The sequence below is a fragment of the Rhizomicrobium electricum genome, from assembly GCF_011762045.1.
GTDB lineage: Bacteria > Pseudomonadota > Alphaproteobacteria > Micropepsales > Micropepsaceae > Rhizomicrobium > Rhizomicrobium electricum.
Genome location: NZ_JAASQS010000009.1, coordinates 227,575 through 333,019, shown reverse-complemented (window position 1 = coordinate 333,019; position 105,445 = coordinate 227,575). Strand labels below are relative to the sequence as shown.

Sequence of the window (105,445 nt, the reverse complement as noted above, 5' to 3'; positions counted from 1 at the left end):
ACGCGCGCGGGTCCCTCCGTGGCCTGTCGAACAGCACCTACAAGGGGGTCATTATTGGGCGCGTAACTGGGGTCACGGTTGGAAGCGATTTGACAACATGAAGGGCGGGCGACCAGCTCTACTCGCTGAAAATTGGTCCCGAAAAAAACAGAAGTAGGGGCTACCCGCTCGTGGGAGAGGCATAGGCCCGGAGGTATCTCCGGGCCTTTTCTATTGCGAAATCGGCACCCAATGCGCATCAATTTGAGAATCACTCGCATCACTCTCGCGGGCCTGACGCGGTGTTGGCCTCGAGACCAACAAAGGTAGCCACCACCAGCGCGAGCCAGCGGAGCGCGGCATACTGTCCTGACCACTTAAGTAACTGTCCTGTTTCGTGCGGCAGGTAGTACCTGGCCGGGCTGTCACCTATTGGTTGCGCAGCGAATTGCGATAATGATCCTCGATTCGAGGGCTATCGGGCTCTCCGCTTGAGAGGTTATCGCAGCAATGAGTCGGGATCTGAACAGTAACGATCCTCCAATTAGTCTTCGATTTGCTAGACCCCACTATCGGAGCGGTAAGGCATCTCTCGCTACAGAGTTTTTCGCACCCTGCCTCCAAAATTGTTCACTCTATCGGCGTGCCGCAGGTTACTTCTCGAGCTCAGCTCTTATCACTTGGGTAGCTGCCCTCCCGCGGTTGGCACAATCGAATGACGTATCGATAAAGGTAATCGCTTCACACAAGTTGTCGCGAGAAGATATTGAAGTCCTCAGCCAGATTGCAGACCCGGACCAACGCCGTGGACACGAGCAGGTCATACTTGAGAAGATCATCGACGAAATTGTTCATTTCGCCGAAGAGCCATCGGATCTAGCTACCCGAGCAAAGATATTTGCGTGGCTCCTGGCCAACAAGAAAATGGAGATTAGGTTTGCATTCGCAAACCACGTTGAGGATGCCGGAATCTTCCACGAAAAGATTGGCATTTTTAACTTTCCATCAGGGCACGCGTTAGCTTTCACCGGTTCTGCCAACGAAACAATTTCCGGCCATGAGCGGAATTATGAATCGGTTGACGTATACCGTACTTGGATGCCAGGCGAACTGGAGAGAGTAGAAATAAAAATCGAGCAGTTCGACGAAGCCTGGAATAATGAAGCAAAGGGGTTAAGTGTAAGAAGGCTAACTTCTAAGTCAGTCGAAAGGCTTGAAGCGATTGCGCCCGACGTGTGCCCCTCAACAATACATTCGAAACTCGAGTTCGAGGATGAGCCGGATCAAAACGAAGACCCTGCGCGATGGCGCCATCAGGACGAGGCCGTCTCAAAATTTCTCGAGGCGCGCGCGGGAATTCTGGAGATGGCGACAGGTACAGGAAAGACCCGCACAGCTCTGAAGATACTGTCCCACCTTAGTGAAGCAGGCGATATAGACAGCGCCATAGTTGCGACCGACGGCACAGATCTGCTTTCGCAGTGGGGACTGGAGCTAGACGAGTGGGTTCGAAAATCTCGGTCTGACTTCATTGTGTACAAGCACTTTGGGACATTTCACGAGCTTGGAAATTATGTTCTTGATCCAAAGCGCGCGATCCTCGTGATTTCCAGGCAACAGTTGGACAAGGCTCTTGAACGTCTGGACCCAACGCGTCGAGCTTCCACAATCATCATCCACGACGAAGTGCACGGTTTGGGTGTGCCGAGTTTGATACAGTCCCTAGCCGGACAGCACCAGTCATTTGGATACAGGCTGGGTTTAAGCGCCACTCCCGAGCGAGCCTACGACGCTGAAGGTAATAAATTTATCGAAAACGAAATCGGCAAGACGCTGTTCGACTTCCCACTAGAAAAGGCCATTGCAAGAGGTGTTCTGTGCGAGTTCGACTACACGCCTCTCGACTACGATCTGACGGAAGATGATCGGTTGAGATTGCGGCAAGTTTATTCCCGCCAAGCGGCGAGGGCGAATTCGTCCAACCCAATGTCCAACGAGGAGCTCTGGACTGAACTTTCGAAGGTTTACAAGACCGCCGAGATGAAGCCGTTGGTGTTTGCGCGCTTCTTGCAGAGTGACCAGTCCATACTGGACAGTTGTGTCATCTTTGTCGAAACCCGAGAATACGGCGCGCGGCTGTTGGAAATACTCCACCGCTACACGCACCTTTACAGAACTTATTATGCCGACGACGAGCAAGAGCATCTTCTGGAATTTGCACGCGGGCAGATTTCGTGTCTCATAACGTGCCACCGCATCTCACAGGGAATCGACATTCGCGCACTGAAGAGCGTGATTTTGCTTTCGTCCGCGCGCTCCAAGCTTGAGACCATTCAGCGTATCGGAAGGTGTTTGCGGGTCGATCCGCATAACCCTGGCAAGAGAGCGCGTGTGCTGGACTTTGTCCGACCGGACAAAGAAGAAGATCTTTTCCCAAACGCGGATCAGGAACGCGCTGAATGGCTCGGAAAAATCTCTAAGTCTCGAAGGGGGGACCACAATGCCGCTTGATCCGGAGCTGGAACGGGCTGTTCGAGAAGTCGTCGCCAATAAATCGCAGCCTTCTGCGGTATCGCAGCGTCTCATCGCTTGGCTCAAGCAGCTCAGTACCGGCGATGTTCAAGCCGCCGATAATGCAAGGCATTTGAATGACGTGTGTAGTGCACTCAAGCTTGAAGGCCGGGAACATGAAGATTGAGCTGCGTGGCTGGTCAAGTGAAGGCCTTAGGTGCCCTGATGTAGCGGTGGATTTGCTTGCGCATGGGGAGATTCCTCCGGTGAGCTTAATCCAGATGCCGAACGGAACTGGAAAAACCACTACGCTTGAATTGCTCAGGGCAACTCTTGACGGCGGAGCAAAGCAGTGGGCTCCTGCTGACGTCCGGCGTTTTCAGCGCCCGCATGATACCTCTGCTCGTGGGAGCTTCAAGGTTGACCTCTTGGTCGACGAACGCCCGCTTACGTTCGAACTCATCCTGGACTACACGGAGGGGCAGGCATTTTATCGAACGACAGATCCTGCTACGGGCGGAGTAAAGTCCGGATACCACCCACCGCCGCAGGTCTATCCGTTTCTTCGTAGTCAGTTCATCAATTTGTTCGTATTTGACGGGGAATTTGCTGGCAGACTGCTGGATGTAGGCAAATCCGAAGCGGAAAAGGCCATCGATGCGTTGTGTCAGTTGTATCTCCTAAACGACGTCGCAGAGACTGCAGACGACGCCTGGAAACGAGCTGCACGGGGGGGGAATCCGAGAACCACGACTGGGTTAGCCGGTTGGGAACGAGCGCAAACACGGATCGCCACACGGATTACACAAATTGAAACAGCTCAGTCGCAGTCGAAAGGTGAGTTGGAGGGGCTAAAGCTTCGGATTGAAAAACTGAAAGAAGTCATTGCGACCCATATGGCTCGAAGCACGAGCGACAACACGGAATATGAAAGCGCTCAACGGGCGTTAGCAGATAGTGAAAAGCGAGTTGAAGCCCTCACGGGCGAGTTAATGCAGTTTGTCCGGCGACCAGATGTCTTGCATTCTCAAATCGCAACGTCCCTGCAAATGCTTAAGAGTAATTTGGATAGTTTGAAACTTCCGGAGAATACGTCCGCGCAGTTTTTTCAAGATTTGCTGCGCGAGGATACTTGTATTTGCGGCCGAGAGATGAACGAGAAAGCGCGGACCGAAATCACCGTGCGCTCGAAAGATTATCTTGGCGCTGAAGAGAATGGGCTGATCAATGCGATGAAGACTGACATTGATAAGTTCATTCCCTGCACTGGAGCATTTGAGCCGGATGTTCGATTAGCTAGTTGTATTAAGGCGCTCGGCGATGCCGTTAGAGATAGGCAGAGAGCCACTGGTACGGTTAGCGCTCTTCGCCAAAAACGTATCGAGCAGGGTGATGATAAGCTGCTCGAATGGCAAACAGAACTTCAAAACAAAACTGCAGAGATCAAGGAAATCGAAAACGTACTTAAAGAGATCTCTGCGCCCGCTGACGATTCCGAAGATACGGAAAAGACGTTTTCGCTGGCCTTACTTAGAAAGCGACTGGCGGAGGCAAACCGCAAAGTTTCGGAGATTACAGAAACTGTAACGATTCATCGGCAAACAGAGTTGTTGAAGGATATTGTCTCAGAGGCGCGAGAGCTTGCTCGAAATCGTATCCGAGGAATCGTCCTTACGGAGTGTAACAACAGGCTAAACAAAGTACTTGCACACGACCCGGTGCAGCTCGAAAGGATCGATCGCTCTCTGCATCTGGCGCATCAAGCTGGCGCGAGCGTGGGACAAACGCTTGCGGTTGGCTATATATTCCTCATGACTGTGTTGGAGCGAGGTCAAAATAAGTTTCCGCTGATAGTGGACAGTCCGGCCGGGCCGCTAGACGCAGGCCGTCGTCGAGCAATCGGTGAATTGCTCCCAAAACTGACAAGCCAATTTGTCGGTCTCGTGATTTCGGTTGAAAAACTCGGTTTCGTTTCTTCGCTCGAGGGTAGCGCGTCAAAAGTCAAATATCTGACCGTGTTCCGAAAGACCCCAGGGACTAAGCAATGGGTCGACGCGTTGCCGGAAAAGGGGGTCGCGCAATCAAACAACGCGGCCATTGTAGAAGGCAGAGACTATTTCAACGAATTTGATTTGGTAGAGGAGGCGCATTTATGAATTTTCGGCTCCGAACAGATGCAAAAAAGTGGTTCTCAGAAGTTTCTGGAAGATCTCCGTTCAAAACAGCGTTTGATGTTTTCTATTTTTGCCTGATCGCCGGCTTGGTGTCAGGAAGGCATAACGAGCTAGGGCAAAGCGAGAACTCATCGTATGAGATCACCGATAACTTTACAGAAGAATTTCGGGCTCAAAGAAACTTGATTATCGGACTCCTCATATTGGCCGATTTGAGGGCGCACGGGATTGATGTCCATGAAAAACAATCTGTGCGAAACACGATTCAAAGTCTGCTTGATCCCCACACGCAGACCGGCCTTAGTGACCTCGGTGTTCGGCTGATGAATGAGTACTCCAGCGGCGGCTGCGACTATTTGGCTGAAAGGCGCGCGAAGCCATTCCTGGCTGAAGAGTTTTTGCGGGATTTTGTTCAGTTGGTGGATTCGGCTGTGACCTCCGGTCCTCTGGTGGGGGATCTGGCCGTCAACTGATCTGGAGTCTGCCAAAAACCGCTTAAACGTCCAAGGCTTAGTCGATTGACTTCCAAACAGGCACAGAATAACGTCCCTTCACCTATGAGGAGGGGCGGGTGGAAGGAAATACCTACGACTTCACTGCAATTCGTGGAGTGCAGGCCGGCGCGGCATATTACGTCATTATGGTTCCGCTAAAGGTCGTCCCGAAGCTCTTTCGGTTTGACGACGAGTCTGTGCCAGCCTCTTTGCGCGCACAGAGGGTGCTTAACTCGGCGCGAGTGCCTGCAATAGCGCGCTACATCACCGAAAATCCCGCCGAGTACATCTTATCTTCGTTGTGTGCGTCGGTTGACGGGATGATGGAGTTCGAGCCTGTTCAGGCGGGTGGCGCGTTGAAGTCGGTCGGTAAATTGAGAATCGCAATGTCCGCGACAATTCTCATTAATGATGGCCAACACAGGCGGGCTGCGATCGAGGAAGCGCTTCGCGGCCGTCCTGCGCTAAGCGATGAATCAATATCGGTTGTTGTGTTCGCCGATCGTGGCCTTAAACGCTCTCAGCAGATGTTTGCCGATCTAAATATCCATGCTGTGCGGCCGACAAAGTCGATCAAACTGCTCTACGATCACAGGGATTCTCTTGCTGCCCTATCGCGTGATGTAGTTAACGCCATTCCCCTATTTCGCGACTTTACCGATCTGGAACATACGAGCATTTCCAACCGGTCGATGAAGTTCTTTACGTTGAGTAGTTTGCACCAAGGAATGTGCGAGCTTCTTGGAAAAGGGAAGAGCGATACCGCGTCTGCTTCGGATCGGAAGTTGGCGATTGAGTTTTGGACCGAAGTCATAAAAAACATGCCGGATTGGCAGCGCGTGGCTACGCGGGATGTGACCGCGGCTGAACTTCGTCGAGACTACATTCATGCTCATGGTGTGGCGGTCCAGGCGATTGCCATCGCAGGTGCAAGGCTTGTTAGTGAGCGACCCAAGGATTGGGCAAAGGCTCTTACTAAACTTCGTCATATAGACTGGTCGCGATCGAACCGAGCGCTTTGGGATGGACGCGCGTTGGTCGCGGGTAAAGTCAACAAATCACGAAACAACGTGATCCTAGTTAGTAACGTGATTGTTCGAGCTATAGGGCTTCCGCTCGATGTTGAGGCCAAGCGGTTGGAGACGCTTTACGGGGGCGGCCACCAGCGGAAATTGCGGGCGGCGAGTTAGGCTATGACATCTCAAGCGAAATTGACTAAAGAATGGCTTGCTGAGCGATATCGCGAGATTCAGCGGGTGTACTTATCTGATAACCGTCCGTGGGTTGTCGGTTACAGTGGCGGTAAAGACTCGACCTGCGCTTTGCAGTTGGTTTGGACAGCGCTTGGCCAGCTCGCTCCATCACTGAGGCAAAAGCCGGTTCATGTGATTAGCTCGGACACTCTAGTAGAAACACCTGTAATCGTCCGATACATAGATGAAACGTTGCAGCGAATTGGCAACGCGGCAAAACGCGATCGGCTACCCTTCAATACAGAGAAGGTGAAGCCGACGATTGACCGTACGTTTTGGGTGAACCTGATCGGACGAGGTTATCCCGCTCCGTCGAGAAGATTTAGATGGTGCACAGAGCGCCTCAAAATTGAGCCAGCCGATGCCTTTATCAAGGCGCGAGTTGCAGAATTTGGCGAAGTGGTTGTTGTTTTGGGCGTTCGCTCGTCTGAGAGTGCTACGCGCGCACAAGTCATGTCGCTGCATCGCATTGAGGGTTCGGCACTTTCACGCCACTCATCATTGTTGAACGCGTTTGTCTACGCGCCGATTGAGTCGTTCACTGTCGACGATGTGTGGACGTACCTACTTCAAAACCAATCCCCTTGGGGGAATGACAATCGCGATCTAGTTGCGATGTATCGAAACGCTCAGGCGGGTGAGTGTCCTCTGGTGGTAGACAAAACCACACCGAGTTGTGGAAATTCGCGATTCGGTTGTTGGGTGTGTACTGTCGTTGAGCGCGACAAGTCGATGGAAGCGCTAATTGACTCCGGAGAGGAGTGGTTAGAGCCTCTTCTGGAATTCCGAGACTTACTTTCCAGCACACAGGATCCAGAAAGAAAGCGTCAGTTTAGGGAGTTCAGGCGTCGAAGCGGACAGGTAGCGTTCATTGGCGACAGCGATACTCCGGTGCCGGGCCCGTATAAACTGGAGTTTTGCAAAGAGCTACTTCACAAACTGTTGCTTGCGCAGGTCGAAGTGCAAAGGCGAGCTCCGGCAGGAGAAGCGCCGACGTTGATAAACGACGCCGAGCTTCGAGAGATTAGGCGCTTGTGGCGTCTCGAGCGGGGAGATTGGGCAGATACCGTCCCAAAAATCGTGAAGGAGGCGTTGGGACACGAGATCGAATGGATTACCGAGGATTCTGTGTCATTTACTGCCGATGATGCGTCGCTGCTTAACCGAATCTGTGAAAAACATGCCGTGCCGACCGATTTGGTTGTGCAGTTGCTTGATGTTGAGCGCTCTGCCCACGGGCTGAAGCGTCGCCATGCTGTGCACACGAGAATTGAAGAGATACTCCGCCAGGAATGGCGTGATCTCGACACCTTAATTGCAGAGCGCCGCACTCAGAAGGCGACGGAAGAAAAATGATACTCCGAAATATCAAAGTTTCGAATTTTGGGCTCTTCGCAGGAGCTCATGAGATCGATTTGACCCCTCGAAAGTCTCATGGGAAAGTGAGCCCTATCGTACTAATTGGTGGCCAGAACGGGGCGGGCAAAACGACGCTCTTGGACGCAGTTCGCCTTGCGCTCTACGGCCGCCGCGCACTTGGACCAAGAGTGGGACAGGCAGAGTACGAAAGCTACCTAAGAAGTATGATTCATCGTAGGGAGCATGTCCGCAGTGCTTCAGTTGGAATTGAGTTCGACTATGCGGAAGCTGGCGAAGTGCATAGCTACCGCGTAGAGCGTGAGTGGAGCATCCGCGGTAAATCACTCGCTGAGGCGTTGCTGTTGGAGAAGGACAACTTCATTCTTACTTCTGTTCCGAAAGAGGAGTGGCATCTATTCCTTCAAGAACTGATTCCTCCCGGGTTGTCGCAACTTTTCTTTTTTGATGGCGAGAAGATCAGGGAAATTGCCGACGGTGAGCACGAGAATGAACAGCTCGCAGAGTCGGTTCGCGGCTTGCTCGGCATTGAGTTGGTTAGTCGTCTGCGAACTGATTTAGGACTTTTCTTGGCTCGGCACCAAAAGGGGACGGGCGGCGCGACTGCGACGAGGCTGGAGCAGTTGCTGAAAGATATCGACGGGCTAGACCGGCAATGCGCCGAGATTGCGGATATCATCGCGGACCTGCAAACCAAAAAGGACACAGAGGCGCGTGTCGCCGAACAGATAAAGCGCCGCTTTGTTGCGGAAGGCGGTGACGTTGCCGCTAAGCGCGGCCGCCTTGAGGTCGAAAAGGTCGAGGTGCAGCGTCAAATTGCGACGGTCACGAATGAACTGAGGGAACTCGCGAATGGGCTCCTCCCTTTCTCATTTGCTCCGCGTTTGGTTTCGAGCTTTGAAGAACAGTTGAGGGCGTCAGGGCCTTCAGAAGATCGTGCGGTGTTCACGAAACATTTCATGTCAAGCATTGATGTTTGGAAACGACGATCAAAACCAAAGAGAGACGCAAATTGGTCAGAACGTCACTGGTCAGACTTGAAGCGCTTTATAAATGCTTGGTCCGTCGGTGGCGCAGGAAATTCGGCTACTTGCCCCGCATTTCGGGAAGTGGGGGATGGAGCATCAGCTATAGCTCGGCTTTCCGAAGTGGATCAACTCGCACGTCCGCGGGCAGTAAAGCTTGGCGGGGAATTGGAAACTCTGGTGAACCGTCTTAACCGCTTGGACGCATCGCTATTGCGAGCAGACAATGCAGCCGCAGGCGATTTGCTAGATGACCTTCGCTTGGCTGAAAAGAACCTAGGGGCGACCGAGGCCCTTTTGATCACCCGCCAAAACGAATTGAAAGTACTTCGAGGTCAACAAGTCACTGCCGAGCGAGAGCGCAACAAATTGCTCGAAGTTCAACAACAATCAGCCGCTACGGACCGGAAATCGGAGTTGGCCGCGCGTACGGCGCGGTCGCTTGAGGAGTACGAGAACAGTTTACTTGCTCAAAAACTCTCCCAGCTTCAGGCTGAGTTTGTGCGCTGCTTCAATAAGTTGGTGCGTAAGCAGGAATTTGTTGCGAATGTGAGGATCGACCCAAAGACCTTTATTGTTACGTTGATCGATCGTGCTGGAAATGAGGTGCCAAAAGCAAACCTTTCAGCCGGCGAAAAGCAAATCTATGCTATCGCCGTTCTGTGGGCGCTCGCCCGAACTAGCGGGCGGCCTCTCCCCATGATTATTGATACGCCGCTGGCGCGTTTAGACTCGGAACACCGGCGAAATTTGGTGGAATCGTATTTTCCTGCGGCGAGTCATCAGGTGGTCCTCCTTTCGACAGATACTGAGGTCGATGTGTCTTTGGTCAAGAGCCTGAGGGATGCCGTCTCTCACAGCTTCAGGCTCGACTATGATCCAGGCCAACGGTCGACCGCTATTTCTGCCGGCTACTTTGGCGACGAACCCGTGAGAGGCACGCGTCATGCAGTACAGTAAGCTCAAAATCTCCGCTGATGCGACGAGCAAGCTGCGCAGTCTACGGCAGCGTACAGGTCTGACGCCAAACCTGCTTTGTAGGATGGCGATAATGATTTCCCTCGAGGAGGGATCCGTTCGCGGCACACCTGTGCCCGATGAGAACGGGTCTGAGTTCAACGCGTATACGTTGACAGGGGAATACGGGTCGCTGTTTGCAGCGCTATTAAGGTGGCGAGAGGAAGGTCCAAATCCTAAGAAGCCGATTAGCAACGATGAGCTTCTGCGGATGCTTCGTATTCACATAGCGCGGGGCGTAGGTAGTCTTTCGGTCCGCGTGAAATCACCGCTTGATCTTCTCCAACTAGTTCCGCACGAGGGATGAGTGCTATATGGTGAATGTGAGCCGCCCGATCTATCTTGATCATAATGCTACAACGCCGATCGATTCGTGTGTGCTTGAGGCGATGATGCCATTCCTGACTGGCTCCTTCGGCAATCCGTCGAGCATAGAGCACGAGCACGGACATGAAGCCGCTGTGGCAGTTGATCGTGCCCGGGAGCAAGTAGCGTCAGTAATTGGTGCGCAAACTAGTGAGATCGTATTCACTGGCAGTTGCACTGAAGCCAACAATCTCGCGATTCTCGGTGTTGCAAGGGGTGCCCCCAAGAAGGGGCACATTATTACATCGCAAATCGAACATCCTGCTGTTTTGGAGCCAGTTCGAGCTCTTGAAAGAGAGGGGTGGCGAGTGACTTATTTGCCAGTTTGTGATCAGGGATTAGTATCGCCGGATAGCGTGGCAGAAGCGATTTCAACCGATACCGTCCTCGTTTCCGTCATGGGCGCGAACAACGAGGTAGGTACGGTACAGCCCATTAGGAAAATTGGCACGATTTGCACTGAGCGTGGCGTGCTGTTCCATAGCGATTTGGCGCAGTGCGTTGCCTATGAAAATTTCGACGTCAAGCGTGACGGATTGCATTTGGCCAGTCTGTCCGCACACAAGGCGTACGGCCCAAAAGGTGTTGGAGCGTTGTATGTACGGTCAAGAAATCCCCGCGTCCGCGTTGCGCCGATCATGTTCGGCGGTGGCCAAGAACGCGGTATTCGGTCCGGTACATTGAATGTTGCAGGCATTGTGGGGATGGGGATGGCCTGTGCGATTGCTCGAAAATCTGGCGCTCAAGAGGGTGCCAGATTGCGCAAGATGTCGAGTACCTTTCTTGGCATCGTCCAAAATGCGTTTCCAAATGCCCGGCTCAATGGGCATCCAACCTTGCGATTGGCTAACAGTCTATCAATATCAATTGACGGCGTTGAGCCATTAGCTCTCATTCGAAAATTGAGGGGCCAGATTAGCTTTTCCGCGTCTTCCGCTTGCGCGACAAGCAAAGTGCAAACATCTCCCGTCTTAATGGCAATGTTTGGGGACACTGCGCGGGCGCGCCAAGCGTTTCGAATTTCGTCAGGCCGCGACACGAATGAGACAGAATACCTGGAAGCTGCTCGGGCCATAGTTGAGGCAGCGAATGAACTACAGAGGGCTGCTGCTTAGGGGATTGGCACTGGGGCCATGGGGCAGGGGAAGAACCATCGGAACCAACTTGATTGGTCGATACAGGAAGTCGTCGAGATTTCCGACGTTTCCGTGCGGTTAAGAAACGCCATTAAGTTGTCCAAGGACAGATTGCCTTACAGGACGGTGCGAGAATTTCTCTGTGCCGGGCCTAGCGCTTCCGAACAATTTCTCCGGCTGCAACATCTCGGACGCAAGACTGCAAACGAACTTGATTTGATCCTACGTTCTTTTGCGGTCCAAAACAGCCTAAATAGTCCGGTCGATGTGTCGCGCACTCACAGTGAGCGCGCCCAGGTTCGTTTGCGTGGAAGCCTAATAAGGCTGTTTTCTAAATTGACCTTTCCCCAAGTTGTTGCAGCCTTTCCAAGCTCAACGAGACTTACGAATTCGTTGCGATCAGATGTGCTCGATAGGCGACCGTTTTCGGAGGTTCTTCGCGATCCGGCCCCAATCTACTCCGAACTACGTGCGCTGCCCAATATCGGACGTACTTCGATACAAGAGCTCCACGCGCTCCTGCGGAAGGCCGTAGAGAGGTTCATACAGACACGGGAGCGCTCAGCGCCGCTAGTCAAGGTAGCGGTCGCGGTCATTATGGATGACGTGGGCGTATCTGAAGAGCAAGTGCCGGCGTTATTGTCGTTGGCGCAAGGCCAACCGTTCCGTCAAGGAGCTGCTTTTGCGGAGCATGACGGACGGTGTCTTAGTGATCTAGTGCTTGACTTTTTAGCGGAACTTAATCCGCGGACTAGAACTGTGATCGAGAGGCGGTATGGCATCGCTCAAGTCGAACGCGAGACACTTGAGCAAATTGCGGCTACATGGAGTGTTACACGCGAGCGCATACGCCAGATCGAAGCACGGGGATTGCGCGAATTAGCATATCCATCTCGGTTGCGGCCGATTAAAGATGCCCTCAATCGCGAAGCACCAGGACAAGTGGCCGTAGCGTTTGCCGGCGCAGTCGCTATACATGAAACCGTGGGTTCACGGCTTTTTAAGCGCCTCCCGCCGACGACACGTCTTGCGATCGATATCGTTTACCACTCGGCAGCAAAGGGTGCTGTCGAGCAACTGTTTTTCCGTCAATATTGTACTCAATGGAAGAATGGTTGGTTGCTAAAGGGCCGCCCCGTCAAAGAGCTGAATCAGGTGCTGGCTGTGGTAAAGTCGCGATTGAGACATCGCCCTCTACCTGTGGCTCTGGACGAGTTGTTCGAAGGCGTTGACCGTGGCCTTGGGACAACGGCTGTTGAGCTCGGGACCGGCGCAAGGCTGAAGGAGGGGTATATTTCCCTTGATCGTTTTGGGATTCGGCGATCCCGGATGATTAGGTTGCATTCGCGGCTCTCGGACATGGGCGGGGTCCAAGAAATTCGTGATCTATTGGCTCAACACCACAGGGCGTTTCCGTCCGACTTGTGCTCAGTACGGGATGCCGAAATCGTGATGGCTGGTGCGCCACATTTGTTTTTGCGCGTGGTCGACGAAAGCTGGCGAGCGATAGGACCGGCTGCCGCCGCCTCAGCCGCACGAAATGAGGACGCGGCAAACGAGACAGAGGAGTTTGACGCGGACCCGTTCATCAGTTGGGAGGAAGAAGCGAACGTCCGCAGCGTTATACGCAGTGCTCTGGCAGAGAATGGTCCGCAACGCTTTGTCGATCTAAGAGCAATTTGCGCCGATCGACTCTGCGGGCAATCCGTCAGTAGTGTGGGCCCGATTCTTCTTACATCTGGATCCTTTGTAAGGCCGTTGCCTGGGATCTATGCCTTGCCGGAGCAGTTACCCACAAGCGCAATACTTCCTTTTGACCCTCCCAAGTTCCTCCTGTCGGAGGAACAGGCAAAGTGGTTGGCAATGGCTCGACATAGTGGTGAGCCGTTCGGACTATTTCCGTTATGGTCACCCGCAGCCGAGTACGCACTTTGCCGGTGGGCTCAGACGAACGCGACTCGGTCAGTATTCCGATCATTGCTGGCAGTATCCACTATCGCCGATTGGCCGGTATCGAGCGAAACGCGTGAGCACTGGCGTAATTTGCAGCGCAATGAAGCATTGTTTCAGCTGGATTTCTTGCCAAGATATCCGCTCTCGGAGCTCTTGCCGCCGCTAGACCGAGTGCTTGCTGCGGCGATGTACGTCCAGTGTCGTGACAGAATCAGTTGGATTTCTGCAAACCGCATTTTAAAAAGACGGCTAGACGCGAGCGTTTCCGCGGGATTACTCGCTCTGATGACCGTTTGCGGTGCGGTCCAGCCGTCGTCTCACTGGCAGGGAATACATGAACCTGGACCTGCGTTGAGCGCGATTATCCAAAGATTGTCGGGAATTCTACATAGGGCGGGTTATCTCGACTGGGGTTCGTCTGACGGGAAAGCGTTCGTTGAAGAAATAACGCGGGAATTCAAGAGGCATCTTGGAGGGTGGGTCGATCAGATGTCCGCCGAGCAAGTGCTCGCCAGTGCCCAGGCTGATCACCTAACGACGTTGGTCCCTACTTTGGACGAAGAAGAGCCGGTGAGTGCTCTTGAATCGCTACTTCAGGAGCACAGGCGAAAATCCGAGAAAATGGCAATGGGATCTACGATTTTTTCGCTTACCGAAATGGCGCGCGAGAACCGAGGTAATTGAAATGGCCCGCTATAAAGATGTCCAGGAATACGTTCGAGCGACGGACGGATTTGTGCCAAAATCCTGTTGGATAGCTGAAGTGTTATCTGAGCACGGCTTGACGAGGAGCGTAGCGCCGAATCGACGTGATGGCGCTCCCAGGTTACATCCATGTCCAGAAAAAAAACGTCCAGCGATCGAGCGGGCTCTTAGGCATTTTGGGACAATTAAATAGCCTCACGATCGTGCAGCGCCATTGCTTGGAGACTTTTACCAGCGTGGTTCAGCCTGATATGCGACCAGTTTGACGACCTTGGTTGCGTCGCCACGATTTTGATATCGGCCGATTAAGCTGCCGGGCTCGCTGTCGGAGACCTCGTTCACGCGGAACATATGCCACTTCTTGTCTTTCGCTGGTGATAGTCGGTAGGTCCGGCCATTAGCTCGGCAAAACCAGTGTGTGGACCCGCGTATCTGGGTCCAATTGCAGTCGGCCCCAGAGATCAGACGCTGCTCCCGCTCGGCGCGTTCTTCTTCCAATTTCTTCGCGTAAGCGAGCTGGCGCTCCTCCCGTAAACGCCTTTCCTCTTGCTCAATATAATCGCGTAGAGCGCCAATGATGGCGGGCAGCTCGGTTCCAGCTGCCTTTTCCGTTGCATATAGTGCAAGGCACCCGTCACGGAGATCTTCGTCCGGAAATCGGAAAAACTCGTCTTCCTCAAATGCCCGGAGGCGCTGCGTGACGTCTGTGACCGTCAATGGTGGTCCAGGTAGTCCATTTAGGAAGTCCTTCAAGTCCTCCGCCGGTGTCCAAGTTCCCACAGCCGACTTAAGTAGTGCTTCGCGTTGAGGGTTCCATTTGGTCCAATAGGAACTTCCACGGTCAATCTTCCGCACGATTTCCTGCGAAAGCTGGATCAGCGAATGCGTGTCGCGAATATGGCGGAGCGAAGGGCTTTTCACATATTCAAATAGTAGATGCCTAACGATCCCTATCCGCTCGTCCTCTTCCATCATCACGTCCCTCTGTTATGCACCAAAATCGCGCGGGATCGACCATTTTTGGATCGCATCTGGAACGCGCTCCCAGGGTATTTGGGCGCGCCGATGCGGATCGGCAGGGGTCTCGGCAGACGAGGGCACGGTGAATGTGGTCGGATGCCCGCCACAGCTTGCACAGCGTAGGGCTGCGAAAATGATTTCAGCCGGCCGATCTGCTCCGAACCGGTCGACAAAGTATGACATCGGCAAGGCCACAGATCGTGCACAGGGCAGGGGACAACGCGCCCAGAGCCAGCCGTCCGGGGCTCGGTCAGCCATGTCTCCGACGGTACAATCTCTGTAGGGGCGAGTTGTCATCGTACCCAATTTGAGCAGGGAGCCATCCCGGAGTCGACCGCAATCCCATAACGAAACTCTGGCCCGAATGAGGGTTGGCGCGCGGTGTCTGCGGCGAGGGTGCAAAGCCCCTTGGGTAGCGAGTGGTAGTGAGCGGATCTCCCGAGGGAGCAGCGAATGGTAGTGGCTTGTGTGGTCCGCCCGGCTCGCCTGCCTGCCCCACCTCGCGCCGCATAGTAGTGAAACGGAGGTGGGTGCAGCCCCAGTGACGGGAACTGGAGGTCGGTTTTGGTGGTGAACTGGTAGTGAGCGACGACGTGCAGCAGCCACAGTCTTCGGAACTGGGGGTCGGAAATTCCGGGACTTGGGGTCGGCATGCTCCCAATTGGGGGCAATCTGGTAGTGGTTTTGGTAGTGACTTTGGTCTTGAATCGTACCTGTTCTGGTCTTTTTGGTGCAGTTTCGGCCCAATAAAATCAGGCACTTACAAAACTAGCCGTTTCCTGGGGGACTGGGGGTCGAGAGTTCAAATCTCTCCGCTCCGACCATTTAGTCCAAGGTGTTTCGCCAAAAATCTCAACGGCACCAGAGGCTTTTCTCTCCTGTATGGGACTCGCGTCTGTGATTTCTCCCTCCGCTCATGGCGCCTTGCCCCCCTTGAGGAGCGCCAGCGCGGGACGGTTGGCGGCTGTTACTGCTCCCGCCCTGAGCACGTCGTCGGCCACGGCGATATAAACTTCGGTCGTGCGGAAATCGCTGTGGCCGGCAAGGGCCTGGGCGGCGATTGGCCCTCCGGTTAGCGCGACTTGCGTGATGAACGCGGCGTGAAGGTCGTGCCAACGCCATTTTTTCCATGCGTTTCCCCGATCACCTTCATGGCATGTCGCCAACACCCGCGAGGGTTTTTGACGCTTCGCCAGGGCTCGGCCGCCTAGTTCGAGATATAAATATGTCCTGAGGAAATAGGACCGCCCTGAAGGCGGTTTCTGTTGGCTATCGCGAGTTCGCTTGAAAATCCCTCGGTAATGCGAAGTCCGCGCGGATTGTAAAGGAAATGAAAGGAGCCTCCCGCGTCGTTTGTGACACAACCTCCAAGTCGCCGGGACCCATCGAGCGAGGCGGGCGCTCGCATTGTCACGGCCCGCGATGCCTTACTGCGGAGAGGGGGACGAACGCGCGTCCTATCCCGGCCAGCCTCGGAAATGCTCCTTTCCGTATTGCCGGGCCAGACAAGAAATCAGCATAGGCGCGTTCAAGTTGGTGACGGCAGAGGATGCGTTGCGCATCTGGCGCGAGACCATCCAGTCCCACAACGCCGGCGAGATTGTCGTGAAAGCGTTTCAGGATGTGCAGCCGGCACGCGGCCAGGATGCGCGGCTCGTAGGGAACGCCGAAATGGTTGAAGAAATCTTCGGCGCTGGACAGCCCATCCAGCTCTTTGGCCAGAGCGCTCATTGTGTTTCCTCTTCGCGGTGCGAGGCTTCGCGATAGAAGCGCATCAGTTCGGCGCTTTCGGGCGGATGCTTGGTATTCGTGGCGAAGGCGCGGACGCGGCCGAGAATGTCTTGCGCCAGCGTGTCGCTCAGTTCGAGACCGAGGTGGGCGTAGGCGTGGCGGACGGCGCTAACGCCGGAATGCTTGCCGAGAACCAGACGATGTTCGCGGCCCAGTTCCACCGGATCGACGCTCTGGTAATTGCTGCGATCGCGCAACAGGCCATGCACGTGGATACCGGATTCGTGGCTGAACACTTTGTCGCCGACGATACTTTTGCCATCCGCCACCGGGCGGCCCGACACTTCGGCAACCAGGCGCGAAATTTCCGGAAGCCGACGTGTCATCACGCCGGTGTCGCGATGATAAAGATGGTGGAGCGCCATTACGACCTCCTCCAGCGGCGCATTGCCGGCGCGCTCGCCGAGGCCGTTGACGGTGGTGTTGACGTGCGTGGCGCCGCCCAAGATGGCGGCCAGCGCATTGGCCGTCGCCAGCCCTAGGTCGTCGTGGGCGTGGATTTCGAGTTCGCAACCGAGCGCCGCTCGCAGACGCCGGAAAACGGCGTGGGTGGTGAAGGGGTCGAGAATGCCGAGCGTATCGGCAAAGCGGAAGCGCCGGGCGCCCGCGGCTTCGGCCGCTCGCGCCGCCGTAATGACGAAATCGAGATCGGCGCGGGAAGCATCCTCGCCACCGACGCAGACATCGAGCCCTGCGGCGCGGGCCAGCCGCACGACGCGATCGATCTCGCCGAGCGCCCAATCGCGGTTGCGACCGAGCTTGCGTTCGAGCTGCAGGTCGGAAACGGAGATCGACATATTGACCATGCCGACACCGGAAGTCTTCGCCGCTTCGAGATCGTCCTCGCGCATGCGGCACCAGGCGATCAGGCGTGCGTTCAGGCCCATGCCGCAGATGGCGCGGATATCGGCCTGTTCCTCCGCGCCCATGGCCGGAATGCCGATTTCGAGTTCCGGCACGCCGGCCGCATCCAGCGCGCGCGCGATGGCGAGCTTTTCGTTGCGCCGGAAGGCGACGCCGGCCGCCTGTTCGCCGTCGCGCAGCGTTGTGTCGTTGATGATGGCGGGCAGGGCATTCATGCCGCCACTTCCTTCCCGATCAGAGCCATAGCCGAGCGGGGCACGACTTTGAGCGGGTGTCCGATGGCATCGATGAGCCGCTTTCGCACGCCCGCCAATGTGACTGAGGCCAAAACGCAGCCGCTGCAGGCGCCCTTGAAGTCGACGACTACGATATCGCCCTCGACGGCCACCAGTTCGATGTCGCCGCCGTCGCGCTGTAGCACCGGCCGCAGATCTGCGATGGCCTTGGCGATCTCGGTTTCCAAGTCGACGGGGGCAGTGGGAATGTCTTCGACGGCACGATCCATGGTCAGCTCCCGCACGTCCCGCGCTTTCCGCATGCGCTGCAGCGCTCGGGCCCGTTGAAGATGAAACCGGTGGCGGCCGGCGTGTCGCAGAAATCGACTTCGGTGCCGTCGAGCAGCGGCTTGGAAACGGCGTCGACGAATACGATCAGGCCGTCGACATGGATCACCGCATCGTTTTCCCGCGCCACGGCTTCCAGGCCCATCTCGTACCGCAGGCCTTCGCAGCCGCTCGACGCTGCAATCCGGATGCCCCGGATGTCTTCGTCGTCGGCCTGAGCAATGACCCGCCGGATGGCTGCGACCGCATTGTCCGTCAGTGCGAGGATGATGACCTCCCGTTCCGCTGCATTACGGTCCTAGCAAAGCGCGCGCCAACCGGTTCCGGCTGGATTCCGGCCGGAAAGACGCGACACGACATGTCGGTTGTCGGGTTTGCGACATACGTCCTGTCGCATCTAGGCCGCTTCCAGAAGCGGTTCGGTGCCGTGTTTCTGGCAGGTCTTGGCGCAGACCCGCGAACAGGCGCCGCAGCCGATGCAGTCGCCGGGATTGGACACCGTCACGACATAGCGCTCGATGTCTTCCTCGTCCTCGGCGACATTGCCGTCCTCGTCGAGCGGCACCTGGGTGAGGACGTTCCGTCCGCACACCTTGAAACAGCGCCCGCAGCCGAGGCACTCGCTGCCTTCAATAGAAAGAAGATAAACGGGCTCCCACGGTGTGCCGGCCCTGGTCAGATGCTCACTCATACTCCCCTCCGTCAGTCCGCCGTGGCGGCTTGCTTGAATTTCTCGATCCAGGAAAGGCCGCCGTCGACCAGCGTCGCACCGGCGCTTTCCAGTTTTTCCAGGCTGGCGAACCCGAAGCGATGCACGTCGCGCAGCGTTCTCGACACCACCACCAAACGGCCCGCGATCAGCACGGCGCGCCCGAAGCCTTCGCCGGAAATCTGCAGCACGGGCGCGGCCATGATGCCGCTGCGTTTTTCGATCGCGAGCGCCACCGCGCCGTAGAACTGGCTGATCCGCGTCAGCACCGCCGGATCGGGATCGCCGATCAGCGGGACCGTTTTCTTGTCGACAATGAACGGCGCCAGAAGCGCGGCATCGGGCTTGCCGTCCCACAATCCGTAAACATCATGGGCGCGTACCTGCCGCACCAACTCCTCGCAAAACAGTCCGGTCACGCGCGCCTCATTCGTCCAGGAACGCGGTGGCGTTGTCGTGATAAAGCAGTTTGCGCATCCAGGGTGGCGGTGTGCCGGTCATCATGGTCTGGATCCGGCCGATGACGTCGGTGATGGCTTCCGGCGCGGGCAGCTTCAAGGGATAGACTTTGGCATTCACCACCCGTGCTGCTGCGACGCCGCCGATGGCGAGCGAGAACAGCATGGCGCAACCGGTGAGCGCCGCGACCTTGGCGCCGATGCGGTCGTCGCTTTCCGTGTCATCGATGTGATGGCCATCCTGGTTCGACACCTGGTCGAACTGTACCGCTTCGAGGAAGCGCGCGTCGGTCGGGCCCACCTCGTAGATCACGATGGCGGGCGCGCTGCCGAAATGCGAATCCACCCGATGCAGATCCTGGGTGGCGAACGCGATCTTGAGCGCTTTCGCGGCGGTGTCTTCCGGCTTGGCTTCAATGACTTGCAGTCGTCGCATGCATCCCTCCGTTGCCTGCAATGAACAGATTGCCGAGTTCGAAAATCAGATCGCGCGTGCCGCTGTAGCCGACCGAAAGCTGGTGCGCCGCACCGAGGCGATCGAAGTTAGGAAATCCGGCGCGGAAAAACGGAATGCCGAGGCGCTCCGCCACTCGCGCGCCATGCGAATGGGCGATCATGAGATCGCAGCCTGCCGCGCCGGTTTCGAGATCGTCGAGATCGCCGATGGTGACCGTCTTGGACGGAACCGCCGCGAGTGCGGGCGTTTGCGAGGTGGTCACGGCGGTCGTAATCGTGGCGCCCATGTCGTTGAGGAAGCACGACAGGCCGGTGAGCAAATCCGGTTCGGCGGCGATGGCGACCTTTTTCTCTCCGAAGAAGAAATGGCCATCCAGCATCGCGTCGATGAGTTGACTGCGCCGCCGCCGGATGGCCTGCGGCACGGGCCTTCTGGAAATCCGTGCCAACGCGGCTATGAAATTGTCCCACGGCAAAAGGCCGGTGAGGCGCGAGAACACGTCAACCGGAACGCCGCAGCGCGTCTCCAGCAACCGTGCAGCCGGTTCCATCTGCTGTCCCAGCGCCAGCGTGGCAACGGAGCGGCCCATGCCGCGAATGTCCTTAACGCTGGTGCCGCCCTGGGTGGTCGCGACGTATTCGTCTGCGACATGGCCATCGAGCGAGCCAGAAATATCCGGCAGGATGATCGGCGCGAGGCCGAAAGCCTCGATAGTGTCGCGGATTTCGTCGATATCGGCCGGCGTCAGATGGCATCCGGCGAGTACATTGACTTGGCGCAGATTGCGTCCCGGCAAGGGTTCGACCAACTGATCGATGGTCGCTTCCACCGCCGCCGCCCAGCCGTCCTGAAAGCCGCCTTTGTAATCGGGTGTGCGCGCATAGATCAGCGCGGTGCGGGCAAGCTCGGGATGGCGGGCGCGGATCGCCTTGAGATCGCCTTTGATGTCCTCGCCGCGGGCCTCGATCAGGCCGTTGGAGCAGATGCCGATCACGTCGGGATGGGCGCGTTCGACGATGTTGACGATCGCCTGTTCGAGATTGTCGGCACCGCCGAGAATGGTGGTGACCTCGCTCATGGCAGTGGTCTGGAACGGGATTGCCTCGCGGAAATGGCGTACCAAGAGGACCAGCGCGAAGGCGGTGCAGCCTTGGGCGGCGTGCAGCATCGGAAGACAGCGGTTAAGGCCCATGAACGCCGTCGCGCCGCCAAGCGGCTGGCTCATTTTGAGCGGATTGACGGTGACGTTCTTACCGTTGGCTTGGGCCGATGCCATGTCATTCCTCCCACGGCGGGGGCGTGCGAACCTGCGCCCAGATCGGATTGGTGAGTGCCTTGTGGATGCCTTTGAGGAAGGCGATGGTGCCGTCGTAGCCGGCATAAGCGGTGTGACGCTCCTGATTGGAATCCATCCACGGCGTTTTGGCTTTGAGCGCCACATATTGCGTGCGCCCGCCCGAAAGAAGGATATCGGCTTCGCCGGCCTTGAGCTTGGCGTACATCTCGCGCTGGGGCAGGGACTCCCACAATGTACCGCTATCGCCCAGCAACGCGGAAGCGCGGCGCTTGTCGTCGTCGGTCGCTTTGCGCACCGAAGTGCCGATCACTTGCATGCCGGCCCATTGCAGCGCCGCGATCATCGACCACGACTTGACGCCGCCGGAATAAAGCAGCGCCTTTTTGCCTTTGAGCGCGGGCAGGATGGGCGCCAGTACTTCGGCGACGCGGGCTTCCTCGCGGGCGATAAGGGCTTCGGTGCGTTTGAGCAGGCTCACGTCCGCGCCGCGGTCAACCAGCATTTTGGCGATCGTCCGCAGCGATTTGGAGGTTTCCGGAACGCCGTAGAACGAGCCTTCGAACCAGGGAATGCCCCAGCGCTCTTCCATCTTGCGCGCGACGTTGATCAGCGCCTGGCTGCACACCATCATGTTGACGCGGGCGCGATGGGCCTTGGTGACGTCGTGATAGCGCGCATCGCCGGTGATGGCGGCGAGAAGGCGGATGCCGAGACGTTTGAACAGCGGCGTGACGTTCCACAAATCGCCGGAAACGTTGTATTCGCCGAGAAGATTGATGTCGGTCGGCGTGGTGACGTCCGGCTCTTCGGTGCCGATGACGTACTCGAGCAGCACTTCGCCCGCGAGCTTGGTGCCGAAATTCTTCTTGCCGACAAAGCCGGGCGCGATCACCGGGATGACGGGCTTATGGAGGCGCTCCGTCGCGGCGGCGCAGACCTTGGCGATATCGTCGCCGATCATGGCGGTAACGCAGGTCTGATAAACGAAGACTGCCGGCGGATCGTAGCGCGCGACGATTTCCTTGATCGCCTTGTAAAGCTTTTTCTCGCCGCCATAGATGACGTCGAGCTCGGAAAGATCGGTGGTGAAGCCGGTGCGGTAGAGCATCGGGCCGGAGGACAGCGAATGGCGGCTGTCCCAGGAATTGCCTTCGCAGGCGATCGGCCCGTGCACCAGATGGGCGGCATCGGTGATCGGCTGCAGCACGATCTTGGCGCCGTCGAAGGCGCAACCGCCCGCCGCATTGCCCGGCGTTAGCGGCTTGCCGCCACAACCCTGTTTGCGCGCCTTGGGGTCCTTGGCGCGGTTGGTGGCGCAGGACGGCTCGTCAAACAGGTGTTGTAGCGTGTGCTGCAGCATCGACTTTACCGAACCATGTCGAACGAGATTCCCGTCTTGATGGTCTTGCGGTCGAGATCGTCGAGGATTTTGTCGAGGATCGTCACCAGGACGCGAATGGCGCCTTCATAACCCCACACCGGGAAGCGGTGATGGTGATGGCGGTCGAAGATCGGGAAGGTGAGGCGGATCAGCGGAATGCCGAGGTCGCGCTCGAAGATCTTGCCGTAGGTCGAGCCGATCACGTAGTCGCTGGGTTCGGTGGCGAGCAGCGAGCGCATTGCCCACAAATCCTTGCCGGCCCAGACTTGCGCCCGCGCGCCATAAGGACTGGTGGCGAGCAGCGCCTTCATCTCCGCGGCCCACTCGCTGTTGCCGTTGGTGGCAAGGCAGTGGACCGGCTCGCCGCCCATCTCCATGACGAAGCGCGTCATGCCGAGCACGAAATCGGGATCGCCGAAGATCGAATAGCTTTTGCCGTGCAGCCAGGCCGAGGAGTCCGCCATGGCATCGACCAGCCGGCCACGTTCCTTTTCCAGGCTGTCCGGGATCGGCTTGCCGGTGAGGTCCGAGATCTTCATCAGGAACTCGTCGGTGGCCCCAAGTCCGAGCGGATAATGGAACGAGGCATATTGCTGGCCTTTTTCCGCGACGAAGGCGCCAGCCTTTTCGGTGCAGTATTTCTGCATCGACACCGTTGCCTTGGCGTTGATCGCACCCCGCACCGTATCGAGCGGCGTGCCGCCGTCGAACATGCGATAGGTGCCGTCGGTCGGCGTATCGAACTGGTCGGACACGTCGGAGATGATGTCGTAGCCGATGTCGAAGGCATTCAGGATGCGCTTCAGCTCGCGGTTGTTGCCGACCGCAAAGCCGTCGAAGCCGGGAATGATGTTGATGCGCTCGTTCGGCTCGCGGGTTTTGCCTTCCCAGAGATAGGTGAAGACGCCCTTGATCACCGCGTCGTAGCCGTTGATGTGGCTGCCGACGAAGGACGGCGTATGGGCCTGGGCCACCGGGAAGTCCATCGGCACCGAGCCTTTTTCGCGCGCATTGGCGATGAAGGCGGAAAGATCGTCGCCGATGACTTCGGCGATGCAGGTGGTCGACACCACGATCATGTCGGGCTTGTAGACGGTGTAGGCGTTTGACAGGCCGTCAATCAGGTTCTGCATGCCGCCGAACACCGCCGCATCCTCGGTCATCGAGGTCGAGACGGCCGCGCACGGCTCCTTGAAGTGGCGCGCCAGATGCGAGCGGAAATAGGCGGTGCAGCCCTGGCTGCCGTGATTGAAGGCCAGCGTCTTGGCAAAACCGACAGTGGCGAACATGGCGCCCAAGGGCTGGCAGGCTTTGGCCGGATTGATGCACAAGGATTCGCGAGCGAGATTCTTTTCGCGATATTCCCAGCTCTTCGTGTAATCGAGCTGCTCCTGCACCTTGTCCGGCGGCACGCGGTTTTCCAAGGCGTGCTTGCGGGCGAAGAGTTCAAGATACTCCGGCTCGTTGAACAGCGAGGCGTGGTCGAGAATACGATCTGCGGATTGGGGCATGGGCGTTACTCGGCTTTCTTCCAGGGCGCCTTGGTCATGCCCCAGACGGGATTGTTGATGGCGAGATCCATGTCGCGGGCGAAGATCGCGAACCCGTCGTACCCATGGTACGGGCCGGAATAGTCCCACGAATGCATCTGGCGGAACGGAAAGCCGAGCTTCTGGGTGCCGTACTTTTCCTTGATGCCGGATCCGACCAGATCGGGCTTCAGCGCCTGCGCGAACCGCTCCAGTTCGAACTCGGAAGCGTCGTCGTACACCACCGTGCCGTCCTTGATGTATTTGGTGGTGCGCTGATAGTCGTCGTTGTGAGCGAACTCGTAGCCCGTCGCGATGACTTCCATGCCGAGGTCGCCATAGGCATCGGAGACGTGGCGGGGGCGCAGGCCGCCGACATAGAGCATGATCTTCTTGCCTTCGAGCCGCGGCTTGTACTTGGCAAGAATGGCGTCGATCATCGGCGTGTATTTGGCGATGACGCGTTCGGCGCCTTCCTTGATCTTGTCGTCGAACTGCTCGGCGATGGCGCGCAAGCTCTTGGCAATGCGGGTGGGACCGAAGAAATTGAACTCCAGCCACGGCACGCCGTACTTCTCTTCCATGTGTCGGCAGATGTAGTTCATCGAGCGGTAGCAGTGGATGAGATTGAGCTTGGCTTTGGGGCCGCGTTCCACTTCGGCGACCGAAGCATCGCCCGACCATTGGCCGATCACGCGAAGGCCCATTTCTTCGAGCAGGATGCGACTGGCCCAAGCGTCGCCGCCGATATTGTAATCGCCGACGATCATGACGTCGTAGGGGCCCGGCTCGAAGCTCGGGTCCTCCTTGTTTGCCGCAGGATCGATCAGGAAGTCGCGCATTACGTCGTTGGCGATGTGATGGCCGAGCGATTGCGACACGCCGCGGAAGCCTTCGCAGCGCACCGGCGCGATCGGCTTGCCGATCTCCTTGCTCTTGCGCTTGGCGACGGATTCGATGTCGTCGCCGATCAGACCGACCGGGCATTCGCTCATCACCGAGATGCCCTTGTTGAGCGGGAACATCGCCTCGATCTCGTCGATCACCTTGACCAGCTTCTTGTCGCCGCCGAAGACGATGTCCTTTTCCTGGTAGTCCGACGTGATCTGCATCACCACCCAGGAGTTCACGCCGGTGACCGCACCGCTGACGTAATTGCGGCGCTGACCCCAGGAGTACTGGCCGCAGCCGACCGGGCCGTGGCTGATGTGGACCATGTCCTTGATCGGTCCCCACACCACACCTTTGGCGCCGGCGTAAGCGCAACCGCGCACCGTCATTACGCCCGGAACGGACTTGATGTTCGACTTGACGCCGCAATCCGTATCGCCTTCGTTGAAGACGTTGAGATGCTTGCCGCGCTTCTTCGCGGTTTTCGGCGGGTATTCGGCCAGCACGTCGGCGATCATCTGCCGTCTGGCTGCTTTGGCTTCCGCTTCCATTGTTGATTTTCTCCTGGCGGTGAGCGGCGATTAGGCGACGGCTTTGTTCCTGGCCTGGCCGACGATGGTTTCGTCATCCGGCTTCAGGATGCCGAACTGCATCAGCATGTCTTCGAGTTCGTCCATCGACACCGGCGTCGGGATGGTGCCCTTGCCGCCGTTGGCATCGATCTTCTTAGCCAGCTTGCGGTATTCTTCGGCCTGGGCGCATTCGGGGTCGTATTCCAGCACCGTCATGCGGCGCAGTTCGGCGTGTTGCACGACATTGTCGCGCGGTACGAAATGGATCAGCTGGGTGCCCAGCTTCTTGGCCATCGCTTCCGACAGATCGAGTTCCTTGTCGGTCATGCGCGAGTTGCAGATGAGGCCCCCCAGTCGCACCGTGCCGTTGGCGGCGTATTTCAGAATGCCGCGCGAGATGTTGTTGGCGGCGTAGAGCGCCATCATCTCGCCCGACATCACGATGTAGATCTCTTGTGCCTTGTTCTCGCGGATCGGCATGGCGAAGCCGCCGCACACCACGTCGCCCAGCACGTCGTAGGAGACGTAGTCCACGCCCTCATAGGCGCCGTTTTCTTCGAGGAAGTTGATCGAGGTGATGACGCCGCGTCCGGCGCAGCCGACGCCCGGTTCCGGACCGCCGGATTCCACGCATTTGATGTCGCGGTAGCCGACCTTCAGCACATCCTCGAGTTCGAGGTCTTCGATCGAGCCGGCTTCGGCTGCGAGCGACAAGACGCTGTTCTGCGCCTTGGCGTGCAGGATCAGTCGCGTCGAATCCGCCTTCGGATCGCAGCCGACAATGAGAATCTTCCGCCCCAACTCGGCCAGCGCGGCGAGCGTGTTCTGGCTGGTGGTGGACTTTCCGATACCGCCTTTGCCGTAGAAGGCGATCTGACGCAATCCCATGATGCACTCCTCTGAATCTCGAACCCGAACCCAGAGGAGCAATCGCTGTGCCAGTTCTGCCGTCTGCGACGTTTGCGTCGCGAAGGGCGCAAATCTGGGCGATTTTGCGTTATCGCTGTCGGACAGGTGCTGCCGTTGTCGGGCCGTTGTCGGAAACCCGACAAGACAAACGTCTGGATGACCGCCGCGTGTCGCATATCGCACGCTGCGTGCGGCCGGCATTACTGCAATTCGTGCGCATTCGGCTGAAATCACGGTTGGCACGGCGCGTGCAAAACGGCATCTCCGAAGCTTGCACCACGCGTGTGTCATGCCGCAGAACATTGTCGCGTTATCCAGCATCGGCCGATTTTCGGGAGCGTTGTGCGAGTCGTCAGGATGTTCGTCGCGCGGAACCTGCGGCAGTGCGGCGGACGATTTGCCGGACGCGGTCTGGCAGAAGATTCAGGATCATCCCTGCTACAGCGAGGACGCGCACCACTACTTCGCGCGCATGCACATCGCGGTTGCACCGGCGTGCAATATCCAGTGCAATTATTGTCACCGGAAATTCGACTGCGCCAACGAAAGCCGCCCCGGCGTGGTCAGCGAGAAGCTGGAGCCGGAAGAGGCGTTGCGCAAAGTCCTCGCGGTCGCGGCCGAAGTGCCGCAGCTTTCGGTCGTTGGCATTGCCGGACCGGGCGACGCACTCGCCAATGCGGAAAAGACGTTCGCGACCTTTGCGCTGATCCACGAAGCGCTGCCGCATCTGAAACTGTGCCTGTCGACCAACGGCCTGATGTTGTCGGATCATGTCGACCGCATCGCGGCGATAGGCATCGATCACGTCACCATCACCATCAATATGGTCGATCCCGAGATCGGCGCGCGTATCTATCCGTGGATTTTCTATCGGCACCAACGCTGGGAAGGGATCGAAGCCGCCCGCATTCTGCACCAACGCCAGATGGCAGGGCTGGAAGCGCTGACCGCCAGGGGAATCCTGGTGAAGGTCAATTCGGTGCTGATCCCCGGCGTCAACGACGAGCACTTGACGGCGGTGAACCAGGCGGTGCGTGCGCGGGGCGCCTTCCTGCACAATGTCATGCCGCTGATTTCCGATCCCAGCCACGGCACCTATTACGGACTCAACGGCCAGCGCGGCCCGACACCGGCGGAATTGCGCAAAGTACAGGACCAGCTCGGTGCCGACGCCAAACTGATGCGCCATTGCCGCCAATGCCGGGCCGATGCGGTCGGTCTGTTGGGCGAAGACCGCGGCGCCGAGTTCACCCGCGACAAACTCGGCGAAGCCAAGCCGTTCGATCCCGCGCAGCGCGAAATGTATCTCGCCGTCGTCGAGCGCGAACGCGCCGACCGCCAGAATGCCAAGGAGGCCGCACAAGTGGCCCATAAAATCGAGGAAGCCCCAGTGCTGGTTGCGGTCGCTACCAAAGGTGGCGGCCGCATCAACCTGCATTTCGGTCATGCCAACGAATTCCAGATCTACGAAGTCGGGCCGGACGGCGCGCGCTTCGTCGGCCATCGCCGCACCGACAAATACTGCGTCGGCGGACATAGCGAGCCCGATGCGATGGCGACGAGCATCGCCGCGCTCGAGGGTGTTGCAGCCGTGTTCTGCGCCAAGATCGGCGAGCGACCGCGGCAACGTCTGAAAGAGGCGGGCGTCGAAGCGGTCGATGCCTATGCCTTCGACTATATCGAAGCATCCGCGATCACCTGGTTTGCCGGACGGAGCCAATCGGGAACCGTCGCGGCGACCGCGTGATGGCGTAATAGGGAGAATGTCATGGCCTTCAAAATCATCGCCGAGAATTGCACCGGGTGCGGTGCCTGCCAGTTCGAATGTCCCAACAACGCCATTTCGTCCAAAGGCGGCCTGTTTTCCATCATCACCGGCAAGTGCACGGAGTGCAAAGGCATCTATCCGACCCAGCAATGCGCTGCCGCCTGTCCGATCCCGAAAACCTGCGTGAAGGCATGAGCGAACTGACCGAGTGCGACCGTCCGCCGGTGTTTCAGCCGGGCGACAAGGTGCGTGCCGGCCGCGCCGTGCGCAATGACGGCAGCTTCCCCGGTAAAGCCATCGGCGATCCACTGATCGGGCCCGGCGAAGTGGGATATGTCCGCGCCATCGGCACCTTCCTGCAGCGCCATGTCATTTATGAGGTGGATTTCTTGTATCGCGGCCTCGTAGTCGGGATGCGCGCCAACGAGCTGGAGCTGATCGAGGCCGCCGATCCATGAAAATCATGCTGCGCAAGACGGGTGAAGGCTATGCGGTCTACGTTGCGAAGAAGGATCTCGAAGAGAAAATCGTGGCGATGGAATGCCCGTGCCTGTGGGGCGGCAAGGTGACGCTCGCCAACGGTTGGGTGTTTCAGCTTCCCGACATGGCGCCCGATACGCGCCTGCCGATCAGTGTCGAAGCGCGACGGCTGGAAGCCTGATCAGCGCAGCGCCAGCAGTGCGGGCACTTGGTCGCGGATTTCGGCGACCACGGCCGGATCGATGCGGCGCAGCCATTCGTCGGGAATGGCGCTGGCGCCGTACGTAGCACCTGCCAGCATGCCGGCGATGGCGCCGGTAGTGTCGGCATCGCCGCCCTGATTGACGACCTCGATCAGATAGCTCTTGAACGTGTCGGTGCGGAAATAGAAGTGCAGCACAGTTTGCAGCGTGTCGACGATGTAGGGCGACGACAGGCCGTGATACGGCGTGAACTGAAAGGTGCGATGTTTGGCAACCAGCGCATTGGCGTGCGCCCGCACGTCCTTCACGCCGCCGCCCGAGACGAGCGACTGCACCATCGCGCCGACCGCCAGCGTGGCGTCGTCCGACAATGGATGATTATGGGTGATGTGGCACTGGCCGAGGGTCCAGCGCTCGAAATCGATCCGCGAGGCGAGGGTCGCCAGCGCCACGGGCAGGGTCCGCATGCAAGCGCCATTGCCGGCATCGCCGTCGTTGAACGGCTTTTCCGTCGTGCCTTGATGCATGTAGCGGCTGATACCGCGCCGGCAGGTATTGCCGATATCGATGGGGCGGGTACGAAGCCACGCGACGAACGCCTCACAGATGGCGCGGGTGTCGAAGCCTCCCGCTGCGATCAGGGCGCGCCCGAGCGCGAGGCTCATCGCCGTGTCGTCGGTCACCTGACCCGGCTTCAGCTTCAGCCAGCCGCCGCCGATGATACGATTGTGCTCGCCGTACTTCGCCTTGATCTCGCCGCGGGTGAGGAACTCCACCGTCGCGCCCAGCGCATCGCCGACGGCAACGCCGAGATAAGCACCCAAGGCACGGTCAAGGAGCTGGTTTTGGTCCATCAATAATAATGCGCCTTGGCTTCGTAGTCGCCGCCGATCACGACGTATTCGCCTTCGCCCTTAAGCGCATGACGCGGCAACAGCGAGTTGAAGAACAGGATTTTTACGGTCGGTACCGCCACCTCCAGGATGGTGTCGCCGAAACTTTCGGCGAGTTCGCGTTCCGAGGTGAAGGACAACAGGCTGTTGAGCCGCACGATGACGTGCCGCTTGTCGAGCCGCTGCAAGAGCTGCTGTTCCTCGAAGCTGTTGGTGCCGCGAAAGAGCGTGATGTGCTTCTGGCCGACCGAATGGAAACGCAAAAGACTCCACTGACAGAACTCGTAGAGCAGATCGAGCTGCAATTGGATGGCGTTGGAGTGGAATCGGCTCGACATTTTTTCTTCGACATAGGTGATCCAGGCGGAACCGGAGAAGCGGTCGATCGGTGCCTTGTGGAAGGTCGGAAACAGGCCGAAGCGGCTTTCGACCCAGCCTTTCAGCACCGCCCCTTCCGGAGAATTGGCTTCGTAGCCCCAGCCGCGCAACAGGCGCAGATAGCTGGAGGCGCGAAAGCGCGCCGGGCCGCGGCCGTCGCGATCCTGATCGTCGAGATCGAACATCGTCGCCATATAGGCTTCGAACATGCCGGCGGCGGTTTCGGGCGTGTCCGCTTCGGCCAGCATCCTGAACAGCGAGCGGTTCTGTTCCCGCACGGAAGCGATATGTAAGGGCACCGGATAGGCGTTGAATGCGGTGGAGGCGAGAAGGCCGGTCGGAACCCCGACGAGATTGGTGGAGTGTCCCGGCCCCATGGCTCACTCGGCCGCCGCCGCGAACAGCGAGTTTTCGCGTGCTTTGGCGACGATGGCGGGGAGCAGCGCTATCACGCGATCGATGTCGTCGTCAGTGGTCTCGCGCGACAGCGAAAAGCGCAGGACGCCGTGCGCCGCGGTGTAGGGCACACCCATCGCCCGCACCACATGGCTGGGCTCCATGGCACCGGCGGCGCAGGCCGAACCGGAGGAGGCGGCAATGCCTTCGCGGTTCAAGCGGTGCAGAAGTTCTTCGCCATCGGCGCCATCGAAGGCCATGCAACTGGTACCGGGCACGCGATTGCGGATGTCGCCGAGAACGGCGCTGCCTTCGATGGCCGCCAGCACGCCGTATTCCAGACGGTCGCGCAGGTCTGCAATCCGTTTGGTATCGGACTCAATCCGCTCCACAGCCAGTGAAGCCGCTGCGCCGAAGCCGACAATACCCGGAACGTTTTCGGTACCTGCTCGCCGGGAACGCTCCTGCCGTCCGCCGCGCAGCAAGGCGCGGAATTTCGTGCCTTTGCGCACATAGAGCGCACCGATCCCTTTGGGGCCGTGCAGCTTGTGGGCCGAGAGCGACAACAGATCGATCACGGTCGATTGCACGTCGATCGGAATTTTTCCCGCCGCCTGAACCGCATCGGTATGGAACACGGCGCCCATCGCGTGCGCCATCGCGGCGAGTTCGGGAATGGGAAACAGCGTGCCGGTCTCGTTGTTGGCCCACATGATCGACACCAGCGCGGTGCGCCGGCTGAGCGCAGCGCGGTAGGCAGGCATGTCGAGGCGACCGAAACGATCAACCCCGATGCGGTGAATGACGAGCCCGTTATGCTTTTCAAGGTCGGCGAGGACCGCCAGCACGGCGGGATGCTCGACCGCCGACGTCACCACCTCGTTGCGGCTTTCGCGCCGCAAGGCTTGGCGCAAGGCGGCGTTGTTGGCCTCAGTGGCGCCGGCCGCAAACACGATCTCGTCTTCGTGCGCGGCGCCGATCAGCGTCCGCACCTGCTGGCGCGCGTGGGCAACGGCGGCGGCGGCGGCGCGGCCGAAATCATGCGCCGAGGACGGGTTACCGAAGCTCTGGGTGAAGAACGGCAACATGGCCGCAACCACCGCCGGATCGGTGCGGGTGGTCGCTGCGTTATCGAGATAGGTCCAGTGCGTGACTGCCTCCGGCGAAAGCCGCACGGCTGTATCAGCAACATTGGTGCCAGAGGTCATGCCAATCCGCCCAAGGACTTAGCGTTGTCGGGAATCCGACATGTCGGGTTCCGTCTCGGTGTTGCGGCGGACATGAGCGAGGAAGGATTCACCGCTTTCGTCGCCGAAACAGGCCTCGAAGTCGCAGCATTCGCCGCAGCTTGGCGCCGTGCAAAGGGTGTAGGCGGCATCGCGGCAGATCATGCGGAAGAAGAACTTCTTCCATTTCATGTCCTGGGTGTTGCGGCGGGCGAGGGGCGCAAACCATTCGGTCATCAGGCGGCTGAGTTCGCCGCGATTGGCGAGGCCAAGGTCCTGCCAGAGATGGTTGGGGCATTGCGAGCGGCGCGCGATCATGCCGGCCAGGAGCCGTTCGAATGCCGATCCGGTCGATGTTCCGCGTGTCAGAAGCGCGAGAAGGCAGGCTTCGTCCTCGGGACGGTGTAGTGGTTCGCTGGGGCTCAGCGCTTCCGCAGCGTGTGGAAAGAAGGTGATCAATTCTGACGATGCATCCAATCCGGCGGTCTCGGCAAGCGGACGGCCGCTGGCTGAAGTTTCGGCCGAAGCCACCGCCAGAATGGAGGCGAGCACATGCGTAGCGAAGTCCTTTCGCGTTCCCATCAGCCAGCGGTAGGTTTCATCCGCCGTCATGCTCAGAACTTCTTCAGCGGGATGCCTTGTTTCTTCAAGGCATAGCCGATTTGGCGTGGCGTAAGTCCGAGAATGCGGGCGGCTTTGGCTTGCACCCAGCCGGCCTTTTCCATCGCGTCAATCAAGTGGGCGCGGTCGAGGTCTCCATGAGGCTCGACGGGCTCCGGTGCCGTGGGCGCCATCACCGGATGCGGCGGTTCGGCATTGACACCCTTCCACAACATCGCCGACAGGCAGCCTTCCTTCTGACACGGGAAATCGCCGTCGGCCAGAAGCTTGGTCCGCGCCAGCGTGGCGGTGTGACGGATGCAGTTCTCAAGTTCGCGCACATTGCCGGGGAAGTAGCAGGATTCCAGCATCGCCAGCGCCGCCGGATTGAGCGCGAGCTGGGTGCCGTGTTCGTGATTGAAGCGGGTCAGGAACTCCTGAGCCAGCGGCGCGATATCGTCGCGGCGGTCGCGCAACGGCGGCAGGAAAAGTGGCACCACCGCGAGGCGGAAATAGAGATCGGCGCGGAATGCCCCTTTGGCGACCTCGGCCTCAAGATCGCGATTGGTGGCGCAGACGAGGCGGACATCGACTTTCAGGGTCCGCGTGCCGCCGACGCGCTCGAATTCGCCTTCCTGCAGCACGCGCAGAAGCTTGGCCTGAAACGACGGCGAAATCTCGCCGATCTCGTCGAGAAAAAGCGTGCCGCCATGCGCCAGCTCGAACCGTCCCTTGCGCTGATTGAGGGCGCCGGTGAACGCGCCTTTCTCGTGACCGAACAGTTCCGACTCCAGCACCGATTCCGGCAGCGCCGCGCAGTTGAGCTTGATGAATGGTCCGTTCTTGCGCGGCGACTGGTTGTGGATCGCGTTGGCGATCATCTCCTTGCCGGTGCCGGTCTCGCCGCGCAGCATGATGGTGGAATTGCTGCGGGCGACGCGCTTCACCTTCTCCAGCACGTCCATCAGCGCGTGACTGTGACCAATGATGCCTTTGACGGTGATGTTGCTCCGACCCTTGACCTCGTTGCGTTCCTTGGCAAGGCGGGCTTGTTCGCCCAAAAGTCGTTCGCGATCCTGCGCCACCACCTTGTGCAGCCGGAGCGCTTGGCCCACCAGATTGGCGACCATGGTGAGGAAGCGCACATCGCTGTCGAAGGGAACCGGATGATCGCTGCTGGTCTGAACCCGGTCGATGGTGAGGGTACCCAGCACGCTGTCGCCCTGCTTGATCGGCACGCCAATGAAGGACACGACGCCGCTTTCGGCGCGGTACTCTTCCGGTGCAGAGCGGGAGAACAGCGGATCGCGCGAAACGTCGGGCACCACCAATGCCATTTTGGTGACCACGATCTGGCCGATGGCACGTTCCGGAAGGCGCTGGAAGAATTGTTTGGCGTTGGCTTCGGTCCAGCCCGATCCGACCACCAGTTCCGCGGTGCCGTCCGGCGTCAGCAGCGCGATCAGGCCGCGCCGCATATCGAGGAAGCTGGAAAGCAATGCCAGCACGCCGGAAAGCGTCGGCTCCAGCCGGTTGGGCGCGGCCAGGAGCTTGGAAATCTCGTAAATGCCGCCGAGCGCCATCTCGGCCCGGTTGCGGGCAGCCATAAGGTCCTGACGACCTTTGTCCATTGCGACCGTATTCATGACCTTCGGTCCCGTCTCTTTCGGCACCCGACCAGCCACGATCCTCCCAGTCCTGTTTTTCGAAGGTATTGTGCATGAACCGCGCCACACGATCTTGCCGCGGCTTGGCCGAAACGATCAGCTTTACAAATCAAGTCGCGCGCAACTTTGCCGCGGCAGGTAGCTTGCGCGGGATGCTCTGCCTAACTCTTGGGCGATCTGCCGCCCAATTGCTCGGCGATCATCGGCGCTTGTTGTGCCGGACGAATCTCGCAAAAATCGGCGTATCCACGAGGACGTCTTCCATGAAACTCAGCGCCCGCAATCAGCTCAAAGGCAAGATCGTCGCCGTCGTCAAAGGTCAGACCACCGCGCATGTCCGCATTGATCTCGGCAACGGCATGGTCGTCACCTCTTCGATCACCAATGAGGCCGTCGATGATTTGCAGCTCGCGCCCGGCGACGAGGCGATCGCGATCGTCAAGGCCTCCGATGTCATGATCGCGAAATAGCCTTTACTGCACCTCGATTTTCACGACGTCACGAACTTGTCGCGCTCCTTGTTTGTCGTCCGGTATCGGCACCGCCGATCTCGTAATTAATTGCGCGTTCGGTTTCGAGCCCGTCAGTGGCTCGGGGAGGGCGCACCGAGACTCTTTGGGTCTAGCTCTCCTTGCCCCCTGATTGCGCGGTCCGTAGCAAATTGCCGGTCTCGGAACGATTCAAAGACCACTCCCTTGCTCGTGGCCGAAGACTATGGGCGGGGCCGGTCCAGGACCGCGTCGGGAATCCGCTGCGCCCGCGAGGCCGACACCGACCAATGCAGGGCGTTCGGCTCTGGCGGTGTCGAATTCCCAAATCTGCCGATTTGTCGCATGAAAATGTCGAAAATATACAAAATTGTGAAATGAAAATCTTGATGGAAGGCATATGAAGAAAGGAATGTACGGATTGGCCGTACAGGGGTGCTGACTGTTGTAACAGCAGATGCGAAAGGTTTCTGGAGGCGCTTCAGCCCAGTGTCCGTGTGTGCCGTGAAGAGGAATGTGATGTCAGATTGGTCCGAACATTATGCGACGCGTGTTTCGAATATGCAGGCGTCGGAAATCCGCGAATTGCTGAAGCTGCTGGATCAGCCGGACATCATTTCCTTTGCCGGCGGCATTCCCGATCCCGCCTTGTTTCCGCATCAGGCAATCGCGGCAGCGTATCAGCGCATTCTCGGCGATCCGGAGCGATCGGCGGTGGCGCTGCAGTATTCCATCAGCGAAGGCTATCTGCCGCTGCGCGAGTGGCTGGCGGGATATATGGGCCGGCTTGGCGTCGCCTGTACGCCCGAGAACATTCTCATCACCAACGGCTCCCAGCAGGCGCTCGATTTCATCGGCAAACTGTTCCTCTCGCCGGGCGATACTGCGCTGGTGGCATGGCCGACCTATCTCGGTGCGCTGCAGGCGTTCAACAGCTACGAGCCGCGTTTCGACGTGCTGCCCGGTCCCGACACCAATCGCTCACTGGAAAGCTATACCGCCGGGGGAATGGCTAAGCCGAAATTCGGTTACGTCATGCCGGAATTCCAGAATCCGACCGGCACCAGCCTGAGCCTTGCCGAGCGCGAGCGCCTGCTCGATACCGCGGCCGAGTTCGATCTGCCGCTGGCGGAGGACAGTGCTTACGAAAAGCTGCGCTATGACGGCGAACGCGTGCCTTCGCTGCTGGCGCTGGCGGCCGCGCGCGCCGGGGGCATCGATCATTGCAAGGTGCTCTATTGCGGCACCTTCTCCAAGAGCATCGTCCCGGCGCTGCGCATCGGCTGGATCGTGGCGGCCAAGCCGGTCATTCAGAAGCTGGTGCTGATGAAGCAAGCCAGCGATCTGCATGTCTCCACCTTGAACCAGATGGTCATGTACGAAGTCGCGTCGGCGCTGATCGAGGATCTGGCCGACACGATGCGGCAGGTCTATCGCGAGCGGCGGGACGCCATGGTCGCTGCGCTCGACCGTTATATGCCGGAGGGTGTCAGCTTCACCCGGCCGGAAGGCGGTATGTTCGTTTGGGTGACCTTGCCGGAGGGGATCGATGGTGCCGCGCTTCTGAAGCGCTGCATTGAGGTGGGGCGGGTGGCCTTCGTGCCCGGTGCCGCATTCTTCGCGGACCGCTCGTGCCGCAACACCATGCGCATGAGCTTCTCCTTGATCCCGCCGGCCAAGATCGAAGAAGGCATCAAGCGCCTCGCTGCGGTTCTGAAGCAGATGATCTCGGAAACGGCAGTTTGAGCGCGGTGGAGTAGACGGTCACACACTCTGCCGCCAGCCGATGATGGCGCGCACGGGCGGTTTCATGCGGATGCACCGCACCGGCGTCGCCGTATCGCGCCACGCCGAAGTTGCCGTCACGATACGGTGCCCGTTAGGTGTTTTTACGGCCTGTTAACCGGGCTCTGGCGCCGCCACTAATAATGGCGAGGTCGGATCGGGAGTGCGCCAATGCGTGGGAGTTCGAGCCATTCGGGCTTGTGCGCATGAACGCGTTCCGGCTGTTCCAAAAGCACAGCCTGCCGATACCGGGGGGCGCTTATTCCCTGGGGCTCATCCTGGTGGTGCTGACACTGGCGCTGCGTACCTTTCTTCTTCCCGGCTTCCAGATACCGATCCTCGTCATTTTCGTCCCGGCCATTCTTGCGACATCTACGCTCGGAGGATTCCGGGCCGGGCTCTTTGCGACCGTGTTTGCGTGCGTTAGCGCCGACTACGTTCTCATTCCGCCTTTCTTTTCGCTGACCATTCCATCGGGAAATGCGGAGATGGATTTGGTCTCGCTCGCCGTCACCGGATTGGTCACGTCCGCCGTCTGCGCGATCCTGCGCAGTGCCATCCAGCAAAGCGAAGCGGCGAAGGCGGAACTGGCCCGCGCTCTGCAAGCCGCCGACCGGCTGGCCCAGGAGCAGAATCGAACGGAGATGGCACTTCGCGACAGTCTGGAACGTCTTGAGAAGGTGTTGGACAACCAGACCGTCGGCGCGATGTTCTGGGACTTGAACACGGGCGCGATGGTCGATGCCAACAAGACCTTTCTCGACTTGATGGGGTATAGCCGCAGCGATCTCGAAGAACGCCGCCTGTTCTGGCAGAACCTGACGCCGCCGGAGTATCTCGATGTGAGCCGCGCGGAAGTCGAGAAATTCCTCGCCACCGGGCGGGTCGGTCCGTACGAGAAAGAATACTTCTGCAAGGACGGCTCGCGGAAATGGCTCCTGTTCGCCGGCAGTTCGCTGGGGGGCAATCAGTGCGTGGAATTCTGCGTCGACATATCCGCACGGAAGAAGGCGGAAGCGGCACTGCGCGAAAGCGAGGAGAAATTCCGCAGCTTGATCGACCAGGCGTCCGACGCGTTTTTCCTCCACGACGAGAACGGCCGGTTTCTCGAGGTCAATCGCCAGGCTTGCGACAGTCTGGGCTACACGCGCGACGAACTTCTGCGCATGAGTATCTTCGATGTCCAGAGGGACCTCGACCGCGCCGAGGCGCAACGGGACTGGAACGCGGCGGAGCCGGGCAACCCGCGCACCATCGAGGGATGTTATCGGCGCAAGGATGGAACGGAGTTTCCGGTCGAGACCAGGCTGTGCGCCTACCACCTAGGAGGACAAAAGCTCCAGCTCGCATTGGTACGGGACGTTTCGGAGCGCAAGCGGGCGGGCGAGGCGCTCAGGACGCAGGCCAACCTGCTGATGCAGTCGTTCGATGCGATCATCGTGTGGCGGCTCGATGGCGTCATCGAATGGTGGAACGCGGGCGCCGAGAACCTGTACGGCTTTTCCGCAAATGAAGCGGTGGGGAAGGAGACGCACAGTCTGCTTTCGACGACGTTCCCACGGCCATGGGCGGAGATCCGGGCGGAACTGATCGACAAGGGATCGTGGGAAGGCGAATTGCAGCACCGCACGCGCGAGGGCGATGTGGTGATCGTTTCCGCGCGCAAGCAGCTGGTTCGCGATTCTCACGGCGTCGAGCGGGTGCTGGAAACCAACCGCGATATCACCGAAAAGAAGCGATCGGAGGCCGCGCTGCGGCAATCGGAGGAACGCTATCGCCTGCTGCACGAAACCATGCGGGATGCCTTCGTGCAGACCGATATGGACGGCACCATTCTCGATCTCAACGACGCCTTTTGCGACATGCTCGGCTATTCGGCGGACGAGTTGCGCGCCATAAGCTATCGGGATCTGACGCCCGAGCGGTGGCACGGCGTCGATGCCGCGCAGGTGAGCGGATCGGTTCTGACCCGCGGATATTCCGATGTGTACGAGAAGGAATTTCGGCGCAAAGACGGCGCCGCATTTCCCGTCGAACTGCGGGTGATGCTGTCGCGCGATGCCGGCGGCCGGCCGGAAACCATGTGGGCCATCGTTCGCGATCTGACCGAGCGCAAGCAGTACGAGGAGCATCTTCGCACCATGCGCGATCAGTTGGCGCATGTGGGCCGCGTGAGCGAACTGGCGCAGGTGTCGGCGGGGATCGCGCACGAATTGAATCAGCCGTTGGCGGCCATGATGAACTATTCCAACGTCGCCAAGCGGCTGATCGCCACCAGGGAAATCGCCCACCTCGAACGGGCGCAACGCGCGATGGCTAAGGCGGCGGACCAGGCCGAGCGGGCGGGAGTGATTATCCGGCGCATGCGGGGCTTCATCGAAAAGCGCGATACGAAGCGCACGCTCGAGAACGTCAATATCATCGTGGAGGAGGCGGTTGCGCTCGGCCTCTTGGGAACGCAGGGCGACGGGATCACGACCGACCTGCAACTCGGCGACGACCTCCCGCTGGTCTACGTCGACCGGGTGCAGATCCAGCAGGTCATCGTCAATCTCATGCGCAACGCCATCGAAGCCATGGCGCAGTCGCCGCGGCGCGAGATCACCCTGGCGACGACACTCAATGCCGAAAACGAGGTGGTCATTTCCGTGGGCGATACCGGACCGGGGCTCTCGAAGGAGGCCGTCGACCGCATCTTCATGCCGTTCTTCACCACCAAGCCGGGCGGCATGGGCATCGGGCTGGTCATTAGCCAGTCGATCTTCGAGGCGCACGGCGGGCGGATCACGGTGGACTCGAACCCCGGCCGCGGCGCCTTGTTTCAATGCCGTCTGCCCGCGGCCGACAGCATAGCCTCGGACATGGGACTGGCCGCCGGATAAAGGGGGGCGTTCTATTTGTTGTTTTCGACTTCCTTGGCGACCTGTCCGTAATTGAGGGCCGCTACCAGCGCGACACCGCCGCAGATATTGCCGAGCAAGGTCGGCAGGAAGAACCGCAGTACGAAATCGTCCCACCCCGCCATGCCGGCGAACGCCAGGTAGGCGCAGTCGACCGACCCGGCGATGATGTGCGAGAACTGCGCCAGAGCTATGACATAGGTTATCACCGCGATGATCGTGGGCCGTGCTCCTTCCGCGGCGGGCAGCAGCCATACCATCAGCGCGATCAGCCAGCCGGCGAAAACGGCCCGCGCGAAGGTCACACCGAAACCGTCCTGGATCGTCTTGCCGGCAAGATCCGCAAGGCTGGCATAGACGCCGGATTCGAATAGCGGAACGTGGGCAAGGATCGCGGCGATGGCCAGCGCGCCGGCGAGGTTGGCGACCAGCACGATCGCCCACAGCCGCAGGACTTTGACCAGTGTTTCGCCGTTCCGGTTGTGCAGCAGCGGCAGCACGGGTGTCAGCGTGTTTTCCGTGAACAATTGCTGGCGACCGAGCACGACGATAAGGAAGCCGATCGTATAGCCGAGAGGCGCAAGGATCGTGCGGGCCGGTCCGGCGGGCAGGGCATGCGCGAGAAGGCCTTCCGTGATGAAGGAGAATCCCATCGACAGTCCGGCGGCCAGCCCCGAGGCGGCCAGCGCCCACGCCGCCCGTTCCAGTTCGCTGACGCCTTCGGCACGAATGGTCTCGTGGATCAGGGCCGCATTGGGACGGGTCTGGGTTTCGACCTGTTGCTTCTGCTTGTCCGAAAGGTTGTCGAGCTGGGCGGCGCCTCCGAAGCTCGGTTCGACGGTGTCATTGTCCGGCATGGGGGCCTGCGATCGGTCGAAATGTCCTCACGCCGGGTTCGCTTTCAGCGCTTGCGTCAACATCTGGGTGAGGGTGGCGATCACCATCTCCCGTGGAATGCCCATGCGGTCGGCTTCCTGGAGGCACTGAGACATCGCGCCGACGATGGCCTGGCCGGCGATTTCCGGATCGCAGTTGGCGGGGATTTCCTGATCGCTCATTCCCTGCCGGATCAAATCGGCCCAATCCATGCCCCAGCGCCGCACCGCCGAAGGTGCGCGCAATCCGTCGGCATCGATGAGCGCTTCGTCCGCCATCACCGCATTCAGCAGTCTCGGGTTCTGGTCCGAAAAGGCGTAGATCGCTACCAGGGTCTGGGCGATCGTTTCCTCGATCGAGGTGTTGCGCACGACGCGGGCCCGCATAAAGCTGTGAAACTCAGTACGGGCATCGTCGACGAAGGCGAAGAAGCAATCCCGCTTGTCCCGGTAATGCAGATAGAAGGTGCCGTGGCCTAGTCCTGCCGCGCGGGTAATGTCCTGCGGGCGGGTCTCGTGATAACCGCGCTCCGTGAAAAGCTTCCGTGCTGCTGTCTTGATTTTTGCAAGGCTATCGGGGTGCCGAGGGGCTGTTCCGATATTGGCGTGTATATCGCCATCCATGAAATCCCCTTCGCAGCGCTGTACCGTGCTCGTACCCTATTCGACAATGGCCATCCGGTATTCCAGTTCCGTCGCAAAACGCCGAATAATTCGCCGTGAGAGCTTCCGCTGGAGCAGTCCGTCAAAGGGCCGATGACGTTCTTTTCTCTTTTACGGGGTGTGGGTGACCGGACGGGCGGGCGGGCGCTTAGCTGCCGCCGCGTTCGGATCGCTCTTCGTTGGTCCGCCCGAGGCAACCGCGCGGGGATCTTGCGACTATCTGCCCGATGAGGGCCAAGGAGGCCATCGCGTCCTATTAATGTGGCGTTCGCGGTATCCGTGAGAACGCACGCTCACTCAGATTTGTAGCGCGGCTGCGTTGGGAAAGAGTGGGCAAACGCGCGATCCGTCTTCCGCGAATTGAAGAGAGCCGGCGAAGCAGCTATCAACTTCTCAGACAAAAAAATCGGGGAAGGATACATGCGCGCCTCTCACTGGGTATTTCCGTCAATCTTGCTGCTTGCTTTCGGGACGACCGCTTTCGGCCAGAACGCAGCGCCGTATCTCGATCCCAATCTGTCGCCGCAGGCGCGCGCCGCCGATCTCATTTCCCGCATGACGCTGCAGGAAAAAGTCCTGCAGATGCAGAGCGGCTCGCCCGCGATTCCGCGGCTCGGCATTCCGGCCTACAACTGGTGGGGCGAGGCTTTGCACGGCGTCGCCAACGGGCACGCCACCGCTTTCCCCCAGGCTATCGGACTGGGCGCGACGTTTGATACCGACCTGATCCATCGCGTCGCCGATGTCACGTCGACTGAAGCGCGGGCGAAATTCCATGAAGCCCAGCGCAACGGCGTTCCGGCCCGTCCGGGCGTCATGCCGACCGACATCGCGCTGACCTTCTGGTCGCCCAACATCAACATCTTCCGCGATCCGCGCTGGGGCCGCGGCCAGGAGACCTACGGCGAAGACCCGTTCCTGTCGGGCCAGTTGGGCGCCGCATTCGTCCGCGGCATGCAGGGCGACGATCCCCGCTATCTCAAGACGGTGGCGACGCCGAAGCACTATGCCGTCCATTCGGGTCCGGAAACGCTGCGCCACGGCTTCGATGCCAAGATCAGCGACTACGACCTGAACAACACTTATCTGCCCGCATTCCGAACCGCCGTCACCGAAGGCAAAGCGGAATCGGTGATGTGCGTTTACAACTCGGTCGACGGCGTGCCCGGTTGCGCGTCGCCCGATCTGTTGCAGAAGCATTTGCGCGATGCGTGGGGCTTCGCCGGTTATGTCGTCAGCGACTGCGGCGCGGTCGGCGATATCTATCAGAACCACAAGTATACGAAGACGATGGGCGCGGCGGCGGTTGCGGCCGTCAAGGCGGGCACCGACATCACTTGCGGCACCGAATACGAGACGCTGCCGGACGAGGTGAAAGCCGGCACCATCAGCGAGGCGGAAATCAATCGCGCGCTGGAACGGCTGTTGGTGGCGCGCATCCGGCTCGGCATGTTCGATCCGGCGGACCGCGTTCCTTATGCCTCCATCCCGATCAGCGAGAACGATTCCGCGGCGCACCGCAAGCTCGCCCTGGAGGCGGAAAACAAGGCCATCGTCCTGTTGAAGAACAAGGGCATCCTTCCGTTCAAGGCCTCGATCAAGAAAATCGCGGTCCTCGGTCCGTCGGCGGATGATCCCGGCGCGCTGCTGGGCAACTACAACGGCATTTCGACCCGTCAGGTCACGCCACTGGAAGGCATTCAGCATCAGTTCTCGGATGCCACGGTGCGCTATGCGGTCGGCGCCAGCTATACGGACTCGACGCCGGTGCCGGTCTCTTCGGCCGCGCTGAGTTCGGCGGACGGCAAGACGCCGGGCGTCAAGGCCGAGTATTTCGACAATCCCGATTTTGCCGGCACGCCCAAACTCGTGCGCGACGAGGCGCGCATTGCCTTCAACCAGCGTTCGAGCGATGCGGCCGCGCAGGCCGTCATCCGCGGTGAGAAATACTCGATCCGCTGGACCGGCACCTTCACGCCGCCGGTCAGTGGCGAATACCTGCTCGCCGCCCGCACCCATATCTGGAATCGCGGCGGCAAGATTCACATGTTCATCGACGGCAAGGATGTCGGGACCAATGTCACGCAAGGCCCCAGCGCCATCCCCGGCGCGCAACCGGTCGGCATGATGGCGTCGCGCAACGCGGACGCCAAGTTGAACCTGATCGGCGGGCACAAGTATTCGATCCGCGTCGAGCTGCAGCAGAATGGTCCCGAAGGCACGACCGATCTGTTCTGGATCGCTCCGAAACAGGCGGCGCTCCGCGAGGCGGCCGATGTCGCCAAGCAGTCGGACGTGGCGGTGGTGTTCGTCGGCCTCAATTCGTCGCTCGAGGGCGAAGAGAATCCGTGGGTGAAAATTCCCGGCTTCCTCGGTGGCGACCGCACCAGCATCGATCTGCCCGAACCGCAGGAGAAGTTGATCGAAGCCGTGGTGGCGACCGGCAAGCCGGTGGTGGTAGTCCTGACCAGCGGCAGCGCGCTCAGCGTGAACTTTGCCGACAAGCATGCGGCTGCGGTGCTGCAGGCCTGGTACGGCGGCGAAGAGACCGGCACGGCGGTGGCGCAAACGCTGGCCGGCTCCAACAATCCGTCGGGCCGTTTGCCGGTGACCTTCTACAAGGGTCTCGACCAGGTGCCGGCCTTCACCGATTACGCCATGAAGGGGCGCACCTATCGCTATTTCAAAGGCGAGCCGCTTTATCGCTTCGGATACGGCCTCAGCTATTCCCGTTTCACCTATTCGGGATTGAAGGCGGTCCGCAATGGTGCGGACGCGACGGTGAGCGCCACGGTGAAGAACGCTTCGGCGCGCGACGGCGACGAAGTGGTGCAGCTCTATACGTCGGGGACCGGCGAGGAAATCCGCTCCCTGAAAGGCTTCCAGCGCGTGCATCTCAAGGCCGGCGAAAGCCGCGAGGTGAGCTTTACGCTGAAGGATGTGCCGCAGGGCCGGATCGGCGTCAGCGTCGGCGGCGGTCAGCCGGTCGGCAAGACCGCTCATGTGAAAGGGTCGCTGTAGAAGACGAGGGGGCGCTCGGCTACCTGTGCCGGGCGCCCCTCAGCCCCGTAGTACGTCTAGATCTGAATCGCAGTCCGCAGCCCGATGACGAATGCGTTCTTCATCGCCGGTGACGGCAATGGGGCCTCGGGATCGGCGCTGTGGCCGGCGGGGTGGATGATGTACTGGATGTCGGGCTGGATCGTCCACCACGGGGCGACGACATAACTATACGACAGCTCGACCACCGCTTCGTAGTCGCGCAGCGGGCGTTGGGCCGATGGATTGGCGAGATTGTAGTCGCGATCGAAATCGCGGACGCGGTCGCTGATCTTGGCGTACGCGAAGCCGAGGGCGAGGACATCGTTGTCGTGCCCCTCGATGAGGCCGATATAGCTGAGACCGGCATCGGCGTAGAAGGAGACCATATTGCGGTCTCCGGGTGCGGCGCCGACGCGGAAAAATCCGCCGAGCCCCTGGTTCTCGCTTTCGCCTTCCCGCCACAGACGTTTGTCGATCACCGCGTAGAAGCCGTAATCGCCCCGCCGCGTATACGGCTCCGCCCCGGTAACCGCCGCCAGGTCTTTGTCCTCGTCATAGCGCAGATCGGTGAAATGGCCCGAGTGATACCAGCCGCCCAATTTGAAGCTGGCGGGAAGATCGCCGGGCACGACGTAGCCGATCTCGCTGATGACGAACACGTCCTTGTCGGTGCTGAAGGTCAGGCCGTTGTCGTTGCAGACCTGCCCGTTGCCGCTGCAGTCTCCGGCCGGATCGCCGTTGAAAACCGCCGTTTGCCAGGAGAACGACATGTCCGGCGTCCATTTCACCCGCACGCCGGGAGTCGACAGCGGATAGCCCGGACCGCCGTTCGGCAGGTCGGCAGCCATGATCGCGGCCCAGCCGAAGGTGCCGTTGACGAGCGCGGCCGCATAATCGCTCAGCAGGAATTCGTCGTCGGCGGCAATCTGGCCGATGCGGATCGACAGGGTGTCGTCGAACAGCTTTTGCTCGAGATACGCGTCGAACAGGCGGGTGGCGCGGTTGGCCTCGATGCTGGAAGGATCGAGCAGGTTGCCGCCCAGTGTGTCGGCCGTCAGTCCGCGGCCATGGATTTGAAGCGCGTTGACGTGAATGGTAGCGCCGCGCCAACCCGCCAGCCGTTCGAGGTCGAGATCGAGATCGAACTCGGCGCGGCCGGTGAACACGGTGCCGGTTTTGCGGCCGCCGGAGGTGTTGCTGAAGGTTTCGGCCACTTCCGACGCGCTCAGCGTCACGCCGCGATCCTGCAGGTCGGTGCGCAGCCCGGCCCAGGTGCCGGTCAGCGTATCCTGTGTCCATATACTATCGGGCGTGCCGGTTGCCGCGTTTTGGGCAAAGCCCGGTATTGCGGCCGCGATGGCCGCCGCCGCCAGCATCGGAAGAACGCGCCGGCGGCGCCGGGCGGCGTCAGGCGTATCCGTTCTTCCCGTCATTCCAAGCACTTCCCCTCGTAAGGCCGGTCGGCTCCCCGGACGGCCGCAGGTAGTAAATAGTATTGAGAACTAGTCGCAACTAACGTGGCAATATAGGCCATGGGGAAGGTGCGCGCTCAAGGGGGGCGCGTCAAAACGTCTTCAAACTTTCGGAAAACAAAGTACTGCGAAGTGCAACGCCTGTGCGAACGCGGGGCTCTACATCAGAGGTACGCTTTGCCCGCCGACGAACTGCCCGAGCGCCGGATCGTAGCGAAGATGCTCCGGTTTCGCGCCGCGACGCTCCAATACGATCGTAATGCCCGGCGTTCGCGCATCGGCCTGGATCGCGATGATCGTGCCGTCCGGTATGGCGATGTCGGTGATTTGGGAAAACCGAAGCGCCGGGAACGAACGGCAGTTGCGGCAGTTGGCGGCGATTTTCTGCGGCAGGGCGGGGTCCATGCCTCCATCCGGTTGAACCGGAATGCGCAGAAGCATCATGCGCGCACTTTTCCGCGCCAGCACATACAAACCGTCGGCTGCGGGATGGACGGACAGGAGCGTGCGATCCGGGCGTGCCGGCATCAGTTCCGCTGCCATGTCCGGCGGCTGGCCGTTCCGGAGGAACAGGAGTTTGCCGTTTGGCGCATTCTGCGTCGACAACAGGAACGTCTGGTTTCCGCGCACCACCGATACCGCCACTGGCCCGGCGATCCGGGTATCTGTCGTTGTCCCGGCTTGTGCAGCTTGCGGCACCAACGCTGCCAGAAATGAAAAAGCGAAAATCGTCAAAACCGTCAGTTGTGTCCTGGATAGCATCGATCGCCCCTGTGCTCGCGTCGTGGCGCAGGTGCCGAAGCGGCTGCGCTGGACGTACCCGAAAATGCGGTGAGAGAGTTCGCAACGGAGGGAAGGTCTCCGCCGCTAGGGGAATTAGGCCGGCGGGGCCCGGCTATGCCATGCATGCGAGGATGCCGAAATCGCGGCGGGTGCGTGCTGGATGATCGGATCGAGAAACCCGAACGCGACGGGGAGGGCGATCGGCAATGCCGTAGGGGGAAGGTAATTCCCGCTCGCGAGGACGGCCTGGCACCAGGGACAGTGCGCCATCGCAGCGTCGCCTGTGTGCTTCGCCAGACGAAGCGCGTCGGATGGAGCGCCGGAAGCGGCGTGTCCGATATCGGCCGATGTCGCCGCCGGAAAATGGACGTGGGTTTGGACGACGAATATCTGCAGCAGAAACGCGATCAGCACCATCGGAGTGGCGATCGCTCGTCCCCACGATGGTTTCTCAACTCGCAACGCAAGGTTGATGCGTGTCTTCGGCATCGGCTTGAAAGGACACTACATTGTCGGCCGCAGCGAGTATGGCACGGCCCGGCGGCGGCGTCGCGCACTTCTTTACGTTTGATTAACCAAGGAAATCTCGGCGCCAATGCGGATCCTGACGTCCGCTTCGTTCGATCATCCCGTGCATCCGCACCCGGCGAAAGCCCGCAGATCTATCGCCGGCGTTCGAATGACCGGTTCGTCCGTACAAAGACATCACCTTGTAGGCGAGCCTGCGACACGACCATAGCCGAAACATCAGGACGATAATTTCCGCATTGCCGCGCAACCCTCGATGACGATGTCGGGGCGTTGCGGAGCCGTTAGCGCTGAACGCACGCGATATTCCTCGCCTCGCATGCAATCTGAAGTGCTCTGGACGTAGGCCAAACGAATTCGTCTGTGGACGTACAAAACAAATCTCTGTGACAATCTGTCGTTCACTTCCGAGTGGGTGCAAGCGCAAGCGGTATCGCGCTGCTATACATCGCTTAGCGGGACGTTGAGCCGTCGTGTTTACCTTACCGAGCGTCGAGACATTCGACTGCTAGTGCGGGGGAAATGCGGTGCGTTCCAAACCGACCAACGTCGGCGTGACAAATATCGCTGACATACAAACCATCGGCCAGATCCATAACGATCTGAAACAGGCGTTCGAGCGTGGCGGCAATATCCGTCTCAAGCTGGATGCCGTTACCGATGCTGATCTCACATTCGTGCAGCTCGTGGAGTCCGCGCGACGGTCCGCGGCGTCGGAAGGCAAGTCGTTTGCCGTGACGCCGGCTCCGGATTCGCTGCGGGAGCTTCTTGAGCGGGGAGGGTTCGTCTCCTCGCCCGAGGATCGCTCCTTCTGGCTCGGTAACGCGGGAGGCAAGTAATGGCCACAATACTGACGGTGGACGATTCCGCCTCGATACGACAGACGGTGAAGATCGCGCTGGCCGGCGGCGGACATACGGTGTCCGAAGCCGTTGACGGCATGGACGGTCTGCAGAAGGCCGGGCAGTCCGGCTTCGATCTCGTCATCACCGATTTCAATATGCCGCGCATGGACGGCCTCTCGATGGTGCGCGAGCTTCGCAAGCTGCCCCAGTACGTCGGCATTCCGGTCCTGCTGCTCACCACTGAAAGCGATGCGGGACTGAAGCAGCAGGCCAAGGCCGCCGGGGCGACCGGCTGGATCACCAAGCCGTTCGCGGCCGATCAATTGATCAGAATCGTTGAGAAGGTTCTTGCACGATGAGCGTCACCGATCCGCTACAGGTATTCCGTGTTGAGTCCCAGGAGCTCCTGGAACAGATCGAACAGGGTCTGCTCGATCTCGAAAACAATCCCGAGGACGGCGAGACGGTCGCCCAGGTTTTCCGCGCCCTTCACACGCTGAAAGGCTCGGGCGCGATGTTCGGTTTCGAGGCGTTGGCCTCGTTCACCCACCATTGCGAAACCGCGTTCGATCGGGTTCGCAAGGGGCGCGCCACCGCCACGCCGAAACTGATCGGCGCCGTACTGGCCGCTCTAGATCATATGCGCGCGCTTGCCGAACGGCCGGATGCTCGGTCGGAGAACGGCGAAGCGCTGCTAGCCGGATTGCGTCAAGCCATGGAGGACGATGGCGAGAACACCCCAACTCAGCCTCCTTCCAAGACTTGGCGCATCAAATTCACGCTGCCGTCCGACAGTTTTGTCAACGGCACGCGTCCGCTGGCGCTGCTCGACGAGCTGCGTGCGTTGGGCGAGGCGGAGGTCAAGGCGGTAGCGGACGATGTTCCGGAATTGCCGGCGCTGGTCCCCACCGAATGCCATCTGGCGTGGGACGTGCGTCTGACGACGGCACATCCGCGGTCGGCCATCGAAGAAGTGTTCATCTTCGTCATCGACGAAATGACATTATCTATCGAGGAAGAGGGCACCGCGCCGCCGGCTGCCGAAACGGCTGCGGAAACCGCCGAGGTTCACGCCGCGGAGACGCCGAAAGACGCAAATCAGCCGGCGGAAAAGTTCGAAACCCGCCATACCATGGCCGGGGAAACCGTGCGCGTTCCGGCCAGCCGCCTCGACGAATTGCTCGACCAGGTCGGCGAGCTGATGATCGCGCAATCGCGCCTCAAGCAGGTGGCGGGCACGACGTCGGACACGGGCTTGCGCTCGGTCGCCGAGGAAATCGAACGTCTGGCGTCGGAATTGCGCGACTCCATGATGTTTGTCCGCATGGTGCCGATCAGCCAGTTGTTCGGGCGCTTCCGCCGTTTGATCCACGATCTCGCGCGCGACACCGGCAAGCAGATCGAGTTCATCACCGAAGGCGAAACGACCGAACTCGACAAGACCGTGATCGAACGGCTTGCCGATCCGCTGATCCATCTTATCCGCAACTCTGCCGATCATGGGTTGGAGACGCCGGAGGAGCGCCGGGCTGCCGGCAAGCCGGAAACGGGACGCGTGACCCTGTCGGCCCGTCAGGCGGGTGCCGAAGTGGTGATCTCGGTGATCGACGACGGTCGCGGCATCAATCGCGACCGTGTGCGGGCCAAAGCCGAAGAGAATGGCCTGATCGCGCCCGGTGCGGTGTTGAGCGACAGCGAAATCAATCAGCTCATCTTCCAGCCGGGCTTCTCCACGGCCTCGAAGATCACCAACCTGTCGGGACGCGGTGTCGGCATGGACGTGGTCAAGCGCACGATCGAAGGACTGCGCGGCGCCATCGAGATGACCTCCAAGCCAGGGGCCGGCTCGTGCGTGAACCTGCGCATTCCGCTGACGCTGGCGATTATCGACGGACTTCTGGTCCGTGTCGGCGGCGGGCGTTATGTCATCCCGCTGTCGTGCGTCGAGGAATGCGTCGAGCTGTCGACGGAGCAGGACGAGCGCTCGATCGGACGCACCTTCCTGACCTTGCGCGATGCGCTTGTTCCATTCCTCCGGCTGCGCGAACTGTTCGCGACCGGAACCGCTCCCGATCTCTATCAGAAGATCGTGGTGGTTTCGACGGGATCCGAGCGCGTCGGCTTGGTGGTCGATCAAATTCTTGGCCATCACCAGACCGTGATCAAGCCGCTGTCGTGCTTCCATGCGGCGGTCGACACCTTCTCCGGTGCGACCATCCTGGGAGACGGCTCCGTCGCACTGATCCTCGACGTGATGCATCTGGTGGCCGTTGGACAGAAACAGGAGGAGCGGCTTCGCGCCGCGGTGTAATGCCATGACCGGTGAACTGACTAACGGCTGGGACGATGCCGGCCACATGCAGGTTCTGACCTTCGACATGCAGGGCGAAACCTTTGCCATCGAAGCGGGACTTGTGCGCGAAATTCTCGATCGCATTCCGGAAACCGTCGTACCCGGCGCTTCGGCGATGGTCGGCAGTCTGGTCAATTTCCGCGGACGCGTCATTCCGCTGGCCGATCTGCACAAGGCTTTCGGGTTCGAACCCGCAGGCGTAACGGCGGACAGCCGGATTATCGTGATCGAGATCGAAATGGACGGCGAAGCCACGCTGGTCGGTCTGAAGGCCGACAAGGTGCACGAAGTGACCGTTCTGGAAAAGGCCGCGGCGGAAACCGCGCCGCGCGTCGGTATGCGCTGGCGGCAGGACTTCATCCGCTGCCTCGCCAAACGGTCCGGAGACTTCATCGTCGTGCCGGAACTCGAACGGATCTTCGCCACCGGCCGCAGCACGGACACGTCTGCCTTCACCCAACACTGAGTAGCGTACTCGAGGTTAGTAAAATGCGTTTTACGATTAAACTGAAACTGGTATCGGCTTTTGCACTGATTGCCGTGTTGTCCCTCGCTCTGACGGCCGTTGCGGCCGGCGGGCAGGGTTCTCAGACGCTCTTGTGGGCAATCGGTGCGGCGCTCGTGTGCGTCTCCGCCGGTGCAGCGTTTTGGTTGATCGATGCCGTGAATAGCGGTCTCGGAAAGCTGTCCTCCCACGCCGCCGCGCTTGCCGACGGCGATCTCAGCCGCACCATTGCGCATACCGCCAACGACGAGATCAAGGACATTGCGGATGCGCTCAACACGGCGACCGCCCATTTGCGGGATACGGCCGACGTCGCGACGCGCATATCGATCGGCGATCTCAGCCGCGATCCCAAGATCGCGTCCGATCACGACACCCTCAGCAAGGCACTGACCCAGGTTCTGGTCGCCGAGCGCAAAGTCGCGGCCGGAACGGAAAAGCTTGCGGTCGGCGATCTCAGCTACGACCCCAAGATGCGGTCCGACGGCGACAAGCTGGCCGGCGCCTTGATCAAGATGATGGCGCGCCTCCGGGCGATCGGAGCCTTCGCCGAGAATCTCGCCAAGGGCGACCTGTCGCGCGATCCCAACATCCTGTCCGAGAACGACGTCATCGGCAAGGCGCTCGCCGACCTTATCAAGAACGAACGCCGCGTCGCCGAAGTGATGGATCAGATGGCTCAGGGCGATCTGTCCTACGAACCCCGGCCGCGGTCGGAGACGGACAAGCTCGTCATCGCGATGAAGGAAATGGTGCTTGCATTGCGCGACAGCGCCGCGGTGGCCCAGGCCATCGCCATCGGCGATCTCACCAAAGATCCGACCATCCGTTCCGATAAGGACGATTTCGGCAAAGCGCTGACGGCAGTCATAACGGCCGAGCGCAAGGTCGTGGCCGGCATGGAGAAGATCTCGATCGGCGATCTCAGCTACGATCCCAAGATGCGGTCGGACGGCGACAAGCTGGCCGGTTCGTTGATCAAGATGATGGCGCGGCTGCGGCGGATCGAGGAATTCGCCAAGAGGCTCGCGGTCGGCGATCTGTCGAAGGACGCGCAGATTCTCTCGGAAAGCGACGAGATCGGCAAATCGCTGAACCAGCTCGTCACTATGGAACGCCGCATCGCCGGTCTGATGGACGACCTCGCCAAAGGCGATCTCTCCTATGAACCCAAGCCGCGGTCGGAAAACGACAAGCTGGTCATCGCGATGAAGCAGATGGTGTTGTCGCTGCGCGATAGCGCCGCCGTGGCGCACGCCATTGCCATCGGCGATCTCACCAAGGATCCGACGGTCCGCTCCGAGAAAGACGAGTTCGGCAAGGCGCTGGTGGCCGTCGTCACCGCCGAGCGCAAGGTCGCAGGCGGTATGGAGAAGATCTCCATCGGCGATCTCAGCTATGATCCCAAGATGCGGTCGGACGGCGACAAGCTGGCCTCGTCGCTCATCCTCATGGTCAAGACCTTGCGCCAGATCGCCACGATGGCCGGTCAGATCGCCGGTGGCGACCTGACGGTGAACGTCAAGCCGCAATCGGACAAGGACGAGATCGGCAACGCCCTGAAGACCATGGTCGAGCGCTTGCGCGGCGTGGTTGGGGATGCTGTCGCCGCCGCGAACAACGTTTCGTCGGGCAGCCAGGAACTGTCGGCTACCGCCGAGCAGATGAGCCAGGGCGCGAGCGAACAGGCTGCTGCGGCCGAAGAGGCGTCCGCTTCGATGGAGCAAATGGCTTCCAACATCAAGCAGAACGCCGACAACGCCGCACAGACCGAGAGGATCTCGAAGCAGTCGGCCAAGGACGCCGAAGCCTCGGGTGATGCAGTCAACAAGGCCGTCGCGGCCATGCAGACGATCGCCGAGAAGATCACCATCGTGCAGGAGATCGCGCGCCAGACGGATCTGCTGGCTCTCAACGCGGCGGTGGAAGCGGCGCGGGCCGGCGAACACGGCAAGGGCTTTGCCGTCGTCGCGTCGGAAGTGCGTAAGCTTGCCGAACGCAGCCAGACGGCGGCCACCGAGATCAGCGGCCTGTCCTCGGAGACGGTGAAAGCCGCTCAGACGGCCGGCGAAATGCTGGTCAAGCTGGTGCCCGACATCCGCAAGACGGCGGAACTGGTGTCGGAGATTTCTGCGGCTTGCCGCGAGCAGGACATCGGCGCATCGCAGATCAACGAAGCCATCCAGCAGCTCGACAAGGTCACGCAGCAGAATTCTGCTTCGTCCGAAGAAATGTCGGCGACCAGCGAGGAACTCGCCTCCCAATCGGAGGAGTTGCAGACCTCGATTGCCTATTTCCGCACCGACGAGTCGTCCAGTCAGCGCGGGCGGCCTGTTTCGGCTCACCGCAAGCAAGTGGGCGCGCCGGCCGCCAAGGCAGCGTCAAGCCTCGCTCGCAATGCGGTAGCGGAGCAGCAGGCCCGCATCAAAGGGTTCGCGCTCGACATGAAAAATCAGGAGCCGGACGACGGCAGCTTCAAGGAATACGCGTGAAGACGGCGGCGGGAAACATCACGGCATCTGCATGAAATACGTCGGAGGAAACTTTTTCAACTCGCGTCCGGTCGCAGCCTTGTAGGGGGGCTTTGGGTTCGGACGTTACCCGGAGGGGGATATGCGGTTCACCATCAAAACGACTTTTGTGTTGTGTTTTGGATTAATCGCGGTTCTGTCCATGACGTTGATGGCCACCGCGTTCGGCGGGATGACCGGCGGCATCCTCTCCGGCTCCATTGCTGCCGTGATCGCCGTCGTAGCTGTGGCGGCAGGCATCTGGGCGACGCGCACGGTTTCCGGCGGCTTGAAGCAGGTCGGCGCAGCCGTGCAGTCGCTGGCGAAAGGCGAACTCGATCTGGCGGTCGAGCGCCGCAGCGATGACGAGATCAAGGACCTGGCCGACGGGCTCAACGGCATCGCCGCGCACCTGAAGGCGACGACCGATGTCGTGACCCGCATGTCGGTGGGCGATCTCAGTCGTGATCCCGTCCCCGCGTCTGACAAGGATGCGCTCAGCAGGGCACTGCAACTGGTTTTGGCCGCGGAGCGCCGCATTTCGGCCGGCACCGAAAAGGCCGCGGTCGGCGATCTGTCGTATGCGCCCAAGATGCGGTCGGAGAGCGACAAGCTGGCGGGATCGCTGGTTGCGATGATGAACCGCTTCCGCGATATCGCGGCGCTGGCCGAACGTATGGCCACCGGCGATCTGTCGAAGACGCCGGAGGTGCTTTCGGACGCCGACGTCATCGGCAAGTCGCTCGCCGATCTGGTGACCACGGAACGGAAGATCACGCAGGATATGATCCAGGTCGCGCAAGGCGATCTGTCGTTCGAGCCCAAGCCGCGTTCGGAGAGCGACAAGCTCGTCATTTCGATCCGCGACATGGTTCATTCGCTGCGGGAAAGCGCGATCGTGGCGCACGCCATTGCGGTCGGCGATCTCACCAAGGATCCGGTCGTCCATTCCGAGAAGGATGAGCTCGGCAAGGCATTGACGGCGGTCGTCGCGGCCGAGCGCCGCGTCGTGGCCGGTATGGGCAAGATTGCCATCGGCGATCTGTCCTACGACCCGCATATGCGTTCGGACGACGACAAGCTGGTCATCGCGCTCATCGCGATGGTGAAAACCTTACGCGAAATCGCGTCGATGGCGGAGAAGATCGCCGAGGGCGATCTGACCGTCGATATCCAGGCCCAGTCGGAAAAGGACGAAATCGGCAACGCCTTGCGCGTGATGGTCGAACGCCTGCGCGGAGTCGTCGGCGACGCCGCGGCGGCCTCCAACAACGTTTCTTCGGGCAGCCAGGAACTGTCGGCCACCGCCGAGCAGATCAGCCAGGGCGCGACCGAGCAGGCGTCTTCGGCCGAAGAAGCCTCGGCTTCGATGGAGCAGATGGCCTCCAACATCAAGCAGAACGCCGACAACGCCGCCCAGACGGAGAAAATCTCCAAGCAATCGGCCAAGGATGCCGAGGCGAGCGGCGAGGCCGTCAACAAGGCGGTCAGCGCAATGCAGACCATCGCCGAAAAGATCACCATCGTGCAGGAGATTGCCCGTCAGACCGATCTTCTGGCCTTGAATGCGGCCGTCGAAGCGGCCCGCGCCGGCGAACACGGCAAGGGGTTCGCGGTTGTGGCGTCGGAAGTGCGCAAGCTGGCCGAACGCAGCCAGACCGCGGCGACCGAGATCAGCGGACTTTCCGGCGAAACCGTCCGTGCGGCGCAGTCGGCCGGCGAAATGCTGATGAAGCTGGTGCCCGATATCCGCAAGACGGCGGAACTGGTGTCGGAGATTTCTGCGGCCTGTCGCGAGCAGGATATTGGCGCCTCGCAGATCAACGAAGCCATCCAGCAGCTCGATAAGGTTACCCAGCAGAACGCTTCGGCGTCCGAGGAAATGTCGGCGACCAGCGAGGAGCTCGCATCGCAGGCCGAAGAGCTGCAGTCGTCGATCGCCTATTTCCGCACCGATCTGGCAGGCGGAGAAGCTCGCCAAAGCCGTACGCCCGATAAGAAGGCCGTCAAAGCGGCCGGAAAGCCCACGGTCAAATCCATGGCGAAGACGTCCGGCAAGCCCGCGGCGCGCGGCACGGTCGCCGAGCAGCAGGCTCGGGTCAAAGGATTTGCACTCGATATGACACAGGGGCAGTCGGACACCGACGGCTTCAAGGAATACGCGTGAGGCGTTGCTGCCTCTGGTCCACCAATCCGATACCTCCAGGAGGGGGAAATGCGCTTCACCATCAAACTGAAATTGGCTGTCACATTCGGGCTCATCGCCACGATGCTTCTGGTAGCTGCCTTTGTTGCCGTTAACAGCCTTTCATCGCTCAATGACACCCTGAAATCCATGATCGCCGGGCCGGTGGAGCGCATGAACGTGGCGCTGAACATTCATGACTCGTTCATGGACATCGCCCGTACCCAGAAGAACATGATCTTGGAGTCGGACGCGCAGGAAATCCGCGGCTACGACGAAAAGCTGACGAAATTGCGCAGCGAAGTCGACGAGTTTATCACGCGCGGCGATGCCATTGCCTCGGAAAAAGGCAAGCTCAAATACAACGAGATCCGGGCCAGCTGGGACACGTTCAAGTCGCTCGATACCAAACTGCGTCAGCTCGCCCTCGAGGGCAAGGATGCGGAAGCGACCGCGCTGTCGTTCGGTGATTTGCGCAAGGCCAACAATGCGATCACGGCGGAAACCGACGATCTGGTCGAGATGACCCGCACGCAGTTGAAGCAGGCCGAGACGGATGCCGAGGATTCCTACCAGGCTACCCGCCGCGTTCTGATCGGCGTGGTGATCTTGGCGTTGGTTCTGGCGATTTCCTCTGCCGCCTGGGTGATGATCTCGATCAACACCGGCCTCAAGAAGATCAACCTGATGGCGCAGGCCGTCGCGATCGGCGATCTCGAGCAGCACATCGACGTCAAGACCAATGACGAAATCAAGGATGTCGTCGACTCCGTCAACGTGATGACCGCCAACCTGCGCAACACCGCGGGTCTGGCCGACAAGATCGCCGGCGGCGATCTCACCGTTCAGCCCAAGCCGCTGTCGGAGAAGGACAAGCTGGGCAAGGCGCTGGAAAGCATGGTCGAGCGTCTGCGCAGCGTGGTGAGCGACGCCGTCGCCGCCGCCAACAACGTTTCGTCGGGCAGCCAGGAACTGTCGGCCACCTCGGAACAGATGAGCCAGGGTGCGACCGAACAGGCGTCTTCGGCCGAAGAAGCCTCCGCGTCGATGGAAGAGATGGCGTCCAACATCAAGCAGAACGCCGACAACGCCGCCCAGACCGAAAAGATATCCAAGCAGTCGGCCAAGGATGCCGAGGCGAGCGGCGAGGCCGTCAACAAGGCGGTCAGCGCGATGCAGACCATCGCCGAAAAGATCACCATCGTGCAGGAAATCGCCCGTCAGACCGATTTGCTGGCTCTGAACGCGGCCGTCGAAGCGGCCCGCGCCGGCGAGCACGGCAAGGGGTTTGCGGTCGTTGCGTCGGAAGTGCGCAAGCTCGCCGAACGCAGCCAGACCGCGGCCACCGAGATCAGCGGACTTTCCGGCGAAACCGTCCGGGCGGCGCAGTCGGCCGGCGAAATGTTGATGAAGCTGGTGCCCGATATCCGCAAGACGGCGGAACTGGTGTCGGAGATTTCTGCGGCTTGCCGCGAGCAGGACATCGGCGCGTCGCAGATCAACGAAGCCATCCAGCAGCTCGATAAGGTTACCCAGCAGAACGCCTCGGCGTCCGAGGAAATGTCGGCGACCAGCGAGGAACTCGCCTCGCAGGCCGAGGAGCTGCAGGCCTCCATCGCCTATTTCCGCACCGACAATACGGGGCAGGGGCAGGCGAAATCGGTTCAAGTCTCCGCCAAGCACACATCGGTCGCCCATATGAACGTCAAGCCCGCCGCCAAGCTTGCAAAGGCTCCGGGCAAGCTCAACCGCGGTGCCAGTGCGGTCGCCGAACAGCAGGCGCGTGCGAAAGGCTTTGCGCTCGATCTGTCGAACAGCCGCACCGACGAGGACGGGTTCAAGGAGTACGCCTGATATGCAAACTGCGACGCATGAATCCCAATTCGTGACGTTGTGCCTCGGAGCGGAAGTGTTCGCGGTGCCGGTGTCGATGGTTCGCGAGATCCTCGACTACCGCGACAGCTTCCGCATCCCGGAAGGGCCCGACTATCTGCTCGGCCTGATCGACGTGCGCGGCCGCGGCACGCCGGTGATCGATCTACGCTCCAAGCTCGGCATGGCGAAGGTGCCGCCGGACTCGGCAACGCGGATCATGGTCCTCGATGTGCCGCTCGCGGACCGCACGCTGGCCCTGGGCTTGGTCGCCGACCGGGTGCTGGAAGTGGCAACCTTCGCCGACGATCAGATCGAAGGCGCGCCCGACGTGGGCGTTGCCTGGCGGTCCGACTACATCGCCGGCGTTGTGCGCCGCGAGAGCGGCTTCGTCGTTCTGTTCAATCTGTCGAATCTCCTCACGGCAGACATGGCATCGCTCTGCGCCATCAACAATCCGTCGGACGTCAAGCTTCGTTCGGCGGCCTAGCTCACATCACCAAAGGTTTCTTTCATGTCATCCCGAGTAACGCTCGTTCTATCTCTTCTGGTCGCCCTGGTGCCGTCGGCTCAAGCTGCTTCGCAGAGCGACACGCAGGATCTGCAGCGTCAAATCCAGGAAATGCAGTCGCAGTTCGACAATCTCAAGAAGTCGTCGAACGACAAAGTCGACGAGATGCAGCGCAAACTCGCTGCGTTTCAGGAACAATACGCGGTGGAGAAGAAGAAGGACACCGCGGTTCGTGTGTCTCTGGTCAACGGCTCTCCGACGATCAGCTCGGATGACAACTCGTTCGCCATATCCCTGACCGGCCTGATGCAGGTCGACTATGGCTACTATATGCAAGGCCACCGCGCGACGACGCTGGGGCCGTCCTATGGACCCGACTTGTCCAGCGGCACCAACATCCGGCGCTCCGCGATCGGCGTGAAAGGCAAGATGTTCGGCAATTGGTCGTATCTGTTGCTCTACAACTTCGGCAACTCCGCGATCGAAACGCCCGGCAGCATCTTATACTCCTATGTGCAGTATGACGGTTTTGGGCCGCTGACGATCCGGGCCGGTGCGATCGCGCCGCCGTCCAGCATCGAGGACGGCACCAGCCCGGCGGATTTGATGTTCATCGAGCGCAATTCGTCGTCCAACCTGCAGCGCAATATTGCCGGTGCCGAGGGACGGGCAGGTGTTACGGTCGCGTATGCCGGTGACCGGCTGTTTGCGGCGCTGTCCTACTCGGGCGGCAAGGTGCAGGACTCAGCCGTGTTCGACGAACAGATGGCGGTCGTCGGGCGCTTGTCCTATCTGGCCTATGCCGATCAGGAACGCGACCAGCACCTCATCGTCGGCGGCAATTTCCTTCACGTCTTCAAGCTGCCGGATATGGTCGCGGGCGGACAGGATACGCAGCAGACCACGCCTGGCGGAACGGCTCTGCATTGTTTCACGCTGGGCGATTTTCCGGAACTGACCGTCGACTCGACGGCAACGAAGCTCGTCAACACGGGCAGCCTGTCGGCCAATCATGTGACCAGCGCCGGCATGGAAACGGCGGGGAACTGGAAGAACTTCTATGTCCAGTCGGCATACTACCTCTATCAGGTCGACCGCGCGCCCATCGCCTACAACGTCTACACGGCACCGTCCACCTACGCGGCACAGACGGTCCGCCCCGGCAACAACGACTTCCACGGCTGGTACGTGCAGGCAAGCTGGGTTCTGACCGGCGAAAGCAAGCCTTTCATCAAAGCGACGAGCGCTTTCGGCAATCCAAAGCCGTTCCACCCGCTCTCCCTGAAGGATGGCGGATGGGGCGCGTGGGAACTGGCCGCCCGTTACTCGACGCTGAATCTCAACAGTCACGAGAACAGCGCCGACGCCGTCGTGACCGGATGGAGCGGCAGCCAGAAGACCTACACGTTCTACAATACCGTGCGCGGCGGCAATCAGCGGATCGCGACCGTCGGTCTCAACTGGTACCCGGTCAGCACCATCCGTCTGTTGTTCAACTATCTGTACGTCGAATCCGATCGAACCCAGGTTCCTGGACCCGTCGTCTCGGCATCCACTCCGGATCTTCCCGCCGTCGCTGTCGGCCAGAGCTACAGCGCCGCCGCAATCCGTCTACAGGTCGCCTTCTGATCCCTGATCCCATTGCAGCGCGATATGGACGATCGTCCGTGTGACGCTGCAACGGGACCGACCACTGTCACAGCAAAGTTTGCATACGAGGATTTGTCATGCGTTTCTCCGTCAAATTGAGGTTTGTGCTCTGCTTCGGGCTGATTGCCGCCACGCTGGCCTGCCTGTCCGCAGTCGCCGTCCAAAGCTTGTCGTCGCTCAACGATCGGTTGGGGCTGGTGATGGCTGGGCCGGCCAAACGCGTCGAGCTGAGCGGAGACCTTCTTTACAACCTGATGGAAATCAATCGTCTCTATAAGAACATGATCATCGAGACGGACGCCCAGAAGGTGCAGGGTTACAACACGGACGTCCGCGGCTTCGCCAAGAATTTCGAGGCGGCCATTGCGGAGGCCAGGAACCTCGCAACGGACAAGGACCGCGCCACCTATCAGGACATGGAAATCCAGGCCGAGACGCTGAGGATGTACGGTCCGAAGTTCCGCGAATACGTCCTGGGTGGCCAGAGGGACAAGGCATCCCAGCTCGTCTTTGGGCCGATGACGCCGGTGTTCAAGGCGATCATCAAAGACGCACAGGAGGCGGTCGCGGTCGCCAAGCAGGACATGGCGGCCTCGAAAGCCATCGCGCATGAGGAATACGTCGGAACCCGCAACTCGATGATCATTGCGGCGGTCGTCGCTCTGCTGGTGACCGCGACATTCGTGAGCTGGATCGTCTACAGCATCATGATGGGTCTGAAGAAGATCGGTGCCGCGACGGGCGCTATGGCGATCGGCGATCTCGATAACGAGATTTCCTATAAGCTCAATGACGAGATCAAGGATCTCATCAAGTCCGTCGACGGTCTGAGATCGCACCTGAGAAATATCACCGCCGTGTCGCACAAGATTTCGGCTGGCGATCTCTCGGAAGAGCCGAAAATCCTGTCTGATAAAGACGTGCTTGGAAAGGCTCTCCGGGAAGTCGTCATATCGGAGCGCAAAATCGCGGCTGGAATGGAACTCGCTGCGATCGGCGATCTCTCGTATGTTCCGGAGAAGCGTTCCGACCGCGACATTCTGCTGATCTCGCTCGACAGAATGATGGATCGTCAGCACAAGCTGGCGGCTTTTGTCGAGAAAATGTCGGTCGGCGATTTCTCGGTGGAACCGCGCATCCTGTCGGACAAGGATACCATCGGCAAGAGCTGCCACGATCTGTGGAAAGTCGAGCAGCACATCTCCAACGTTATGGAGAATATGGCCAAGGGCGACTTGTCCTACGAGCCCAAGTTGCGTTCGGAGGCCGACAAGCTGGCGGCTGCCGTGAAGACCCTCACGCATTCCTTGCGCGACGTTGGCGAAATGGCCAACCGGATCGCCGGCGGCGATCTGACGGTGAGCCCGAAGCCGAGATCGGACGTCGACGTGATGGTTCAGGCGCTCGAGAGCATGGTCGGGCGCTTGCGCGGTGTGGTGAGCGATGCATTCGCCGCCGCCAATAACGTCTCGTCGGGCAGCCAGGAATTGTCGGCCAATGTCGAGCAGATGAGCCAGGGTGCGACCGAACAGGCGGCCTCGACCGAAGAAGCGTCGGCTTCGATGGAAGAGATGGCCTCCAACATCAAGCAGAACGCCGACAACGCCGCCCAGACCGAGAAGATCTCCAAGCAGTCGGCCAAGGATGCCGAGGCTTCGGGCGATGCGGTCAACAAGGCGGTCAACGCGATGCAGACCATCGCCGAAAAGATCACCATCGTGCAGGAAATCGCCCGCCAGACCGACTTGCTCGCTCTGAACGCGGCGGTGGAAGCGGCGAGGGCCGGCGAGCACGGCAAAGGCTTTGCCGTGGTGGCGTCGGAAGTGCGCAAGCTGGCCGAACGCAGCCAGACGGCGGCGGCCGAGATCAGCGGGTTGTCGGGCGAAACCGTTCGCGCCGCGCAGTCGGCCGGCGAAATGCTGGCCAAGCTGGTACCGGACATCCGCAAGACGGCCGAACTGGTTGCGGAAATCTCTGCGGCTTGCCGCGAGCAGGACATCGGCGCCTCGCAGATCAACGAAGCCCTGCAGCAGCTCGACAAGGTCACCCAGCAGAATGCGTCGGCCTCCGAGGAGATGGCAGCGACCAGCGAAGAGCTCGCCTCGCAGTCGGAAGAGCTGCAGGCCTCCATCGCTTATTTCCGCACCGATGAAGCGGACGGCCAAGCGCAGGCGAAGACGCCGGTCAAGCGGATGCCGGTTGCGCGTGCGGGTGCCAAGCAGATCGTGAAATCCGGGGCCGGCAAGGTCAACCGCGGCGCCGCTGCCGTGGCCGAACAGCAGGCGAGGGCGAAAGGTTTTGCAATCGACATGTCGAACGGCCGCACCGAAGATGACGGGTTCAAGGAGTACGCCTGATATGCAAGCTGCGACGCATGAATCCCAATTCGTGACGTTGTGCCTCGGGGCGGAAGTATTCGCGGTTCCGGTGTCGATGGTTCGCGAGATCCTCGACTACCGCGACAGCTTCCGCATCCCGGAGGGGCCCGACTATCTGCTCGGCCTGATCGACGTGCGCGGCCGCGGCACGCCGGTGATCGATCTGCGTTCCAAGCTCGGCATGGCGAAGGTGCCGCCGGACTCGGCAACGCGGATCATGGTCCTCGATGTGCCGCTCGCGGACCGCACGCTGGCCCTCGGTCTGGTCGCCGACCGCGTACTGGAAGTGGCAACCTTTGCCGACGATCAGATCGAAGGCGCGCCCGACGTGGGCGTTGCCTGGCGGTCCGACTACATCGCCGGCGTCGTGCGCCGCGAGAGCGGCTTCGTCGTTCTGTTCAATCTGTCAAAACTGCTGACGGCGGACGTAGCGATCCTCGCTTCGTCGGCCGCCAAAGCAGCCTAGGAGCACAAACGTGATGGGTGGAACGGCATTGGCGACGACAACTTCGGCATCATCCGCGAGACCAAGCGGTTACGGTCTCAGCGAGAAGAACTTCCGCAAGCTTTGCACATTTGTCTATAGCGTCTGCGGCATCAAGCTGACCGAGAAGAAGCGCAGTATGGTCGATGGGCGGTTGAGGCGGCGCATGCGCGCGCTCGACATCGCCGACATCAACGACTACTGCGACTTTCTGCTCGGCGGCAGTGCGGCGGCGGAGCCGGAAGTGCCGTACTTCATCGATGCCGTTACCACCAACAAAACGGATTTTTTCCGCGAACCGGCGCACTACGTGTTCATGCAGGAACATGTGATGCCCGCTTGGGCCGCCGAAGGTCGTCGCGGTGCCAAGATCTGGAGCGCGGCATGCTCGACGGGCGCGGAGGCGTATACGACCGCCATGGTTGTGGACGATTTCTTCCATGGCCGTTTCGACTATTCGATCCTGGCGACCGACGTATCGACCGACGTCCTGCAGAAGGGCTATGCCGGTCTGTTTCCGCGCACCATGATCGATCCGATCCCGGAAGAATTCCGCAAGCGCTATGTCCTGGTGCCGAAAAATCCGGCGCGGAACGAGATCCTGATCTCCTCCGCCTTGCGCAGCAAAGTCTCCTTCCACCGCTTGAACCTGATGGACGACCGCTATCCCTTCGACCGGGATCACGACATCATCTTCCTGCGCAACGTGCTGATCTATTTCGACCGGCCGACCCAGGACTGCGTGCTAGCCAAGCTTTGCGATCATTTGCGGCCCGGCGGCTATCTGTTCCTCGGTCATTCCGAGTCCCTGGCCGGCGCCAAACTTCCGCTGCAGATGGTTGCCAACACGATCTTCCGCCGGAAGTAGCCCATGACGTCAGGCAAGATCAAAGTTCTCATCGTCGACGATTCCGCCACGGTGCGGCAGACCCTGACCTCCGTTCTGGAAAGCGATCCGAACATCAAGGTCATTGCCGTCGCCTCCGATCCTTTCGTCGCCGCGCGCAAGATTTCCGAGCAGGTGCCGGACGTCATCATGCTCGACGTCGAGATGCCGCGGATGGATGGCATCACCTTCCTCAGGAAGCTGATGGCACAGCATCCGATTCCGGTCGTGATGTGCTCGTCGCTGGTGGAATCCGGTTCCCAGACCCTGTTGCAGGCGCTCGAGGCCGGTGCGGTCGACATCATCCTGAAGCCGAATGTCGGCGTCGCCGAACATCTGGCCGAAGCCAAGATTCACATTTGCGACTCCGTGAAGGCCGCCGCCAAGGCCCGGCTCGGCGCGTTGCGCAGCCGCCAGAAAACCAGCTCGCACGAGCCCGAAAAGAAGCTCTCCGCCGACGTCATGCTGCCGCCGCCCCGCAGTCACGCCATGGCGAAGACCACCGAGAGCGTGATCTGCATCGGCGCCTCGACCGGCGGTACGGAATCGCTGCGGGTGGTGCTGGAAATGCTCCCGGCCGCGACTCCCGGCATCGTCATCGTCCAGCATATGCCGGAGAAGTTCACCACCTCGTTTGCCAAGCGCTTGAACGATCTCTGCGAGATGGAAGTGAAAGAGGCGGAGAACGGCGATGCGGTCCTGCGCGGCCGCGTCCTGATCGCGCCGGGCAATTTCCATACGCTGCTGGTCCGCAGCGGCGCGCGCTATCATGTCGAAGTGCGCGAGGGGCCGCTGGTATCGCGCCATCGCCCGTCGGTCGATGTCCTGTTCCGTTCGGCGGCGAATGCGGCCGGCGCCAACGCGGTCGGCGTCATCATGACCGGCATGGGCGACGATGGGGCCCGCGGGCTTGGCGAGATGAAACAGGCCGGTGCCTTCACCATCGCCCAGGACGAGGCGACCTCCATCGTGTTCGGCATGCCCAAGGAAGCTATCGCCCGCGGTTGCGTCGATCGCGTCGTTGCGCTGCCGGATATTGCGCGGGAAATCCTGCGCGCCGTGCCGGCGGAGCCGCAATCGGTCAGGGCCTGATCGCCTAAAACAGGATGCTGTCGATGCCCTCGGCGGCATGGACCGCCTCGGCGCAGGGGATATTGCGCGCGGCGAGGAAGGCATGATGCAGATCGCGTTCCCGCGCCATCGTATAGGTGCGGGAAAATCCGGTTAGCGTGCGTACCAGCGCCTCGGGATGCGTTTCGGCGCAATCGTAGGCACCTTCGGCGAGGTCGGCGGCTTCGAGCGCCGCCAATGCCAGCATCTCTCCGATTTCGTGGCTCAGGCACAGGCGCGAGGCGTTCACTTTCAGCGCGCCCACGACTGCTTCGCCTTCCGCTGCGACTTCTCCGAGATCGGCTTCGGTAATGTCTCTGGCTCGATGAACCCGTGCGGCGGCGTGTGCGAGCGCCGCGGCGGCCGCAGTCGCTTTGCAGTCGATGACCCGGTCTCCGTCTGTCGCAGCCGCAATGGTACCGGTCAGTTCCATCAACTGATCGAGTGCCGCCAGGCCGACTTGCATCGTGTCCTCCAGAACACGGCAGTTCGCGTCGGGTGTTCCGGAGTTCAAGGATTGGCGCAGTTTCTCGATGGCACCGGCATGTCCGCCCAGATTATGAGCGGTCGCGATCATCGCGCGCTCCGTCGCCAAAGCGTTCTTGTCCGCTGCTTCGATGGGGGCGACGAGGCCGAGCGCCGCGTCGAGCCGCCGGGCCATCGCGTGCAGAAAGCCGGCCTTGTCGCCGTTGCGGCGGTCGAACGCGACTTCGTGCAGTTTCAAGAGCTGCGCGGTATGGTCGGCCATCTCGGCCATATGGTCTTCGATTTGATTGCTCTGGCGGGCGAAATCCTCGTCGATCTCGGCCAGATGCCGTGCGATCAGGGCGTAGCAGGTAGCTTCGAACCGGCGTCGGAGGTTTTCCGGCTGCTCGGCCGCATCGGCCTTCATCTGGGCGACGCAGGTCAGGACATGCTCGATGCGCTGGCGGGTGATGTCGCCGATTTGCAGCGATATCAGCAGATGATCGAGCTGGCGGTGAATGCCCCCGGCGACGGCGGAGACCTGCTCGGCGGTTGCGACCACGGCCTTGTAGCGTTCGCTGAGCTGCCGTCTGGCCGCCGTCAATTCGTCGGGAACCGCCGGAATGACCGCCGCGATCTTGCGATTGCGGAGTTTTCCTTGCACGACCGCCAAGCCCAGTTCCCGCTTCAAGAGGCCGAGTTCGGCTTCGAACGCCTGTAGTTCGGTGCTGCTTTGCGCGGCCTGCGCATAGAACTGTGCGACCAGTTCTCCGGTCGCCGTTTTGCCGCTGGTGCGGCCATGGACGAAGTCGTCCATGAAGGCGAGCGAGGTCCGCATGGTCTCGATATGGCGCGCCAGCTTTTCGATGGACCGGTTGAGCCGGTCGATGGTGGCGACTTGTTTGGCCTGGCTGGCGGGCAGGCTGCAAAGTTTGGCGGCGGCGAGCGTCAACTCGGCGTGGGTGGTCGCCATCGCTTCGGCGTCGAAGGTCGCCGCGAGCCGGTCGAGTGACGTCGTGAGATTTTGGATGCCGTCGAGCGATTGCGGAAGGCATTCGCAGGCCGCCAGGAAGCGCCCGTCGATGATCGAGCGCACGCGCTCCAGCTTTCCAGTGATGTCGCCGTGCGCGCGATCGGCGGGTTTACGGATTGCCTGCTGCATCTCTTGATCCGTTTTCGCCAACGGTACGGCGGCACGACCCAAGCGAAAGTAAATATGCAGCGATAACAAATGGTCCGTGTGGATATTGGCAAACGCCGGCTAATCCATCGCTACCCTCGGTTTCCCGATCACCTCCGAGCGCAACCTGCCGGCACGTGCTTACCCGCATACAGTGTGCCAGATGCTTCAACTGGAGGTTAATTTGTGCTATGACGCAGTGGCGCGTGCGTCGAACGCGCCGAAATCGTCTGGGTCTGAGTGACGCAACGCCGAGCGCGCGCGCTTGGTGAACGGGATTTCGTGCGCGCTCTACAACCCGGCAGTGTTGCGGGGTTGAGCCGTGGAAGCGCTCTATCAAAAATCCGGATTGGTATTGCAGACGGACGGCCTCGGCGATCCGGCCGCGGTCAAGGCGTTGCAGCACGATTTACGCAAGCTCGGTTATCTGCGCGCGGGTATCGACGGAGTTTACGGCTCGGGCACCGCCGCGGCGGTCAAAGCGTTGCAATACGACTTGTTGAACAATGACGGCGGCGGCACCGACGGGCGTTCTCCGATCGGGCTCTCCGCCTGCAACCAGAAAACCGGCGGCGGTACGGCGGTAACCAAGATCGACGGCATGCTCGATCAGGATTTGGCGCAGATCGTGGTGCAGCTCGTCGGCGAGCCGAAGATCGGCCTGATGCCGCGTGCGCCGGATGTCAAAGCCGCCAATGCTTCGGCCATGGCCGCGCTCGCGGCGATGTCGAACACGACCGCACCGCCGCCTTTCATCGCCGCGATGGTGGTGCAGGAGTCGAACGGCTGCCATTACCACGTTCCCGCGCCCGGCGATGAGGACACCTACGTGACGGTGGGGCTCGACCGCAACGACAAGGACCATCCCGAACGGATCACCTCGCGCGGTTACGGTCTCGGCCAGTTCACCTTCTTCCATCATCCGCTCAGCGTCGCGGAGGTGGAAAGCCACGTCGCCGATCCGGCCGGCAATGTCGCCAATGCGTTTGCCGAGCTTCGCGACAAGTTCGATCATTTCGTCGCCGGCAAGAGCGGTGCCGACGACCGGGCCGTCGAGCATCCGGCGCTGCCGCTTCGCTTGTGCCGCTATCCCAAATCGGATCCGCGCTACATGCGCGATTGCAAGGCTTGCGCTCTGGCGGCGCGGCGGCGCGACATTACCCGCGGCACGCCGGTCTATATCGGATCGTCGGCCAGTTATCAGCCGACCCAGTATTATCCGTCGGCGGACTATCCCGGCGTTCCCGTCCGGGCCGATTTTCCGTGCGACTGGCCCTATGCGGCCCGCCGCTACAACGGGGCCGGCGTCAACTCCTACCATTACCAGGCCCGGATCCTGCGCAATCTGCTGCGCTGACCGGGCGAAGAGGGGGACATCATGAGCTTTGGACCGATTGTCGACGTTGCCATCGGATTGATCCTCGTCTTCCTGCTGATGGGACTGATCGTCTCGGCGTTCCAGGAAATGCTGGCGACATGGATGAAGAAGCGCGGCACGCTGCTGCGCCAATCGATCGCGGAAATGCTGACCGGCAATGACGGCAATGACGACCTGTTCCGCAGGGTCTACGGCCACGGCTTGATCCTCGGTGCCGCGGCCAACGATATCCCGTCGTATGTGCCGTCGCGCAATTTCACCCTGGCGCTGATCGATACCATCACCGAGGGCAGCAATGCGCCGGTGTTCGGCGAGATCGAGCGCCGGATCGCGGGTCTTCCCGACGGTTATGTCAAGCAGACGCTGCGGGTGTTCGTGCAGCATGCCGCCGGCGACCTCGATGTGCTCAAGGCCGATCTGGCGCAATGGTACGACGATGCGATGGACCGGCTGAGCGGCAAGTACAAGCGCTACAGCCAGGTCGTCGCCATCGTCTCGGGGCTGGTGATCGCGGTAGCGCTCAATGTCGACACCATCCGGATCGCCGATGCGTTGTGGCGGAGCGAGTCCTTGCGCCAGCAAACCGTCACCGCGGCCGAGGCATTCCAGATGCCGGACACGCCGGTCGGCGACAAGGCCGAACAGGCGATGAAGGATAATGTCGATAACCTGTTCAAGCTCGACCTGCCGATCGGCTGGCTGACGCCGTACACGTTCCAGAAAACGCATACGGCCGTGAAGAATCCGGACAGCACTGCTGTTGAACAGGCCTCCACCGGCGTCTTCAACTATTTCAGGGGCGCAGGCTGGGGCGGGGTGCTGCTGGCGATTGTCGGCTGGCTGATTACCGGGCTGGCGACCTCGCTCGGTGCGCCGTTCTGGTTCGATACGCTGCAGCGCTTCCTGCAATTCCGCGGCACCGGGAAGAAGCCGGTCAAAGCTGCCGAGGAAGGAGCGAACTGACCATGAAGAAGCCCGATCCGCTGACCGTGAAGCAGTTGCGCCGCTGGTTTCCGCTGCGCCGCCGCGCGCTGAAGCAGGAAAACACCTACGAGTTCGCGCTCACGTTGGGCGGCACCGTTTCGGCCGGCGCTTATACCGCGGGCGTGCTCGACTTCCTGTTCGAGGCGCTCGATCTGTGGCAACGCGCCAAGGAAGACAACAATCCCGCCGCTCCGCGACACAACGCGGTTCTTTCGGCCATAGCCGGAGCCTCCGGCGGCGCGATTAACGGCGCCATCGCTTTGCGCACGGCGGGCTGGGTGTTTCCGCACGGGCCGGTGAAGGGCAATCCGTTCTACGATCTCTGGGTCGATGGTGTCGGCATTTCGAGCTTGCTGTCGATCGCCGACGGCAGCGACACCGGGCTGGGTTCGGTCTTCTATACCAAGGCCTTCGATACCCTGGCGGACGATCTCATTCAGCGAACCGGCGCGCCGCTCGGCAGCGACAAGACTTCGCCGAAACAGCGGTCCTATCTCGCCGATCCGTTGCGCCTGATCGCGACGGTCGGCAACGTCACCGGCATTCCCTATGAGATCCGGTTTCGCGGCGAAACCAAACTCGGTCACGAACTGGTGGCCCATGCCGATGTGGTGCGGTTCACGCTCACCATACCGGGCGGTGTTCCCAATATTCCGCGCGCGCGCCCGGACGAACGGGCGTTGTCGTTCTCGGATAAGGACTGCTGGCGCTATGTAAAGGACGCCGCGCTCGCCACCAGTGCGTTCCCGATTGCGTTCCCGCCGCGGCGGGTGGACCAGACCTTCTATAGCTATGCTTATCGCGTCGTAGCCATTCCCGGAAATGATACCGATCCGCCGGAGCGGGCGCAGCTTTTGCCGTGCTGGGAGCTGATGGATGCCGATCCCGGTGCGCCTCCCGATGGGTATCGCACGGTGAATGTCGACGGCGGCACGTTCAACAACGAGCCGCTCGATCACGCCCGGATCGCGCTGGCGGGGTTGGGGTGGCACAACGCCCGCAACGGCGGCCAGGCGGATCGCGGTGTGGTGCTGGTCGATCCGTTCACCGATCTCGAGACACGCGGCCTGTTCGAGTTGCCGGGTCTGCTCAAGATGTTCGGCCCCATGCTGTCGGCATTGATCAATCAGGGTCGCTACAAGCCCGAGGATATTGCGCTTGCCAAGAAATACGATTCCTACAGCCGCTTCCTGGTGGCACCGGAAGGTCCTGTTCCGGGCAAGCTGGATGCGAAAGGCAAGGCCGCGCTGGCGACGGGCGGCATGGGCGGTTTCCTCGGTTTCTTCAATCGCGCGTTTCTCGATCACGATTTCCGTCTCGGCCGCTACAACGCCTATTTCTTCTTGAAGGACGAATTCGTGCTGCCCGAGACCAATCCGATTTTCGAGAAAACCTGGGAGCCGGATCACAAGACCAAATACGGCCATGTCGAGGACATGCCGACAGTGGCGGAAATTCCGGCCTCCGAACCCGACGATGACCTCGATGCGGAGGATGCCGACGAATGTCCCGACCTCGCGCCGGCGCCTGAAGACGCGCCAATCCCCGCCGCAAATGGGCCCATCCGCTACCTGCCGATCATCCCGATGATGGCGCCCTTGGGCGATAAGCCGCCCGAACTGGCGAAGTGGCCGAAACTGAACGCGATGCCGGATCTCAAGGCGGCCGTGACGTCGCGCCTCGATATCCTGTACCAGCAGTTGAAGCGCGAGGGTCAGAAAGAGGAGAAGGACAAAGACGGCAAAGTGACGAAGGAGAGTTGGTGGCCGGGCGGCGCAATAGGGTTTGCGATCGGCGTTGCTTGGCGAACATGGGCTCGATCTTGGGCTTGCAACAAGTTCATCAAGGCGGTTCGCAAAGGGTTGGTCGATCAAGGCCTCCTGGACCAGAACGCGCCTTAGGAATTACTGCCTTACTGACCGGTCCTGCTTGCGGCGCACGGCGGCTGTGCTTGCGGATGCGCTTTACGGGCTTGTTTTCGCGGGGATAAGTTCCCATATCCCCGGTAGACCTTTATACAATAGCTCTCATGATCAAACCGCTTCGCGGCAAAGCCGCTCCCAAGAAGTCTTCCAAGAAATCCATCAAGAAAGCCGGCAAGCCCCAGCCGGGCGTGCGCGCCGACAAGAAGGGCATTCCGCCGGTCGCACAGGTGAAGCGGCGCGAGCCGTTGCCCGAGGAAATTCCGAAGCACCCGGAGGAGGACCCCGAGGCCCCGGCCCGGATCAAGGCGATCCTCGACAATCCGTCGTCCCGGCGATCCGACTCGGATATCGACTTCCTGGCATCGCGCCCCGTCCGCAATCTGCGCATCGGGCTCGATTATCTGAAGCCCGAACTTTATCTGCAGAACAACGCCATCACCTCGACCATCGTGGTGTTCGGCTCGACGCGCATTTGCGAGCCGGCGGCCGCCCGGCGCACCATGACCACGCTGAAGGCGGCGCTGGCCGACGATCCCGGCGACAAGGATCTGGCCCGGCGCCTCGCGGTGGCCCAGCGCATCCTCGACAAGAGCCGCTATTACGACGTGGCGCGCGCCTTCGGCCGTCTGGTCAGCGAGGAAGCGAAGAAGCCCGGCAAACCGAAATGCACCGTCATCACCGGCGGCGGACCGGGTATCATGGAGGCGGCCAATCGCGGCGCCTACGATGTCGGGGCCAAAACTGTCGGCCTCAATATTTCGCTGCCGCACGAGCAGTTTCCGAACCCGTACATCACGCCGGGCCTGTGCTTCAATTTCCATTACTTCGCGATGCGCAAGATGCACTTCTTGCAGCGGGCCAAGGCGCTGGTGGCGTTCCCCGGCGGCTTCGGCACCTTCGACGAGCTGTTCGAGGCGCTGACCCTGGTGCAGACGCGCAAGGTGAAACCCATTCCGGTGGTGCTGGTCGGCGAGTCCTACTGGAAGAACGCCGTCGACATGGACTTTCTGGTCAAGGAAGGCGTGATCGCGCCGGAAGACCTCGAACTCTTCTGGTACGCCGAAACCGCGCGCGAAATCTGGGACGGCATCCTGCACTGGTATGACAAGAGCGGCACGCCGCTGGTCTGAACTCGCATAATGAGGAAACCATGAAACTCTCGTTCAACGGCGCCGATCGCGGCGTCACCGGTTCCTGCCATATGGTCGAGGCGGGGGGCTTGCGCATTCTCATCGATTGCGGGCTCTATCAGGGCGGCCGGGAACTCGACGAGGAAAACGAGGAGCCGTTCGGTTTCGATCCGCGCGACATCGATGTGGTTTTGCTCACCCACGCCCATCTCGATCACTGCGGACGGCTGCCGCTTCTGGCCAAGCGCGGCTTTAAGGGCGAGATCATTTCGACCTCGGCGTCCGCCGAACTGGCGCGCCTCGTCATGGTCGACGCCGCCAACCTCCAGGCCGAAGACGCGCGCTTCCACGCCAAGAAGATGCGCAATCATTTCCGCCGTGCCGACGTCAAGCCGCCGCTCTATTCGCTGATCGATGCCCTGAATGCGGCGTCGCATTTCGGCCGTGTCGCCCATTACGGCAGGCGCATCGAACTTTCCGACACCTTGACGGCGACCTTCGTCGATGCGGGCCATATTCTCGGCTCCGCCAGCGTGCTGCTGGAAGAGAAGAACGGCGCCACCAAGCGCATTCTGTTCTCGGGCGACCTCGGCAATCCGCACGGCATCCTGCTGGCCGAGCCGCCGCCGCCGCCGGAGGTCGACAATGTGGTGATGGAAACCACCTACGGCGACCGCAATCACAAGGACGTCGATCCGTCGGTCGGAGAATTCTACACGGCGGTAACCGAAGCGTTCCAGCGCGGCGGCAACGTGGTGATCCCGACCTTCGCCATCGAGCGTGCGCAGGAACTGCTGTTCGTCATCTGCAAGGGCATGGTCGAAAACCATCTGCCGCCGCAGACGCAGGTATTCCTGGATTCGCCGATGGCCATTTCGGTCACCGAAATCATGGCGCGCAATCTCGATGCGCTGAAGCCGGAAATCGCCGACGCCATCCGTCGCGGTTACGATCCCTTCGATTTCCAGGGCGTGAACATGGTGCGCGAGCACAAGCAGTCGCAGCTCGTCAACGAGATCAAGCGCGGCGCCATCATCATGGCGGGTTCGGGCATGTGCACCGGCGGACGCATCCGCCATCACCTGTTGCAGAACCTGCCGCGCGAGGAATCGAGCGTCGTGTTCGTCGGCTTCGCCGCCGGCGGCACGCTGGCCCGCCGCATCATCGATGGCGCCGATGTCGTCACGATTTTCGGCGAACGCGTGCCGGTGAAGGCGAAGGTCCACACCATCAACGGTTTCTCGGCGCACGCCGGGCGCGATCAGCTGTTGGAGTGGCACGCCGCCACCAAGGCCGCCCGTACCATCCTGGTGCACGGCGAAGAATCTTCGATGGCGAGCTTCGGCGATGCGCTGAAAGGCACCAGCGTGGACATGCCGCGTTTGCATGACACAATCGAGTTGTAATAACCCGCCGCCGTCCGACCTGACGAGAATTTCGATGACCTATCCTAAGCCGCAAAGCGCCCAGATGCTCGCCGAACTGGCGGAGTACGTGATCGCCGAGCCGTTCCCGTTTGCGGCCGATCTCGAGAAATGCCGCGGCATCAAGCTCGTTACGGTCGACGGCGACGAAATCACCGATTGGGGCGGCATCTACGGCTCCAAGCTGATCGGCTACAATCATCCGCGGATGATGACCGATGCCTACGCACGCGAAGTACTGATCGCGGCCAACACCAAGATCGCCAATCCCGATATCCTGACGCGCCAGTGCCTCGATTATTACCGGCTGCTGCATCAGCTCCGGCCGAAATGCATGCGGCGGGACAAGGTCGAGGTCTACGCCGTGAACTCGGGCGCCGAAGCGGTCGAGAACATGATGAAGTACTTCATCAACCTGTTCCACCACCGCCAGAAGGCCGCCGGCCGCCAGCCGGGGACGCCGCGCTTCATCTATTTCGATCAGGCGTTCCACGGCCGGACGGTCTATGCGCTCAACGTCACCACGCTGAAGAACGATCCCATCGCCACGCGCGATTTTCAGGGCATCATCGCGGGCAACCTGCAGGTCCAGTTCCCGGCGCTGCACACCCGCCTGACGCCGGAAGAGAACGACGAGAAAGTCACTTCTTCGCTGGAAACGCTGGAAGCGCTGTTGTCGACCTATCGCGACGAGATCGCGGGCGTGATCCTCGAGCCGCTGCAAGGGGCGGGCGGTCATCGCCTGGCGCCGGCGCGTTTCTATACCGGCCTTTCCGAGCTGTGCCACAAATACGATGTGCCGTGGGGCCTCGATGAAGTGCAGACCGCGGGCGGCCAGACCGGCGAGATTTTCTGCATCGACAATTTCGATATCGCCTATCCGCCGCAAGCCGTCGCCAGCGCGAAGAAGTTCGGCAACGGCGTCGTCTATATGCGCCAGTCGATGGAAGACGTCGGCGTACTCGATTCCACCTGGGGCGGCTCGCTCACCGACATGGTGCGCTTCATCCACGAATGGCAGATCGTCGTCGACGAAAAGCTGATCGAGCAGGTGCCTGCGAAAACCGAACGGCTCCTCGCCGGGCTGCATATGCTGGAAGAGCGCTTCCCGACCAAGATGTGCAACGTGCGCGGCCTCGGGCTGTACCAGGGCTTCAACGTGCTGGGGCAGGGCAACAAGGGCCGTCTGATCGAGATGGCTCTCGAGGAGGAGAACTATCTCCTGCTCGGCGCCGGCACCTACAGCGTCCGCTTGCGCCCGCCGCTGGACGTGACCGATGCCGACATCGACGCCCTGATCGCGACCCTGGTCCGCATGTTCGAGCGGCTGTAGGGCGGGACGCGTTTAGCCTCCATCTTTCCTCCCCCGCGGAGCAACCATCTCTCGAGCCGCTCGGTCATCCGAATAGCGGGGAAGGTGCGGATCGCGCGCTAGCGTGAGACGCGGAGGGGGACCGAAAGCCGTCTCAGCCGCCTTCCCGCGGCAGACCGGCGCAGTGAGCGTCTCGCTTCTACCGCTTAACGCATTGCTTCTCATCGCAAATTTACGCGAGCCCCGATGCGCGCTCATGCGCTATTTCTGCAACTCTGGCTGTTGTTCTCTAATATCTACTGTTCTTATAGAGATTATCTGCGTAAACTACCTCAATCGATGTTGTTAGAGGGGATATACACAGATGCAAATGTATTATCGTGCTGTTGCCGCCGCCGCGTTCCTGGCTACCGCCGCTGTTTCGGCTGGTGCCGCTCCTTATGAGGCGGGCACGGTTCTTCTGCGCGCCCGCGCGGTCGAGATCGTGCCGGACGTCTCGTCCACGGTCAGCATCGGCGGCAAGGTGTCGATCACCGACACCACCATCCCCGAAGCCGACATCACCTATTTTCTCACCCCGCATTGGTCGCTCGAACTGATCGCCGGTTCCGACAAGCACGCGATCTATTACGGCAACACCAAGCTCGCGAACGTCTGGCTGCTGCCGCCGACGCTGACGGTGCAGTATCACTTCGACCAGATCGGACCGCTCCAGCCTTACGTCGGTGCCGGTCCCAACTACACCGTTTTCTACGACCGCTCGACCGGTCCGCTCGGCAAGCTGCGCACCACCGACAATTGGGGTTTTGCGCTGCAGGCGGGTGTCGACGTTCCGCTCACCGAAGACGGCCGCTTCTTCTTCAACTTCGACGTCAAGCGGCTGTGGCTGTCGACCAGCGCTTCGTTCAGCGCGTCGCCGGTGACCGCCAAGGTGAACATCAACCCCTGGCTGATCGGCTCGGGCGTCGGTATTCGACTCTAAGGATCGGGCGCGGGGGCGACGACAATGGTATGGTTCTTCAACAAACGGAAAAGGGGAACGGACCTGAGACATGGTTCCGCCCCGGCCTCCGAAGCAGTGGCATCAACGGAAAAAGGAGCCTTGAAAGTGGCCGAACCTGGATTTGCAACACGCAGCATTCACGCGGGCGCCAAGCCCGATCCTACCACCCACGCGCGCGTGACGCCGATCTATCAGACGACGTCGTATGTGTTCGACAACACCGATCACGCCGCCAACCTGTTCGGGCTCAAGGAGTTCGGCAACATCTATTCGCGCATCATGAATCCGACCAACGACGTCTTGGAACAGCGCGTGGCGGCGCTCGAAGGCGGTGCGGCGGCGCTGGCGGTCGGATCGGGGCATGCGGCGCAGCATCTGGCGCTCTACACGCTGCTCAATCCGGGCGACGAGGTCGTCGCCGCGCGCCAGCTCTATGGCGGCACGGTCAATCAGTTCAATCACGCCTTCAAGAAATACGGCTGGGGCGTGAAGTGGGCCGACGGCACCAAGCCCGACACCTTCAAGCCGCATATCACGGACAAGACGCGCGCCATCTATGTCGAGAGCATTGCCAATCCCGGCGGCGTCATCACCGATCTCGAGCCGATCGCCAAGATCGCGCACGATGCCGGCGTGCCGCTGATCGTCGACAACACCCTGGCGACGCCGTATCTGATCCGTCCGATCGAGTGGGGCGCCGACATCGTGCTGCATTCGGCCACCAAGTTCCTCGGCGGCCATGGCAACTCGATTGCCGGCGTGATCGTCGACAGCGGCAAGTTCCCGTGGAACAACGGCAAGTTCCCGACGCTGACGGAGCCGAACGGCTCCTATCACGGCCTCAAGATCTGGGACACGTTCGGCGCCATCTCGTTCATTCTGGCGACGCGCGTGCTGGGCTTGCGCGATCTCGGACCGGCGCTGTCGCCGTTCAATGCGTTCCTGGTGTTGACCGGCATCGAAACCCTGCCGTTGCGTATCCAGAAGCACAACGAGAATGCGCTCGCCGTTGCCAAGTGGCTGCAGACTCATCCGCAGGTGGCTTGGGTGAACTATGCCGGCCTCGAAGGCGATCTCGGCTATGCGCTGGCGAAGAAGTACAGCCCGAAAGGCGCCGGCAGCGTTTTCACGTTCGGCGTCAAGGGCGGCTTCGAGGCGGGCAAGAAACTGGTGAACTCGGTCAAGCTGTTCAGCCATCTCGCCAACATCGGCGATACGCGCAGCCTCATCATTCATCCGGCGTCGACCACCCACAGCCAGCTTTCGAAAGTCGAACTGGAACAGGCGGGCGCCTCCGACGATACGGTACGCGTGTCGATCGGCCTCGAAGATGTCGCCGATATCATTGCGGATCTGGAACAAGGCCTGGCGTAACAGACAAGTCCTCTGGGGAAGGGCACGGATGTTTCGGCATCCGTGCTCTTTTTTGTTACAGACGCGCCGCAACGCCCGCCGCAGCCCCCGCGTTGAGAACTGGGTTGGCATGGGGTAAAAATAAGTCTATTTTATAGGTAGACTAAATATAGAAAGTGGGACTCGCGTGAAGCTGTTCTATTGCGACGTGCCGGCGGGCAATTTCGGCGACGATCTCAACACCTATCTGTGGCCGCGGCTTTTGCCGGATGCGTTCGAAGGCGCGGTGCGTTTCACGCCGCTCGAAGCGGCCGCCGTCGATCACGAGGATTCGCGCGATACGCTGTTCGTCGGCATCGGCACCCTGATCCACGACAAGGTTCCCGCCGTCGGCCGCAAGGTCGTGTTCGGCAGCGGCTGCGACGGTTCCCGCCTGCCCGACATCAACGGTCAGTGGGACATCCAATGCGTGCGCGGGCCGCTGACGGCGGACGCGCTCGGGCTCGATTCCACGCTGGCGATCGCCGATCCCGCGATATTGGTGCGGCTCCTGCCGCCCGCGGCGCCCGAGCCCATCCATCGCGTCTCGTTCATGCCGCATTGGTGCCAGGCGCAATCGGGCGCGTGGCAGAAGATCTGCCGCATGGTCGGCATCCATTTCATCGATCCGCGCTGGCCGCCGTTCCAGGTGTTGGAAGCGATCTCGTCCACCGGCACGCTGATTTCGGAGGCGCTGCACGGCGCCATCGTCGCCGACGCGCTCAGGGTGCCGTGGATCGCGGTGTCGTCGAAGCACCACATCCAGGACTTCAAATGGCGCGACTGGTGCGCTTCGATCGGGCAGGCCTACGAGCCCGTTGCCATTCCGGCGATCTGGACGCCCGCGTCGGGCTTGCGCAGCCGCGCCGTGATGGCGGCGAAAATGGCTTATGGTGCGTCGGTGCTGACCCGCCTCGATCACAGCTCCCGGCTATCGAACGATGTCGTCATCGCGCGGCTGACCGACCGTCTCGTCGAGGTGCTTGAGGCGTTCGCAAATCCCCACCGCTTCGCCGTGAACCTCGCGCCGCAGTATTAGCACGCGGAGGCGCGGAGAGCGAAAACCAACGGATTACGCCGCTTACTCCCCGGCCACTGTCCGAGGATCTGCAGTTTCCCTCCGCGCCTCCGCGTCTCCGCGTGACCCCGTATTGAGCCGGAATCCGCGCGGCCTGCAGAACGCATCCAACGTTTCCAGCAGCCGTTCGATGCGGTTTTCGAGCACGCCGTCGCGGCTTAGCATCGGCCGCCCGGATTTGATCAGATAGGCGAGCGTTGCCGCGGCCTGCAATTGCTTGGCGCCGTTGATGAGGCGGCCGATGTGCGGGCGCGGTCGCCAGAAGGTCGGCACCGCGGTGGGCGCGTAGGTCAGGCCGACCGAGCCGCACCAGTCGTGCCATTTGAAATCGAGAATGGTGTGTTTCGACGACACCGGCGTCCACGGCACCCGCAGCGCGTCGGCGACGATGGCGCCGTGCAGCGCTTCGGTAATCAGCGTCTCGGTGGCGGCGATATCGGCCATGACTTCGGCCGGCGAGCGGCGCGGATCGATGTAGTGGATGCCGGCGAGGCGGCAGACCGCCTGCCAGTCGCCCGAGATCGCCATCTCCCAATGCGGAATGAAGGAGACGCGGTGGCGCTTCTCGCTCGCCGGCCGCGGCAGCAGGCGGATCAGCACGGCCGGATCGGTGATGCCTTTGGCCGGATCGAGGCCGAGCTTGGCGGCGGTCAGCGGGCCGCGGACGCAGTGGTAGTGCCAGTTGCCGTCATCGGGCAGGGCGCCGTAGCCGAAGCCGCTGCCGAACACGTGCTTGATTGCCGTCGCCGGCAACTCCCGCCGGATCAGGGTGCCGATCCCGACGAACAGCTCCTCCTGCGGGTCGGCGAGGTCGATCGCATGGTTGTCCTTGGGCCGGTACTCGACCGCGCCGTCGAACGCGTCGGGCAGCAGGCGGGGCCACAAATAGGGGTTGAGATCGTCGCCGAAATTGCCGTCCGGGATGCGGCAGAAGAACAATTTCATGGGTGATTCCGGTGGCCTCGGCATAGGTCCTAGCTGCAGCGACGCAACGGCATTCAAGCGGATTCCCCGGCCGCGGCAGTAATCGTGCAAAGTTATATCTACTGAATGCGAATAAATTGCAGCAATGGATGATTGCAGGTGTGCAACGATTTGCCGATAATCTTGATCTGCGCTAAACAATCGCATTGCTGTTCTGTAATAATTTCGTATCCTCAACGGAAAGAACGGTATTTCAGGGGCATATCCATGCGTTTGCGGGCACAGATCGTCGTCGACATCGATGCGGATGATTACGTTGAAGCAGCAGCCCACCAAAACGCGCTGAAGTCCTACCTTGAGGAAATTCAGGCGCGCTATCCTCACGCCGAGATGACCATGCGGGAGCGGCGGGAGCGCCGGCACGACGGCCTCGCACTCGACACGCTGGAAGCTCCGCGGCCCGGCGCGCGCTAGAGCCGCTAGATGGCCGAGCCGGGTTCCTTTGCGCGCCTCTTGGCATTGATCGATGCGATGCGGCTATCGAGCCGCGATGTGTCGCTGCCCGGCGTCGTCTTGTTCCTGCACGTCTGCGAGAACGACGGCATCGCCATCAAGGATCTTGTCTATCTGTCGGGCTACGGCGAGAGCTTGGTCTCGCGCGCCGTGGACCGTTTGCGCGGCGAGAGCAAACTCGCCGGTTTCGACGGCGCGCTGGTAACGGTCACCCGTCATCCCGAAGACGGCCGCCGGCGCCTCGTCTACCTCACCGAGGCGGGCAGGGCGCTGAAGGCGCGCATCGACAACGCCCTGACGGGCGTGCCCGAGGAAGTCTGATCTCCACGACCTGATGATGCGCGGCAACGCCCTTGGCGTTGATCGAGCCGCTGTACGCGCTGCGCAAAAAAAAAAAAAGCGGCGGGCCGAAGCCCGCCGCCGAAAGAGTATGCCGTTACGAATTACATCTTGAAGCGGGCGCCGAGGAAGAAGCGGCGGCCGATGGCATCGTACACGTCGGCAACCGAGGTGGTGCCGGTCGTGGCGTACGCGTTCGGAACGAACGGAGCGCGGATGTTGAGCAGGTTGTTCACGCCGCCGAAGAATTCCAGTTCGTCCGTGACCTGATACGAGGCCGACAGGTTGTGCAGATAGTACGGACGGATGGAGATCTTTTGGAACGGCGTGAGGTAGACGCGGCTCTGGAAGTCCGTCTCCCACTGCATCGACAGCGGGCCGTTCTGGTAGATGAGGCCGAACTGGGCCTTATGCTTGGGCGCGCCGACCACACCGTTGTCGTTGGTGACTTCACCGAAGGATTCATCCGAGAATCCGTTGGTGTAGGTCCAGTTCAAACGGGTGGAGATCTGGCCGACATCGTCGAGGCCGAGACCGCCCTTGAGCCAATCGACTTCGTTCAGGTCGAAGTTGTGCGAGATCGCGATGTCGAAGCCGTTTTCCTTCACATAACCCTGGTTGAAGTAGCCGGTATTGACTTCGGTGATCGCACCCTTCTGGAAGTTGCCGCCAGTGGACTTGCGGACGACCATGTCGCAGAACGCGTTCGGATAGCTCGTGCCCTTGTAGCAGAGGTCGATGGCCTGCTGCCGGCCGACACGGGTGATCACGTTCTGGATGTCGATGTCGTAATAGTCGACCGACAACATCAGCGAGCCGTACGAACCGAAGTCGTGGTTGAACACGGCGCCGAGAGTGTAGGTGTCGGACTTTTCAGGCGACAGGTCCTGCTTGCCCTTGCCGTTCGTGCCGCCCGTGCCCTGGATTTCGGCAAGCGACAGGGTGAGCGAACCGGTGGCCGCAACGCGTGCTGCGACGGTCGGATCGGCCAAGCAGTGCGCCGCCGTCGAGCCCGTTGAGGTCGGGGTCACGCCGTTGCAAGGATCGTCGACCGAGGCGAAGTCTTCGCCGCCCGGTGCGAACATTTCAGTGATGTTCGCCGCACGCACCGCTTTCGCATACTGGGCGCGGAAGCGCAGGTCGTCGAGAGGCGACCAGGAGATACGGCCCGTGTAGGCGTTGGTGATGGTGGTCGAGTTGCCGGTGCCATACTGCGACCAGCGGACGGCACCGCCGACCGAAAGGTCCTTCGCCAGGAACTCGTTCTTCAGGATCGGGACTTCCGTTTCCGCGAAGAATTCGAGCACGTGGTAGCTGCCGATGGTCTCCGGCTCTTTGTTGCCGGCGTTCTGGCCCGATTGGGACAGCGCATCCGGAACGTCCGAAGCATATTCACGGCGATACTCGAAGCCGACAACACCGGAGACGTCGCCGGCCGGCATCTTGAAGACCGGGCCGGAAATCGAACCGGCGATCACCTGCTGGTCGATATTGTCGATACGGCTCTGCGGGGCCATCACATACTTGAGGGCGTCCGGAGTGACCGAGTTGAGGCCGAACAGATTGATCGGAACGCAACCTTCGGCCTGCGCGTAGCTGTTATCGCAGATGATGTCGCCGACTTTGGCCGGGCCGCCGCCGAGAAGAGCGCCAGCGGAGATATCGGCCGCAGTGGCCGTATGAGCCTGCACCGCTTCGCGCAGGTTCGGGATGTTGATCTGGCCGGTACCCTGCTGGGTGTCGAGCGTGTGACCCCAGTTGAAGTACAGATCCCAGTTATAGTTGTCGAAGATCGTGCCCTTGGCGCCGACCACGAGGCGATAGAGATCGCGGTTGGCGTTGTAATGGCGCGGTCCGAACTCGGTCAGACGGCGGCGATAGGTCAGATAATTATCCGACAAGCCGAGTTGGTTGAGCGTGGCGGCTTCCGTCGTCCAAGCGTCAGCAAGAGCCGGAGTGGCAGCCGAGGCGGCCTGTGCCAGAGCGGCATCGCGGGCGGTGAACAGATTGGCTTGCGAAGCCAGAGCCGCAGCGCGGATCGACGCGGGGACATAGGGATTGTAGATCGAAATGCCGCCGCCGCCGCCGGCGCTCGCCGGAATGTTGTTCAGGTCGGCGCTGTCATGCGGATACGGTTCGATATTGGCCGACGACTTCGTGTTGGCGAAGGTCGTTTCCATATAGAACTGCAGGCTGTTGGTCAGGTTGTAGTGACCATTGGTCGAGAACACCAAGCGATCGACCGGCACTTCGATGGCGCGCCAGGGCTGGCGATCGAAGCCGTACTTGCTGCCATACGGGCTCACGGTGCCCGTCGGGCCCACGCCGGAACCGACGACGTCAACTTCACCGCCGCCGACGGCGTTTTCGATATCGCCGGGCTTGGTGGGATCGAGCGTGGCAAGAGCGGTGGTGTCGAAGTCGGCCTGCACGGCGATACGGCCGTAGGCGCTATAGCTCGACTTGCCGCCACTGACGGTGAGGTCGGAGCGCAGCGGACCGCGGTTCTTCGCCCAGGCGCCTTCGTTGCGCGACCAGGTGGCCGACACGACGAGGTTGCCCTTGTTGTTGGCGAAGTTGCTGCCGAACATGGCATGCACTTTGTAGGTCACTTCGTCGTCGTATTCCGTACGGCCGGTCTGCACGTCGGCAGTCATGCCTTCGTAGTCGGTCTTCAGAATGACGTTGATGACGCCGGCGAGGGCGTCCGAACCGTAAATGGCCGACGCGCCACCGGTGATGACTTCGACGCGGTCGATCAGGTCGGTCGGAACGGTGTTGAAGTCCACCGCGCTCGATCCGGCGACGCCCGCGACATAGCGGCGGCCGTTGACCAGCACGAGGGTGCGATCTTCACCGAGGTTCCGCAGTTCGAGGGTGCTGATACCGGCGCCCGTCGTCGCAAAGTTCGAGTTCGTCGCCGAAATGCCGGACACGCCGAAGCTCGGGACCGAACGCAGCATGTCGGACACGTTGACCGTGCCGGACATTTGCAGGACTTCCGAGGAAATGGTGGTGACGGCAGTCGGTGCTTCGACGTTGGCGTGCGGAATGCGGGTACCGGTGACGGTCACCGTTTCCACATCGGCTGCAAACGCTGCAGTAGAGAGGCCCACAATGGCTGCAGAGGCCAGCAGGGCACTGCTAATTTTTCTTAACACTGGTTTTACCCCCTTGTTCGCAACGGCAAATTCCCTTGGCCTCAAGCGCTGCGGTACACCGCAAAGTGCCACCAGCACAGGCAAGGACGGATGTTGGGCAAGACTGCCCGATGGGGGGGGATGTCGAGCTAAAGTCGTTTGCGATAGAGCAATTAAATAACTAACGAATAGCAAGCTGAAAGCTAGTCGATATCAGATTGCTCAGGAAGCACGCGGCCAAGCGGATATGTTAATTTAGCACTCGCGGGAGCGCTCCGGAGCTCCTGATTTGACAAATCTGTGACGCTAGGTTGCTGATATTTCATGGACTCTTTGCTTTGCGACAAGCGCACATCTGCCAATCGAGAATGTCACGCAAGGGCAAGATCGGGTCGCTTTCTGGCACCGAACTGCACAAATATTAGGATGTTTCCACCGCCTTCTGCTAATTTTATATGCGTGGCAAAAACGTCTCGGTTTTCTGGAAAGTGACGTCACGCTCGGCCCTTACCTCGCGGCGGTGACGATTTCTTCGAAATCGTCGCGAATGCGGATCATGCCTGTAACCAGAACGTTGTGGTGCGGAAGAGCGATTCCGAGGTGATGAAATGGAACGGGAAGACCGCATCCGCGAACGGGCGCATGCCCTTTGGGAAGAGGAAGGCCGGCCCGAGGGGCGCCGCGAGCAGCATTGGCAGCGCGCCTGCGCTGAAATCGACGCCGAAACACGCCATGCTGGCACCAAATCGGGTATTCCGAATGTGCCTGCGGCGGGCGGCAACCCTGAGGGTATCTCGCAGACGGGAACGACCGCGAGTTCAGGTCTGGTGGGCGCAGATCCGCTCGATCAGGGCTATCCCAACACAATGGGCGTGGACGATTTGAATGTCGCCGGGGATCTCTCGGACCCGAGTGACAATCGCCTCTCGACCGGCCGCAGCAAATTGGTCGGCACCTGAGGCGTGACGTGGTGCGCGGCGTGGGCTAAACGAGCCCCATGCCCGCACCGCTTCTGACTCTGCAAGACGTCCATCTGACGATCGGAACCACGCCGCTGCTCGACGGCGCCGAGTTGTTCGTCGAACCCGGCGAACGCCTGTGTCTGGTCGGCCGCAACGGCTCCGGAAAGTCGACGTTGCTGAAAATCGCGGCCGGCATGCTGGAGCCCGATGGCGGCCGCCGCTTTGCGCAGCCCGACGCCACCATTCGTTACCTTCCGCAAGAGCCGGATTTGTCGGGCTATCCCGATACGCTGGCTTACGTGGCCGGCGGTCTCGCGCCGGGCGACGACATTTCGCGTGCGCATTATCTGCTCGGCATGCTGGGCCTGTCGGGGAGCGAGTCCATCGACGCATTGTCGGGCGGGCAGGCGCGTCGTGCCGCCTTGGCGCGCGTGCTGGCGCCTGAGCCCGATATTCTGCTGTTGGACGAGCCCACCAATCATCTCGATCTGCCCGCCATCGAATGGCTGGAAGGCGAGCTTACGGCGATGAGCGGCGCGCTGGTTCTCATCAGCCACGACCGGCGCTTCCTCGAACGGCTGTCGCGCGCCACGGTGTGGCTCGACCGCGGCAAGACCCAGCGGCTCGATCGCGGCTTTTCCGGTTACGAGGCCTGGCGCGATCAGCTCCTCGAAGAAGAAGAACGCGACCGCCAGAAATTGAACCGCAAGATCGTCGCCGAGGAGCATTGGGTCCGCTACGGCGTCACTGCGCGGCGCAAGCGCAATGTCCGCCGCATGGCGCTGCTCGGCGAACTCCGCCGCGAGCGTCGCGAGGCCCGCCGCCAGCTCGGGCAGGTGAGTTTTTCCGTCAGCGAGGCGGGCAGTGCCGGCACCCGTGTGATCGAGGCGCGCGGCATCTCGAAAAGCTACGGCGATAAGCCGGTTGTAACGGACTTCTCGACCCGCATCTTAAGAGGCGACCGGATCGGTGTGATCGGTTCCAACGGTGCCGGCAAGACCACGCTTTTAAAGCTTCTCACCAAGCGTCTGGAGCCCGATACCGGCGAGGTCATTCACGGCACCAACATCGCGCTGGTGACCCTCGATCAGAGCCGCGCGCTGCTCGACGGCCAGGCGTCGCTCAAAGAGGTTCTCACCGGCGGCCACGGCGACAAGGTCGAAGTCGGCGGCCAGATGCGCCACGTCATGAGCTACATGCAGGACTTCCTGTTCCTGCCCGAGCAGGCCGGCACGCCGGTGGAAGTGCTGTCGGGCGGCGAACGGGCGCGCTTGCTGCTGGCCAAGGCGCTCGCCAAGCCGGGCAATCTGCTGGTGCTCGACGAACCGACCAACGATCTCGATCTCGAAACCCTCGATCTCCTCGAAGAGATGATCGACGAGTATCCCGGCACCGTGCTGCTGGTCAGCCACGACCGCGATTTTCTCGACCGCACCGTGACCGCGATCCTCTATGCCGAGGGCGACGGACGCTTCACCGAATACGCCGGCGGCTACACCGATATGGTGGCGCAGCGTGGCGGCGGCGTCGAAGCGGCCAAGCCCGAGAAAGAGAAGAAGGAAAAGTCCGCGCCGCGCGCCAAGGCCGATGCGCCGCGCCGCAAGCTGTCGTTCAACGACAAGCACGCGCTGGAAAAGTTGCCCGGTCAGATCGACAAGCTGAGCAAGGAAATCGAGAAGCTGCACGCCGAACTGGCCGATCCCGCGCTCTACGCCAAGGACCCGTCGCGGGTGACCAAACTCTCCGACCGCCTCACCGCCGCCGAAGCCGAACGCACGGCGTGCGAAGACCGCTGGCTCGAACTCGAAACCCTGCGCGAAGAGATCGAGGGGAAGTAGCTCCGAACTGTCATTCCCGGCCGAGACCGGTAGCGTTGCGGAGCAACGGTAGCGGGCGAGGGGAAGGGAACCCAGGTGCATCCGCTCGCACGCCGTTGGCGGTGAGATCCGTCGTGTTTTCTGCGATCGTTGAGGTTTGAAGACCTGGGTCCCCACTGCGCTACGTTTGCTCGGCCGGGGATGACATTTGTGTTTACGCCGCCCCCGCCAATTCCATCCGTGCCTGCCGCACGATCTGCGTCGCGGTCGACAGGAACAGGCTCGCCATGATCGTCGCCACCGCGAGGTCGGCCCATTTGGTGCCGGTCACCGCCACCACGCCCGCCGCGATCAGCACCGCGATATTGCCCAGCGCGTCGTTGCGCGAGCACAGCCAGACCGAGCGGACATTGGCGTCGCCGTCGCGGTAGCGCATCAAGAGCAGGGCGGCGGTCACGTTGGTCGCCAGCGCCATTACGCCGACCACGCCCATGGTGGTGGCTTCCGGCACGCCCGTCACAAAGCTCCGCCACAGCGCCGATCCCAGCACGAACACGGCGAAACCGCCGAGCACGACGCCTTTCAACTGCGCCGCCCGCGCCCGCCACGCTACGCCGTGTCCGATGACGGCAAGGCTGATGGCATAGGTCGCCGTATCGCCCGCGAAGTCGAGCGCATCGGACTGCAGCGCCAGCGAACCTGCCAGCCGTCCGGCGACGGTCTCGATCAGGAACATCGCGGCGTTGAGCGCCAGCACGATCCAGACCGTCCGCCGGAACGCCGGCGAGCCGGTTTCGACCGAGCGGCCGACGCTTTCGCAGCCGCAGGTATCTTCGGTTTCACGCGCCCGCAGGGCGGGCATTTCGGAACTACAGGCGGTCTCGCCGCAACAATCCTTGGACATGGGAGCCGTATGCATCCTACAGTCACTGTAGGAGCAAGCCCCTTATGCCGACAAAATCCAGCCCCGCAAAACCCGCCAAGGACCTCGCCATCGGCGATCTGGCCCGCGCCACCGGCGTCAAGATCACCACCATCCGCTTTTACGAGAGCATCGGCCTGATGCCCGAGCCCGCGCGCACCGCGGCCGGCCGCCGGGTCTATGGCGAGGCGCACCGCCGCCGCCTGATCTTCGTCCGCCACGCCCGCGATCTCGGTTTCGAGGTCGATGCCATCCGCGAGCTGTTGACCCTGTCCGACCGGCCGGAGCAGTCCTGCGCCCGCGTCGACGCGCTCGCTAGCCAGCACCTCGCCGATGTCGAGGAGCGCATCGCCCGGCTCGAGCTGTTGCGCACCGAACTCACGCGCATGGTCAAAGCCTGTCGCCACGGTCGCGTCGGCGACTGCCGCATTCTGGATACGCTCGCCGACCACGGCCGCTGCGCGACCGAGCATGGCGCGGTGAGGGACTGACTACTTCGTCCACGTCCCCAGCCAGCCCAGCACTTCGTCGTGCCACTGGACCGAGTTTTGCGGCTTCAGCACCCAGTGGTTCTCGTCCGGGAAGTAGAGGAACTTCGACGGGATGCTGCGGCGCTGGAGCAGGGTGAAGGCGCCGATGCCTTGGGTCTGGTCGATGCGGTAGTCGCGTCCGCCGTGGACGATCAGCATCGGCTTCGACCAGTCTTTGACGTGGGTGAACGGATTGAACTGCTCGTAGTTCTCCGGCTTGTCGATGACCGTGCCGCCGCGTTCCCACTCGTCGAACCAGAGTTCTTCGGTGGTGAATCCCATAGAGCGCGTATCGACTTCGCCGTCGTGGCTCACAAAGCACTTGAACGGCGCGTTCCAGGTACCCGCGATCCAGTTGACCATGAAGCCGCCGTACGAGGCGCCCAGCGCGCAGGCCTTGTCGCCGTCGAGGAACTTGTATTTGCCGAGCGCGGCGGCCCAGCCCTTTTGCAGGTCTTCGAGCGGGCGGTCGCCCCAATGGCGGCTAATCGCATCTGTGAAGTTCTGGCCGTAACCCGTTGATCCGTGGAAGTCGATCATCACCGAGGCATAGCCCGCGCCGGCATAGACTTGCGGATTCCAGCGGTAATGGAAGTCGTTCGCCATCGAGCCTTGCGGCCCGCCGTGGATCAGGAACGCCACCGGATACTTCTTGCTCGGATCGAAGTTCGCCGGCTTGACCACGTATCCGTATACGGTTTCGCCATTCCAGCCTTTGAACGAGAACTGCTCGGCCTTGCCCATCTCGACGCCCTTCAGCGCGTCTTTGTTGACATTGGTAAGTTTGACCGCCTTACCGCCGTACGGCGCCGCGTAGAGCTGGGCCGGACCTTCGATCGTGTCGTGCGCATACACCAGTCCGTTGGGTCCGACATCGAACGCGCCGACATGGCCGCTGCCGGTCAGCGCCGTGACTTTGCCGCTCGCCGGATCGATCGCGAACACTTTGTGCTGGCCGAGATCGTCGGAGCCTGTCAGCAGCCGCTTGCCGTCGCGCGACCACACCGGCGCGTCGGCCGAGCGGTCCCAGGCGGGCGCCACTTCTTTGGTCTCGCCGGTCGCCACATTGCGCAGCATGACGCCGAAACGGTCGGCTTCGAAGCCGGGGCGCTTCATGGCGGTGTAGGCGAGCCACTTGCCGTCCGGCGAGAAGGCCGGTGCGGCGTCCCAGGCCTTATTGGCCTCGGTCAGGTTCTCGGGCTTCTTGGAGCCGTCGAGCGGCACCGCGAAGAGGTCGAAATTGGTGCTCCAGGGTTCGGTCTTGCCCGCCACGCGCGCCGAGAACACCAGCGTCTTGCCGTCGGGCGAAATCGAAAAATCGCCGTCGCCGCCGAACGGCTTGGTCGGGGCATCGCCGTCGAAGCCCGGCATCAGCGCCACCGGAGCGCCCTCGGCCACGCCGGAGGCGTTCAGCTTGAGGGCATAGAGATGGTTGCGGGTGCCGTCGGTCCATTCGTCCCAATGGCGCACGAACAGCCGGTCGTAGACGACGCCGGTGGTCTTGGCCTCTTCCTTGGCCTTCTTCTTCGCCACCGTGCAGGCGATGTCGGGGCACTCGGGGAAAACGGCTTGGGCGATCACCAGCGTCTTGCCGTCGGGCGAAATCTTGAACGCGCCGACATCGAGGTCGGCATGGGTGACCTGGGTTGCGGTCTCGCCTTTGACGTCGGTCTTGAACACCTGGTCGCGGCCGTCGCTGCGCCCGGAGATGAAATAGATCGAGCCGTCCGGCGCCCAGCGCCCGTTCGAAGCGCCGCCGTCCGACGCCTTCAGCCGCCGCGAAGTGCGGGTCTTGAGATCCACGATCCAGAGCGAATGCGCCGCCTTGTTCGCGGCATAGTCGACCGTCCGGAGGTCGTAGAGGGCGTAGCGTCCGTCCGGCGACACCCGCGGATCGTCGATGCGGTCGAGGGTGGCCATCAGTTTGGCGGTGAACGGGGCGGCGAGGGCGGGAGACAGCGAGGTCGCAGACAGGAAGGCCGCGGCAACGGCGGCGAGACAGCTACGGTGCATGGAAAACCTTCGGAAGTTGACGGCCGCGGACATTAGCGGCACAGGATCGGTTGTGCGAGGGCCCTCACCGCGAAGTGACGCCCCGCGAGGAGATACACATGCGCGCCATGCGAACCTACAGCCGCCGGGTCTACCGCAACACGATCCTCTTCGGCGTGGGGCTGGTCGCGGCCGGCGTCGCGCTGCTGCTGGCGAACATCTTCCTCTTCACCGGCTTCGCCCCGCTGGTGCGCGCGATCGCCGGGATCGTGGATTTCTTCCTCTACTTCTTCGGCGGCTCCTACCTGCTGGCCGGTTTCTACGGCTTGGCGAAGGCAAAGAAATAGGATGCCTGCTCTTTCCTCGCTCGCGGATCTGCGCACTGGACGACGCACGATAGGGGACGAGGTGGTCCGCAGGGTGACGAATGGGTTCGCCAGACGCGGCCCGCATGAAAATTGGCGGCGCCCGTTGCGGAGCGCCGCCGAGTTCATGCCCAAAGGGGAGGAACCCCAAAAGGCGAGGCTAAAAATAAGGGAATCTGCGGACTTTTGGCGCATAAATTCTGGATATGGTTGCGGCCATTCCGGTCATTGCGCACCCTAAGTTGCGTCACTTTCTGATAAAATCAGACAAATGTCGCAGGTCCTTGTTACCAATAACAATCTTGGCGTGCAGGCCGCCCTCAGCCGGGTTTTGCGCGCGACCGCTTCTTGGCGGTCTCGGCATTCGCTTTCACCGCCGCCCGGATCAGCGCGATCAGCGCCTTTTCGTCGACCTTGTCGCCTTCGCGGAAGTCGATGGCGCGGCGGGTATTGCCGTCGAGGCTGGAATTGAACAGGTGCGCCGGATCGGGCAGCGCCGCGCCTTTGGCGAAGGTCATCTTGACCACCGCTTTGTAGGTCTCGCCGGTGCAGACGATGCCGTCATGCTCCCACACCGGCACGCCGCGCCACTTCCAGGTTTCGGTCACGTCGGGATCGGCCCGATGCACGATCGCCCTGAGCCGCGCCAGCATCTCGCCGCGCCAGTCGCCGAGTTCCTTGATGCGCGCATCGATCTGATCGGATGGGGTCATGGGGGGCTCCGCCGCCAAATGGGGTCGGAGTGGATTTAATTTGTTCTTCTGACGATCGGCAACAGCGCCGCTCGCCGTTGCGCGGCCTGCCGTTGGAACCGCCCGTCGCCAGTCGCGGCCCGGTCGTGCATGGACCGATTGGTAATGAGGGCATACAAAGCGGCCGGTCCGTACGAACCCTGTCGGACCGGAACGTCGCTGGGAACCGGCCCCGCGCTCCGCGAGTTGCCATTCCATGCTGACGATCGATCTTTCCGGCCGGCGGGCCCTGGTGACGGGCGGCGACGGCGGCTTGGGTGCGGCCGCGTCTCGGGCGCTGGCGGCGTGCGGCGCCTGGGTCGGCATCGGCTGGCGCGGCGACCGGGCTCCGGCGGAGGCGCTGGTGGCGGAACTCCATGGCGCCGAAGGCCGTGTCGTGCCCATTCATCTGGAAGATGTGGCGGACCCGGAGTCGGTCGCGGCCGCGTTTGCGGCGGTCGACGAGGAACTCGGCGGCATCGACATCCTCGTCAACAATGCCGGCATCGACGGCAAACGCCAGCTCTGCGCCGAAAGCGATCCGGCAGCGTGGCGGCGGGTGATCGAGGTCGATCTGATCGGCCCTTATAACTGCGCCCGCGAGGCGGCGAAGCGGATGATCGCCCAGCAGCGCGGCGTGATCGTCAACGTCACCTCCGTGCACGAGACGATCCCGTGGACCGGGTATTCGGCCTACACGGCGGCCAAGGCGGGCTTGTCGATGTTCACCCGCACGCTGGCCCAGGAGATTGCCGAGCACGGCGTGCGCGTCGTGGCGATCGCGCCGGGCGCGATCAAGACGCCGATCAATGCCGATGTCTGGAAGGATCCGGCAGGCAAGGCGGATCTGCTCGGGAAAATCCCGATGGACCGTATCGGCGAGCCGAAGGATGTCGGTCGCGTGATTGCGTTCCTGGCAAGCGATCTCGCCGGCTACGTCACCGGAACGACAGTTGCCGTCGATGGCGGCATGCTGCTGTATCCCGGCTTCCGGGAAGGCGGGTAAAAGCCAAAAGCGAGGCGGAGAACCGCCTCGCTCTGGAACGTCATCGCTGTCAGCCGGAGATCAGCGCGTAAAGCGCTTCAGACCTTCGACGAAGGCGCCGAGTTCGGCCTTCGTGAACTTCTGGCCGATCCACTTTTCGTGTTCGTGGATCGCGGCCTTGGCTTGCGTCAGGACCTTCTTGCCCTTGGCCAGCACATACAGCTCTTGGCGGCGGCCGTCTTCGGCCGACCGCTTGCGCACGATCAGTCCGCGCTCTTCAAGACGGTCGACGATGGCCATCATGGAAGCGCGGTCCATGCCGAGCTCGTTGGCGAGCGCGATCTGGGAGACCGCCGGGTTGGCTTCGATCAGCCACAGAACGCTGGTCTGCTTCTGCGTGAGATCAAGCTTTTCCATGGCGGCTTCGAACTGCCGGCGGATGGCGACATACGCCATACGGACCTGGTAGCCGATGTTGTCATCGAGCTTGTTGTGTTTGAGGGCGGGCTTTTCATTCGTCGGGGCGGACGCAGACTTGCGCTCGCGCCGGGTCGAGGAGTGTTCCATAAGCATTTTTTGGGAAATTCCTGCTGCGGTACTTATCGCTAAGGCAATCGTACTCGATCACCCCGAAAGGTGGCAACGGCGTCCGGTTCGTACGCATTGCTTTACAACGCGACATAACGAACCGGCAGGGCGCAATATTTTTTGTAATCTGATGATCGCAACGCGGCCGATAGACACTCATTCTGTCGGCAATGCGTACGGCCGGTGCAGCGCTCGAATGGGCGAAATTCGGCAGGGCGTTCAAGCAGCCGAGGCCGTTCAGTAATTGTGCAGTTGCGACTTGTTAACTGTCAAATATCTCCCGGAAGATCGGTTATAACGTCCTCTATTTACAAGAAAAATCCGCCGCGCAGCGGCGGCGGATTTTCTCGCTGGATCGGATTATTTGTGATCCTTTTTGCTATCTTTCGGTGTGGATTTCGGTGTTTCGCTGCGCGGCTTCGGCGGCGGTTCTGACTGCTTTTGCAGGGCACGTTCGACCTGTTCGACTCCGCCTTCGGCGGGTTGCTCATGCGCATTGGGGTTCGGCATGGTGCGTCCTCCTGTCGTTCGTCATGAAAACAGCTTCGATGGCCAACCGTTCCGGAATCTCATCCCGTTGCTGCGTGCCACATGCGGGGAGATTCGATCAGTCCCGGACGCAGAAGCGGGCTTGCATTGGCCAGCGGCGTCGATGCGGGAAGGGCCAGAGGATCGTTCAGCGCGTATTTGGACGAAGATACTGGCGAAGGTTGTGTGGCGAGTAGGCTCGCAGGATCCCATCCGATTTGTGTGGAGGAGGTATCATCGATGGTACTGGCTGAGGAGAGCGTGCTCGTCAGCGACAACGACTTATCCGCGAATTTTACGACCTCGATCGACGACAGCGTATCGGAGATCCCGCTGCCGGTGAGCGTTGCAGCGCCGCTGCCGGTCTTCGTGAGTTTGTAATCCGCGGCGTTGCCGGACACAATCAGCGTATCGGTCCCGGCTCCGCCGTCGAGCGCATCGCTGCCGGTTGAGACATAAAACGTGTCATTGCCGCCGCCGCCGCTCAGGTGATCGTTACCGGTGCCGCCGCGGATCGTGTCGGAGCCCGCGCCGCCGATCACGGTGTCGCCGTAGTTGTTGCAGGTGACCGATGTGCCGCCCGTTGTGCAGACCAGCTTGTTGATCTTGGTATCGTAGGCGATGGCGATGTTCTTCGTCAGGCCGGCCGCGCTCGAATAGGTGCCGGGATTGAGGTTCACCGATGCGGTGCCCGTGAAACCGGAGAGATCGAGCGTGTTGTTGGTCCCTTTGTCCCACAGCGTGACGACCGGCTTGGTGTTCTGCGTGAAATCGAAAAAGGGCTTCAGCGCGCCGGTGATATTGGTATGAAACCCGAACACTTCGCCGCCGTCGAGCGGCGTGGTGGTGGCGACGCCGTAAAGCCGCTGAATGGCCAGGATGTCGAGCGGCATCCAGGTCGTCGGCTGGTGTCCGCCCCAATTCACGCCACTGACCGGCGCTTGCGAGGAGTATTGCGACGTCGTGTTGGGATCGATGTACGACATCACCGAGTACAGCTTGGTGTCGTAGGCGCTGTATTGCTGGGTCATGGTGTTGACGGAGCCGTCATACGGACCGGCATGGCCAAGACCAAGCACGTGACCTTCCTCGTGCAGCAGGTTTTCGATGGTGAAGCCGCCCTGACTGGCGAACCCGGTGATCGGGCCGAAGGACGTGCCGGTCGTGTCGATGCTGACGGCGCCGCGATAGATCGTGCCGAGCACTTTGCCGCCCGTCGTGCAGGCGTTGAGTGCGGGCGTGTAGAGCGAATACGCGTAGGACCCGCCGTCGTTGCTGCGGCGGAAGCTGATCTTGGCTTGCGATGCGTTGGTGGTCTGTACGAATTTGATGTTGGCCACCGCCGACCATAATGCGAGGCCCGCGGCGAACCATTTCTGCTCCGTGGCGCTCCAGAGCGACGCGGGATCGAAATAGTAGGCGATCGTTCCGCCGGAACTGCCTGCCGACGTGCCGCCCCATTTGCGGGCCGTGGTCCAAACGCTTGAGTAGGTTGCCGGTGTGTTTAGGTTCCAGCCGTAGAAGCTCTTTTTGGCGAGCGTGCCGTCGCTGGCGACGCTGGAGATGAACGCAACTTCGTCGTTTATGGTCGGAGTGACCGCCATTCCCTCTTCCTCTTTTGCAATGTGATCCGGCTGCGGGCGGGAATGTGGCGAATGCTTGTTGCATTGTCGCGAAGCAACTTAAGCGGTCACAGAATTTTCACGGCATCTGAAAATATGCACAGTGCCTGTGCGACGAAATGGCTTGAATGCGCGTCGCGAACAGGGCAGCCCCGCCGGAGAATCGCTGGACAAAATCGCGCTCCCGTCTGTAAATCCGCCGGTCGATTTAGCTGGGCATCATAATGAGCACGTATTCCGGTCGCGCGATTCTGAAGGGTCAGGCGCCGCAGGACGAAACCGTTACCGTCAAGGGATGGGTTCGTACGCGGCGCGATTCAAAGGCGGGCATTTCCTTCCTGCAGGTTTCCGATGGGTCCTCATTCCATCCGGTGCAGGTCGTTGTTCCCAACACGCTGGCAAACTACGCCGACGAGGTGTTGAAACTCACCGCCGGTTGCGCGGTGGAAGCGTCGGGCAAGATCGTGCCGTCGCCGGCCAAGGGCCAGCCGTTCGAGATGCAGGCCGAAAGCGTGACGGTGGTCGGCTGGGTGGAAGATCCGGACCATTATCCGATCCAGCCCAAGCCGCACACCGTCGAATATCTGCGCGAGGTCGCCCATCTGCGTCCGCGCACCAACATCATCGGCGCGTCGGCCCGCGTCCGTCACACCCTGGCGCAGGCCATCCACGGCTTCTTCAACAAGGAAGGCTTCGTCTGGGTCAACACCCCGATCATCACCGCGTCGGACTGCGAAGGCGCCGGCGAGATGTTCCGCGTCTCGACCCTCGACCTCGCCAATCTGCCGCGTACGGATGAAGGCAAGATCGACTTCTCGAAGGACTTCTTCGGCAAGGAAGCGTTCCTGACCGTGTCGGGCCAGCTCAACGTCGAGACCTACTGCATGGCGTTGTCGAAGGTCTACACTTTCGGACCGACGTTCCGCGCCGAGAATTCCAACACCTCGCGCCATCTCGCCGAGTTCTGGATGGTCGAGCCGGAAATCGCCTTCGCCAATCTGCAGACGGATTCCGAACTGGCCGAAGCGCTGCTCAAGCACGTCTTCAAGACGCTGCTCGACGAGCGCGCCGACGATCTCGAATTCTTCGACATGCGGGTGGAGAAGGGCCTCGTCAAGAAGCTCGAAGGTATCGTCAATTCCGAATTCGTCCGCATGGACTACACCGAGGCGGTCGACATCCTCGGCAAGTCGGGCGCCAAGTTCGAATACCCGGTGAGCTGGGGCACCGACCTGCAGTCGGAGCACGAGCGCTATCTGACCGAGAAGCACGTCGGCAAGCCGGTGATCCTGATGAACTACCCGAAGGCGATCAAAGCCTTCTACATGCGCGTCAACGACGACGGAAAGACCGTGGCGGCGATGGACGTGCTGGCGCCCGGCATCGGCGAAATCATCGGCGGCAGTCAGCGCGAAGAGCGTCTCGACGTGCTCGACGTCCGCATCGAAGAGACCGGCATGAACAAGGACTCGTACGACTGGTATCGCGATCTGCGCCGCTACGGGACGGTGCCGCACGCCGGCTTCGGCCTCGGCTTCGAACGCACCCTGATCTACGCGACCGGCCTCTCAAACGTCCGCGACGCCATCCCGTTCCCGCGCACGCCGGGAAATGCACGGTACTGATGAAAAAGGGGCCGCATTCGTTGCGGCCCCTCGTTCACTTTCACGCAAACGCCTTTTCGTAAATTTCCACCGTCTCTTCGAACGACAGCTTGTAGCGGTCGAGTTCGAACAGGCCGCCCATGGTTTCGCGGGCATTCCTGGCCAGCGCCGGCAGTTCTCCCCTGGTGATGCCGTAATCCGACATCTTCAGGCTTTCCATGCCGCACGCCTTGATCATCTTTTCCAGCGCGGTGAGGAACGCGGCGGCGCGCTTGTCCTTCGGCAGCGCCTCGACGTCTTCGCCCATCGCCTTGGCCATGGCTTCGTAAAGCTCGCCCGGAATCTTGCCCAGGAAGAAGCCGAAATAGGCGCGGCACAGCATGATCAGCCCGGCGCCGTGTTCGAGCTTGGGATGGAACGCGCTCATGGCGTGTTCGAGCGAATGCTCCGACGTGCAGCAGGAGGCGGTCTCGACCAGGCCGGACAGCGTGTTGGCAAGGGCGACCTGGGCGCGGGCTTCCTTGTTCGAACCGTCTTTCACCGCCACCGGCAGCCAGCGCGCCAGCAGTTCGATGCTTTTCAGCGCAAACAGATCGCCCATCGGGTTGGCGATGGTCGCAATGAAGCCTTCGGCGGCATGGAAGAAGGCGTCGAAGCCCTGATAGGCGGTCAGCGCCCGCGGCACGCTCATCATCAAGTCGGGATCGACGATCGACAGATACGGGAAGGTGTGCTTGTTGCCGAAGCCGATCTTCTCGTTGGTGTCTTCCTTGGTGATGACGGTCCACGGATCGGCTTCGGTGCCGGTACCCGCAGTGGTCGTGATCGCGATGATCGGCAGGGCGCCTTCGGTCACCGGCTTGCCGCCGCCGCTGCCGCCGGCAATGTAGTCCCAGTAATCGCCGGGATTCTTCGCCATCACGGCGATGCTTTTGGCTGCATCGATGCTGCTGCCGCCGCCGAGGCCGACGACGAAATCGCACTGCTCGGCGCGGGCGATCGCCGCCGCTTCCATCACGCTCGACTTGGTCGGGTTGGGCTGGATCTTGTCATAGACCACCGTCTCGGCGCCGTTTTTGTGCAGCAGCGCTTCCACGCGGGACAGGTAGCCGAGCTTGCGCATCGAGGTTCCGGCGGAAATCACCACCAGCGCCTTCTTGCCGGGCAGCGGCACGCGGCCCAACTCGTCCAGGGCTCCCGATCCAAAGCAGATGCTGGTCGGCATGAAATAGGTGAAGGTCATGATCGGACTCCGAAAAATCTATCGCGATAGGGTTGTGCTATCGCCGCGAAGCGCATCCTACCGCCCTCCGGATAGGCGGGAATGTGCGGTACTGCCGCTGTCATAAGTCAGACATTTAGTTGCCGGGTCCGCGGGGCCACGCTAGGCTCGGGCAAAACAGGCGTTTCAGGGAGAAAAGTCGTGGGCAATACGAAGGGTTTCGGTCGGCGTACGTTCCTGAGTGGCGCGGCGTTGGCCCCGCTCGCGGTTTCGGCGGAAGCACGGGGCAAACGCATTGCCGTGCGTCGTCCGCCTCTGAACCTCGCTCTGATCGCGACCGTCGCCACGTCGCGCGCGACCAGCAATGCCGAACGCGCCAGCGTGAACAGCGGTTACGCGCCGTCCAACTCGGCCGACGGCAGTCACGATGCGCTGCGCTATTGGGAGCCGGAAGGGGCTCAGTGGGTCGAATACACCTGGACCAAGCCGGTCACGCTCGACAGCGTCGACGTCTACTGGCACATCGCCGGCACCTGGCTGTATGCGCCCAAAAGCTATCGCGTGTTGTATTGGACCGGCTCCGCGTTCGAACCGGTGAGCGCCGCCGCTGGGCTCGGCATCGCCGCCGATCAGTTCAACACCACCACCTTCAAGCCGGTGAAGACGCTGCGCCTGCGCCTCGAAATCGAGGCGGATAACGCCAAGAATTTCGCGCTGCTGCAGTGGAAGGCCTACGGCCGGCCGAGCGTGCTGCTGCCGCGCGTCGATGCGGGACTGGACCGGACGCTAATCGCGGGCGGCGAGACCTATCTGCTCGGCAAGGTTCGTTCGCTCGGCGAACAGCCGGCGCTGCTGTGGCGCAAGACCAGCGGTCCCGGCGAGGTGAAGATCGCCGACGAGGATGCGGCTCAGACCTCCGCCACGGCGACGGTGCCCGGTAACTACACGCTGGAACTTGCCGCACGCGGACCGGTGACGTCGTCGCTGGCGTTGAAGGTGGAAGCGCCGCCGCCGGACGAGCGTCTCGATGTCGTCTATACGACGCCGTACGCAATCACGAGCCCGTTCTGGAAGGCGCGCACCAAGGCGCTCATCGTCAACTGGATTCCGTATTGCGTGAAGCAATGCGAGCGCACCGATCTGACCATCGGCGAGGGCGGTCTCGACAATTTCATCGAAGCCGCGAAAGCGTTGCGCGGCCAGCCGCACGGCAAGCACAAGGGGTTCGTGTTCTCCAACGCCTGGGTGCATCAGACCATCGAAAGCATGTGCATCGCCTTGATGGTGGACGCGCAAGGCGATCCGGAAATCCTCAGCGCCCAGGCCGCGATGCGCGTGACGCTGGAAAAATGGATTCCGATCATCCTCGCGGCGCAGCATCCCGACGGCTATCTGCAGACCGCCTATACGCTTGCCGACCGCAAGGAGTGGCCGGAACGCTGGTCGCCCGAGCATCGCGATAATCACGAAGGCTATGTCTCCGGCTATTTCATCGAGAGCGCGATCAATCACTACACGCTGACCGGCGGCAAGGATTTGCGCCTCTACAACGCCGCCAAGAAACTCGCCGATTGCTGGGCCGCCAATATCGGGCCGGGCAAGAAAGCATGGTTCGACGGCCATCAGGAGATGGAGCAGGCGCTGGTGCGCTTCGGCCGTTTCGTCAACGACATGGAAGGACACGGTAAAGGCGATGCCTATATCGCGCTGGCCAAGTTCCTCTTGGAGTCGCGCCAGGGCGGCTCGGAATACGACCAGAGCCATCTGCCGCCGCAGCAGCAATACGAAGCCGTCGGCCACGCCGTGCGTGCGGTCTATTTCTATTCCGGCATGTCGGACATTGCCGCCGAAACCGGCGACCGCGGCTATCAGAGCGCGGTGGCATCGCTGCGCGACAACATGGTCAACCGCAAATACTATGTCACCGGCGGCGTCGGGTCCGGCGATACCTCCGAAGGCTTCGGCGACGATTACGCGCTCAAGAACGATGCCTATTGCGAAAGCTGTTCGAGCTGCGGCCTGATCTTCTTCCAGTACAAGCTGAACCTTTCCTATCACGACGCGCGCTACGCCGATCTCTACGAAGAGACGATGTACAACGCGCTGCTCGGCTCGGTGGACCTCGAAGGCAAGGCCTTCACCTACACCAATCCGCTGGAAGATCGCGCTCCGCGCTATCACTGGCACACGTGCCCGTGCTGCGTCGGCAACATCCCGCGCACGCTGTTGATGGTGCCGACCTGGACCTATGTGAAAGGCAAGGACGGCCTCTATGTGAACCTGTTCGTCGGCTCGAAGATCGACGTCGGCGACATCGCCGGCACGCGCGTCGAGATGGTGCAGGAGACCAATTATCCGTGGGAAGGCGCGGTGGCGATCACCGTCAATCCCGCCGAGGCGAAGGAATTCGCCGTCCGCATCCGCGTCCCCAATCGCGCCACCAGCACACTCTATGCCGCAACGCCCGCCATCGGCGGCCTGAAAAGCCTCACGGTCAACGGCGTCGCCGTGCCGGTGACGATCGAGAACGGCTACGCGGTGATCCGCCGCCGCTGGCAGAAGGGCGATAAGATCGCGCTCGAATTGCCGCTCGGCGTGCAGACGGTGAAGGCCGACGGCCGCATCGAAGCCACCCGCGGCAAGCTCGCGATCCGCCGCGGCCCGCTGGTCTACAATGTCGAGACCGCCGACCAGCCGCGCATCGATCTCGCGATGGCGAACGCCGCCCTCAGCGAAACCTGGCGCCCCGATCTCCTCGGCGGCGTGGTGGCGGTGAAAGGTCAGTGGGCGGACGGTTCGCCCTTGCTCGCGATCCCCAACTACGCCCGCATGAACCGCGCCGGCCCCGCCGGCGAACACCCCGTCGAACACAACCACGGCCCGGTACTGAGCCAGGTGTGGATCAAGGCATAGCGTCCCGACTCGTCATGGCCGGGCGTTCGACCCGGCCATCCAGAGTTTTTGTGAAAGCTGGCTTTTTGACGGGCCAGAGGTCTCCCTGTCATCCCGGACGCGCCACGGTGGCTTTTCCGTCTGGCACGTTGGCGCGATCCGGGAACCACTTCGAAATCTGACTTGCGTTGGAGTAGGTCCGGGCACGCCCCGGCATAGCGCTTCGCGCGAAGCCGGGTTGACGGGGATGACAGTTAGGCTTTGGCGCCGCCGGGCGGAATGAAACGCTGTGCGGGATTGCCGTGATAAGCGTGATGGCCGACATGCGTGAGGCGGCCCTCCGTATCGAGCCAGATTTTTCCGCCCAGCCGCCGCCAGCGCCAGCAGAAGGCATAGTCTTCGCTGAGATAGGACTTGGTCTCGGGATCGATCATGCATTCGAACAGCGCGTATTGCGTCGACGGCGTCGGATCGAGGCGCGGATAGGTGTGGATGCCGCTGTAGCAGAGGTCCGGATAGGCCGCGACCATGCGCTCCACCATCGCGCGCGTGATCATCATGAAGCCGGTGCCGGCGTAATCGCCGGTGACGAACGGGCCGTCCCACTCCGCCGCGGCGGCGGGCAGGGGCCGTCCGACATAGTGCAGCGCCAGTTCCTCCACCGTGTCGAACGCCGGGTGCGGCTCGGGGACGGGAATGGTCCAATCGAGCGCCTTCAGCGGATACATGCCGGCCACCAGGTCCTTGTCCGCTTGCAGCAGCCGCGCCACATGCTCCGGCCGGAAGGTGATGTCGGAATCGACGAACAGCAGGTGGGTGGCCTGGGGGTGCTTGAGGAATTGCGAGACGATGGTGTTGCGGCAGCGCGTGATCAGCGCGTCGTTGCCCAAGAGGGTGAAGTCGACATCGAACCCGTTGGCGGGCGCGTATCGTGTCAGTTCGATCAGGGATTGGACATAGCCCAGCGACAGCATCGCGCCGAAGCACGGCGTCCCAATGATCACCAGCGGTCTTGCCGACATTCCTGCCTCCGTTCCGGTCCTTGCGAAGGCACCCGACGCCAAACCAAGAAACGGCCGCGATACTGTTCGATGTTGGTAAACAAAAGGTTGCTCAGGCGCCGAGCGCCGATTTCCGCGCAGAAGCGCCCGTCTTTTCTGCCCCACGCGGGCGCAACGTTCTCTCGACCCGCACCGAGACCGCGGGGGGAAGTCCGCAGCGAAGCGCGGGAAGGGGGGCTTATTCAGCGCACGGACGATCCCCCCTTTGCCTCGCTACGCTCAGCACTTCCCCCCGCGTTCTGAGTGCCAACGCAAAAATTCGTCCGCCCGCGTGGGGCAGAAAAGAATGCGTGGTGCAGAAATAACAACGCGATCTCTCCGCGTATCTTTTCTGCCCCCCACGGGCGCTTCCTTTTCTGCCTCACGCGGGCGCACCCCAACTGTCATCCCCGGCGGAGCTAGCGCAGCGCAGCGACGGGAAGGGGACCCAGGTCGTGACAACGGCACGCTGCCGGCAGTGATCTTCGCTTGTTCTTCTTCGCCCAATGTATTTCGGCTCCTGGGTTCCCTTCCCCTCGCAGGACGCTGACGCGTCTTGGCTCGGCCGGGAATGACAGCAAGGGAAATCGCTGCGCGCGTCATTCACCAATTCATCATTGTGACGCGTTTCATTCGTCCATCTTCCGGAAATTATTGCGGCTGCGTCGCGCAACTAGGTGCAGAAAAATAGTTTTCCCTGCGTCTTGAATCGTTGGCACCGCATACCCACATCGAAATGCGGTGTTTGACAATGGAGGACGGCTTTCGGCCGATAAGCGCGACCGGAAAACTGTTTCACATTTTTCCGATCCGTCGCGTGGCCTAAACTATCTGCGCAAATACAGGAGTATCGCGCCCGCACGCGCTGCAAAAGCATGACCCCCGCGAGGACCGCGTAAGCCCGAGTAAGACCGCTATGGCGGCGTCGGCGGCGTCACAAGGCGGTGGGTTTGCTCACGCACTCCGCAGAAAGAGACCAATGCGCCTGTCGATCGCCGCCTGAAAACGGCCTCCGGAGGCGGCGGCGGGCTTGAGGCTGAAGGCGGAATTCTTCGATTCCGCCTTTGGTATATGGAGCGCGGCGAGCGAGGGTTGCGAAAAATCTTTCCTCCCCCGCGGAGAACAGAACTTCGAACGGCACGCCATGGAAATAGCGGGGGAGGTGGCGCTGCGTAGCCTCGGCGAAGCAGTGACGAAGGGGGGAATGTCGCGGTGGTGGAAACAGTTCTCGGTCCCCCCTCCGCCTCGCAAAAAGCTCGGCACCTCCCCCGCTTTTTTTGCCAATGTGCGGGCGGAAAGAGTTTTCACCGCGGGGGAGGAAAGAGGTTTTGCGCCTTCGCTAGATCGCCTCAGTAAAACACCACCGTCCGCTTGCCGTTCAGCAGGATGCGGTGTTCGGCGTGCCATTGCACCGCGCGCGCCAACACCTTGTTTTCGATATCGCGGCCGACCGCCGCCATTTCGTCGCCGGACATCGCGTGGGTGGCGCGTTCGACGGCCTGTTCGATGATCGGGCCTTCGTCGAGGTCGCTCGTCACATAGTGCGCGGTGGCGCCGATCAGTTTCACGCCGCGGTCGTGCGCCTGATGATAGGGGCGGGCGCCCTTGAAGCTCGGCAGGAAGGAGTGATGGATATTGATGATCCGTCCCGGCATGGCGTCGGCAATCGCGGGCGACAAAATCTGCATGTAGCGCGCCAGCACGACGAGATCGATGCGCTCCTCGGCGATGATCTCGGCCAGCGTCTTTTCCTGCGCCTTGCGATTGTCGGCATTGACCGGCAGATAGCGGAACGGAATGCCGGACGCGGCGGCGACGTCCGCGAAATCGCGATGGTTGGAGACGATCACCGGAATCTCGATGGGCAGCGCGCCGATGCGGTGGCGGTAGAGCAGATCGACCAGGCAATGGCCGAGCTTGGACACCATCAGCAGCGTGCGCGTCTTCACCGCGCTGTCGTGGATCGCGGCGGTCATGTCGAATTCGCGCGCGATGGGCGCGAAGCCTTCGCGGATCGCATCGCCGCTGGCGCCGGTCTCGGAGGCGAACGAGATGCGCAGGAAGAAGCGGCCGTTGTCCCTGTCGCCGTACTGGGCGCTGTCGATGATGTTGCAACCGGTATCGAACAGATAGCGCGTAACGGTCGATACGATCCCGCGCCGGTCGGGGCAGGAGACGGTCAGGACATAGCTGGTGTCGCTCATCGGAAGGCCAGTTTCTTTCTGCTGGCCGTCCTCTTACGCAATTTATCGCCGCACGGGAAGAGGACCGAACGTCTATCCTTTCAAACCGGCGCGATGTGCGGCGAGAAGCGCCAGCGAGGCCCAGTCTTTCTCCGACCAGCCTTTGGCCATGGCCTCGACGAAATGGTCGTGCACCACGCTGGCCAGCGGCAGGGAGGCTTCCATCTCCTTGGCGGCGGCGAGCGTCAGCCCCGCATCCTTGTAGCCGAGGCTGAGTTTGAACCCGGCCTTGTCGTAGGCCTCGTCGCCGATGATCTTGCCGTAGATCTGATAAATCGGCGCCGAGAAATTGGCCGTGGTCATCACGTCGAAAAACACCTTCGGATCGACGCCGCCTTTCTTCAGCAAAGCCGCCGCTTCGCCCATGGTTTCGATCGCCGAGGCGATCATGAAATTGCCGGTGATTTTGAACAGATTGGCTTGCGCCGGTTCGCTGCCGACCACGGCGTATTTGGCGCCGATGGCTTTCAGGATCGGTTCGACCTTCGCAAGGGCGTCGGGCGCTCCGGCCGCGACGATGGTCAGCTTGCCGGCGGCCGCGGCGTCGGGGCGGCCGAACACCGGCGCGGCGACATAGCCGAGGCCGTGGCGGGCGTGGGCGGCGGCGATCTCGCGGGCGAAGGCAATCGAGACCGTCGCCATGTTGACGTGGACGAGACCCTTGGCGGCGCGGTCCAGGAGGACGCTGTCGAGACCCACTTCGTGCACCGCCGCGTCGTTGGCGAGCATCGAGAACACCGCGTCGGCCTGCAGCGCGTCTTCCGGCTTTTCGGCGGGCGTCGCGCCTTGGGCGGCGAGGGCTTCTACCGGCGCGGGACTGCGGTTCCAGGCGATTACGCCATGGCCGGCCTTCAGAATATTGGCGGCAATTCCTTGTCCCATACCGCCCAAACCGATGAATCCAATCCTCACGGCAACCTCCTGCTCGACGCAATGACCTGATGCTATATAAGACGCCCATGAGCGATTTGAAGCCGCCTTCCGAGCCGTCCCTCGATCCCGAGAACTGGGAAGAGTTGCGCGCGCTCGGCCATCGCATGCTCGACGACACGCTGGAGCATCTGGCCGAGGTCCGCAGCCGTCCGGTGTGGCGGCCGATTCCGGACGCGGTACGGGCGCGGTTTCGCGCCGATCTGCCCGAAGAACCCGGCGATCTCGCCGCCGCTTATGACGAATACACCCACTCCGTCGTTCCTTACGCAGCGGGGAATGTCCATCCCGGCTTCATGGGCTGGGTTCAGGGCGGCGGCACCGCGGTCGGTATGCTGGCGGAAATGCTGGCGGGCGGATTGAATGCCAATCTCGGCGGCCGCGATCACATGCCGGTCGAGGTCGAACGCCAGATCGTCCAATGGGTGCGGCAGATCTTCGAGTTTCCCGAAGGGGCGTCCGGCCTGTTTGTGACCGGCTCTTCGCTCGCCAATTTCATCGGCGTTTTGGTGGCGCGCACCGCCGCGCTCGGTCCGTCGGTCCGCAAGGCCGGGTTGGATGGTGCGAAATTGCGGGCTTACGCCAGTGCGGCAGCGCATCGCTGTATTCCGCTGGCGATGGATATGTCGGGTATGGGCTCCGACGCCGTGCGCCCGATCCCGGTCGATGCCGATGGCCGTATGGAAATGGTCAAGCTCGCCGAAGCGGTCGCGCGCGATCGCGCTGCCGGTCTGCAGCCGTTCCTGGTCGTCGGTACGGCCGGCACCGTCGACACCGGTTCGATTGACGATCTCGATGCCATTGCCGATTTCTGCAAGGCTGAGGGTTTGCGTTTCCATATCGACGGCGCGTTCGGTGCGCTCGCGGTTTTGTCGCCGCAATTGAAGCCGCAGGTGAAAGGCATCGAACGGGCGGATTCCATCGCGTTCGATTTCCACAAATGGGGGCAGGTGCCGTACGACGCCGGGTTCGTGCTGGTGCGCGACGGGCAGTTGCATCGCGACACCTTCGCCAGCCCTGCCGCCTATCTGCGCACGCAGGCCAAAGGCCTCGCCGCCGGTGCGCCGTGGTTCTCCGATTACGGCCCCGATCTGTCCCGCGGCTTCCGGGCCCTCAAGACGTGGTTCACGCTGAAGACCTTCGGCCTCAAGCGCATCGGCCGTTCGATCGAGCATTCCTGCGAACTCGCGCGCCATCTCGAAGCCCGCGTTCGCGCCGAACCGAAACTGGAACTGCTGGCACCGGCCCGGCTCAACATCGTCTGTTTCCGTTATCGCACCTCCGATGCGGCGAACGCGAAGATCGTCGTCGATCTGCACGAATCCGGCATCGCGGCGCCATCCACCACGACCGTGAATGGCAAGCTCGCGATCCGCGCCGCCTTCGTCAATCATCGCACCCAGATTCGCGATGTCGATGCGTTGGTGGACGGCGTTCTCAAGCTCGGCGCTGCTGCACAATAGCGCGATCGTCTTCGCCGACTTGTTCCTGACGCCGGCGGGGCAGCGCTTCGGGATATTCCTCCCGCAGCCATGCCAGTACCTTTTCGCGGATTTCGCAGCGCAGGTCGAAGTTCTTTCCGGCATCGCTGGCGGTGGCGAGAATACGCAATTGCATGGTGAACTCGTTGACATCGGTCACCGCGACGTTGATGACGTTGCCGTCCCACAGCTTCGATGCTTTGGCGATCTCCTGAACCTTGTCGCGGATCAAGCCGACGTCGGCCAGATAATCGAGGTTCAGCATCACGGTGCCGATCAGTTGTGACGACTGCCGCGTCCAGTTCTGGAACGGATTGGTCATCATGTAGGAGATCGGCACGATCAGCCGCCGCCAGTCCCAGCAGCGGATCACGACATAGGTGGAATTGATCTCCTCGATCCAGCCCCACTCGCCGTTGACGATCACCACGTCGTCGATACGGAACGGCTGGGTGATGGCAAGCTGCACCCCCGCGACCAGGTTTTCCAACAGCGGCTTGGCCGCGAAGCCGACGGCGATCCCGGCGATCCCGGCCGAGGCGAACAGCGACACGCCGAACTGGCGCACCGCATCGAAGGTCATCAACGCGAAACCGATGGTGATGGTCCCGATCACCACATCGACCGTCCGCTTCAACAGCCGCATCTGGGTGATGGCCTTGCGGGCAAGCAGATTGTCGGTCGTATCGGAATGGAACTTCGCCATATAGCGGTTGATGGCGAGATCGGACGCCACGATCGCAATCCAGCCCATCAGAATGATGAACGCCGCGAAGAGCACGCGCTCGATGATCTGGTTGGTGCCGCGGTCGAGCGGCAGCGCCGGCGTCACCAAGCCCGCCACCAGAAAGGTGAGAGCAAATTGCGCCAGCCCGCCGGCGTGGGCGAGCACGATATGCGTCAGCGTGCGGTCGCTCGGCAGAATGCGGCGGATCAG

At 61.3% G+C, this 105,445-nt stretch carries 87 protein-coding genes (1 of these 87 cut by a window edge); 50 read left to right on the top strand and 37 right to left on the bottom strand.

Annotated features, from left to right (window positions below; all coding sequences use genetic code 11):
• Positions 1–681: 681 nt before the first annotated feature.
• The 10 genes from FHS84_RS18700 (at position 682) to FHS84_RS18655 (ending at position 13,969) form a co-directional block, all read left to right on the top strand.
• The gene (locus FHS84_RS18700) at positions 682–2,490 is read left to right on the top strand and encodes a DEAD/DEAH box helicase family protein (protein ID WP_243851182.1); all 1,809 of its coding nucleotides are present in this window, start codon (positions 682–684) and stop codon (positions 2,488–2,490) included.
• The gene (locus FHS84_RS18695) at positions 2,480–2,677 is read left to right on the top strand and encodes a CxC ATPase DNA modification system associated small protein (RefSeq protein WP_166937043.1); all 198 of its coding nucleotides are present in this window, start codon (positions 2,480–2,482) and stop codon (positions 2,675–2,677) included. The genes FHS84_RS18700 and FHS84_RS18695 overlap by 11 nt, the downstream gene beginning before the upstream one ends.
• A complete protein-coding gene (locus FHS84_RS18690; RefSeq protein WP_166937042.1) occupies positions 2,667–4,646 on the top strand; it encodes an AAA family ATPase in 1,980 nt (659 codons plus the stop codon). The genes FHS84_RS18695 and FHS84_RS18690 overlap by 11 nt, the downstream gene beginning before the upstream one ends.
• Complete coding sequence (locus FHS84_RS18685) at positions 4,643–5,137, top strand: hypothetical protein (RefSeq protein ID WP_166937041.1); 495 nt, start codon at positions 4,643–4,645, stop codon at positions 5,135–5,137. Before FHS84_RS18690 ends, FHS84_RS18685 begins: the two co-directional genes overlap by 4 nt.
• 98 nt (positions 5,138–5,235) lie before the next feature.
• Entirely contained in the window at positions 5,236–6,348 is a 1,113-nt protein-coding gene (gene dndB, locus FHS84_RS18680) for a DNA sulfur modification protein DndB (RefSeq protein WP_166937040.1), read from the top strand.
• Between the two features lie 3 nt (positions 6,349–6,351).
• Entirely contained in the window at positions 6,352–7,767 is a 1,416-nt protein-coding gene (dndC, locus tag FHS84_RS18675) for a DNA phosphorothioation system sulfurtransferase DndC (RefSeq protein ID WP_166937039.1), read from the top strand.
• Positions 7,764–9,773 (top strand): DNA sulfur modification protein DndD, encoded by a 2,010-nt coding sequence (gene dndD / locus FHS84_RS18670; protein ID WP_166937038.1) that lies wholly within the window; start codon positions 7,764–7,766, stop codon positions 9,771–9,773. The genes dndC and dndD overlap by 4 nt, the downstream gene beginning before the upstream one ends.
• Positions 9,760–10,137, top strand: coding sequence for a DNA sulfur modification protein DndE (dndE, locus tag FHS84_RS23155; protein ID WP_166937037.1), 378 nt, complete (start codon positions 9,760–9,762; stop codon positions 10,135–10,137). Before dndD ends, dndE begins: the two co-directional genes overlap by 14 nt.
• Before the next feature lie 7 nt (positions 10,138–10,144).
• On the top strand, positions 10,145–11,311 hold the full coding sequence (locus tag FHS84_RS18660) for a cysteine desulfurase family protein (protein ID WP_208393960.1): 1,167 nt from the start codon (positions 10,145–10,147) through the stop codon (positions 11,309–11,311).
• 18 nt (positions 11,312–11,329) lie between these two features.
• Positions 11,330–13,969, top strand: a complete 2,640-nt coding sequence (locus tag FHS84_RS18655; protein ID WP_166937036.1) for a sigma factor-like helix-turn-helix DNA-binding protein — start codon at positions 11,330–11,332, stop codon at positions 13,967–13,969.
• Between the two features lie 249 nt (positions 13,970–14,218).
• Here FHS84_RS18655 and FHS84_RS18650 read toward each other — a convergent pair whose 3' ends face one another.
• From FHS84_RS18650 to nifH, 13 genes are all read right to left on the bottom strand, one after another.
• Positions 14,219–14,965 carry a hypothetical protein gene (locus tag FHS84_RS18650; RefSeq protein WP_208393959.1) on the bottom strand — a complete coding sequence of 249 codons (747 nt, stop codon included), beginning with the start codon at positions 14,963–14,965 and terminating at the stop codon, positions 14,219–14,221.
• Between the two features lie 1,455 nt (positions 14,966–16,420).
• Positions 16,421–16,741 carry a nitrogenase-stabilizing/protective protein NifW gene (locus tag FHS84_RS18645; RefSeq protein WP_166937035.1) on the bottom strand — a complete coding sequence of 107 codons (321 nt, stop codon included), beginning with the start codon at positions 16,739–16,741 and terminating at the stop codon, positions 16,421–16,423.
• The gene (gene nifV, locus FHS84_RS18640) at positions 16,738–17,880 is read right to left on the bottom strand and encodes a homocitrate synthase (RefSeq protein ID WP_166937034.1); all 1,143 of its coding nucleotides are present in this window, start codon (positions 17,878–17,880) and stop codon (positions 16,738–16,740) included. Before nifV ends, FHS84_RS18645 begins: the two co-directional genes overlap by 4 nt.
• On the bottom strand, positions 17,877–18,170 hold the full coding sequence (locus FHS84_RS18635; protein ID WP_208393958.1) for a NifU family protein: 294 nt from the start codon (positions 18,168–18,170) through the stop codon (positions 17,877–17,879). Before FHS84_RS18635 ends, nifV begins: the two co-directional genes overlap by 4 nt.
• 2 nt (positions 18,171–18,172) lie before the next feature.
• Positions 18,173–18,487 (bottom strand): HesB/IscA family protein, encoded by a 315-nt coding sequence (locus FHS84_RS18630; RefSeq protein WP_208393965.1) that lies wholly within the window; start codon positions 18,485–18,487, stop codon positions 18,173–18,175.
• A 138-nt stretch (positions 18,488–18,625) separates the two neighbouring features.
• On the bottom strand, positions 18,626–18,919 hold the full coding sequence (gene fdxB, locus FHS84_RS18625) for a ferredoxin III, nif-specific (RefSeq protein WP_166937032.1): 294 nt from the start codon (positions 18,917–18,919) through the stop codon (positions 18,626–18,628).
• 11 nt (positions 18,920–18,930) lie between these two features.
• Positions 18,931–19,356: a NifX-associated nitrogen fixation protein gene (locus FHS84_RS18620; protein ID WP_208393957.1), complete on the bottom strand. Its 426-nt coding sequence runs from the start codon at positions 19,354–19,356 to the stop codon at positions 18,931–18,933.
• A gap of 7 nt (positions 19,357–19,363) precedes the next feature.
• Positions 19,364–19,831: a nitrogen fixation protein NifX gene (gene nifX, locus FHS84_RS18615; RefSeq protein ID WP_166937031.1), complete on the bottom strand. Its 468-nt coding sequence runs from the start codon at positions 19,829–19,831 to the stop codon at positions 19,364–19,366.
• Positions 19,809–21,128 (bottom strand): nitrogenase iron-molybdenum cofactor biosynthesis protein NifN, encoded by a 1,320-nt coding sequence (gene nifN, locus FHS84_RS18610; protein ID WP_166937030.1) that lies wholly within the window; start codon positions 21,126–21,128, stop codon positions 19,809–19,811. Before nifN ends, nifX begins: the two co-directional genes overlap by 23 nt.
• A gap of 1 nt (position 21,129) precedes the next feature.
• A complete protein-coding gene (gene nifE, locus FHS84_RS18605; RefSeq protein WP_166937029.1) occupies positions 21,130–22,509 on the bottom strand; it encodes a nitrogenase iron-molybdenum cofactor biosynthesis protein NifE in 1,380 nt (459 codons plus the stop codon).
• A gap of 5 nt (positions 22,510–22,514) precedes the next feature.
• Positions 22,515–24,041: a nitrogenase molybdenum-iron protein subunit beta gene (nifK, locus tag FHS84_RS18600; protein WP_166937028.1), complete on the bottom strand. Its 1,527-nt coding sequence runs from the start codon at positions 24,039–24,041 to the stop codon at positions 22,515–22,517.
• 5 nt (positions 24,042–24,046) lie between these two features.
• Entirely contained in the window at positions 24,047–25,501 is a 1,455-nt protein-coding gene (nifD, locus tag FHS84_RS18595; protein ID WP_166937027.1) for a nitrogenase molybdenum-iron protein alpha chain, read from the bottom strand.
• A gap of 30 nt (positions 25,502–25,531) precedes the next feature.
• Entirely contained in the window at positions 25,532–26,410 is an 879-nt protein-coding gene (nifH, locus tag FHS84_RS18590; protein WP_166937026.1) for a nitrogenase iron protein, read from the bottom strand.
• A 310-nt stretch (positions 26,411–26,720) separates the two neighbouring features.
• Here nifH and nifB point away from each other — a divergent pair, with 310 nt between their 5' ends.
• The 4 genes from nifB to nifT are packed head-to-tail and all read left to right on the top strand — an operon-like array spanning position 26,721 to position 28,860.
• On the top strand, positions 26,721–28,178 hold the full coding sequence (gene nifB, locus FHS84_RS18585; protein ID WP_166937025.1) for a nitrogenase cofactor biosynthesis protein NifB: 1,458 nt from the start codon (positions 26,721–26,723) through the stop codon (positions 28,176–28,178).
• Between the two features lie 21 nt (positions 28,179–28,199).
• Complete coding sequence (locus FHS84_RS18580; protein WP_166937024.1) at positions 28,200–28,394, top strand: 4Fe-4S binding protein; 195 nt, start codon at positions 28,200–28,202, stop codon at positions 28,392–28,394.
• Positions 28,391–28,657 carry a nitrogen fixation protein NifZ gene (locus tag FHS84_RS18575; protein ID WP_166937023.1) on the top strand — a complete coding sequence of 89 codons (267 nt, stop codon included), beginning with the start codon at positions 28,391–28,393 and terminating at the stop codon, positions 28,655–28,657. The genes FHS84_RS18580 and FHS84_RS18575 overlap by 4 nt, the downstream gene beginning before the upstream one ends.
• Positions 28,654–28,860: a putative nitrogen fixation protein NifT gene (gene nifT, locus FHS84_RS18570; RefSeq protein WP_166937022.1), complete on the top strand. Its 207-nt coding sequence runs from the start codon at positions 28,654–28,656 to the stop codon at positions 28,858–28,860. The genes FHS84_RS18575 and nifT overlap by 4 nt, the downstream gene beginning before the upstream one ends.
• Here the strand turns inward: nifT and draG are convergent, their stop codons facing one another.
• From draG to nifA, 5 genes are read right to left on the bottom strand one after another with little or no spacing between them, the layout of a single operon-like run.
• Positions 28,861–29,736: an ADP-ribosyl-[dinitrogen reductase] hydrolase gene (gene draG / locus FHS84_RS18565; protein WP_166937021.1), complete on the bottom strand. Its 876-nt coding sequence runs from the start codon at positions 29,734–29,736 to the stop codon at positions 28,861–28,863.
• The gene (locus FHS84_RS18560; protein WP_166937020.1) at positions 29,736–30,530 is read right to left on the bottom strand and encodes an NAD(+)--dinitrogen-reductase ADP-D-ribosyltransferase; all 795 of its coding nucleotides are present in this window, start codon (positions 30,528–30,530) and stop codon (positions 29,736–29,738) included. The genes draG and FHS84_RS18560 overlap by 1 nt, the downstream gene beginning before the upstream one ends.
• Before the next feature lie 3 nt (positions 30,531–30,533).
• Positions 30,534–31,757 (bottom strand): cysteine desulfurase NifS, encoded by a 1,224-nt coding sequence (nifS, locus tag FHS84_RS18555; protein WP_166937019.1) that lies wholly within the window; start codon positions 31,755–31,757, stop codon positions 30,534–30,536.
• A gap of 18 nt (positions 31,758–31,775) precedes the next feature.
• Positions 31,776–32,387, bottom strand: coding sequence for a nitrogen fixation protein NifQ (locus tag FHS84_RS18550; protein WP_166937018.1), 612 nt, complete (start codon positions 32,385–32,387; stop codon positions 31,776–31,778).
• Between the two features lie 2 nt (positions 32,388–32,389).
• Entirely contained in the window at positions 32,390–34,021 is a 1,632-nt protein-coding gene (gene nifA / locus FHS84_RS18545) for a nif-specific transcriptional activator NifA (protein WP_208393956.1), read from the bottom strand.
• A 284-nt stretch (positions 34,022–34,305) separates the two neighbouring features.
• Here nifA and FHS84_RS18540 point away from each other — a divergent pair, with 284 nt between their 5' ends.
• The 3 genes from FHS84_RS18540 to FHS84_RS18530 all read left to right on the top strand — a co-directional run bounded on the left by FHS84_RS18540 (position 34,306) and on the right by FHS84_RS18530 (position 39,197).
• Positions 34,306–34,512, top strand: a complete 207-nt coding sequence (locus tag FHS84_RS18540) for a TOBE domain-containing protein (protein ID WP_166937017.1) — start codon at positions 34,306–34,308, stop codon at positions 34,510–34,512.
• A 537-nt stretch (positions 34,513–35,049) separates the two neighbouring features.
• Entirely contained in the window at positions 35,050–36,276 is a 1,227-nt protein-coding gene (locus FHS84_RS18535; protein ID WP_166937016.1) for an aminotransferase-like domain-containing protein, read from the top strand.
• Between the two features lie 245 nt (positions 36,277–36,521).
• Complete coding sequence (locus tag FHS84_RS18530; RefSeq protein WP_166937015.1) at positions 36,522–39,197, top strand: PAS domain S-box protein; 2,676 nt, start codon at positions 36,522–36,524, stop codon at positions 39,195–39,197.
• An 11-nt stretch (positions 39,198–39,208) separates the two neighbouring features.
• Here the strand turns inward: FHS84_RS18530 and FHS84_RS18525 are convergent, their stop codons facing one another.
• Together FHS84_RS18525 and FHS84_RS18520 are read right to left on the bottom strand one after the other, a co-directional pair.
• The gene (locus FHS84_RS18525) at positions 39,209–40,072 is read right to left on the bottom strand and encodes a formate/nitrite transporter family protein (RefSeq protein WP_166937014.1); all 864 of its coding nucleotides are present in this window, start codon (positions 40,070–40,072) and stop codon (positions 39,209–39,211) included.
• A 27-nt stretch (positions 40,073–40,099) separates the two neighbouring features.
• A complete protein-coding gene (locus FHS84_RS18520) occupies positions 40,100–40,714 on the bottom strand; it encodes a TetR/AcrR family transcriptional regulator (protein ID WP_166937013.1) in 615 nt (204 codons plus the stop codon).
• 459 nt (positions 40,715–41,173) lie between these two features.
• Between FHS84_RS18520 and FHS84_RS18515 the strand changes: the two genes are divergently transcribed.
• A complete protein-coding gene (locus tag FHS84_RS18515; protein ID WP_166937012.1) occupies positions 41,174–43,774 on the top strand; it encodes a glycoside hydrolase family 3 C-terminal domain-containing protein in 2,601 nt (866 codons plus the stop codon).
• 56 nt (positions 43,775–43,830) lie between these two features.
• On the opposite strand, the gene FHS84_RS18510 is transcribed toward FHS84_RS18515, so the two are convergent.
• The 3 genes from FHS84_RS18510 to FHS84_RS18500 all read right to left on the bottom strand — a co-directional run bounded on the left by FHS84_RS18510 (position 43,831) and on the right by FHS84_RS18500 (position 46,467).
• Entirely contained in the window at positions 43,831–45,228 is a 1,398-nt protein-coding gene (locus FHS84_RS18510; protein WP_166937011.1) for a carbohydrate porin, read from the bottom strand.
• A gap of 198 nt (positions 45,229–45,426) precedes the next feature.
• A complete protein-coding gene (locus tag FHS84_RS18505) occupies positions 45,427–46,029 on the bottom strand; it encodes a hypothetical protein (RefSeq protein ID WP_166937010.1) in 603 nt (200 codons plus the stop codon).
• A gap of 114 nt (positions 46,030–46,143) precedes the next feature.
• Complete coding sequence (locus FHS84_RS18500; RefSeq protein WP_166937009.1) at positions 46,144–46,467, bottom strand: hypothetical protein; 324 nt, start codon at positions 46,465–46,467, stop codon at positions 46,144–46,146.
• 638 nt (positions 46,468–47,105) lie between these two features.
• On the opposite strand from FHS84_RS18500, the gene FHS84_RS18495 reads away from it, so the two are divergent.
• The 13 genes from FHS84_RS18495 to FHS84_RS18435 all read left to right on the top strand — a co-directional run bounded on the left by FHS84_RS18495 (position 47,106) and on the right by FHS84_RS18435 (position 63,849).
• On the top strand, positions 47,106–47,417 hold the full coding sequence (locus FHS84_RS18495; RefSeq protein ID WP_166937008.1) for an STAS domain-containing protein: 312 nt from the start codon (positions 47,106–47,108) through the stop codon (positions 47,415–47,417).
• Positions 47,417–47,782: a response regulator gene (locus FHS84_RS18490; protein ID WP_166937007.1), complete on the top strand. Its 366-nt coding sequence runs from the start codon at positions 47,417–47,419 to the stop codon at positions 47,780–47,782. Before FHS84_RS18495 ends, FHS84_RS18490 begins: the two co-directional genes overlap by 1 nt.
• Positions 47,779–49,734, top strand: coding sequence for a chemotaxis protein CheA (locus tag FHS84_RS18485; RefSeq protein ID WP_166937006.1), 1,956 nt, complete (start codon positions 47,779–47,781; stop codon positions 49,732–49,734). The genes FHS84_RS18490 and FHS84_RS18485 overlap by 4 nt, the downstream gene beginning before the upstream one ends.
• Before the next feature lie 4 nt (positions 49,735–49,738).
• Positions 49,739–50,242: a chemotaxis protein CheW gene (locus tag FHS84_RS18480; RefSeq protein WP_166937005.1), complete on the top strand. Its 504-nt coding sequence runs from the start codon at positions 49,739–49,741 to the stop codon at positions 50,240–50,242.
• Between the two features lie 23 nt (positions 50,243–50,265).
• Complete coding sequence (locus FHS84_RS18475) at positions 50,266–52,773, top strand: methyl-accepting chemotaxis protein (protein ID WP_166937004.1); 2,508 nt, start codon at positions 50,266–50,268, stop codon at positions 52,771–52,773.
• Positions 52,774–52,894: 121 nt separating this feature from the next.
• On the top strand, positions 52,895–54,958 hold the full coding sequence (locus FHS84_RS18470) for a methyl-accepting chemotaxis protein (RefSeq protein WP_166937003.1): 2,064 nt from the start codon (positions 52,895–52,897) through the stop codon (positions 54,956–54,958).
• 48 nt (positions 54,959–55,006) lie between these two features.
• Positions 55,007–56,830 (top strand): methyl-accepting chemotaxis protein, encoded by a 1,824-nt coding sequence (locus FHS84_RS18465; protein WP_166937002.1) that lies wholly within the window; start codon positions 55,007–55,009, stop codon positions 56,828–56,830.
• Between the two features lies 1 nt (position 56,831).
• Positions 56,832–57,338 (top strand): chemotaxis protein CheW, encoded by a 507-nt coding sequence (locus tag FHS84_RS18460; protein WP_166937001.1) that lies wholly within the window; start codon positions 56,832–56,834, stop codon positions 57,336–57,338.
• A gap of 24 nt (positions 57,339–57,362) precedes the next feature.
• A complete protein-coding gene (locus tag FHS84_RS18455; RefSeq protein ID WP_166937000.1) occupies positions 57,363–58,988 on the top strand; it encodes an OprO/OprP family phosphate-selective porin in 1,626 nt (541 codons plus the stop codon).
• 98 nt (positions 58,989–59,086) lie between these two features.
• A complete protein-coding gene (locus FHS84_RS18450) occupies positions 59,087–61,366 on the top strand; it encodes a HAMP domain-containing methyl-accepting chemotaxis protein (protein WP_208393955.1) in 2,280 nt (759 codons plus the stop codon).
• 1 nt (position 61,367) lies between these two features.
• Positions 61,368–61,853, top strand: a complete 486-nt coding sequence (locus tag FHS84_RS18445; RefSeq protein ID WP_166936999.1) for a chemotaxis protein CheW — start codon at positions 61,368–61,370, stop codon at positions 61,851–61,853.
• A 13-nt stretch (positions 61,854–61,866) separates the two neighbouring features.
• Complete coding sequence (locus tag FHS84_RS18440; RefSeq protein ID WP_166937055.1) at positions 61,867–62,739, top strand: CheR family methyltransferase; 873 nt, start codon at positions 61,867–61,869, stop codon at positions 62,737–62,739.
• Positions 62,740–62,742: 3 nt separating this feature from the next.
• The gene (locus FHS84_RS18435) at positions 62,743–63,849 is read left to right on the top strand and encodes a protein-glutamate methylesterase/protein-glutamine glutaminase (RefSeq protein WP_166936998.1); all 1,107 of its coding nucleotides are present in this window, start codon (positions 62,743–62,745) and stop codon (positions 63,847–63,849) included.
• A 4-nt stretch (positions 63,850–63,853) separates the two neighbouring features.
• Here the strand turns inward: FHS84_RS18435 and FHS84_RS18430 are convergent, their stop codons facing one another.
• A complete protein-coding gene (locus FHS84_RS18430) occupies positions 63,854–65,494 on the bottom strand; it encodes a hypothetical protein (protein ID WP_166936997.1) in 1,641 nt (546 codons plus the stop codon).
• Positions 65,495–65,834: 340 nt separating this feature from the next.
• Here FHS84_RS18430 and FHS84_RS18425 point away from each other — a divergent pair, with 340 nt between their 5' ends.
• The 9 genes from FHS84_RS18425 to FHS84_RS18385 all read left to right on the top strand — a co-directional run bounded on the left by FHS84_RS18425 (position 65,835) and on the right by FHS84_RS18385 (position 77,099).
• Positions 65,835–66,869 carry a peptidoglycan-binding protein gene (locus FHS84_RS18425; RefSeq protein ID WP_166936996.1) on the top strand — a complete coding sequence of 345 codons (1,035 nt, stop codon included), beginning with the start codon at positions 65,835–65,837 and terminating at the stop codon, positions 66,867–66,869.
• A 21-nt stretch (positions 66,870–66,890) separates the two neighbouring features.
• A complete protein-coding gene (locus FHS84_RS18420; RefSeq protein ID WP_166936995.1) occupies positions 66,891–67,853 on the top strand; it encodes a hypothetical protein in 963 nt (320 codons plus the stop codon).
• A 2-nt stretch (positions 67,854–67,855) separates the two neighbouring features.
• Complete coding sequence (locus FHS84_RS18415) at positions 67,856–69,775, top strand: patatin-like phospholipase family protein (RefSeq protein ID WP_166936994.1); 1,920 nt, start codon at positions 67,856–67,858, stop codon at positions 69,773–69,775.
• A 128-nt stretch (positions 69,776–69,903) separates the two neighbouring features.
• Complete coding sequence (locus FHS84_RS18410) at positions 69,904–70,929, top strand: LOG family protein (RefSeq protein WP_166936993.1); 1,026 nt, start codon at positions 69,904–69,906, stop codon at positions 70,927–70,929.
• Between the two features lie 20 nt (positions 70,930–70,949).
• Positions 70,950–72,335 (top strand): MBL fold metallo-hydrolase, encoded by a 1,386-nt coding sequence (locus FHS84_RS18405; protein ID WP_166936992.1) that lies wholly within the window; start codon positions 70,950–70,952, stop codon positions 72,333–72,335.
• A gap of 34 nt (positions 72,336–72,369) precedes the next feature.
• On the top strand, positions 72,370–73,686 hold the full coding sequence (locus tag FHS84_RS18400; RefSeq protein ID WP_166936991.1) for an aminotransferase class III-fold pyridoxal phosphate-dependent enzyme: 1,317 nt from the start codon (positions 72,370–72,372) through the stop codon (positions 73,684–73,686).
• Positions 73,687–74,029: 343 nt separating this feature from the next.
• Entirely contained in the window at positions 74,030–74,647 is a 618-nt protein-coding gene (locus FHS84_RS18395) for an OmpW/AlkL family protein (RefSeq protein WP_166936990.1), read from the top strand.
• A 120-nt stretch (positions 74,648–74,767) separates the two neighbouring features.
• Entirely contained in the window at positions 74,768–76,042 is a 1,275-nt protein-coding gene (locus FHS84_RS18390) for an O-acetylhomoserine aminocarboxypropyltransferase (protein WP_344469930.1), read from the top strand.
• Between the two features lie 166 nt (positions 76,043–76,208).
• Positions 76,209–77,099, top strand: coding sequence for a polysaccharide pyruvyl transferase family protein (locus FHS84_RS18385; RefSeq protein WP_166936988.1), 891 nt, complete (start codon positions 76,209–76,211; stop codon positions 77,097–77,099).
• Between the two features lie 42 nt (positions 77,100–77,141).
• Here the strand turns inward: FHS84_RS18385 and FHS84_RS18380 are convergent, their stop codons facing one another.
• Positions 77,142–78,083 carry a polysaccharide pyruvyl transferase family protein gene (locus tag FHS84_RS18380; protein WP_166936987.1) on the bottom strand — a complete coding sequence of 314 codons (942 nt, stop codon included), beginning with the start codon at positions 78,081–78,083 and terminating at the stop codon, positions 77,142–77,144.
• Between the two features lie 246 nt (positions 78,084–78,329).
• Here FHS84_RS18380 and FHS84_RS18375 point away from each other — a divergent pair, with 246 nt between their 5' ends.
• Both FHS84_RS18375 and FHS84_RS18370 read left to right on the top strand, forming a co-directional pair.
• A complete protein-coding gene (locus tag FHS84_RS18375) occupies positions 78,330–78,536 on the top strand; it encodes a hypothetical protein (RefSeq protein WP_166936986.1) in 207 nt (68 codons plus the stop codon).
• Between the two features lie 9 nt (positions 78,537–78,545).
• The gene (locus FHS84_RS18370; protein WP_166936985.1) at positions 78,546–78,896 is read left to right on the top strand and encodes a MarR family winged helix-turn-helix transcriptional regulator; all 351 of its coding nucleotides are present in this window, start codon (positions 78,546–78,548) and stop codon (positions 78,894–78,896) included.
• A 122-nt stretch (positions 78,897–79,018) separates the two neighbouring features.
• Here the strand turns inward: FHS84_RS18370 and FHS84_RS18365 are convergent, their stop codons facing one another.
• Entirely contained in the window at positions 79,019–81,988 is a 2,970-nt protein-coding gene (locus tag FHS84_RS18365) for a TonB-dependent receptor domain-containing protein (RefSeq protein WP_166936984.1), read from the bottom strand.
• 674 nt (positions 81,989–82,662) lie between these two features.
• On the opposite strand from FHS84_RS18365, the gene FHS84_RS18360 reads away from it, so the two are divergent.
• Together FHS84_RS18360 and FHS84_RS18355 are read left to right on the top strand one after the other, a co-directional pair.
• The gene (locus FHS84_RS18360; protein ID WP_166936983.1) at positions 82,663–83,013 is read left to right on the top strand and encodes a DUF2934 domain-containing protein; all 351 of its coding nucleotides are present in this window, start codon (positions 82,663–82,665) and stop codon (positions 83,011–83,013) included.
• A gap of 38 nt (positions 83,014–83,051) precedes the next feature.
• Entirely contained in the window at positions 83,052–84,854 is a 1,803-nt protein-coding gene (locus tag FHS84_RS18355) for an ABC-F family ATP-binding cassette domain-containing protein (RefSeq protein WP_166936982.1), read from the top strand.
• A 193-nt stretch (positions 84,855–85,047) separates the two neighbouring features.
• Here the strand turns inward: FHS84_RS18355 and FHS84_RS18350 are convergent, their stop codons facing one another.
• Positions 85,048–85,737 carry a cation efflux transmembrane domain-containing protein gene (locus FHS84_RS18350; RefSeq protein ID WP_166936981.1) on the bottom strand — a complete coding sequence of 230 codons (690 nt, stop codon included), beginning with the start codon at positions 85,735–85,737 and terminating at the stop codon, positions 85,048–85,050.
• A gap of 44 nt (positions 85,738–85,781) precedes the next feature.
• Here FHS84_RS18350 and FHS84_RS18345 point away from each other — a divergent pair, with 44 nt between their 5' ends.
• Positions 85,782–86,246, top strand: a complete 465-nt coding sequence (locus tag FHS84_RS18345) for a MerR family transcriptional regulator (RefSeq protein WP_166936980.1) — start codon at positions 85,782–85,784, stop codon at positions 86,244–86,246.
• Here the strand turns inward: FHS84_RS18345 and FHS84_RS18340 are convergent, their stop codons facing one another.
• Positions 86,247–88,298, bottom strand: coding sequence for a S9 family peptidase (locus tag FHS84_RS18340; protein ID WP_166936979.1), 2,052 nt, complete (start codon positions 88,296–88,298; stop codon positions 86,247–86,249).
• A 98-nt stretch (positions 88,299–88,396) separates the two neighbouring features.
• On the opposite strand from FHS84_RS18340, the gene FHS84_RS18335 reads away from it, so the two are divergent.
• A complete protein-coding gene (locus tag FHS84_RS18335; RefSeq protein ID WP_166936978.1) occupies positions 88,397–88,624 on the top strand; it encodes a hypothetical protein in 228 nt (75 codons plus the stop codon).
• Between the two features lie 338 nt (positions 88,625–88,962).
• Here FHS84_RS18335 and FHS84_RS18330 read toward each other — a convergent pair whose 3' ends face one another.
• Positions 88,963–89,355 carry a DUF1801 domain-containing protein gene (locus FHS84_RS18330; RefSeq protein WP_166936977.1) on the bottom strand — a complete coding sequence of 131 codons (393 nt, stop codon included), beginning with the start codon at positions 89,353–89,355 and terminating at the stop codon, positions 88,963–88,965.
• A gap of 235 nt (positions 89,356–89,590) precedes the next feature.
• On the opposite strand from FHS84_RS18330, the gene FHS84_RS18325 reads away from it, so the two are divergent.
• A complete protein-coding gene (locus FHS84_RS18325; RefSeq protein WP_166936976.1) occupies positions 89,591–90,379 on the top strand; it encodes an SDR family oxidoreductase in 789 nt (262 codons plus the stop codon).
• A gap of 60 nt (positions 90,380–90,439) precedes the next feature.
• Here FHS84_RS18325 and FHS84_RS18320 read toward each other — a convergent pair whose 3' ends face one another.
• The 3 genes from FHS84_RS18320 to FHS84_RS18310 form a co-directional block, all read right to left on the bottom strand.
• A complete protein-coding gene (locus FHS84_RS18320) occupies positions 90,440–90,931 on the bottom strand; it encodes a MarR family winged helix-turn-helix transcriptional regulator (RefSeq protein WP_166936975.1) in 492 nt (163 codons plus the stop codon).
• A gap of 375 nt (positions 90,932–91,306) precedes the next feature.
• Positions 91,307–91,456, bottom strand: a complete 150-nt coding sequence (locus FHS84_RS18315) for a hypothetical protein (protein WP_166936974.1) — start codon at positions 91,454–91,456, stop codon at positions 91,307–91,309.
• A gap of 59 nt (positions 91,457–91,515) precedes the next feature.
• Positions 91,516–93,078, bottom strand: coding sequence for a M10 family metallopeptidase C-terminal domain-containing protein (locus FHS84_RS18310; protein ID WP_166936973.1), 1,563 nt, complete (start codon positions 93,076–93,078; stop codon positions 91,516–91,518).
• Positions 93,079–93,320: 242 nt separating this feature from the next.
• On the opposite strand from FHS84_RS18310, the gene asnS reads away from it, so the two are divergent.
• Positions 93,321–94,721: an asparagine--tRNA ligase gene (gene asnS / locus FHS84_RS18305; protein WP_166936972.1), complete on the top strand. Its 1,401-nt coding sequence runs from the start codon at positions 93,321–93,323 to the stop codon at positions 94,719–94,721.
• Between the two features lie 40 nt (positions 94,722–94,761).
• Here asnS and FHS84_RS18300 read toward each other — a convergent pair whose 3' ends face one another.
• Positions 94,762–95,943 (bottom strand): iron-containing alcohol dehydrogenase, encoded by a 1,182-nt coding sequence (locus FHS84_RS18300; protein ID WP_166936971.1) that lies wholly within the window; start codon positions 95,941–95,943, stop codon positions 94,762–94,764.
• 180 nt (positions 95,944–96,123) lie between these two features.
• Here FHS84_RS18300 and FHS84_RS18295 point away from each other — a divergent pair, with 180 nt between their 5' ends.
• Positions 96,124–98,835, top strand: a complete 2,712-nt coding sequence (locus tag FHS84_RS18295; protein ID WP_208393953.1) for a beta-L-arabinofuranosidase domain-containing protein — start codon at positions 96,124–96,126, stop codon at positions 98,833–98,835.
• A gap of 233 nt (positions 98,836–99,068) precedes the next feature.
• On the opposite strand, the gene FHS84_RS18290 is transcribed toward FHS84_RS18295, so the two are convergent.
• The 3 genes from FHS84_RS18290 to FHS84_RS22295 all read right to left on the bottom strand — a co-directional run bounded on the left by FHS84_RS18290 (position 99,069) and on the right by FHS84_RS22295 (position 103,045).
• Positions 99,069–99,836 (bottom strand): hypothetical protein, encoded by a 768-nt coding sequence (locus tag FHS84_RS18290; protein WP_166936969.1) that lies wholly within the window; start codon positions 99,834–99,836, stop codon positions 99,069–99,071.
• Positions 99,837–101,203: 1,367 nt separating this feature from the next.
• Positions 101,204–102,058, bottom strand: a complete 855-nt coding sequence (gene purU / locus FHS84_RS18285; RefSeq protein ID WP_166936968.1) for a formyltetrahydrofolate deformylase — start codon at positions 102,056–102,058, stop codon at positions 101,204–101,206.
• A 72-nt stretch (positions 102,059–102,130) separates the two neighbouring features.
• The gene (locus FHS84_RS22295; protein WP_341801846.1) at positions 102,131–103,045 is read right to left on the bottom strand and encodes an NAD(P)-dependent oxidoreductase; all 915 of its coding nucleotides are present in this window, start codon (positions 103,043–103,045) and stop codon (positions 102,131–102,133) included.
• Between the two features lie 11 nt (positions 103,046–103,056).
• Here FHS84_RS22295 and FHS84_RS18275 point away from each other — a divergent pair, with 11 nt between their 5' ends.
• Entirely contained in the window at positions 103,057–104,490 is a 1,434-nt protein-coding gene (locus tag FHS84_RS18275; protein WP_208393952.1) for a pyridoxal phosphate-dependent decarboxylase family protein, read from the top strand.
• Here the strand turns inward: FHS84_RS18275 and FHS84_RS18270 are convergent.
• Positions 104,465–105,445, bottom strand: partial view of a mechanosensitive ion channel family protein gene (locus tag FHS84_RS18270; protein ID WP_166936965.1) — the 3' portion only. The gene runs 114 nt beyond the window's last position; 981 of the gene's 1,095 nt are visible here — the last part of the coding sequence; its start codon lies beyond the right edge, outside the window; it ends in the stop codon at positions 104,465–104,467. The two genes, FHS84_RS18275 and FHS84_RS18270, sit on opposite strands and share 26 nt — an antisense overlap.

Coding starts and splice junctions, on each gene's coding strand:
- FHS84_RS18695 (WP_166937043.1), top strand. CDS start 2,480: ATGCCGCTTGATCCGGAGCTGGAACGGGCTGTTCGAGAAGTCGTCGCC.
- FHS84_RS18690 (WP_166937042.1), top strand. CDS start 2,667: ATGAAGATTGAGCTGCGTGGCTGGTCAAGTGAAGGCCTTAGGTGCCCT.
- FHS84_RS18685 (WP_166937041.1), top strand. CDS start 4,643: ATGAATTTTCGGCTCCGAACAGATGCAAAAAAGTGGTTCTCAGAAGTT.
- dndC (WP_166937039.1), top strand. CDS start 6,352: ATGACATCTCAAGCGAAATTGACTAAAGAATGGCTTGCTGAGCGATAT.
- dndD (WP_166937038.1), top strand. CDS start 7,764: ATGATACTCCGAAATATCAAAGTTTCGAATTTTGGGCTCTTCGCAGGA.
- dndE (WP_166937037.1), top strand. CDS start 9,760: ATGCAGTACAGTAAGCTCAAAATCTCCGCTGATGCGACGAGCAAGCTG.
- FHS84_RS18660 (WP_208393960.1), top strand. CDS start 10,145: ATGGTGAATGTGAGCCGCCCGATCTATCTTGATCATAATGCTACAACG.
- FHS84_RS18655 (WP_166937036.1), top strand. CDS start 11,330: ATGGGGCAGGGGAAGAACCATCGGAACCAACTTGATTGGTCGATACAG.
- FHS84_RS18650 (WP_208393959.1), bottom strand. CDS start 14,965: ATGATGGAAGAGGACGAGCGGATAGGGATCGTTAGGCATCTACTATTT.
- FHS84_RS18645 (WP_166937035.1), bottom strand. CDS start 16,741: ATGAGCGCTCTGGCCAAAGAGCTGGATGGGCTGTCCAGCGCCGAAGAT.
- nifV (WP_166937034.1), bottom strand. CDS start 17,880: ATGAATGCCCTGCCCGCCATCATCAACGACACAACGCTGCGCGACGGC.
- FHS84_RS18635 (WP_208393958.1), bottom strand. CDS start 18,170: ATGGATCGTGCCGTCGAAGACATTCCCACTGCCCCCGTCGACTTGGAA.
- fdxB (WP_166937032.1), bottom strand. CDS start 18,919: ATGAGTGAGCATCTGACCAGGGCCGGCACACCGTGGGAGCCCGTTTAT.
- nifX (WP_166937031.1), bottom strand. CDS start 19,831: ATGCGACGACTGCAAGTCATTGAAGCCAAGCCGGAAGACACCGCCGCG.
- nifN (WP_166937030.1), bottom strand. CDS start 21,128: ATGGCATCGGCCCAAGCCAACGGTAAGAACGTCACCGTCAATCCGCTC.
- nifE (WP_166937029.1), bottom strand. CDS start 22,509: ATGCTGCAGCACACGCTACAACACCTGTTTGACGAGCCGTCCTGCGCC.
- nifK (WP_166937028.1), bottom strand. CDS start 24,041: ATGCCCCAATCCGCAGATCGTATTCTCGACCACGCCTCGCTGTTCAAC.
- nifD (WP_166937027.1), bottom strand. CDS start 25,501: ATGGAAGCGGAAGCCAAAGCAGCCAGACGGCAGATGATCGCCGACGTG.
- nifH (WP_166937026.1), bottom strand. CDS start 26,410: ATGGGATTGCGTCAGATCGCCTTCTACGGCAAAGGCGGTATCGGAAAG.
- nifB (WP_166937025.1), top strand. CDS start 26,721: ATGCCGCAGAACATTGTCGCGTTATCCAGCATCGGCCGATTTTCGGGA.
- FHS84_RS18580 (WP_166937024.1), top strand. CDS start 28,200: ATGGCCTTCAAAATCATCGCCGAGAATTGCACCGGGTGCGGTGCCTGC.
- FHS84_RS18575 (WP_166937023.1), top strand. CDS start 28,391: ATGAGCGAACTGACCGAGTGCGACCGTCCGCCGGTGTTTCAGCCGGGC.
- nifT (WP_166937022.1), top strand. CDS start 28,654: ATGAAAATCATGCTGCGCAAGACGGGTGAAGGCTATGCGGTCTACGTT.
- draG (WP_166937021.1), bottom strand. CDS start 29,736: ATGGACCAAAACCAGCTCCTTGACCGTGCCTTGGGTGCTTATCTCGGC.
- FHS84_RS18560 (WP_166937020.1), bottom strand. CDS start 30,530: ATGGGGCCGGGACACTCCACCAATCTCGTCGGGGTTCCGACCGGCCTT.
- nifS (WP_166937019.1), bottom strand. CDS start 31,757: ATGACCTCTGGCACCAATGTTGCTGATACAGCCGTGCGGCTTTCGCCG.
- FHS84_RS18550 (WP_166937018.1), bottom strand. CDS start 32,387: ATGACGGCGGATGAAACCTACCGCTGGCTGATGGGAACGCGAAAGGAC.
- nifA (WP_208393956.1), bottom strand. CDS start 34,021: ATGAATACGGTCGCAATGGACAAAGGTCGTCAGGACCTTATGGCTGCC.
- FHS84_RS18540 (WP_166937017.1), top strand. CDS start 34,306: ATGAAACTCAGCGCCCGCAATCAGCTCAAAGGCAAGATCGTCGCCGTC.
- FHS84_RS18535 (WP_166937016.1), top strand. CDS start 35,050: ATGTCAGATTGGTCCGAACATTATGCGACGCGTGTTTCGAATATGCAG.
- FHS84_RS18530 (WP_166937015.1), top strand. CDS start 36,522: ATGAACGCGTTCCGGCTGTTCCAAAAGCACAGCCTGCCGATACCGGGG.
- FHS84_RS18525 (WP_166937014.1), bottom strand. CDS start 40,072: ATGCCGGACAATGACACCGTCGAACCGAGCTTCGGAGGCGCCGCCCAG.
- FHS84_RS18520 (WP_166937013.1), bottom strand. CDS start 40,714: ATGGATGGCGATATACACGCCAATATCGGAACAGCCCCTCGGCACCCC.
- FHS84_RS18515 (WP_166937012.1), top strand. CDS start 41,174: ATGCGCGCCTCTCACTGGGTATTTCCGTCAATCTTGCTGCTTGCTTTC.
- FHS84_RS18510 (WP_166937011.1), bottom strand. CDS start 45,228: ATGACGGGAAGAACGGATACGCCTGACGCCGCCCGGCGCCGCCGGCGC.
- FHS84_RS18505 (WP_166937010.1), bottom strand. CDS start 46,029: ATGCTATCCAGGACACAACTGACGGTTTTGACGATTTTCGCTTTTTCA.
- FHS84_RS18500 (WP_166937009.1), bottom strand. CDS start 46,467: ATGGTGCTGATCGCGTTTCTGCTGCAGATATTCGTCGTCCAAACCCAC.
- FHS84_RS18490 (WP_166937007.1), top strand. CDS start 47,417: ATGGCCACAATACTGACGGTGGACGATTCCGCCTCGATACGACAGACG.
- FHS84_RS18485 (WP_166937006.1), top strand. CDS start 47,779: ATGAGCGTCACCGATCCGCTACAGGTATTCCGTGTTGAGTCCCAGGAG.
- FHS84_RS18480 (WP_166937005.1), top strand. CDS start 49,739: ATGACCGGTGAACTGACTAACGGCTGGGACGATGCCGGCCACATGCAG.
- FHS84_RS18475 (WP_166937004.1), top strand. CDS start 50,266: ATGCGTTTTACGATTAAACTGAAACTGGTATCGGCTTTTGCACTGATT.
- FHS84_RS18470 (WP_166937003.1), top strand. CDS start 52,895: ATGCGGTTCACCATCAAAACGACTTTTGTGTTGTGTTTTGGATTAATC.
- FHS84_RS18465 (WP_166937002.1), top strand. CDS start 55,007: ATGCGCTTCACCATCAAACTGAAATTGGCTGTCACATTCGGGCTCATC.
- FHS84_RS18460 (WP_166937001.1), top strand. CDS start 56,832: ATGCAAACTGCGACGCATGAATCCCAATTCGTGACGTTGTGCCTCGGA.
- FHS84_RS18455 (WP_166937000.1), top strand. CDS start 57,363: ATGTCATCCCGAGTAACGCTCGTTCTATCTCTTCTGGTCGCCCTGGTG.
- FHS84_RS18450 (WP_208393955.1), top strand. CDS start 59,087: ATGCGTTTCTCCGTCAAATTGAGGTTTGTGCTCTGCTTCGGGCTGATT.
- FHS84_RS18445 (WP_166936999.1), top strand. CDS start 61,368: ATGCAAGCTGCGACGCATGAATCCCAATTCGTGACGTTGTGCCTCGGG.
- FHS84_RS18440 (WP_166937055.1), top strand. CDS start 61,867: ATGGGTGGAACGGCATTGGCGACGACAACTTCGGCATCATCCGCGAGA.
- FHS84_RS18435 (WP_166936998.1), top strand. CDS start 62,743: ATGACGTCAGGCAAGATCAAAGTTCTCATCGTCGACGATTCCGCCACG.
- FHS84_RS18430 (WP_166936997.1), bottom strand. CDS start 65,494: ATGCAGCAGGCAATCCGTAAACCCGCCGATCGCGCGCACGGCGACATC.
- FHS84_RS18420 (WP_166936995.1), top strand. CDS start 66,891: ATGAGCTTTGGACCGATTGTCGACGTTGCCATCGGATTGATCCTCGTC.
- FHS84_RS18415 (WP_166936994.1), top strand. CDS start 67,856: ATGAAGAAGCCCGATCCGCTGACCGTGAAGCAGTTGCGCCGCTGGTTT.
- FHS84_RS18410 (WP_166936993.1), top strand. CDS start 69,904: ATGATCAAACCGCTTCGCGGCAAAGCCGCTCCCAAGAAGTCTTCCAAG.
- FHS84_RS18405 (WP_166936992.1), top strand. CDS start 70,950: ATGAAACTCTCGTTCAACGGCGCCGATCGCGGCGTCACCGGTTCCTGC.
- FHS84_RS18400 (WP_166936991.1), top strand. CDS start 72,370: ATGACCTATCCTAAGCCGCAAAGCGCCCAGATGCTCGCCGAACTGGCG.
- FHS84_RS18395 (WP_166936990.1), top strand. CDS start 74,030: ATGCAAATGTATTATCGTGCTGTTGCCGCCGCCGCGTTCCTGGCTACC.
- FHS84_RS18380 (WP_166936987.1), bottom strand. CDS start 78,083: ATGAAATTGTTCTTCTGCCGCATCCCGGACGGCAATTTCGGCGACGAT.
- FHS84_RS18375 (WP_166936986.1), top strand. CDS start 78,330: ATGCGTTTGCGGGCACAGATCGTCGTCGACATCGATGCGGATGATTAC.
- FHS84_RS18370 (WP_166936985.1), top strand. CDS start 78,546: ATGGCCGAGCCGGGTTCCTTTGCGCGCCTCTTGGCATTGATCGATGCG.
- FHS84_RS18360 (WP_166936983.1), top strand. CDS start 82,663: ATGGAACGGGAAGACCGCATCCGCGAACGGGCGCATGCCCTTTGGGAA.
- FHS84_RS18355 (WP_166936982.1), top strand. CDS start 83,052: ATGCCCGCACCGCTTCTGACTCTGCAAGACGTCCATCTGACGATCGGA.
- FHS84_RS18350 (WP_166936981.1), bottom strand. CDS start 85,737: ATGTCCAAGGATTGTTGCGGCGAGACCGCCTGTAGTTCCGAAATGCCC.
- FHS84_RS18345 (WP_166936980.1), top strand. CDS start 85,782: ATGCCGACAAAATCCAGCCCCGCAAAACCCGCCAAGGACCTCGCCATC.
- FHS84_RS18340 (WP_166936979.1), bottom strand. CDS start 88,298: ATGCACCGTAGCTGTCTCGCCGCCGTTGCCGCGGCCTTCCTGTCTGCG.
- FHS84_RS18335 (WP_166936978.1), top strand. CDS start 88,397: ATGCGCGCCATGCGAACCTACAGCCGCCGGGTCTACCGCAACACGATC.
- FHS84_RS18330 (WP_166936977.1), bottom strand. CDS start 89,355: ATGACCCCATCCGATCAGATCGATGCGCGCATCAAGGAACTCGGCGAC.
- FHS84_RS18325 (WP_166936976.1), top strand. CDS start 89,591: ATGCTGACGATCGATCTTTCCGGCCGGCGGGCCCTGGTGACGGGCGGC.
- FHS84_RS18320 (WP_166936975.1), bottom strand. CDS start 90,931: ATGCTTATGGAACACTCCTCGACCCGGCGCGAGCGCAAGTCTGCGTCC.
- FHS84_RS18315 (WP_166936974.1), bottom strand. CDS start 91,456: ATGCCGAACCCCAATGCGCATGAGCAACCCGCCGAAGGCGGAGTCGAA.
- FHS84_RS18310 (WP_166936973.1), bottom strand. CDS start 93,078: ATGGCGGTCACTCCGACCATAAACGACGAAGTTGCGTTCATCTCCAGC.
- asnS (WP_166936972.1), top strand. CDS start 93,321: ATGAGCACGTATTCCGGTCGCGCGATTCTGAAGGGTCAGGCGCCGCAG.
- FHS84_RS18300 (WP_166936971.1), bottom strand. CDS start 95,943: ATGACCTTCACCTATTTCATGCCGACCAGCATCTGCTTTGGATCGGGA.
- FHS84_RS18290 (WP_166936969.1), bottom strand. CDS start 99,836: ATGTCGGCAAGACCGCTGGTGATCATTGGGACGCCGTGCTTCGGCGCG.
- purU (WP_166936968.1), bottom strand. CDS start 102,058: ATGAGCGACACCAGCTATGTCCTGACCGTCTCCTGCCCCGACCGGCGC.
- FHS84_RS18275 (WP_208393952.1), top strand. CDS start 103,057: ATGAGCGATTTGAAGCCGCCTTCCGAGCCGTCCCTCGATCCCGAGAAC.